The sequence below is a fragment of the Mesorhizobium sp. YIM 152430 genome, assembly GCF_029210365.1.
Taxonomy (GTDB): domain Bacteria; phylum Pseudomonadota; class Alphaproteobacteria; order Rhizobiales; family Rhizobiaceae; genus Aliihoeflea.
The window spans coordinates 385,916-497,955 of sequence record NZ_JARGES010000027.1; the positions used below are offsets into that span (position 1 = coordinate 385,916).

Annotated in this window: 111 protein-coding genes and 2 tRNA genes (2 of these 113 running past the window's edge); 45 read left to right on the plus strand and 68 right to left on the minus strand. The window is 63.4% G+C overall.

The features are described from left to right. Window positions 1–78, plus strand: the 3' portion of a protein-coding gene (locus PZ895_RS09630; RefSeq protein WP_275838792.1) for a hypothetical protein. 516 nt of this gene lie to the left of the window's left edge; only the last 78 of its 594 coding nucleotides appear in the window; its start codon lies beyond the left edge, outside the window; the stop codon is at window positions 76–78. Window positions 79–209: 131 nt separating this feature from the next. Here the strand turns inward: PZ895_RS09630 and PZ895_RS09635 are convergent, their stop codons facing one another. Further along, window positions 210–350, minus strand: a complete 141-nt coding sequence (locus tag PZ895_RS09635; RefSeq protein ID WP_081718860.1) for a DUF1127 domain-containing protein — start codon at window positions 348–350, stop codon at window positions 210–212. Between the two features lie 225 nt (window positions 351–575). Between PZ895_RS09635 and PZ895_RS09640 the strand changes: the two genes are divergently transcribed. The 9 genes from PZ895_RS09640 to PZ895_RS09680 all read left to right on the plus strand — a co-directional run bounded on the left by PZ895_RS09640 (window position 576) and on the right by PZ895_RS09680 (window position 9,817). Beyond that, entirely contained in the window at window positions 576–1,688 is a 1,113-nt protein-coding gene (locus PZ895_RS09640; RefSeq protein ID WP_275838793.1) for a DUF2157 domain-containing protein, read from the plus strand. Further along, window positions 1,685–2,257: a GDYXXLXY domain-containing protein gene (locus tag PZ895_RS09645; RefSeq protein ID WP_275838794.1), complete on the plus strand. Its 573-nt coding sequence runs from the start codon at window positions 1,685–1,687 to the stop codon at window positions 2,255–2,257. The genes PZ895_RS09640 and PZ895_RS09645 overlap by 4 nt, the downstream gene beginning before the upstream one ends. 108 nt (window positions 2,258–2,365) lie before the next feature. Beyond that, window positions 2,366–2,450, plus strand: a tRNA-Leu gene (locus PZ895_RS09650). A 140-nt stretch (window positions 2,451–2,590) separates the two neighbouring features. Then, window positions 2,591–4,072 carry a trigger factor gene (gene tig / locus PZ895_RS09655; RefSeq protein ID WP_275838795.1) on the plus strand — a complete coding sequence of 494 codons (1,482 nt, stop codon included), beginning with the start codon at window positions 2,591–2,593 and terminating at the stop codon, window positions 4,070–4,072. A 114-nt stretch (window positions 4,073–4,186) separates the two neighbouring features. After that, the gene (locus PZ895_RS09660) at window positions 4,187–5,668 is read left to right on the plus strand and encodes a DegQ family serine endoprotease (RefSeq protein ID WP_275838796.1); all 1,482 of its coding nucleotides are present in this window, start codon (window positions 4,187–4,189) and stop codon (window positions 5,666–5,668) included. Between the two features lie 12 nt (window positions 5,669–5,680). Beyond that, on the plus strand, window positions 5,681–7,000 hold the full coding sequence (locus tag PZ895_RS09665) for a replication-associated recombination protein A (RefSeq protein ID WP_275838797.1): 1,320 nt from the start codon (window positions 5,681–5,683) through the stop codon (window positions 6,998–7,000). A gap of 92 nt (window positions 7,001–7,092) precedes the next feature. Further along, on the plus strand, window positions 7,093–8,070 hold the full coding sequence (locus tag PZ895_RS09670) for an RluA family pseudouridine synthase (RefSeq protein ID WP_275838798.1): 978 nt from the start codon (window positions 7,093–7,095) through the stop codon (window positions 8,068–8,070). Beyond that, the gene (locus PZ895_RS09675) at window positions 8,070–8,993 is read left to right on the plus strand and encodes a DMT family transporter (RefSeq protein ID WP_275838799.1); all 924 of its coding nucleotides are present in this window, start codon (window positions 8,070–8,072) and stop codon (window positions 8,991–8,993) included. The genes PZ895_RS09670 and PZ895_RS09675 overlap by 1 nt, the downstream gene beginning before the upstream one ends. A gap of 17 nt (window positions 8,994–9,010) precedes the next feature. Further along, entirely contained in the window at window positions 9,011–9,817 is an 807-nt protein-coding gene (locus PZ895_RS09680; RefSeq protein ID WP_275838800.1) for an ATP12 family protein, read from the plus strand. Here PZ895_RS09680 and PZ895_RS09685 read toward each other — a convergent pair. From PZ895_RS09685 to PZ895_RS09695, 3 genes are all read right to left on the minus strand, one after another. Continuing rightward, complete coding sequence (locus PZ895_RS09685; RefSeq protein ID WP_275838801.1) at window positions 9,801–10,163, minus strand: YggT family protein; 363 nt, start codon at window positions 10,161–10,163, stop codon at window positions 9,801–9,803. The genes PZ895_RS09680 and PZ895_RS09685 overlap by 17 nt on opposite strands. A 75-nt stretch (window positions 10,164–10,238) precedes the next feature. Then, window positions 10,239–12,038 (minus strand): sodium:solute symporter family protein, encoded by a 1,800-nt coding sequence (locus PZ895_RS09690; RefSeq protein ID WP_275838802.1) that lies wholly within the window; start codon window positions 12,036–12,038, stop codon window positions 10,239–10,241. Window positions 12,039–12,053: 15 nt separating this feature from the next. After that, window positions 12,054–12,326 (minus strand): DUF4212 domain-containing protein, encoded by a 273-nt coding sequence (locus tag PZ895_RS09695; RefSeq protein ID WP_275838803.1) that lies wholly within the window; start codon window positions 12,324–12,326, stop codon window positions 12,054–12,056. Between the two features lie 156 nt (window positions 12,327–12,482). Between PZ895_RS09695 and PZ895_RS09700 the strand changes: the two genes are divergently transcribed. Next, window positions 12,483–13,133, plus strand: a complete 651-nt coding sequence (locus tag PZ895_RS09700; protein WP_275838804.1) for a hypothetical protein — start codon at window positions 12,483–12,485, stop codon at window positions 13,131–13,133. Between the two features lie 47 nt (window positions 13,134–13,180). Here PZ895_RS09700 and gltA read toward each other — a convergent pair whose 3' ends face one another. Both gltA and gltX read right to left on the minus strand, forming a co-directional pair. Continuing rightward, on the minus strand, window positions 13,181–14,470 hold the full coding sequence (gene gltA, locus PZ895_RS09705) for a citrate synthase (protein ID WP_275838805.1): 1,290 nt from the start codon (window positions 14,468–14,470) through the stop codon (window positions 13,181–13,183). A gap of 152 nt (window positions 14,471–14,622) precedes the next feature. Then, a complete protein-coding gene (gene gltX, locus PZ895_RS09710; protein ID WP_275838806.1) occupies window positions 14,623–16,047 on the minus strand; it encodes a glutamate--tRNA ligase in 1,425 nt (474 codons plus the stop codon). A gap of 117 nt (window positions 16,048–16,164) precedes the next feature. Between gltX and PZ895_RS09715 the strand changes: the two genes are divergently transcribed. Next, complete coding sequence (locus PZ895_RS09715) at window positions 16,165–18,501, plus strand: ComEC/Rec2 family competence protein (RefSeq protein ID WP_275838807.1); 2,337 nt, start codon at window positions 16,165–16,167, stop codon at window positions 18,499–18,501. Window positions 18,502–18,523: 22 nt separating this feature from the next. Here the strand turns inward: PZ895_RS09715 and lexA are convergent, their stop codons facing one another. Then, window positions 18,524–19,228, minus strand: a complete 705-nt coding sequence (lexA, locus tag PZ895_RS09720) for a transcriptional repressor LexA (RefSeq protein WP_275838808.1) — start codon at window positions 19,226–19,228, stop codon at window positions 18,524–18,526. Between the two features lie 108 nt (window positions 19,229–19,336). Between lexA and PZ895_RS09725 the strand changes: the two genes are divergently transcribed. After that, window positions 19,337–19,693 (plus strand): DUF423 domain-containing protein, encoded by a 357-nt coding sequence (locus PZ895_RS09725; RefSeq protein ID WP_275838809.1) that lies wholly within the window; start codon window positions 19,337–19,339, stop codon window positions 19,691–19,693. Here PZ895_RS09725 and recG read toward each other — a convergent pair. After that, on the minus strand, window positions 19,671–21,779 hold the full coding sequence (gene recG, locus PZ895_RS09730; protein ID WP_275838810.1) for an ATP-dependent DNA helicase RecG: 2,109 nt from the start codon (window positions 21,777–21,779) through the stop codon (window positions 19,671–19,673). The genes PZ895_RS09725 and recG overlap by 23 nt on opposite strands. A 93-nt stretch (window positions 21,780–21,872) precedes the next feature. Between recG and PZ895_RS09735 the strand changes: the two genes are divergently transcribed. Together PZ895_RS09735 and mfd are read left to right on the plus strand one after the other, a co-directional pair. Continuing rightward, window positions 21,873–22,154 carry a succinate dehydrogenase assembly factor 2 gene (locus tag PZ895_RS09735; RefSeq protein ID WP_275838811.1) on the plus strand — a complete coding sequence of 94 codons (282 nt, stop codon included), beginning with the start codon at window positions 21,873–21,875 and terminating at the stop codon, window positions 22,152–22,154. 1 nt (window position 22,155) lies between these two features. Continuing rightward, complete coding sequence (mfd, locus tag PZ895_RS09740; RefSeq protein ID WP_275838929.1) at window positions 22,156–25,650, plus strand: transcription-repair coupling factor; 3,495 nt, start codon at window positions 22,156–22,158, stop codon at window positions 25,648–25,650. Here the strand turns inward: mfd and PZ895_RS09745 are convergent, their stop codons facing one another. Both PZ895_RS09745 and PZ895_RS09750 read right to left on the minus strand, forming a co-directional pair. Next, a complete protein-coding gene (locus PZ895_RS09745) occupies window positions 25,651–26,331 on the minus strand; it encodes a DsbA family oxidoreductase (protein WP_275838812.1) in 681 nt (226 codons plus the stop codon). A gap of 10 nt (window positions 26,332–26,341) precedes the next feature. Then, window positions 26,342–28,105, minus strand: coding sequence for an extracellular solute-binding protein (locus tag PZ895_RS09750; protein ID WP_275838930.1), 1,764 nt, complete (start codon window positions 28,103–28,105; stop codon window positions 26,342–26,344). Between the two features lie 290 nt (window positions 28,106–28,395). Between PZ895_RS09750 and PZ895_RS09755 the strand changes: the two genes are divergently transcribed. After that, window positions 28,396–29,043: an invasion associated locus B family protein gene (locus PZ895_RS09755; RefSeq protein WP_275838813.1), complete on the plus strand. Its 648-nt coding sequence runs from the start codon at window positions 28,396–28,398 to the stop codon at window positions 29,041–29,043. 56 nt (window positions 29,044–29,099) lie between these two features. Here PZ895_RS09755 and hspQ read toward each other — a convergent pair whose 3' ends face one another. Beyond that, window positions 29,100–29,432, minus strand: a complete 333-nt coding sequence (hspQ, locus tag PZ895_RS09760) for a heat shock protein HspQ (protein ID WP_275838814.1) — start codon at window positions 29,430–29,432, stop codon at window positions 29,100–29,102. 114 nt (window positions 29,433–29,546) lie between these two features. Here hspQ and PZ895_RS09765 point away from each other — a divergent pair, with 114 nt between their 5' ends. Continuing rightward, window positions 29,547–30,506, plus strand: a complete 960-nt coding sequence (locus PZ895_RS09765) for an AEC family transporter (protein WP_275838815.1) — start codon at window positions 29,547–29,549, stop codon at window positions 30,504–30,506. Here the strand turns inward: PZ895_RS09765 and PZ895_RS09770 are convergent. Further along, on the minus strand, window positions 30,469–31,689 hold the full coding sequence (locus tag PZ895_RS09770) for a UbiH/UbiF family hydroxylase (RefSeq protein ID WP_275838816.1): 1,221 nt from the start codon (window positions 31,687–31,689) through the stop codon (window positions 30,469–30,471). The two genes, PZ895_RS09765 and PZ895_RS09770, sit on opposite strands and share 38 nt — an antisense overlap. A 145-nt stretch (window positions 31,690–31,834) precedes the next feature. Here PZ895_RS09770 and pcsA point away from each other — a divergent pair, with 145 nt between their 5' ends. From pcsA to PZ895_RS09800, 6 genes are all read left to right on the plus strand, one after another. Beyond that, a complete protein-coding gene (gene pcsA, locus PZ895_RS09775) occupies window positions 31,835–32,602 on the plus strand; it encodes a phosphatidylcholine synthase (RefSeq protein ID WP_275838817.1) in 768 nt (255 codons plus the stop codon). A gap of 136 nt (window positions 32,603–32,738) precedes the next feature. After that, window positions 32,739–34,316 carry an ABC transporter ATP-binding protein gene (locus PZ895_RS09780; protein WP_275838818.1) on the plus strand — a complete coding sequence of 526 codons (1,578 nt, stop codon included), beginning with the start codon at window positions 32,739–32,741 and terminating at the stop codon, window positions 34,314–34,316. After that, complete coding sequence (locus PZ895_RS09785; RefSeq protein WP_275838819.1) at window positions 34,316–35,407, plus strand: ABC transporter permease; 1,092 nt, start codon at window positions 34,316–34,318, stop codon at window positions 35,405–35,407. The genes PZ895_RS09780 and PZ895_RS09785 overlap by 1 nt, the downstream gene beginning before the upstream one ends. Beyond that, window positions 35,400–36,314 carry an ABC transporter permease gene (locus PZ895_RS09790; protein WP_275838820.1) on the plus strand — a complete coding sequence of 305 codons (915 nt, stop codon included), beginning with the start codon at window positions 35,400–35,402 and terminating at the stop codon, window positions 36,312–36,314. Before PZ895_RS09785 ends, PZ895_RS09790 begins: the two co-directional genes overlap by 8 nt. 52 nt (window positions 36,315–36,366) lie before the next feature. After that, on the plus strand, window positions 36,367–37,440 hold the full coding sequence (locus PZ895_RS09795; protein WP_275838821.1) for a BMP family ABC transporter substrate-binding protein: 1,074 nt from the start codon (window positions 36,367–36,369) through the stop codon (window positions 37,438–37,440). Window positions 37,441–37,580: 140 nt separating this feature from the next. After that, window positions 37,581–38,225 carry a glutathione S-transferase family protein gene (locus PZ895_RS09800; RefSeq protein WP_275838822.1) on the plus strand — a complete coding sequence of 215 codons (645 nt, stop codon included), beginning with the start codon at window positions 37,581–37,583 and terminating at the stop codon, window positions 38,223–38,225. On the opposite strand, the gene rimO is transcribed toward PZ895_RS09800, so the two are convergent. After that, window positions 38,226–39,539, minus strand: coding sequence for a 30S ribosomal protein S12 methylthiotransferase RimO (gene rimO / locus PZ895_RS09805; RefSeq protein ID WP_275838823.1), 1,314 nt, complete (start codon window positions 39,537–39,539; stop codon window positions 38,226–38,228). An 83-nt stretch (window positions 39,540–39,622) separates the two neighbouring features. Then, a complete protein-coding gene (locus PZ895_RS09810; protein ID WP_275838824.1) occupies window positions 39,623–40,111 on the minus strand; it encodes a hypothetical protein in 489 nt (162 codons plus the stop codon). Window positions 40,112–40,243: 132 nt separating this feature from the next. On the opposite strand from PZ895_RS09810, the gene PZ895_RS09815 reads away from it, so the two are divergent. The 6 genes from PZ895_RS09815 to PZ895_RS09840 all read left to right on the plus strand — a co-directional run bounded on the left by PZ895_RS09815 (window position 40,244) and on the right by PZ895_RS09840 (window position 46,160). Continuing rightward, entirely contained in the window at window positions 40,244–40,624 is a 381-nt protein-coding gene (locus PZ895_RS09815; protein ID WP_275838825.1) for a hypothetical protein, read from the plus strand. A gap of 207 nt (window positions 40,625–40,831) precedes the next feature. Continuing rightward, window positions 40,832–42,043: a septal ring lytic transglycosylase RlpA family protein gene (locus PZ895_RS09820; RefSeq protein ID WP_275838826.1), complete on the plus strand. Its 1,212-nt coding sequence runs from the start codon at window positions 40,832–40,834 to the stop codon at window positions 42,041–42,043. Window positions 42,044–42,237: 194 nt separating this feature from the next. Continuing rightward, window positions 42,238–43,650, plus strand: a complete 1,413-nt coding sequence (locus PZ895_RS09825) for a circularly permuted type 2 ATP-grasp protein (RefSeq protein WP_275838827.1) — start codon at window positions 42,238–42,240, stop codon at window positions 43,648–43,650. Window positions 43,651–43,659: 9 nt separating this feature from the next. Then, a complete protein-coding gene (locus PZ895_RS09830) occupies window positions 43,660–44,601 on the plus strand; it encodes an alpha-E domain-containing protein (protein ID WP_275838828.1) in 942 nt (313 codons plus the stop codon). Window position 44,602: 1 nt separating this feature from the next. Next, a complete protein-coding gene (locus tag PZ895_RS09835) occupies window positions 44,603–45,397 on the plus strand; it encodes a transglutaminase family protein (RefSeq protein WP_275838829.1) in 795 nt (264 codons plus the stop codon). A 34-nt stretch (window positions 45,398–45,431) separates the two neighbouring features. Continuing rightward, a complete protein-coding gene (locus PZ895_RS09840) occupies window positions 45,432–46,160 on the plus strand; it encodes a proteasome-type protease (protein WP_275838830.1) in 729 nt (242 codons plus the stop codon). A gap of 55 nt (window positions 46,161–46,215) precedes the next feature. On the opposite strand, the gene PZ895_RS09845 is transcribed toward PZ895_RS09840, so the two are convergent. From PZ895_RS09845 to PZ895_RS09870, 6 genes are all read right to left on the minus strand, one after another. Then, on the minus strand, window positions 46,216–46,734 hold the full coding sequence (locus PZ895_RS09845) for a BA14K family protein (protein WP_275838931.1): 519 nt from the start codon (window positions 46,732–46,734) through the stop codon (window positions 46,216–46,218). A gap of 150 nt (window positions 46,735–46,884) precedes the next feature. Beyond that, window positions 46,885–48,093, minus strand: a complete 1,209-nt coding sequence (gene glp / locus PZ895_RS09850; RefSeq protein ID WP_275838831.1) for a gephyrin-like molybdotransferase Glp — start codon at window positions 48,091–48,093, stop codon at window positions 46,885–46,887. Then, window positions 48,090–48,578, minus strand: coding sequence for a cyclic pyranopterin monophosphate synthase MoaC (gene moaC, locus PZ895_RS09855; RefSeq protein WP_275838832.1), 489 nt, complete (start codon window positions 48,576–48,578; stop codon window positions 48,090–48,092). The genes glp and moaC overlap by 4 nt, the downstream gene beginning before the upstream one ends. Then, window positions 48,575–49,372, minus strand: a complete 798-nt coding sequence (gene trpC / locus PZ895_RS09860) for an indole-3-glycerol phosphate synthase TrpC (protein WP_275838833.1) — start codon at window positions 49,370–49,372, stop codon at window positions 48,575–48,577. Before trpC ends, moaC begins: the two co-directional genes overlap by 4 nt. Further along, window positions 49,369–50,391: an anthranilate phosphoribosyltransferase gene (gene trpD, locus PZ895_RS09865; protein ID WP_275838834.1), complete on the minus strand. Its 1,023-nt coding sequence runs from the start codon at window positions 50,389–50,391 to the stop codon at window positions 49,369–49,371. The genes trpC and trpD overlap by 4 nt, the downstream gene beginning before the upstream one ends. Before the next feature lie 3 nt (window positions 50,392–50,394). Then, window positions 50,395–52,284: a SurA N-terminal domain-containing protein gene (locus PZ895_RS09870; RefSeq protein ID WP_275838835.1), complete on the minus strand. Its 1,890-nt coding sequence runs from the start codon at window positions 52,282–52,284 to the stop codon at window positions 50,395–50,397. A gap of 146 nt (window positions 52,285–52,430) precedes the next feature. On the opposite strand from PZ895_RS09870, the gene tpiA reads away from it, so the two are divergent. Then, complete coding sequence (tpiA, locus tag PZ895_RS09875) at window positions 52,431–53,180, plus strand: triose-phosphate isomerase (protein WP_275838836.1); 750 nt, start codon at window positions 52,431–52,433, stop codon at window positions 53,178–53,180. A 179-nt stretch (window positions 53,181–53,359) separates the two neighbouring features. Beyond that, window positions 53,360–53,800: a MucR family transcriptional regulator gene (locus PZ895_RS09880; protein ID WP_275838837.1), complete on the plus strand. Its 441-nt coding sequence runs from the start codon at window positions 53,360–53,362 to the stop codon at window positions 53,798–53,800. A gap of 6 nt (window positions 53,801–53,806) precedes the next feature. On the opposite strand, the gene PZ895_RS09885 is transcribed toward PZ895_RS09880, so the two are convergent. The 3 genes from PZ895_RS09885 to lipB all read right to left on the minus strand — a co-directional run bounded on the left by PZ895_RS09885 (window position 53,807) and on the right by lipB (window position 57,034). Further along, a complete protein-coding gene (locus PZ895_RS09885; protein WP_275838838.1) occupies window positions 53,807–54,178 on the minus strand; it encodes a hypothetical protein in 372 nt (123 codons plus the stop codon). 369 nt (window positions 54,179–54,547) lie between these two features. Beyond that, complete coding sequence (gene ggt / locus PZ895_RS09890) at window positions 54,548–56,302, minus strand: gamma-glutamyltransferase (RefSeq protein ID WP_275838839.1); 1,755 nt, start codon at window positions 56,300–56,302, stop codon at window positions 54,548–54,550. Window positions 56,303–56,323: 21 nt separating this feature from the next. Next, window positions 56,324–57,034 carry a lipoyl(octanoyl) transferase LipB gene (gene lipB, locus PZ895_RS09895; RefSeq protein ID WP_275838840.1) on the minus strand — a complete coding sequence of 237 codons (711 nt, stop codon included), beginning with the start codon at window positions 57,032–57,034 and terminating at the stop codon, window positions 56,324–56,326. Window positions 57,035–57,196: 162 nt separating this feature from the next. On the opposite strand from lipB, the gene PZ895_RS09900 reads away from it, so the two are divergent. Both PZ895_RS09900 and fosX read left to right on the plus strand, forming a co-directional pair. Beyond that, window positions 57,197–57,281, plus strand: a tRNA-Leu gene (locus PZ895_RS09900). Window positions 57,282–57,328: 47 nt separating this feature from the next. Further along, complete coding sequence (gene fosX, locus PZ895_RS09905) at window positions 57,329–57,748, plus strand: FosX/FosE/FosI family fosfomycin resistance hydrolase (RefSeq protein ID WP_275838932.1); 420 nt, start codon at window positions 57,329–57,331, stop codon at window positions 57,746–57,748. A 72-nt stretch (window positions 57,749–57,820) separates the two neighbouring features. Here the strand turns inward: fosX and PZ895_RS09910 are convergent, their stop codons facing one another. The 13 genes from PZ895_RS09910 to coaD all read right to left on the minus strand — a co-directional run bounded on the left by PZ895_RS09910 (window position 57,821) and on the right by coaD (window position 68,864). Further along, window positions 57,821–58,660 carry an MBL fold metallo-hydrolase gene (locus PZ895_RS09910; protein WP_275838841.1) on the minus strand — a complete coding sequence of 280 codons (840 nt, stop codon included), beginning with the start codon at window positions 58,658–58,660 and terminating at the stop codon, window positions 57,821–57,823. Further along, window positions 58,657–59,439 (minus strand): TatD family hydrolase, encoded by a 783-nt coding sequence (locus tag PZ895_RS09915; RefSeq protein ID WP_275838842.1) that lies wholly within the window; start codon window positions 59,437–59,439, stop codon window positions 58,657–58,659. The genes PZ895_RS09910 and PZ895_RS09915 overlap by 4 nt, the downstream gene beginning before the upstream one ends. A 2-nt stretch (window positions 59,440–59,441) precedes the next feature. Then, window positions 59,442–60,992: a methionine--tRNA ligase gene (gene metG / locus PZ895_RS09920; RefSeq protein ID WP_275838843.1), complete on the minus strand. Its 1,551-nt coding sequence runs from the start codon at window positions 60,990–60,992 to the stop codon at window positions 59,442–59,444. A gap of 123 nt (window positions 60,993–61,115) precedes the next feature. Further along, the gene (locus PZ895_RS09925) at window positions 61,116–62,168 is read right to left on the minus strand and encodes a DNA polymerase III subunit delta' (RefSeq protein WP_275838844.1); all 1,053 of its coding nucleotides are present in this window, start codon (window positions 62,166–62,168) and stop codon (window positions 61,116–61,118) included. After that, the gene (tmk, locus tag PZ895_RS09930; protein ID WP_275838845.1) at window positions 62,158–62,826 is read right to left on the minus strand and encodes a dTMP kinase; all 669 of its coding nucleotides are present in this window, start codon (window positions 62,824–62,826) and stop codon (window positions 62,158–62,160) included. The genes PZ895_RS09925 and tmk overlap by 11 nt, the downstream gene beginning before the upstream one ends. A gap of 97 nt (window positions 62,827–62,923) precedes the next feature. After that, window positions 62,924–64,087 carry a D-alanyl-D-alanine carboxypeptidase family protein gene (locus PZ895_RS09935; protein WP_275838846.1) on the minus strand — a complete coding sequence of 388 codons (1,164 nt, stop codon included), beginning with the start codon at window positions 64,085–64,087 and terminating at the stop codon, window positions 62,924–62,926. Window positions 64,088–64,162: 75 nt separating this feature from the next. Next, window positions 64,163–64,573 carry a DUF2177 family protein gene (locus tag PZ895_RS09940; RefSeq protein ID WP_275838847.1) on the minus strand — a complete coding sequence of 137 codons (411 nt, stop codon included), beginning with the start codon at window positions 64,571–64,573 and terminating at the stop codon, window positions 64,163–64,165. 39 nt (window positions 64,574–64,612) lie between these two features. Next, window positions 64,613–65,743, minus strand: a complete 1,131-nt coding sequence (tgt, locus tag PZ895_RS09945) for a tRNA guanosine(34) transglycosylase Tgt (RefSeq protein ID WP_275838848.1) — start codon at window positions 65,741–65,743, stop codon at window positions 64,613–64,615. Then, a complete protein-coding gene (gene queA, locus PZ895_RS09950; protein ID WP_275838849.1) occupies window positions 65,740–66,816 on the minus strand; it encodes a tRNA preQ1(34) S-adenosylmethionine ribosyltransferase-isomerase QueA in 1,077 nt (358 codons plus the stop codon). The genes tgt and queA overlap by 4 nt, the downstream gene beginning before the upstream one ends. Window positions 66,817–66,821: 5 nt before the next feature. After that, the gene (locus tag PZ895_RS09955) at window positions 66,822–67,184 is read right to left on the minus strand and encodes a hypothetical protein (protein ID WP_275838850.1); all 363 of its coding nucleotides are present in this window, start codon (window positions 67,182–67,184) and stop codon (window positions 66,822–66,824) included. Window positions 67,185–67,207: 23 nt separating this feature from the next. Continuing rightward, window positions 67,208–67,717, minus strand: coding sequence for a peptidylprolyl isomerase (locus PZ895_RS09960; protein ID WP_275838851.1), 510 nt, complete (start codon window positions 67,715–67,717; stop codon window positions 67,208–67,210). A gap of 55 nt (window positions 67,718–67,772) precedes the next feature. After that, a complete protein-coding gene (locus PZ895_RS09965) occupies window positions 67,773–68,348 on the minus strand; it encodes a peptidylprolyl isomerase (protein WP_275838852.1) in 576 nt (191 codons plus the stop codon). 18 nt (window positions 68,349–68,366) lie between these two features. After that, the gene (coaD, locus tag PZ895_RS09970) at window positions 68,367–68,864 is read right to left on the minus strand and encodes a pantetheine-phosphate adenylyltransferase (protein WP_275838853.1); all 498 of its coding nucleotides are present in this window, start codon (window positions 68,862–68,864) and stop codon (window positions 68,367–68,369) included. Between the two features lie 165 nt (window positions 68,865–69,029). Between coaD and PZ895_RS09975 the strand changes: the two genes are divergently transcribed. Further along, window positions 69,030–69,161, plus strand: a complete 132-nt coding sequence (locus tag PZ895_RS09975; protein ID WP_256483276.1) for a hypothetical protein — start codon at window positions 69,030–69,032, stop codon at window positions 69,159–69,161. A 6-nt stretch (window positions 69,162–69,167) separates the two neighbouring features. On the opposite strand, the gene gyrA is transcribed toward PZ895_RS09975, so the two are convergent. Continuing rightward, window positions 69,168–71,963, minus strand: coding sequence for a DNA gyrase subunit A (gyrA, locus tag PZ895_RS09980; protein ID WP_275838854.1), 2,796 nt, complete (start codon window positions 71,961–71,963; stop codon window positions 69,168–69,170). A gap of 205 nt (window positions 71,964–72,168) precedes the next feature. Between gyrA and PZ895_RS09985 the strand changes: the two genes are divergently transcribed. Beyond that, window positions 72,169–72,861 carry a MarC family protein gene (locus PZ895_RS09985; protein WP_275838855.1) on the plus strand — a complete coding sequence of 231 codons (693 nt, stop codon included), beginning with the start codon at window positions 72,169–72,171 and terminating at the stop codon, window positions 72,859–72,861. A 3-nt stretch (window positions 72,862–72,864) separates the two neighbouring features. Here the strand turns inward: PZ895_RS09985 and PZ895_RS09990 are convergent, their stop codons facing one another. Further along, window positions 72,865–73,323, minus strand: a complete 459-nt coding sequence (locus PZ895_RS09990; protein ID WP_275838856.1) for a DUF4168 domain-containing protein — start codon at window positions 73,321–73,323, stop codon at window positions 72,865–72,867. Window positions 73,324–73,587: 264 nt separating this feature from the next. Then, window positions 73,588–74,097 (minus strand): single-stranded DNA-binding protein, encoded by a 510-nt coding sequence (ssb, locus tag PZ895_RS09995; protein WP_275838857.1) that lies wholly within the window; start codon window positions 74,095–74,097, stop codon window positions 73,588–73,590. Window positions 74,098–74,733: 636 nt separating this feature from the next. Here ssb and uvrA point away from each other — a divergent pair. Next, window positions 74,734–77,658, plus strand: coding sequence for an excinuclease ABC subunit UvrA (uvrA, locus tag PZ895_RS10000; protein ID WP_275838858.1), 2,925 nt, complete (start codon window positions 74,734–74,736; stop codon window positions 77,656–77,658). Here uvrA and PZ895_RS10005 read toward each other — a convergent pair whose 3' ends face one another. Next, on the minus strand, window positions 77,659–78,297 hold the full coding sequence (locus PZ895_RS10005) for a hypothetical protein (RefSeq protein ID WP_275838859.1): 639 nt from the start codon (window positions 78,295–78,297) through the stop codon (window positions 77,659–77,661). It abuts the gene before it with no gap. Window positions 78,298–78,340: 43 nt separating this feature from the next. Here PZ895_RS10005 and PZ895_RS10010 point away from each other — a divergent pair, with 43 nt between their 5' ends. Next, the gene (locus tag PZ895_RS10010; RefSeq protein ID WP_275838860.1) at window positions 78,341–79,141 is read left to right on the plus strand and encodes a DUF72 domain-containing protein; all 801 of its coding nucleotides are present in this window, start codon (window positions 78,341–78,343) and stop codon (window positions 79,139–79,141) included. On the opposite strand, the gene PZ895_RS10015 is transcribed toward PZ895_RS10010, so the two are convergent. Next, window positions 79,136–79,987, minus strand: coding sequence for an NAD(P)H-hydrate dehydratase (locus PZ895_RS10015; protein WP_275838861.1), 852 nt, complete (start codon window positions 79,985–79,987; stop codon window positions 79,136–79,138). The two genes, PZ895_RS10010 and PZ895_RS10015, sit on opposite strands and share 6 nt — an antisense overlap. Window positions 79,988–80,248: 261 nt before the next feature. On the opposite strand from PZ895_RS10015, the gene PZ895_RS10020 reads away from it, so the two are divergent. Together PZ895_RS10020 and glnA are read left to right on the plus strand one after the other, a co-directional pair. Beyond that, window positions 80,249–80,587, plus strand: a complete 339-nt coding sequence (locus tag PZ895_RS10020) for a P-II family nitrogen regulator (protein WP_275838862.1) — start codon at window positions 80,249–80,251, stop codon at window positions 80,585–80,587. Between the two features lie 48 nt (window positions 80,588–80,635). Continuing rightward, window positions 80,636–82,045, plus strand: coding sequence for a type I glutamate--ammonia ligase (glnA, locus tag PZ895_RS10025; protein WP_275838863.1), 1,410 nt, complete (start codon window positions 80,636–80,638; stop codon window positions 82,043–82,045). Window positions 82,046–82,105: 60 nt separating this feature from the next. Here glnA and PZ895_RS10030 read toward each other — a convergent pair whose 3' ends face one another. From PZ895_RS10030 to PZ895_RS10095, 14 genes are all read right to left on the minus strand, one after another. Then, complete coding sequence (locus PZ895_RS10030) at window positions 82,106–83,278, minus strand: lipid-A-disaccharide synthase (protein WP_275838864.1); 1,173 nt, start codon at window positions 83,276–83,278, stop codon at window positions 82,106–82,108. Beyond that, window positions 83,278–84,141, minus strand: coding sequence for a UDP-2,3-diacylglucosamine diphosphatase LpxI (gene lpxI / locus PZ895_RS10035; RefSeq protein ID WP_275838865.1), 864 nt, complete (start codon window positions 84,139–84,141; stop codon window positions 83,278–83,280). Before lpxI ends, PZ895_RS10030 begins: the two co-directional genes overlap by 1 nt. Continuing rightward, entirely contained in the window at window positions 84,128–84,958 is an 831-nt protein-coding gene (gene lpxA, locus PZ895_RS10040; RefSeq protein ID WP_275838866.1) for an acyl-ACP--UDP-N-acetylglucosamine O-acyltransferase, read from the minus strand. The genes lpxI and lpxA overlap by 14 nt, the downstream gene beginning before the upstream one ends. Window positions 84,959–84,962: 4 nt before the next feature. After that, complete coding sequence (gene fabZ, locus PZ895_RS10045) at window positions 84,963–85,430, minus strand: 3-hydroxyacyl-ACP dehydratase FabZ (RefSeq protein ID WP_275838867.1); 468 nt, start codon at window positions 85,428–85,430, stop codon at window positions 84,963–84,965. Continuing rightward, a complete protein-coding gene (gene lpxD / locus PZ895_RS10050) occupies window positions 85,423–86,484 on the minus strand; it encodes a UDP-3-O-(3-hydroxymyristoyl)glucosamine N-acyltransferase (RefSeq protein ID WP_275838868.1) in 1,062 nt (353 codons plus the stop codon). Before lpxD ends, fabZ begins: the two co-directional genes overlap by 8 nt. A gap of 50 nt (window positions 86,485–86,534) precedes the next feature. Then, window positions 86,535–88,922 (minus strand): outer membrane protein assembly factor BamA, encoded by a 2,388-nt coding sequence (gene bamA / locus PZ895_RS10055; protein WP_275838869.1) that lies wholly within the window; start codon window positions 88,920–88,922, stop codon window positions 86,535–86,537. 207 nt (window positions 88,923–89,129) lie between these two features. Then, window positions 89,130–90,266 carry an RIP metalloprotease RseP gene (rseP, locus tag PZ895_RS10060; protein ID WP_275838870.1) on the minus strand — a complete coding sequence of 379 codons (1,137 nt, stop codon included), beginning with the start codon at window positions 90,264–90,266 and terminating at the stop codon, window positions 89,130–89,132. Window positions 90,267–90,358: 92 nt separating this feature from the next. Then, on the minus strand, window positions 90,359–91,198 hold the full coding sequence (locus PZ895_RS10065) for a phosphatidate cytidylyltransferase (protein WP_275838871.1): 840 nt from the start codon (window positions 91,196–91,198) through the stop codon (window positions 90,359–90,361). After that, window positions 91,195–91,914: an isoprenyl transferase gene (locus PZ895_RS10070; protein ID WP_275838872.1), complete on the minus strand. Its 720-nt coding sequence runs from the start codon at window positions 91,912–91,914 to the stop codon at window positions 91,195–91,197. The genes PZ895_RS10065 and PZ895_RS10070 overlap by 4 nt, the downstream gene beginning before the upstream one ends. Window positions 91,915–91,957: 43 nt before the next feature. After that, on the minus strand, window positions 91,958–92,518 hold the full coding sequence (gene frr / locus PZ895_RS10075; protein ID WP_275838873.1) for a ribosome recycling factor: 561 nt from the start codon (window positions 92,516–92,518) through the stop codon (window positions 91,958–91,960). A gap of 56 nt (window positions 92,519–92,574) precedes the next feature. After that, the gene (gene pyrH, locus PZ895_RS10080) at window positions 92,575–93,297 is read right to left on the minus strand and encodes a UMP kinase (protein WP_275838874.1); all 723 of its coding nucleotides are present in this window, start codon (window positions 93,295–93,297) and stop codon (window positions 92,575–92,577) included. A 106-nt stretch (window positions 93,298–93,403) separates the two neighbouring features. Further along, complete coding sequence (tsf, locus tag PZ895_RS10085; RefSeq protein WP_275838875.1) at window positions 93,404–94,327, minus strand: translation elongation factor Ts; 924 nt, start codon at window positions 94,325–94,327, stop codon at window positions 93,404–93,406. Between the two features lie 96 nt (window positions 94,328–94,423). Continuing rightward, window positions 94,424–95,206 carry a 30S ribosomal protein S2 gene (rpsB, locus tag PZ895_RS10090; RefSeq protein ID WP_275838876.1) on the minus strand — a complete coding sequence of 261 codons (783 nt, stop codon included), beginning with the start codon at window positions 95,204–95,206 and terminating at the stop codon, window positions 94,424–94,426. 151 nt (window positions 95,207–95,357) lie between these two features. Continuing rightward, window positions 95,358–96,176, minus strand: a complete 819-nt coding sequence (locus PZ895_RS10095) for a cell envelope integrity EipB family protein (protein WP_275838877.1) — start codon at window positions 96,174–96,176, stop codon at window positions 95,358–95,360. Between the two features lie 108 nt (window positions 96,177–96,284). Here PZ895_RS10095 and PZ895_RS10100 point away from each other — a divergent pair, with 108 nt between their 5' ends. From PZ895_RS10100 to PZ895_RS10115, 4 genes are all read left to right on the plus strand, one after another. Continuing rightward, window positions 96,285–96,755 (plus strand): RidA family protein, encoded by a 471-nt coding sequence (locus PZ895_RS10100; RefSeq protein WP_275838878.1) that lies wholly within the window; start codon window positions 96,285–96,287, stop codon window positions 96,753–96,755. Between the two features lie 6 nt (window positions 96,756–96,761). After that, window positions 96,762–97,490, plus strand: coding sequence for a glycerophosphodiester phosphodiesterase (locus tag PZ895_RS10105; RefSeq protein WP_275838879.1), 729 nt, complete (start codon window positions 96,762–96,764; stop codon window positions 97,488–97,490). Window positions 97,491–97,598: 108 nt separating this feature from the next. Next, window positions 97,599–98,732: a GNAT family N-acetyltransferase gene (locus tag PZ895_RS10110; RefSeq protein ID WP_275838933.1), complete on the plus strand. Its 1,134-nt coding sequence runs from the start codon at window positions 97,599–97,601 to the stop codon at window positions 98,730–98,732. 156 nt (window positions 98,733–98,888) lie between these two features. Then, window positions 98,889–99,320: an HIT family protein gene (locus tag PZ895_RS10115; protein WP_275838880.1), complete on the plus strand. Its 432-nt coding sequence runs from the start codon at window positions 98,889–98,891 to the stop codon at window positions 99,318–99,320. Here PZ895_RS10115 and PZ895_RS10120 read toward each other — a convergent pair. The 6 genes from PZ895_RS10120 to PZ895_RS10145 all read right to left on the minus strand — a co-directional run bounded on the left by PZ895_RS10120 (window position 99,306) and on the right by PZ895_RS10145 (window position 104,833). Further along, window positions 99,306–100,226: a phosphatase PAP2 family protein gene (locus PZ895_RS10120; protein ID WP_275838881.1), complete on the minus strand. Its 921-nt coding sequence runs from the start codon at window positions 100,224–100,226 to the stop codon at window positions 99,306–99,308. The genes PZ895_RS10115 and PZ895_RS10120 overlap by 15 nt on opposite strands. 50 nt (window positions 100,227–100,276) lie before the next feature. Further along, entirely contained in the window at window positions 100,277–100,630 is a 354-nt protein-coding gene (locus tag PZ895_RS10125) for an AzlD domain-containing protein (protein WP_275838882.1), read from the minus strand. Beyond that, window positions 100,627–101,295, minus strand: a complete 669-nt coding sequence (locus PZ895_RS10130; RefSeq protein ID WP_275838883.1) for an AzlC family ABC transporter permease — start codon at window positions 101,293–101,295, stop codon at window positions 100,627–100,629. Before PZ895_RS10130 ends, PZ895_RS10125 begins: the two co-directional genes overlap by 4 nt. 179 nt (window positions 101,296–101,474) lie before the next feature. Continuing rightward, a complete protein-coding gene (clpA, locus tag PZ895_RS10135; protein ID WP_275838884.1) occupies window positions 101,475–103,934 on the minus strand; it encodes an ATP-dependent Clp protease ATP-binding subunit ClpA in 2,460 nt (819 codons plus the stop codon). Window positions 103,935–103,942: 8 nt separating this feature from the next. Beyond that, window positions 103,943–104,299, minus strand: a complete 357-nt coding sequence (clpS, locus tag PZ895_RS10140; protein WP_275838934.1) for an ATP-dependent Clp protease adapter ClpS — start codon at window positions 104,297–104,299, stop codon at window positions 103,943–103,945. A 204-nt stretch (window positions 104,300–104,503) separates the two neighbouring features. Continuing rightward, window positions 104,504–104,833: a phasin family protein gene (locus PZ895_RS10145; RefSeq protein WP_275838885.1), complete on the minus strand. Its 330-nt coding sequence runs from the start codon at window positions 104,831–104,833 to the stop codon at window positions 104,504–104,506. Between the two features lie 219 nt (window positions 104,834–105,052). Between PZ895_RS10145 and PZ895_RS10150 the strand changes: the two genes are divergently transcribed. Then, window positions 105,053–106,540, plus strand: a complete 1,488-nt coding sequence (locus PZ895_RS10150) for a D-alanyl-D-alanine carboxypeptidase (RefSeq protein WP_275838886.1) — start codon at window positions 105,053–105,055, stop codon at window positions 106,538–106,540. Between the two features lie 38 nt (window positions 106,541–106,578). On the opposite strand, the gene PZ895_RS10155 is transcribed toward PZ895_RS10150, so the two are convergent. The 5 genes from PZ895_RS10155 to PZ895_RS10175 all read right to left on the minus strand — a co-directional run bounded on the left by PZ895_RS10155 (window position 106,579) and on the right by PZ895_RS10175 (window position 110,526). Further along, window positions 106,579–107,265, minus strand: coding sequence for a DnaJ domain-containing protein (locus PZ895_RS10155; RefSeq protein ID WP_275838887.1), 687 nt, complete (start codon window positions 107,263–107,265; stop codon window positions 106,579–106,581). After that, window positions 107,262–107,999 (minus strand): VWA domain-containing protein, encoded by a 738-nt coding sequence (locus PZ895_RS10160; protein WP_275838888.1) that lies wholly within the window; start codon window positions 107,997–107,999, stop codon window positions 107,262–107,264. Before PZ895_RS10160 ends, PZ895_RS10155 begins: the two co-directional genes overlap by 4 nt. Window positions 108,000–108,047: 48 nt before the next feature. Then, the gene (locus PZ895_RS10165; protein ID WP_275838889.1) at window positions 108,048–108,482 is read right to left on the minus strand and encodes a DUF1489 family protein; all 435 of its coding nucleotides are present in this window, start codon (window positions 108,480–108,482) and stop codon (window positions 108,048–108,050) included. A gap of 69 nt (window positions 108,483–108,551) precedes the next feature. Beyond that, window positions 108,552–109,952 (minus strand): L-serine ammonia-lyase, encoded by a 1,401-nt coding sequence (locus tag PZ895_RS10170; RefSeq protein ID WP_275838890.1) that lies wholly within the window; start codon window positions 109,950–109,952, stop codon window positions 108,552–108,554. Between the two features lie 166 nt (window positions 109,953–110,118). Beyond that, window positions 110,119–110,526, minus strand: a complete 408-nt coding sequence (locus PZ895_RS10175; protein WP_275838936.1) for a hypothetical protein — start codon at window positions 110,524–110,526, stop codon at window positions 110,119–110,121. Here PZ895_RS10175 and PZ895_RS10180 point away from each other — a divergent pair, their 5' ends adjacent. After that, complete coding sequence (locus tag PZ895_RS10180) at window positions 110,527–111,225, plus strand: DUF599 family protein (protein ID WP_275838891.1); 699 nt, start codon at window positions 110,527–110,529, stop codon at window positions 111,223–111,225. On the opposite strand, the gene PZ895_RS10185 is transcribed toward PZ895_RS10180, so the two are convergent. Next, window positions 111,222–112,010 carry a YdcF family protein gene (locus PZ895_RS10185; RefSeq protein ID WP_275838892.1) on the minus strand — a complete coding sequence of 263 codons (789 nt, stop codon included), beginning with the start codon at window positions 112,008–112,010 and terminating at the stop codon, window positions 111,222–111,224. The genes PZ895_RS10180 and PZ895_RS10185 overlap by 4 nt on opposite strands. A gap of 16 nt (window positions 112,011–112,026) precedes the next feature. Further along, window positions 112,027–112,040: the end of an Asp-tRNA(Asn)/Glu-tRNA(Gln) amidotransferase subunit GatA gene (gene gatA, locus PZ895_RS10190; protein WP_275838893.1), read on the minus strand. It continues 1,468 nt past the right edge of the window; 14 of the gene's 1,482 nt are visible here — the last part of the coding sequence; its start codon lies beyond the right edge, outside the window — the gene reads right to left on this strand; it ends in the stop codon at window positions 112,027–112,029.

Consider the following 112,040-nt stretch of genomic DNA (forward strand, 5'->3'; position numbering starts at 1 on the left):
TACGAGCCGGCTGGCGGGCCGCCGGACGTCATGCGACTGGAGGAATGGCTGGGGCGCGGCGCGATGGGGCGCAGATGAGAAAACGGCGCTCACCGGGGGAGGAGCCGGGAGCGCCGCTGATGTCGACCGACGATCGGGAGGAGGATGGCCGCCGGTCTATCGCGCTCGAACCCCGGGGAGGAGACGGGGCGAGCGGAATCTATGTCTTGTTAGACGGCCTTACGGGCGACGAACGGAATGTCGCCGCGGGCAATGCCGAGGTCGTTGAGTTCGCGGGTCGACAGGCGGCTCAGTTCGTTGACGGTGTCGCGGTAACGGCGCCAGTTGCGGTAGTTGCGGATCAGGTTCATGGTCGTTCTCGTTTCAGGTTGGCTGTTGTTCTTGCGGTATGACGTGCAGATAATCCCGACATCTGCTTATTTGAAGTGCAGTTTCTGCATGTCTGGGATGCGTTTTGTGCATTGCACCATTAACGTCCATTAGGAGCTGTGTCGAAAGCAGGCAGGTGCCTCGATTCGGGCGCAATCGTGAAGCGTATTCCGCCTGCGATTGAAGGGGTTTGAAGGGAATCCGGCATGGCGCGACGGCATCGCCTTGTGCAGCGCGAAATCCACAAATGGGAACGGCGCGGCCTGATCGATTGCGAAACCGCCGCCCGTCTTCGCGACGATATCGGGAAGCAAGGCGGCGGATTCGCCGTCTCGGGTGTGCTGATCGTGATGTCGGCGCTGCTTTTTTCGGCAGCGCTCCTGATCTTCATCGCGGCCAACTGGGAAACAATGCCGCGCCTTGCCCGCGTCGGGCTGATCGCGACCATCATTCTCGCCGCGAACGGCCTCGGCGCGTGGGCCTCGATCTTGGGCAGGCGTTATCTCGCCGACGCGTTGTGGCTGATCGGCTCGGCGGCTTTCGCGTCCGGCATGGCGCTTGTAAGCCAGATGTACCATTTGTCGGGAAGCGAAAGCGGGCTCCATCTCGTCTGGTGGCTGTCGGCAATCGTCTCGGCGATTGCACTGCGGTCCCGCGCGCTGACGATGGCCTCGATCCTGCTCGCCGTCGTCTGGCTTGTCGCTAGCCTCGGAGATCGGGGCTGGGTCGAAGCGAGCCTGCCGATCTCCGCCCATCTCTTCCCCTTGATGCTTGCCGCCGGCTGGGCCGTCTCCCTCCATACCCGCGTCGCCATGGCGCGCGACCTGGCGCTTCTGGCTTTCGGCGTCTACATCACCGCGCTGTTCGTCGCCTGGGGTGTCGTCGTGCCGATCGCCACCATGGCGCTTGCCGCGCTCGGCTTCGTCGCCGCAACCCGGATGGAGTGGAAAGACGCGGCGAACCTGGCACCGCATTTCGGCCTCGAACTGGCAATGCTTCAACATTTCCTCCTGGCCGGCGTCCTTCTTCATGTCGAATGGCATCAGGGCAGCGGGCTGGTCGTGGTTGCGAGCCTGATGATCGCGGGGCTGACGGCCGCGCTTCTTCTCGGCGGCAAGGAAAGCAGCGGCGTCAGGCGATTGGTCTATGCGGCCTTCGCGGCCGAACTGGTCTTCATCTACATCCAGACGGTCGGCACTATGCTCGGTACGTTCGGCTTCCTGACGCTCGCCGCAATAGCGCTCGCGATCTTCGCCCGGCTCGTGACGCGCTTCGAACGCCGGGTTGCGCCGGAGGCCAAGGAAAGCGCAGCGCCATGAATCATCCCGCGCGGATCCTCGTCTTCGCCCTTGGCCTTGCAGCCGTCCAGATCGGCTTTCTCGGCTCGATGATCCTCGGCCGCGCCGGCATCCTGCGGAGCGGAACCGAAATCCGCCTCGCCGTCGAGCCGGTCGACCCGCGCGACCTCCTGCGCGGCGACTATGTGGTGCTCGGCTATCCGATATCGCGCATCGAGCGGTCGTTGATCGTCGGTGCGACCGAAGACGAGTTGAAGGGACGCTGGCTCTACGTGCGGCTGGCGCGCGGAGAGGACAATTCGTTCGAGCCTGTTAGCGCTGCGCTGGACGAACCTCTGCCAGAAGCACGGCTCGACAACCATATCGACCTGCGTGGCATCGTTGCCCGCGAACCGGGTGCCGGTGAATCAGTGCAGGTCACATATGGCATCGAGCGCTACTACGTGCCGGAGGGCGAGGGCAGGGCTATCGAGGAGGCCATGCGGCAGGATCGCTTCGAGATCGTGGCGGCCATCGACGAAGACGGCTCGGCCCAGATCAAAGCGCTTCTTCATGACGGGCGTGCCATCTATCGCGAACCGCTCTTCTAGCTATCCGAAGCGACCAGAAAAAAGCCCGTTTTCAGGGCAATTTTCCTTTGATCGATGATGAGCCGGTGATATAGAACCACCCGATTTCAAGGGCTGACTGCTCGTGAAGCGGGTGTGGCGGAATTGGCAGACGCACTTGGTTTAGGTCCAAGCGCTGAAAAGCGTGGGGGTTCAAGTCCCTCCACCCGCACCAACGGACACCCGGAGAAATGAAGGTGAGCGTCGGCCCGAGCCGCACCGGATCGAAATGGGATCAGACGCTCGAGACACACGAATTCCAGCAGGCTGGGCGGCGCGCCGTCGCGACAGCAGCGCGATAGCAAAGGTTGTAAGATGCAGGTTACCGAAACGCTCAATTCCGGGCTCAAGCGCCAGATCAAGGTGTCCGTGCCGGCCAAGGACATGGAAGCCAAGCTCATGGAGCGGCTGTCCGACGCCAAGGGCAAGGTGCGCCTCAACGGGTTCCGTCCCGGCAAGGTTCCGGTCCAGCACCTGCGCAAGATGTACGGCCGCTCCTTCATGGCCGAAGTCGTCAACGAGATCATCTCCTCCTCGCCGCGCAACATTCTCGCCGAACGCGGCGAGAAGGCTGCGATGCAGCCCGAGGTCACCATGACCGAGGACGAGAAGGAAGCCGAGAAGATCCTCTCCGGCGGCCAGGACTTCGAATTCTCTATCGACTACGAGGTCATCCCGGCGATCGAGGCCAGAGACCTCTCGGGCATCAAGATCACCCGCCAGGTCTATGACGTGCCGGAAGAAGAGATCGAGGAGCAGGTCAAGAAGGTCGCCGAATCCGCGCGCACCTACGAGACCAAGAAGGGCAAGGCCGCCGAAGGCGACCGCGTCACGATCGATTTCGTCGGCAAGATCGACGGCGAGGCATTCGATGGCGGTTCGGCCGAAGACGCCAACCTGGTGCTCGGCTCCAACCAGTTCATCCCCGGCTTCGAGGACCAGGTCGTGGGCCTGAAGGCCGGCGACGAGAAGACGATCAACGTGACCTTCCCGGCCGATTACGGCGCACAGAACCTTGCCGGCAAGGAAGCGACCTTCGACGTCACCGTCAAGGAAGTCGCCAAGCCGGGCGATCTCGAAGTCACCGACGAAGTCGCCCAGCAGCTCGGCCTCGAATCGGCCGAGAAGCTGCGCGAGATCATCAAGGGCCAGATCGAGACCCAGTTCGGCGCCCTGACCCGCCAGAAGGCCAAGCGCCAGCTCCTCGACGCGCTTGACGCCGAATACAAGTTCGAAGCCCCGTCCAAGCTGGTCGAAGCCGAGTTCAACAATATCTGGACGCAGGTCACCCGCGATCTCGAACAGGCCGGCCGTTCCTTCGAGGACGAAGAGACGACGGAAGACGAGGCACGCGCCGAGTACCAGCGCCTTGCCGAGCGCCGCGTGCGCCTCGGCCTCGTCCTTGCCGAGATCGGCGAGAAGGCGAACGTGCAGGTTTCCGACGACGAGTTGCAGCGCGCGCTCTTCGAGCAGATCCGCCGCGTGCCGCAGCACCAGCAGCAGGAAGTCTACGACTTCTACCGCAACAATCCGGCCGCGCTTGCCAATATCCGCGCCCCGCTCTTCGAGGAGAAGGTCGTCGACCACCTCCTGAATGAAGTGAAGGTGACCGACGTCAAGGTGACGCGCGAGGAACTTCTGGCCGAGGACGAGGACGAAGCGGCAGGCGACAAGAAGACTGCGCCGAAGAAGAAGGCTGCCGAGAAGAAAGCCGACGCCGACGACAAGGCGGACAAGTCCGAAAAGAAGGCGCCTGCCAAGAAGAAGGCCGCCGCCAAGGACAAGGACGCCGAATAGCTCCTGTCACACGATTGAGGGAAGGGGTCCGCAAGGGCCCCTTTCTGCATTTGCGGCCTTCCATTTTGCACAATCGGGCACGACATTGACCGCGAAACGACAAGGGGATTCGCGATGCGCCGACTGATCTTGGCTTTGACGATTGCCGCGACGGCACTGGCTGCGGGCCTCGTCCAGGCGCAGGAACAGACAAGCCGAAACCTGCTCGACCTCTTCGGCTTCGGCAGCGAGCGCACGGAAGGTTCGTCCGATGCCCCGCCGAACGACGAGCGGCTCCAGCGGCGGCTTCCGTTCAGCCAGGAAGAGGTCCAACTCTCCTATGCGCCGCTGGTGGCCGAGGCCGCGCCCGCCGTGGTCAATGTCTACGCCTCCCAGCAGGTACGAAGCCGTTCGCCCTTCATGGGCGATCCGTTCTTCGAGCAGTTCTTCAACCGGCAGATGCCGCCGCGCGTCCAGTCGTCCCTCGGTTCGGGCGTCATGGTCGACGGCACGGGCTATGTAGTGACCAACAATCACGTCATCCGCGATGCCGACGAGGTGCGCGTGGCGCTGCCGGACGGACGTGAATTCACCTCGCAAATTTTGCTCAAGGACGAATCGCTCGATCTCGCAATCCTCAAGATCGAGGCCGACGAAGCGTTCCCGTCGATCGTGCTTGGAGATTCCGACGCGCTCGAAGTCGGCGACCTCGTTCTTGCCATCGGCAATCCGTTCGGCGTCGGCCAGACCACGACGAGCGGCATCGTCTCCGCGCTCGCACGCACCCATATCGGCATTTCCGATTTCGGCTTCTTCATCCAGACGGATGCGGCGATCAATCCGGGCAATTCGGGCGGCGCGCTGGTCAATATGAGCGGCGAGGTCGTCGGCATCAATACCGCGATCTTCAGCCAGTCGGGCGGCTCGATCGGCATCGGCTTCGCGATCCCGTCCAACATGGTCCGCGCCGTCGTCGACGCGGCCAAGAGTGGTTCGGACTATTTCGAACGGCCCTATCTCGGAGCGACTTTCGAACCGGTGACGCCCCAGATCGCCGAGGCGCTCGGGCTGGCACGGCCGCGCGGCGCCCTCGTCGCCAGCGTGTCGGCAGATGGACCGGCGGCCGGTGCGGGCCTGCGCCCCGGCGACGTGGTGCTGGCGCTGAACGAACGCGCGATCGAGCATCCCGATGCGCTCGGCTACCGGCTCGCAACGCTTGCCATCGGCTCGACGGCCAAGCTCGGCGTTCTCAGCCAGGCGCAGGAGCGCAATGTCGACATCACGCTGATCCGCGCGCCGGAAGGGGCTGCGGGTGGAGCGGTGACGATCGCAGGATCGAGTCCGTTCGCCGGCGCGACGGTGGAAACCCTGTCTCCGCGCCTTGCCCAGCGCCTGCGCCTGCCGGATCGGGCGCGAGGCGTGGCGATCGTCGAGATCGAGCGCTCGTCGCCCGCCGCGAGCCTTGGCCTTCGGCCAGGCGACATCGTGCACGAGGTCAACGGCGCGGAAATCGACAGTCCCGAAGCGCTTGACGAGGCCGCATCGGCGCCGACGCGCTGGTGGCGCTTTACACTCGAGCGCGAGGGGCGTTTGCTGCGCCAGGCTCTGCGCTTTTGACGGACGAACCCTTTGGCCGATCTCTTCTCCACGGATGACAATCAGGGCGGGCGGCCGATCGGCCAGCCGCTTGCCGACAGGCTTCGTCCCCAGAAGCTGGCGGATGTCGTCGGCCAGGAGCATCTGACAGGCGAGGGCGGAGCGCTGACGCGGATGGGGCGCTCCGGCACGCTCGGCTCGATGATCTTCTGGGGGCCGCCGGGAACGGGCAAGACGACCGTCGCGCGCCTGCTCGCCGGCGATACGGGGCTCGCCTTCGAGCAGATCTCGGCGATCTTCTCCGGCGTCGCCGATCTGAAGAAGGTTTTCGAGACGGCCCGCCTGCGGCGCAGCCAGGGCCGGCAGACGCTGCTTTTCGTCGACGAAATCCACCGCTTCAACCGCGCGCAGCAGGATTCCTTCCTGCCGGTGATGGAAGACGGCACCGTCATTCTCGTCGGCGCGACGACGGAGAACCCGTCCTTCGAACTCAATGCGGCGCTCTTGTCGCGGGCCCGGGTGCTGACCTTCCATCCCCTGGACGGCGACAGCATCGAGCGCCTTCTGGCGCGCGCCGAAGCGGCGGAAGGCAGGCCCCTGCCTTTGGACGAGGAAGCCCGCGCGGTGCTCCTGCGCATGGCGGACGGCGATGGGCGCGCGGCGCTGACGCTCGCCGAGGAAATCTGGCGCGCGGCCGCGGGGGACGAGATCTTCGACGCCGAGGGCATCCAGCGCATCGTCCAGCGCCGGGCGCCGGTCTACGACAAGGGACAGGACGGCCACTACAATCTGATCTCGGCACTCCATAAATCCGTGCGCGGTTCCGACCCCGACGCAGCCCTCTATTACCTCGCGCGGATGCTTGATGCGGGCGAGGATCCGCTCTATCTCGGCCGCCGTCTCGTGCGCATGGCATCCGAGGATATCGGATTGGCCGATCCGCAGGCGCTGGCAATCACGCTCGCGGCCAAGGACGCCTACGATTATCTCGGCTCCCCGGAAGGTGAACTGGCGCTGGCGGAAGCCTGCGTCTACCTCGCGACGGCACCGAAATCGAACGGCGTCTATGTCGCGTACAAGGCTGCAATGCGGGCGGCAAAGGAGAACGGTTCGCTCCTGCCGCCCAAGCACATCCTCAACGCGCCGACCAAGCTGATGAAGTCCGAAGGCTACGGCACCGGCTATGAATACGACCACGACGCGCCGGATGCGTTTTCGGGTCAGGACTATTTCCCCGAGGCGCTCGGGCGCCAAAAATTCTACGATCCGCCCGATCGGGGTTTCGAGCGGGAAATCCGAAAACGCCTCGATTACTGGCAGAAACTGCGCACCGAACGCCAATCGCGTCGCTGAAGACGTCGGATTTCAGTTTTCCAGGGCTTGAACCTCGCGCCAGCGGGTAAGCAATGCTATGGCCCGTCTTCATACGCAGGAAGAGTGGAAGAATGGCAGGCGTCGAACAACTCGCAGTCGCAAAGGACGAGGCCGGAATGCGCCTCGACCGCTGGTTCAAGGTGCATTTTCCGGGGCTTGGCTTCGGTCCCTTGCAAAAGCTGCTGCGCTCGGGCCAGGTCCGGGTCGATGGCGCTCGCGTGAAATCGGACACGCGCCTCGAAGAAGGCCAGAAGGTCCGCGTTCCGCCGATGGCCGTGGATCGGAAGATCGGGCCGGTGACCGCGCGCACGATGCGCGGCGAGGAAGACGGCGACGTCCTGGCCAAGATGACGCTCTACGAAGACAAGAAGGTCATCGTCTTCGACAAGCCGGCCGGTCTCGCCGTTCAGGGCGGATCGGGCATCACGCGCAGCGTCGATTCCATGCTCGAAGCGCTGCGCAGCCAGAAGGGCGAAAAGCCAAGGCTCGTCCATCGGCTCGACCGCGACACGTCGGGCGTTCTCGTGGTCGCGCGCACCCGCCTTGCGGCGATGAAGCTTGCCGAAGCGTTCCGTCACCGCGAGACGAAGAAGACTTATTGGGCGCTGGTCAAGGGCGTGCCGGCGAAGCGTGAGGACAAGATTTCGACCTGGATGGTCAAGGAATCGACGATCGACGGCGACCGGATGCGTGTCGCCGAGCATGGCGAGAAGGGCGCCGACCACGCCGTCTCCTTCTATCGCATCGTCGAGCAGGCCGCGCAGACCATGTCCTGGCTGGAGATGGAGCCCTATACCGGGCGCACGCACCAGCTTCGCGTCCATGCCGCCCATATCGGCTGCCCGATTCTCGGCGACCCGAAATATTTCGAAGCCGACAAGAACTACGATTTTCCGGGCGGTATGCAAAAGCGCCTGCATCTGCACGCGCGCCGCATCGTCATTCCGCATCCCGATGGCGGCAAGATCGACGTGACCGCGCAATTGCCCCCGCACATGAAGCAGAGCTGGAACCTGCTCGGCTTCGACGAGAATTCGGCGGACGACTGATGAGCCAGGCGAGCACGGCAATCGACCGTCGTGAAGCCATCGATGGCTTCGCCGTCGCGGTGATGATCATGCTGACCTTTTCGTGGGGCCTGAACCAGGTGGCCATCAAGGTCGCCAACACCGGCTATAGCCCGATATTTCTCACCATGGCCCGTTCGGCAATTGCGGCCGTGCTGGTCTATGGCTGGTGCGTCTGGCGGGGCATACGCCTTTTCGAGCGCGACGGAACCTTGTGGCCCGGCATCCTTGCCGGCGTTCTCTTCGCCGTCGAGTTCATCCTGATCTTCTTCGGCCTCGACTATACGACGGCGGCGCGCGGCGCCCTGATGATCAATACGATGCCGTTCTGGGTGCTGATCGGCGCGCACTTTCTCCTCGGCGAACGGATCACGGGCACGAAGTTTCTCGGTCTGGCGATGGCATTCGCCGGGGTGACCCTGGTCTTCGTCGACCAGCTCAGCCTTCCTGACGCTTCCGCCCTGCGCGGCGATGTTATGTGCCTCATCGCCGGCATCTTGTGGGGCGCGACGACGCTCGTCATCAAGAAATCGAAGCTCGCGGATGCAAGCGCCGAAAAGACGCTGATGTATCAGCTCGTCGTCTCGGTCGTGTTCGCGATTCCACTGCTGCCGTTCGGCGGAGCGATCCTGCGCGACGTCTCGGCGCTCGCCACAGGCGCGCTGCTGTTTCAGGCAGTCTTCGTCGTCGCTTTCACCTATATCCTGTGGTTCTGGATGATCCGCACCTATCCTGCAACGGGGCTAGCCAGTTTCGCATTCCTGACGCCGGCCTTCGGCGTTCTGTGCGGCGGCTTCCTGTTGAACGAACCGCTGTCGATCAACATATTCGCGGCGCTGACGCTGATCGCCGCCGGGCTCTTCGTCGTCAACCGTCCGGTGCGCCGCCGGATTCCGCCCGGCTGAACTTTCGAGGACCGACCATGCGCGACATCCTGAGCGATCTCGACACCCCTTTCATCTCGGACGAGAACCCGATGAAGCGGGCGCAAAAGCAGATGCGCACGCCACTACCCAAGCGATTCTACAAGGCTGCGTCGGTCCGGCAGGATGGCGAGAGCGGCAGTTTCGTCGTTGAACTCGACGGCAAGCAGGTCCGCACGCCAGGCCGCGCCGTGCTCGCCCTGCCGACCGAGGCGGCGGCCAGACTCGTCGCCGACGAGTTCGAGGCGCAAACCGACGAGATCAATCCCTTCGACATGCCGGTTCTACGGATTGCGAACACCGCGATCGACGGTGTCTCGACCGATACCCAGGCCGTGCTGGAAGACATTCTTCGCTACTCGTCGAGCGACCTCGTCTGCTATCGCGCGGATGGACCGGACTCGCTCGTCGAGCGCCAGAGCGAAGCCTGGGACCGGATCATCGACTGGGCCCGAGCGAGCCTCGGCGCCCGCTTCGTCCTTGCCGAAGGCGTGATGCATATCGACCAGCCGCGCGAGGCGATCGGCGCGGTGGGCGTTCACCTCAAAATGCGCGAGGAACCGTTCCGCCTCTCGGCACTTCATGTCATCACATCGCTGACGGGATCGGCGCTGATCGCACTGGCGGTCGACGCCGGTGAAATCAGTTCCGAAGAAGCCTGGGCATACGCCCATGTCGATGAGGACTGGAACATTGCCCAATGGGGCGAGGACGCGGAAGCCTCGAAGATGCGTGCCGCAAAAAAGCGCGACCTGCTGGCGGCAGCGGCGCTGATCGACGCCTTGAAGTCTAAGGCCGCGGCGTAAGGAACATCTGGATGGCGCGCGCGATCTCGCTTTCGAGCGGGAAGGACAACATGCCCATCACCGAATAGCCGAGCAGCCACGGCATGACGTAGAAGCGGAACAGGAAAAAGAACCACGCCACGTAAAGCGGAATCAGGGGATCGAGCAGAAAGCCGGGCGTGATCGGTCGAAACACACGCAGGATGGGGTTCGTCGAGCGCACGAAGAAGCGCATGAAGAAGAAGTTCGAATCTTCCGACAGGAACACGTTCATCGCCGCGCGGCCGATCAGCGTCCACATGACGACGCCAAGCACGTAATCGACGACGATCACCCAAAGCGGGAAATTTCCAAGTACCTGTTCCATCGACCGAATCGTTACCTGAGACAAAAGGGCAGGGGCGGGACGATGTCCCGCCCCTGCGGTGTTTTCAACCCGGATCTAGTGGGGGTCGAGGATCGGCTTGCCCGTCGGAATACGGGTTTCATCGACCATGCGCTGGATTTCGGCATCCGGTTCCGGCGTCATCAAGGTGACGACGACCATTGCGACGAGGCTGAAGGCCATGCCGATGATGCCGAAGCGCAGGTCGTTGAGACCCAGGATCGGCGTGCCGCCGGTATAGACATACCAAAGGTAGATCGAACCGGAGATGAAGCCGGCTGCCATGCCCGCAACGGCGCCTTGCGTGTTCGCCCGCTTCCACCACACGCCGAGGACGAGCGGGAAGAAGAGACCCGAACAGGCGAAGCAGAACGCCCATGCGACCGCGCCGAGAATGCCGGTGAGCTGCATCGCGGCCATGAAGGCACCTGCGGCACCGATCACCACCAGAAGGACGCGCGCGACGATCAGGCGATGCGCCGTGTCGGCCTTCGGGTCGATGACCTTGTAGTACAGGTCGTGGCTGAGCGCGTTGGCGATGGCGAGCAGCAGACCGTCCGCCGTCGACATGGCAGCCGCCATGCCGCCTGCGGCCACGAGGCCGGAGATGACATAGGGAAGGCCCGCGATTTCCGGCGTTGCCAGCACGACGATGTCTTCGCGCATGAAGAACTCGTTGAGCTGGAGAATGCCGTCGCCATTGTGGTCGACGATCGCCAGGAAGTTGACGCTGCTCCAGTTCTGGACCCAGGCGAGCGCCTGGACCTCTTCGATCGACTTGCCGATGATGGCCGTCGGCAGGGACGGATCGAGAAGCTGAAGCTTGGTCAGAGTGGCGAGCGCCGGCGCCGTGAAGTACAGCAGGAAGATGAACAGCAGCGACCATGCGACCGACTTGCGCGCCGAACGCACGGACGGAGTGGTGAAGTAGCGCATCAGGATATGCGGAAGTGATGCCGTGCCCGCCATCATGCAGATCGCAAGCGTGATGAACTGCCATTCCGCCATTCCGCCCACTGGCGCGACATGCGGCGTGGTCAGCGCCTTCATGCCGGCAACGCCTTCCGGCGGCGCCGTCAGCCCGTATTGCGCCTCCAGATCGGTAATCACCTGCACCGCTTCGCCGTAGGAGAAGTGCGGGATGATGCCGAAGCCCTGGACGTTGGACATCCAGATGACGGGGATCAGATAGGCGATGATCAGCACGATATACTGCGCGACCTGCGTCCAGGTGACGGCACGCATACCGCCGAGCATGGAGCACAGAAGGATGCCGAGAAGCCCGAACCAGACGCCGGCTGCGAACGGAATATGCAGAGCGCGCGCGGCGATCGTGCCGGTTGCGGTGATCTGCGCCGTCACATAGGTGAAGGATGCGGCAACCAGGATGATGACGGCCAGAACGCGCGCGAAATTGCCGCCATAGCGCGTGCCGATATAGTCTGGCACCGTGTAGCAGCCGAACTTGCGCAGGTAGGGCGCCATCAGCGAGTTGACGAGGATGTAGCCGCCGGTCCAGCCGACCAGAAAGGCAAGATAGCTGTAGCCGCCGAAATAGATGCCGCCGGCCATTGCGACGAAGGATGCGCCTGACATCCAGTCGGCAGCCGTGGCCATGCCGTTATAGACGGCGGGCACCTGGCGGCCGGCGACGTAATAGGCTTCCACTTCCATCGTGCGCGACAGCCAGCCGATCGCCGCATAGATGAAGATGGTGAAGGAGACGAAGAGGATGCCGATCGTATCGGCTCCGACGCCCATCTGTTCAAGGACGGCCATCAGCAGGATGAAGACGAGAAAGCCGCCTGTGTAGAGACCGTAGACCCGGCCCAGATTGTCGAGAAAACTCCCGTTCATTGCGTCAATCCCCCCTTAATCGCCGACGCCGAATTCGTCGTCGATCTGATCCTGCCGCCAGTTCTGGAAGAACACGAGCAGGACGAACGCAATGAGCGAGCCCTGGCAGATCATGTAGAAGCCAAGCGGAAAGCCCATAAACGTCATTTCGTTGAGTGGCCGCACCATCAGCGGAACCACGATGGAAAAGATGAACCAGAGAATCAAAATGACGACCGTCAGATTCCTGGTCTTGGCCCAGTAGCGATCTCTCACATCCTGGGAGATTTCCCTATTGTCAGCGGACATGGTGTCCTCCTCCCTCAAATTGTGTTAGCGACCTCTGCGCCAACAGCCCGATTGCCGCCTCCCGGCGATGGAATCGCAATCGTGACGGCAAAGTGTCGGTCAAGTACCCGGCGAATGGAATTGAGACATTGGTCGTACCCACAGGGAGGTGAGGTCGTGGCAATTTTGGAGAAGGCGCAGCAGGCCGGTCGCGTTCTGGCGGCTCTGTTCGGCCTCAAGGCGCGCTCGCAGCCGCTCGACACTGTGGCGACCTTCGAGCACTTCGTCTCGGCGCGCTCGGCCTTTGTCTCGCAGAAAAAGCTCTACGGCTATCTGAAAACGCGGATGGGAACGCGCTATCCGTCGATGTTCGAGGACGACCAGTTCATCGCCTCGGTCAACATCGCCAAGGCCCACATCTTCGCCGCCTGCCTGTCCGACATGACGATCTTCGCGGTAGCCGACGTCGGAGCGCAGGGACGGCTGTCGCGCGACGAAAAGGACATGCTCGCGCATCGTTGCCATTCGAGCGGCCTTCGGGAAAATGCCGAGCAGCTCGCCCATGCCGGCGCGGAGCAGGAGTGGCGCAGCGCGTTCGAGGCACGGATCGAGGGGCTCCACTGGGACAATGTGGCCGCCGGCGGCAATGTCTTCGATACGAGCCCGTCCACTCTGGTCGAATGGGCACCGATCGCCCCGCAGCTCAAAGCCTATGACCGGGAGATCGTCGAGAATTCGCTGAAATTCGCGTGGATCGAGATCCGGCGCGACTATCGCAATCGCGTCGACCGGGAGGCGGTTGCGGCCGATTTTCGGAACCGGACATGAAAAGGGGCGCCGCGCGGCGCCCCTTCGTCATTTCGGGAAGTCGTCGATCAGCGCTTGGCGATCGGCACGTAGTCGCGTTCGGCGTGACCCGTATAAAGCTGGCGCGGGCGGCCGATCTTCTGGTTCGGGTCCTCGATCATCTCCTTCCACTGCGCAACCCAGCCGACCGTGCGCGCGAGCGCGAACAGAACGGTGAACATGGTGGTGGGGAAGCCGAGCGCCTTGAGCGTGATGCCCGAATAGAAGTCGATGTTCGGATAAAGCTTCTTCTCGATGAAGTACTCGTCGGTGAGCGCGATGCGCTCGAGTTCCATCGCGACGTCGAGCAGCGGATCGTCCTTGATTCCGAGTTCGCCCAGAACCTCATGCGTCGTCTTCTGCATGATCTTGGCGCGCGGATCGTAATTCTTGTAGACGCGGTGGCCGAAGCCCATCAGGCGGAACGGATCGTTCTTGTCCTTGGCGCGGGCGATGAATTCGGGAATCTTGTCGACCGAGCCGATCTCCGAAAGCATGTTGAGCGCCGCTTCGTTGGCGCCGCCATGGGCGGGGCCCCAGAGGCACGCGATGCCGGCCGCGATGCAGGCGAAGGGGTTGGCACCCGACGAGCCGGCAAGGCGCACGGTCGAGGTGGACGCGTTCTGCTCGTGGTCGGCGTGCAGGATGAAGATGCGCTCCATGGCGCGCGCCAGAACCGGATTGACCTTGTAGTCCTCGCACGGCACGGCAAAGCACATGTGCAGGAAGTTGGCGGCGAAGGGAAGCTCGTTCTTCGGGTAAACGAAGGGCTGGCCGATATGATACTTGAAAGCCATCGCGGCGATCGTCGGCATTTTCGCGATCAGGCGGATCGAGGCGACCATGCGGTGATGCGGGTCTGAGATGTCGGTCGAATCGTGATAGAAGGCCGACAGCGCGCCGACGACGCCGCACATGACGGCCATCGGATGCGCGTCGCGGCGAAAGCCGGTGAAGAAGCGCGAAAGCTGCTCATGCACCATGGTGTGGTGCGTCACGCGGTAGTCGAAATCCTCCTTCTGCGCCTTGGTCGGCAGTTCGCCGTAAAGCAGCAGGTAGCAGGTCTCGAGGAAATCGCCGTGCTCTGCCAACTGGTCGATCGGATAGCCGCGGTGAAGAAGGACGCCTTCATCGCCGTCGATATAGGTGATCTCCGATTCGCAGCTTGCCGTCGAGGTGAAGCCGGGATCGTAGGTGAAGGCGCCCGTGTTCTTGTAGAGCGTCGCGATGTCGATGACGTCTGGACCGACCGAGCCTTTCCGCACCTTGAATTCGTGGGTATCGCCACCGAATTCGAGTTTCGCCGTCCCTTCAGTCATATCAACACCTCATTCATGCAGAACACTCTTTATTGGCAGCGCATCATTGTCATGGAGCATAACGGACGCGTCACGGTGCGCGCTCTAGCTAGCGCATTTGCATCGGCGTGCCAAGTTCACCGACAGTCGGATGCTGCGCTGCGGCATCCGGTTCAATTTCCGAGCTGATCGCGAAGCCGGCCAAGGCTTTCATCGCGGCCGAGAACGGCCAGAACGTCGAACACGCCGGGCGAGACTGATCGTCCCGTCAGCGCTGCACGCAGTGGCTGCGCCGCCTTCCCGAGCTTCAAACCGGCATCTTCGGCATAGGTCCGGACCGCAGCTTCGGTCTGCGACGCGCTCCACTCGCCGACCGCTTCGAGTCGCGGGAGAAGATCGCGCACGACATCGCGGCCGCCATCGGCCAGAATCTGCACGGCTTTCTCGTCCATCGGCAACGGCCGCGCGGCGAAAAGGAAAGCCGCACCGTCCTTCAATTCGACGAGCGTCCTGGCCCGGTCCTTGAGTCCCGACATGGCCGCCAGAAGCTGGGCACGACGCTCGGGCGTCAGCGCCGCAACCATTTCAGGACCGCCCGGGAGGTAGGGCAGCGTCGCCTCGAAGGCGGACAGAAGTTCGCCGTCGTCGCTCTGGCGCATGTAGACGCCGTTGAGCGCCTCCAGCTTGGCGAAGTCGAACCGCGCGGCACCCTTGTTGACGTCCTCGATCTCGAACCACTCGATCATCTGGTCGAGCGTCATGATCTCGTCGTCGCCATGGCTCCAGCCGAGCCGGACGAGATAGTTGCGCAGCGCCGCCGGCAGATAGCCCATCTCCCGATAAGCCTCGACGCCGAGCGCGCCGTGACGCTTGGACAACTTGGCGCCATCGGCGCCATGGATCAGCGGGATGTGCGCCATCACCGGCACGTCCCAGCCCATCGCTTCGTAGATGATGGTCTGGCGCGCGGCGTTGGTCAGGTGGTCGTCGCCGCGGATGATGTGGGTGACGCCCATGTCGTGATCGTCGACGACGACGGCGTGCATGTAGGTCGGGTTGCCATCGGAGCGCAGGATGATGAAATCGTCGAGATCCTTGTTCGGAAAGCGAACCTCGCCCTGAACCTTGTCGGCGACGATGGTGAAGCCGTCCTGCGGCGCCTTGATGCGCACGACCGGCTTGACGCCGGCGGGCGCCTCGGATGGATCGCGGTCGCGCCAACGCCCGTCATAGTGCGGCGGCTTGCCCTCGGCGCGCGCCTTCTCGCGCATCTCGGTCAGTTCCTCTTGCGAGGCGTAGCAATAATAGGCCTTGCCGCGCCTGACGAGTTCCTCGCCGATCTCGCGATGCCGCCCGGCGCGCTCGAACTGCGACACCGGCTCGCCGTCCCAGTCGAGGCCAAGCCATTTCAAGCCCTCGAGGATCGCGGCCGTTGCGGCATCGGTCGAGCGTTCGCGATCGGTATCCTCGATGCGCAGCAGCATTTCGCCGCCTGTGTGTCTGGCGTAGAGCCAGTTGAAAAGCGCAGTGCGCGCGCCGCCAATGTGGAGATAACCCGTCGGCGAGGGGGCAAAGCGGGTGACGACCTTCGAGGACATGACTGCTCCTGGAAATTTCGGGAGGCGCTCAGCTCGACCGCGTCGCGGGCGCTGTGGCCATTCTTGGAGGCTCATGTAGCATAGGCGGCTTGAGGCGCAAGCGGGCGGGCAGGGGATATGGCCGGGGAGACGCGTCACGACGAGGAATGGCGCGCGTTCTCGCCACCGGACGAGGCGGATGATGCGGTCGGCGTGGCGGTCGTGACGGGCAGAAGCGGGACACGGCTCGACACCGCCCCGCCTCCGCGGCAAGAGATGTCCGTTCGAAGAATTGCCGTCGGCGCCATTGCCGCCCGCGCAGTGGCCGAAGAACGGGATCGCGGAACGGGCTTCGTTCTCGTGCCGGTCGCGATGGCGTTCGGCGTCATCGTCTATGGTGCGTTGCCCTTCGAACCCTCGCTCGTCCTCGTCGTGTCTATGCTCGCCGGACTGCTTGTGCTCGCTCGTCTATTCAGGGGACGGCCGGCCTTGTCGTTCGCCCTTCTTGCGGCCATCGCCACCATGACGGGCGCGAGTCTTGCCGGGATCGAGACATGGCGGACCGGCACGGCGATGTTGGGTTCGCAGATCGGAACCGAAGTGACGGGCCGTGTGGTGCGCATCGAGCATCAGGCGACGGGGCGCACGCGATTGACGATCGACGTGACGTCGACGGCCCGGCCCGAACTGCGCCATGCCCCCGATCGCGTTCGTCTGTCCGCGCGAAACGTGCCCCCGGACCTCCAACTGGGCATGACGGTCGTCGGCATTGCCCGCCTGATGCCACCGTCCGGGCCGGTTCGGCCGGGCGGTTACGACTTCGCCTATAACAGCTTTTTCGACGGCATCGGCGCGATCGGCTTCTTCCTGCGCGATCCAGTGGTGGCAGTCTCCTCGGCACCCTCCGGTCTGCGCGAGACTCTGGCGCTTCGGCTTGAAACCGTCCGTCTCGCCATCGCCGCCCGCGTGCGGACCGTGCTCGATGGGCCGGAAGCAGACATCGCCGCCACGCTGATCGCGGGCGTGCGGGCCGGCATTCCCGAAGCGATCAACGAGGACCTGCGCAAGACCGGACTCGCGCACATATTGTCGATTTCGGGCCTGCACATGGCTCTGGTCGCAGGCACCGTGCTCGTTGCGATTCGGGGCGGCTTCGCGCTGTTTCCGGTCTTCGCCTCACGCCGGCCCGTGAAGAAATACGCAGCAGTCGTCGCCCTGATCGCCGCGACGCTCTATCTGGGCATTTCCGGCGGCGCGGTGGCAGCGCAACGCAGCTATATCATGCTCGCCGTGATGCTGGTGGCGATGCTTTTCGACCGGGCTGCAATCACCATGCGCAATCTGGCGATTTCGGCCATCATCGTCATAGCGATCAGCCCCCACGAAGTCGTGGGGCCGAGCTTCCAGATGTCCTTCGCCGCGACCGCGGCTCTGATCGGAGCATATGGCTGGTGGAGCGAGAGGCGGCGCGCATCTGCAACCGCGCGCACGGAACGCGGAGCGATCGGCCGCCTCGGTGCGGGAACGCTCAAATTCATGCTCGGCCTCGCCGCAACCTCGGTAATCGCCGGCCTCGCAACGACGCTCTACGGCGCCTATCACTTTCACCGCGTTTCCCCTCACGCTCTCTGGGTCAATCTGGCCGCGATGCCGATCGTTTCCGCCGTGGTCATGCCATCCGCCGTCTTTTCCGCCCTTCTCATGCCCTTCGGTCTGGAGGCATGGCCGCTTCGCGTCATGGGCGCCGCCATCGGCGCCGTCGCCGGCATCGCGTCCTGGTTTGCCGCCCGATCACCGATCGATGCCGTAGGATCGCTGCCGGTAATGGCGGTTGCGGTGTTGACGATCGGCCTTATGTTCATGACAGCCATGTCGGGCCGGCTTCGCCTGCTCGCCTTGCCCTTCTTGCTCCTCGGAACCGGATTGATCGCGAACCGCGATCTGCCCGATGTTCTCGTCTCCGAGGACGGGCGGCTGGTCGCCGTCGCCGGCCCCGCGCGGACGCTCTACGTCAATCGCGATCGCCCGAATGGCTTCACGATGCAGAACTGGCTGCACGGAATGGATTCGGACCGGTTCGCAAGGCCGGTCGATGTGGCAACGATCAGGGATGCCATGTTACGCGCCGAAACCTCGCCCGGCTTCGCCTGCGCGAACGAGGTTTGCATCGCGCGCGACCGCGACGGCCGGCTCATCGCACATGTGCCCGACGCGATCTCCGCCTTCGCCCTATGCACCACTGCCGCGCTGATCGTGATCGACGATGCGACGGTCGGGCAGGTCTGCCGCACGGGTAATGCCGCGATCCTCACCAGGAGAGACCTTGCACGGCGCGGAAGCGCGGAAATCCACTTCCACCGCAAGGCGGAAGGCGCAGACATCGTCCACGCGATCAGTGAACCCTACCGGCCCTGGCATTCCCACCGGGAGTTCTCGCGCGCGGCGCGCGGCCTTGCGCCCTATCGCCGCGAATAAGGCAAGCACACCCGCCATTCGATCAGTACTTGCGGATCAAACCGACGAGCTTGCCTTGCACCTTGACCCGTTCGGAACCGTAAATCTTGGTTTCATAGGCGGCATTGGCCGCTTCGAGCGCGATCGACGCGCCCTTGCGCCGGAAGCGCTTCAAGGTCGCCTCCTCATCGTCGACGAGCGCGACGACGATCTCACCTGGCGTAGCGGACGGACCGGAGCGGATGATCACCGTGTCGCCGTCGAGAATGCCCGCTTCGATCATCGAATCGCCGTGGACATCGAGCGCGTAATGCTCGCCGCCCGAAAGCATTTCCGGTGGAACCGCGACGGCGCGCGTGGCGTGCTGGATGGCATCGATCGGCACGCCGGCGGCGATCCTGCCCATGACGGGAATCTCGACCGGCGCGCGGGTGACGGCAATCGCCGGCGAACTTTCCTGTTTGGGTCCGGATTTTCCCGACAGGCTGCCCTGAATGACACTCGGCTGGAAGCGCCGCTGCGGCTGCGAGATCGATTCCGGCAGCTTGATCACCTCCAGCGCGCGCGCCCGGTTTGGCAGCCGCCGCAAGAAGCCGCGCTCCTCGAGCGCCGTGATGAGCCGGTGAATTCCCGACTTGGATGCCAGTCCCAGTTCCTCCTTCATTTCGTCGAAGGATGGCGGGACGCCCGTTTCCTTCAGCCGCTGATGGATGAAGAGCAGGAGTTCGTGTTGCTTGCGCGTGAGCATGGCAGTCCTTACAAGGAGAATCGCCGAAAAACAAAACCAGAACAAACTTAACCGTTCTTCATGTGTTCTGCAACAGGCGCTTGAAGTTCAATATTCTCGGACATCGACATGCCCCAAACCGACCGAATTCTCTTCTGCCTCGGTGCGCTCTGCGGCGCCCTGGGCGTTGCGCTTTCGGCGATGGCGGCGCACAGGGAAGGCTCGCTCGGCACGGCGGCGAACATGCTGCTCTTCCACGCACCGGCGCTGATGGTTCTTGCCGGCCACCAGTTCGGCCTGTTGCAACGGGCGGGGGCGTGGGTTCTCGTCATTGGCATGGCGCTCTTTTGCGCAGACATCGCGGCCCGCTCATTCCTCGGCGACCGGCTGTTCCCAATGGCGGCGCCTGCCGGCGGATTGCTCCTGATCGGGGGCTGGCTTCTTGTCGCCGTGTCGGCCCTCGTCAGCCGGCGCGGATCAGCCTGATCGCGTCGTCGCGCCCGAAAAGATAGAGGAGCGTGCGGATGGCTCGTCCGCGCGGAGTGGCAAGGTCCGGATCGCGCTGGAGAAAGAGCCGCGCATCGTCGCGCGCGACCGACAGGAGGTCGGCGTGATGTTCGAGGCGGGCAAGCTGGAAACCGGGCGTTCCCGACTGGCGCGTGCCCAGAAGCTCGCCTTCGCCGCGCAGTTTCAAATCTTCCTCGGCGATGCGAAAGCCGTCCTCGGTTTCGCGCATCACGGTGAGCCGCTGCCTGGCGATTTCGCCGAGCGGCGACTGGTAGAGCAGCACGCAGCTCGACGCAGCCTGTCCGCGCCCGACGCGGCCGCGCAGTTGGTGAAGCTGCGCGAGGCCGAACCGCTCGGCATGTTCGATAACGATGATCGTCGCATCCGGCACGTCGACACCGACCTCGATGACCGTGGTGCCGACGAGGATACGCGTGCGGCCGGCCTTGAAGTTCGCCATCGCCTCATCCTTCGCCGTGCCCGACATGCGGCCATGGACGAGCCCGACATCGGGACCGAAGATCTCCGCCAGCGCCTTGTGGCGGTCGGCGGCGGACATGACGTCCATACCCTCGGCTTCCTCGACCAGCGGGCAGATCCAGTAGATCTTCTGGCCTTCGTCGATCGCGCGGCGCATCCGCGCGATGAGGTCCGACAGTCGTTCGAGCGGCAGCGTGACGGTCTGGATCGGCTGGCGGCCGGCCGGCTTTTCGTCGAGGCGCGAGACGTCCATGTCGCCGAAGGCGGTGAGGACGAGCGTGCGCGGGATCGGCGTCGCGGTCATGACGAGGATGTCGGGCGCCGCGCCCTTGGCGCCGATGGCGAGCCGCTGGTGGACGCCGAACCGGTGCTGCTCGTCGATGACGGCGAAAGCGAGGTCGTGGAAACTGACGCTTTCCTGAAAGATCGCGTGCGTGCCGATTACGATGTCGATCGCCCCGCCGGCGATGGCGGCGAGCGTCTCGACGCGCTCGCGGCCTTTTTCGCGACCGGTGAGGATAGCAGCACGCAGGCCCGCCTTCTCTGCCAGCGGAGCGATGGTCGCAAAATGCTGCCGCGCAAGGATTTCGGTCGGCGCCATCAGCGCGGACTGCCCGCCGGCCTCGGCGATCCGCGCCATGGAAAGGAGAGCGACGACCGTCTTGCCCGACCCGACATCGCCCTGAAGAAGCCGCAACATGCGGTCGGGTTTGGCGAGATCGGCTTCGATCTCGCCGATGGAGCGCTGTTGCGCGCCGGTCAGAGCATAGGGCAGGGCGTCGCGGATCGCGGCGCCCTTGGTGCCGTCGCCCAGCCGCGCCCGGCCGGCGACGCGCTTCATGCGCAGGCGCACCAGCGCGAGCGCGATCTGGCCGGCCAGAAGCTCGTCGTAGGCGAGTCGGCGCCAGGCCGGGCTCGCCACGTCGCAATCGGCGGGGATTTCAGGCTGGTGAAGGTGGAGAAGCGCTTCGCGAAAGTCGGGAAAGTCGTGTCGGGCGAGCACGGTCTCGTCCTGCCATTCGGCCAGGATCGGCATCCGCTCCAGCGCCGAGGCGACCGCCTTGCGCACGAGTTTCGCGGAAAGCCCGGCCGTCATCGGATAGACCGGCTCGATCGCGGGCAGGGCGCCGGCGTCCGCCTTGGCGACGATATGGTCGGGATGGACCATGGACGGGCGACCGTTGAACCATTCGACCTTGCCGGAAACGACGATTTCGCCCCCGACCGGCATCAGCTTTTCGAACCATTGTCCCTTGGCGTGGAAGAAGGTGAGGGCGATCTCGCCGGTCTCGTCGAAGGCGAACACCCGGTAGGGCACCGATCCGCGGCCGCGCGGCGGCGGCTGGTGGCGGTCGACGGTCAGATCCAGCGTCACGATCGAACCTTCCCCCGAAAGCGCGACGCCCGGCCGGCGCGTGCGGTCAATCACCGAATGGGGCGGCACGAAGAGAAGATCGGCCGCGCGCACGTCGCGACCGGTCGTGTCGGCGGAAACGATGCGGCGCATCAGTTCGGCCGTCTTCTCGCCGATGCCGGCGAGCGATGTGACGGGTGCGAAGAGGGGATCGAGTTCTGCCGGACGCATAGCGCGGGATACTATCGACGCGACGTAGCATCGCAAAGGCTGACATCGCGTTTCCCAGGCGCTATATGCGCGGTCCAAGCAGATAGGCCATCCATGTCCGAAACATCCGTTGATCTTCTCGACATCCGCAAGCGGAAAGCGCGCTTCCGGGCGTGGCATCGTGGAATGCGCGAAGCCGATCTCGTCATCGGCGGCTTCGCCGACCGCGAACTCGGATCGTTCGACGAGGGACAACTGGACCTGTTCGAATCCCTGCTCGGTGAATCCGACGGCGACATCGTCAAATGGATCACCGGCGAGATGCCCGTTCCACCGCATCAGGACAACGAAATCGTCCGCCGCATGATCGCTGATGCCCGCAGCCTCGCCACCTGACATGACGCTTCTCAATCCCATTTACCTTCCGGCCAAGCGCACCGGCGAACCGACGATCGTCGACGGCGTCGCCGACGGCTACGAGGCGTTCGCGCTGGCCGCCGTCGCGGCTGGGCAGGAGGGGCCCGTCGTCTTCGTAGCGCGCGACGGGCAGAAAATCCCGGCCCTTGCCGAAATCCTGCAATTCGTCGCGCCCGGCCTTCCGGTGCTCGAACTGCCGGCCTGGGACTGCCTTCCCTATGACCGCGTGTCTCCCGGCAGCGACGCGGTCGCCCGCCGACTTGACGCCATGGCGTCGATCGCCGCGCTTCGCGCCACGCCGCACCGCGCCATCGTCCTCGTCAGCGCCAATGCGGTGCTACAGAAGATGCCGCCGCTCGATTTCGTCGCCGGACAGACGTTGAGCGCGAAGCCCGGCAACCAGATCGACATGAACGATCTCGTAGCAAGGCTGGAGACGAGCGGTTTCGAGCGCGTCGCGACGGTGCGCGATGTCGGCCAATATGCGGTGCGCGGCGGCATTCTCGACCTGCTCGCGCCCGGTGCGGAGGAGGCGCTGCGGCTCGACTTCTTCGGCGACACGCTGGAATCGATCCGCGCCTTCGATCCCGCCTCGCAGCGCACGACCGGCCAAAGGCGCGAATTGCGGCTCCAGCCGATGAGCGAGATCGCGCTGACGCCCGACACGATAAGCCGCTTCCGCCGCAACTACATCGAACTTTTCGGCGCCCCTTCGCGCGACGACGCGCTCTACGCCTCGATCAGCGAGGGCAGGCGCTTTGCCGGCATGGAGCATTGGCTTCCGCTCTTCTTCGAGACGGTGGAGACGATCTTCGACTATCTGCCGGACACGCCGGTAATCTTCGACCATCTCGCACGCGAGGCGATCGGTGAGCGGCACACGCTGATCCGCGACTATTACGATGCGCGCAAGCGGCAGTCGTCGGGCAGCGTCGGCGAGGCGGTTCCCTACAAGCCGCTGCCGCCGGACGCGCTCTACCTCTCGGCAGATGCGGTGAAGGCGGCCGGAGAGGGCCGCGACGTCCTCGAATTCACGCCTTTCGCCGCACCGGAAGTCGACCGCCGCCGCATCATTCATGCGGGTTCGGAAGCCGGACGCTCCTTTGCCGAGGAACGCGCGGACCCGTCGATCAACGTCTTCGACCGCGCCGCGCGCTACATCGCCGAATTGCGGGCAAACAAGCGCAAGGTCCTCGTCGCCGGCTGGTCGGAAGGCTCGTCCGACCGTCTTGCGCAAATCCTCGGCGAGCACGAACTCGAAGGCGTCGTGCGCGTCGCATCGCTTGCCGAACTCGAAAAGCTCGGGGCCGACAAGATCGGCCTTGCAATTTTGCCGCTCGAAAGCGGTTTCCAGACCGACAAGCTGGTCGTCGTCGCCGAACAGGACATGCTCGGCGACAGGCTCGTGCGTCGTTCCAGGAAGCGCAAGAAGGCTTCTGATTTCATTGCGGAAGTTGCCGCGCTGAATGCCGGCGATATCGTCGTTCACGCCGACCACGGCATCGGCCGCTTCGTCGGGTTGCAGACCATCACGGCGGCTGGTGCGCCGCATGATTGCCTGGAACTGCGTTATGCCGGCGACGATCGGCTCTTCCTGCCGGTCGAGAACATCGAGCTTCTGTCGCGCTATGGCGCCGAGGGCTCCGAGGCTACGCTCGACAAGCTTGGTGGCGGGGCATGGCAGGCGCGCAAGGCGAAGCTGAAGAAGCGCCTGCTCGAAATGGCGGGGCACCTGATCCGCATCGCCGCCGAGCGCACCTTACGGCCCGCGCCTGTAATGGCGCCGCCGGACGGCGTCTATGGTGAGTTCGCCGCGCGCTTTCCCTATGACGAGACCGACGACCAGCAGAACGCCATCGACGCGGTGCTTGACGATCTGGCGCGCGGCCGGCCGATGGACCGCCTGATCTGCGGCGATGTCGGCTTCGGCAAGACCGAGGTGGCGCTGCGCGCGGCCTTCATCGCCGCGCTCGAAGGCTTTCAGGTCGCCGTCGTTGTGCCGACGACGCTGCTCGCGCGCCAGCATTTCAAGACGTTCTCACAACGCTTCGCCGGGCTCCCGGTCAAGGTGCGGCAGGCGTCGCGACTTGTCGGCTCGAAGGAACTCGCTGAGACCAAGAAGGGCATCGCCGATGGCACGATCGACATCGTCGTCGGCACCCACGCGCTCCTGGGCTCGGCCGTCAGCTTCAAGAATCTCGGCCTGCTGATCGTCGACGAGGAACAGCATTTCGGCGTCAAGCACAAGGAACGGCTGAAGGAACTGAAGAGCGACGTCCACGTCCTGACGCTTTCGGCGACGCCGATCCCGCGCACGCTGCAACTGGCGCTGACGGGCGTGCGCGAACTCTCGCTGATCACAACGCCGCCGGTCGACCGCATGGCGGTGCGCACATTCATCGCACCGTTCGACCCGCTGGTGATCCGCGAGACGCTGCTGCGCGAGCGCTATCGTGGCGGCCAGAGCTTCTACGTCGTCCCGCGCATTTCAGACCTTGGCGAGATCAAACAGTTCCTCGACGAACAGGTGCCGGAACTGAAGGTCGCGACAGCCCACGGCCAGATGCCTGCGGGCGAACTCGACGATATCATGAACGCCTTCTACGACGGTCAGTACGACGTGCTCCTGTCGACGACCATCGTCGAATCGGGCCTCGACATCCCGACCGCCAACACGCTCGTCGTCCACCGCGCCGACATGTTCGGCCTCGCGCAGCTCTACCAGATCCGCGGCCGCGTCGGCCGCTCGAAGTCGCGCGCCTATGCGCTCCTGACGCTGCCGGCCAACAAGATGCTGACCCAGCAGGCCGACCGCCGCCTGAAGGTTCTGCAATCGCTCGACACGCTCGGGGCGGGCTTCCAGCTTGCCAGCCACGATCTCGACATTCGCGGCGCCGGCAATCTTCTCGGCGAAGAGCAGTCCGGGCATATCAAGGAAGTCGGTTTCGAACTCTACCAGCAGATGCTGGAGGAGGCCGTCGCCGAAACGAAGGGCGACGTTGATGCGGGCTCCGGCGAATGGTCGCCGCAGATCGCGGTCGGCACGGCCGTGATGATCCCCGAAAGCTACGTGCCGGACCTGCAACTGCGCATGGCGCTCTATCGCCGCCTTGCCGAACTCGACACGCCGCAGGAGATCGACGGTTTCGGCGCGGAACTGATCGACCGTTTCGGCCCGCTGCCGCAGGAGGTCGAGCACTTGATGAAGATCGTCTTCATCAAGGGCCTGTGCAAGCGCGCCAATGTCGAGAAGCTGGACGCCGGGCCGAAGGGGGTCGTCATCCAGTTTCGCAACAAGAGTTTCCCGGAACCTGCCGGCCTCGTTCGCTATATCGGCGAGCAGGGTGCGGCGGCGAAAATCCGTCCCGATCATTCGATCGTGCTGGTGCGCGAATGGGCGACGCCCGCCAAGCGGCTGCAAGGCGCGGCGGTCATCATGACGCAACTGGCGAAGATCGCGGACAAGGCTGCCTGATCAGGCGGCGGGACCGAGTTCGCCGCGTGCCTTGGCGGCGGAAACTTGCCGGATGGCATTGGCAAGGACGGCCGGGTCCTGCGCGCCCATGACCGCATAGCGGCCTTCGAGGAGGTAGCAGGGAACGCCGGTGACGCCCATCTGCTGCGCTGTTTCGATCTCGGCCCGCGTTTCGGCGACATCCGCCTCGGTTGGCAGGAGCGCCTCCACCACGGCAGCGTCCATGCCGGCTTCGCGCGCGATGTCGACGAGGACGGCACGATCTCCGATATTGCGGCCGTCCTCGAAGTAGGCCTGCATGAGCCGCTTCTTCACTTCCGTCTGGAGATTGTTTTCGGCCGAGCCTGCCCAGCGGATGAGGCGGTGTGCGTCGAGCGTATTTGGTGAAACCTGGATCGCATCGAGCGCGAAATCGATACCGGCCGAACGACCGGCTTCGCTGACCCTGGCGAAGATTTCGTTCAGCCGTTCCTCGCTGCCGAATTTCGCCAGCATGTATTGTTTCCGGTCCCGGCCTTCCGGCGGAATGGTGGCGTCGAGCTGGTAGGGTCGCCAGCGCAGGTCGACCGGGATTTCGCTCGCCTGAGCCATCGCCGCATCGAGCCGCTTCAGCCCGATATAGCACCAGGGACAAACGACGTCGGAAACGACGTCGATCGAGATCGGGGCTATGTGCTGCATGTGCGAATCCCTATTGCGCGCGCCACCAGGCAGGTAGGTGGATGCCGTAGAGCGGAAGCCTATCAGGGCGTTCGATGCGCGACCAGCGCGCGACCCAGAGCTTCGGCTGGTGGTAGAGCGGCACGACATAAGCGCCGTTGAGAAGGACGCGGTCATAGGCGCGCACCGCATCGACGAAGCTTTCGCGCGTCTTGGCGTTCAGGAGGTTTCCGATCATCGCATCGACGGCGGGCTCGGCGACGCCGGCATAGTTCATCGTGCCCTGCGGTTCTTTCGCCCCGCTCCCCCAGCGCCCGACCTGCTCGACGCCCGGCGAAAGAGACGCCGTGTAGGTGTGCAGGATCATGTCGTAGTCATAGGTCAGGAGCCGTTGCTGGTATTGCGCGTCGTCGACCGAGCGAATCGTCAGCCCGATTCCGATGGAGCGCAGGGTGCGCTGCCAGGCGGAAGCGATTTCCTCGCCGTTTCGGCCGCGCAGCATGATCTCGAAGGCGAGGGGCCGTCCGCTCGGACCGACCATGCGTCCGTCCTGCATCGTGTAGCCCGCCGCGTTCAACGCCTCGAAGCCCCTGCGTAGAAAATCGCGGTCGCGGCCGCTTCCATTGGTCTTCGCCGGTTGATGTTCGCCGACAAGAATTTGCGGCTCGATGGTCTCGGCAAATTCTCCGAGCAATGCGAGTTCGGCCTTGCTCGCCTGACGGTCGATGGAGGACAGTTCGGAGCGCGCATAGAACGATCCGGTCCGCTCATAGGCATTCGACAAGAGCGTGCGGTTGACCCATTCGAAATCGAAAAGGCCGGCAAGCGCGCGACGGACGGCAACGTCCTGGAAAACCGGCCGGCGCGTGTTCATCACGAAACCTTGCATTCCCGAAGGCAGTCCGGTCTGGAACTCTTCCTGCACGACGCTGGCGGAAGCGACCGCTGGAAAGTCGTAGCCTGTTGCCCAGCGTTGCGCATTGGTCTCGAGCTGGATGTCGACGAGCCCCTTCTTGAAGGCTTCGAACATCGTGTTCGTGTCGCGGTAGTAGGTGATGCGGATCTCGTCGTAATTGTCGAGGCCGCGCTTCGACGGATGATCTTTCGCCCAATAATCGGGATCGCGCTTGAGCACGAGGCGCTCGCCCGGACGAACGTCGGCGATCTTGTAGGGGCCACTGCCGATCATCGGCGTCAAGGTCGAACGGTCGAATGTGTCGCGGTCGATGGCATGTTCGGGCAGCACCGGCATCAGGCCGAGGATCAGCGGCAGTTCCCGGTCGGGCTCGACGAATTCGAAACGCACCTTGTCGCCCTCGACGATCGTCTGCGCGATCTTGCGCGCCGTCGTCGCATAACGCGGATAGCCTTTTTCGGCCAGGAGTTCGACCGTGAAGGCAACGTCCTCCGCGCGGACCTGTTCGCCGTCCGAAAACCGCGCATCCGGATCGATGGTGAATTCGACGAAGGAGCGTTCGTCGTCCGTCTCCACCGATCGCGCGATCAACGGATAGAGCGAGAATGCCTCGTCATAGGAACGCTGCATCAGCGTCTCGAAGACATTGTTGCCGAGTTCGAGGTCGAGGATGCCGCGCGCGCCAGACCCCTGAACGATGAACGGGTTGAGGCTGTCGAACGAACCCTGGACCGCATAGTCGATGCGCCCGCCCTTTTTCGCGTCAGGGTCGGCGTAGGGCAGGTGCGCATAGTCTTCGGCCAGCGCCGGTTCGCCATGCATGGCGATGGCGTGGCGCGGCTCGCTTTTCGCCTGCGCGAACGGCAGCGCCATGACCATGGCCGCGGCTGCTATGCCCAGAACTCCTCGCATTCCTGTTTCTCCGAAAAATCGCGCGCTGATTCGGGCAAGCCTAGTCGATACGCGGCATGGTTTGAACCGATCGAGCGCTTCGCGCGACGATCTGCACGCCCTTATGGGCAAAAAGGCGGAAGGTCTGGATTTCGGCTGGCATAAGGTGTAGACGCCCCCCGCAGTCATGCTCTGGCCGCATTTGGCCAACACGACGCCAGTCTATGGACCACGGCCGGTACCGACACTCAGTTTCTTACGCGAAAGGATCGCTTCGGATGACGACCCTTACCACCGCATCCACCATCTCCACGATTGCCGCTGGCCTGATGGGGCTGGCGCTTTCGACATCGGGCGCCAGCGCCCAGCAGCAGCCCGAATTGCCACAGGGCTGGTTCAAGGCTTGTAGCCAGCAGGAAGAGACCAATATCTGCAACGTGCAGAACATCATGGTCTCCGAATCCGGCCAGTTGCTGACCGGCGTCAGCCTGATCCAGATCGAAGGCGGTCAGGCCCGTCGCGTTTTCCAGGTCACCGTTCCGCCCGGCCGCCTTCTGCCTCCCGGCATTGGAATGCAAATCGACGGCGGCGAGACGCAGAAGCTCGACTATGTGATCTGCCTGCCCGACCGCTGCATCGCGGAAGGCCAGTTGACCGACAATCTGGTCAACTCCTTCAAGCGCGGCTCGAATCTGCGCCTGACCTCGGTGAATTTCCAGAACCAGCCGAACCCGATTCAGGTTTCGCTGTCAGGCTTCACCCAGGCTTTCGACGGTGCGCCGTTGCAACAGTCCGACATCGAGGACCGCCAGCGCCAGCTCCAGGACTTCGTCAGCCGCAACACGGAAGACTTCAACCGTCGCCTGCGTGAAGAGCAGGAGCGCGCCAAGCAGGGCGCCGCCGGCGCGGCAACCGAGACCGACTAGGCTCGGCTAGGGCCGATGAATCGAAACGGGCGGCCACTGGGTCGCCCGTTTTCGTTTCAGTGACTTGCGCGGGGCTTCGGCTCGTAACGCCCACCGCTGAGTGCGCCGAAATACTCGCGCAGTTGCGGGTGACGCACCGGCTCGCCTGTCTCGTCGGGCAGGAGGTTCTGCTCCGAGACATAGGCGACATACTCCGTCTGCGCATTTTCGGCGAGCAGGTGGTAGAACGGCTGGTCCTTGCGCGGACGCACATCGGCAGGAATGGCGCGATACCATTCCTCGGTGTTGGCGAATTCGGGATCGACATCGAAGATCACGCCGCGGAACGGGAAGATGCGGTGGCGAACGACCTGGCCGATGGCGAACTTTGCGTTTCTTGTCTCAGGCATTGTCTGACCTCACAAGTCTATCTGGCGCAAGAGGGAGCCGAATTCAATCCCGCGCGGGTTGACGCCCGGCCGATCGCTGCGTAAGCGCGGCGATCCGCACCGATCGCAGGCCCCATGTCCGAAATCATCGCACTCGTTCTGCCCTTCTTCGGCGTGATCTTCATCGGTGGGCTTGTCGCGCGGCTCACGAGGCAGCCGGTCGAGGCGCTCGGCTGGATGAACTTCTTCATCATCTACCTCGCCCTTCCGGCACTTTTCATCCAGTTGCTGTCGCGCACGCCGCTCGAGGATCTGACCAACTGGCGTTTCATTTTCGGCGCGGTCGCCGCGACCTATTGCGTGTTCTTCCTGATGTTCGCCATCGCCTGGATCAGGACCCGCGATCTGCGCCAGACCACGATCCAGTCGCTCGCCGCGTCCTATGGAAACATCGGCTATATGGGTCCGGGCATCGCCATCCTGGCCTTCGGTTCCGAAGCCGCCGTTCCGGTGGCGCTCATCTTCTGCTTCGAAAATGCGGTTCACTTCGCCATGGCGCCGTTTCTGATGGCCGTCGCCGACCGCAGCCGACAGTCCTTTTCAGGCGTGGCGATGGATGTCCTGCGCAAGATCGCCCTTCATCCCTTCATCATCGCCTCCGCGATCGGTGTTGCGCTGGCATGGTTGCAGTTCCGCCCACCGCTTCCGCTCGAAACGCTGATCGATTTTTTCGCCCGCGCCGCCGCGCCATGCGCGCTTTTCGCCATGGGCGTGACGATCGCGCTCCGGCCCTTGAAGCGGGCGCCGATCGAACTGTTGCCGATCACATTGTTGAAGCTCGTGATCCATCCGGCGATCTGCTACGCGATGCTGACGGCGATCGGCGGCTTTCCGCCGATGTGGATCTATACCGCCATGCTGCTTGCCGCGCTGCCAACGGCCACCAACGTCTTCGTCATCGCCCAGCAATATGGCGTCTGGATCGAGCGAGCCTCGGCGAGCGTGCTCGTCACGACAATCGTGTCGATCGCGACCCTGACGCTCACTCTTTATGCCATCAAGTCCGGTCTCCTGCCCGCCGATCCTTGGTCTTGAAGGAAAACATGGACCGCAACCCGTTGCCGGGCCGCATTCCTTCATGCATGAAGAACGCACGCATGGGCGAGAAGGCGCGAAGGGCTTCGAAGACCGTGCTGCGGGCAAGTTGCGCGGGCAGAAGATCCGAAAGCAGCGAGCGGTTGAGCAGATTGACCGCATTGGCGCGCATCGCAACGTCTGGCCGGCGTCGAATTTCGTAGTCGGAAAGCGCCGCCGATGCCCCCGGATCGGCGCGGTGCCTTGACGCGACGGCGACGAGGCTTTCGACATCGCGAATGCCCAGATTGAGCCCCTGGGCCCCGATCGGCGGAAAGACATGGGCCGCCTCGCCGATCAGGGCGATGCGCCTGTCGGCGTAGCGGCGGGGTTGCGAGGTCGAGAGGGGATAGGCTTGCGGGTCGGTCTCGACAGTGACGCGTCCGAGCATCGACCGCATCCGGCGTTCGACGCGCGTTGCAAGCGCGGTCCGGTCGAGCGCGAGCAATTCTGAGGCATCCTGGGACTTCACGACCCAGACGAGGCTCGATCGGCCTCCTCCGAGCGGAACCTGCGTGACCGGCCCCGATTCGGTATGAAATTCGGTCGAGATACCTGAATGCGGGCGCGTATGGGAAAAGGTCAGAACGATCGCCGTCTGCCCGGTCGGGCGTGCGTCGACTTCGATCCCGGCAGCAATGCGGGCAGGGGAACTGCGCCCATCGGCAGCGACGACCAGCCTCGCGACGAGTTCCGAACCATTCGCGAGCCTTGCGGCGACACGGTCTTCGCGAGGGTGCCACCGCTCCACCAGCGCCTCGTGCCGGGCGACATTGGGTCGCGCGACGGCGGCAGTTTCCAGCGCGGCGTTGAGTTCGGAATTGGCGATGTTGAGACCGAAGGCGGGAAGGTCGATCTCGGCCGCCCGGAACGTGACCGTCGGGCTGCGTACGAGCCGCGACGTCGCATCGACGATGCGCATGGTCTTCAACGGTTCGCCATGCTCTTCGAGAAACGGCCCCATGCCCAGCGATTCGAGATGGCGAACCGCCGGTTCCATGATCGCGGTCGTGCGGCCGTCGCTTGCCGACGCCTTCGGCCCGACCAGCGCCGTCCGGAAACCGGCATCGGCAAAGGCAAGCGCCGCGATGAGGCCGACAGGCCCGGTTCCGGCGATCAGGACCTCATGCTCGCTCTGTTCCATCGTTTCAGCCCGTTTTCCGTTTGATAGGAGCTATATGTTCTCACGGGCGGGATTGATCAACGGGGCGATTTGGCCCATTGCGGAGCCTCGACTTTGATTGGACGGCCGCCCGGCCATCCCTCGCAAGCTGGACTGGCCTCGACCCGTGAGCAAGGACACCAACCGAAAGCCGCTGTCGCAGCGCATCCCCAAGCCGAAGAAAAAGGTGACGTGGCCGCAGGCTCGCGCCTTCTCGGTGCATCTCCTGACGGCGTCGGGCTCGTTCCTCGCCTTCCTGTCGCTGGTTGCGGCTGCCGAAAAGCAGTGGACGGCGATGTTCCTGTGGCTGGGCCTCGCGCTCTTCGTCGACGGCATCGACGGCCCGATCGCCCGCAAGCTCGACGTCAAGGAAGTGCTGCCGACATGGTCGGGCGAACTCCTCGACAACATCATCGACTACGTCACCTATGTCCTGATCCCCGCCTTCGCACTTTATCAGAGCGGCTTCATGGGCGAGGGGCTGTCCTTCCTGTCGGCGGCGATCATCGTCGTGTCGAGCGCGATCTACTATGCCGACACCGGCATGAAGACGAAGGAGAACTTCTTCAAGGGGTTTCCGGTCGTCTGGAACATGGTGGTCTTCACGCTCTTCGTCATTGAGCCCGGCGAGTGGGTTTCGTTCGCCGTGGTCCTGATCGCGGCCCTGCTGACCTTCCTGCCGCTCAACTTCCTCCATCCGGTGCGCGTCCAGCGCCTGCGCCCGCTCAATCTGGGAATATTCCTGGGCTGGTGCGCTCTGTCGGCCTATGCGCTGCTGATGGACATGAATCCGTCCGAATTCGTGCAGATCTCCATCGCCATTCTCAGCATTTACCTGTTCTGCATCGGCATCGTCATGCAGATCTTCCCGAAGCTCGGCCTCAAGAGGGACTGAAGGCGATCGGCGATCACACGGTTGAAGCTTGAAGCACTTTCAAATTCAGGCAAGCTTTGCGCGTTGGCTTCGCCAAGCATAAGGTCACGACAGGGAACAGAAAAAGGCAGGCCAAAGGCCGCCGCATGGGGGTTGAGTGGATCAGTCCGATCCGAGCCATACCGATGCCTTGCTCGCGGTTCGCGGGCTGACGAAGATTTTCGGATCGCTCAAAGCCTGCGACAATGTCGACCTGACCATCGGTCGGGGAGAAATCCACGCCCTTCTCGGCGAGAACGGCGCGGGAAAGTCCACATTGGTCAAGATGCTGTTCGGCTCGCTGGAGCCGGCCTCCGGCACCATATTCTGGAAGGGCGAACCCGTTCGCATTGCGAGCCCGGCGCAGGCACGCGCGCTCGGCATCGGCATGGTCTTCCAGCATTTCTCGCTGTTCGAGGCTTTGACTGCCGCCGAGAACATTGCGCTTTCCATCGACGACGACACCCCGATCATGAAGATCGCGGAACGCGCGCGAAACCTTTCCAAAGCCTATGGTCTGCCGCTCGACCCGTTCAGCCATGTCGGCGACCTGTCGGTCGGCGAGCGCCAGCGCATCGAGATCATCCGCTGCCTCTTGCAGGAACCCGAACTCATCATCCTCGATGAGCCGACCTCGGTCCTGACGCCTCAGGAAGCCGACAAGCTGTTCGAGACGCTGGAGCGGCTGAAGGGCGAGGGCAAGTCGATCCTCTACATCTCGCACCGCCTCGAAGAGGTGAAACGCATCTGCGACCGCGCGACCGTGCTGCGGCACGGCAAGGTGGTCGGCCACTGCGACCCGAAGCAGGAGACGGCCGCGTCTCTGGCACGCATGATGGTGGGGCTCGAAGTCCAAAACGTCACCCGCGACGTGCCCGCCATCTCCACAGACCGCAAGCCGCTGCTCGAAATCGAGATGCTCAGCCGCAAACCCGCGACGCCGTTCTCGGTCGCGCTGCGCGACATCTCCGTCACGGTCCATGCCGGCGAGGTGCTCGGCATCGCGGGTGTCGCCGGCAACGGTCAGGGCGAGTTCTTCGAGGCCGTCTCCGGCGAGGCGTTGCAGGACCGGGCCGACACGGTCCGCGTTGCAGGTCACACGGTCGGACGCCTCGGCATCTCGCAGCGCCGCCTGAAAGGCGCGGCCTTCGTGCCCGAGGAACGGCTCGGCCATGGCGCCGCGCCTGCCATGCGGCTTTCGGAGAATCTGTTCCTGTCGCGCTACCGCACCGACGCGCGCGACTATATCGGCGCGGCAGGCACCATCCGCACGAGCCGGATCGCTGCCGCTGCCAGGCGCATCGTCGAGGCGATGGACGTCAGGAAAAGCGCGGAAGACCCTGAAGCGTCGGCGCTTTCCGGCGGAAATCTGCAAAAGTTCATCATCGGGCGCGAGCTTGATCGCGATCCGAAAGTGATGGTCGTCAACCAGCCGACCTGGGGTGTCGACGCCGGTGCCGCCGCGCGCATCCGTCAGGCGCTGATCGACCTCGCCCGCTCCGGCTCCGCCGTGCTCGTCATCAGCCAGGATCTCGACGAACTGTTCGAGATGTCGGATGCGATCGCCGTCATGCATGACGGGCAATTGTCCGCGCCGATCCCGATAGGCGAGGCAACCTACGAGAAGGTCGGGCTCCTGATGGGCGGCGCCGATGCGGCGCACCCGCCACGCCCGTTCGAGGAGGAGGCAGTCTGATGCGGCTCGAACTCGTCAAGCGGCCGCAGCAATCGACGCTGTTCAGCGCGCTGTCGCCTTTCATCGCATTCGGCCTGACAATCGTCGCCGGCGCAATCCTCTTCGCCGCCCTCGGCAAGGACCCGATCGAGACGCTCTACTACTATTTCATCGATCCCCTGACCGAGACGTGGTCGTTGCACGAACTGGCGATCAAGGCCGCACCGCTGATCCTGATCGCGGTCGGCCTGTCCGTCTGTTTCCTGTCGAGCAACTGGAACATCGGCGCCGAGGGTCAGTTCATCATGGGCGCGATCGCCGGCTCCATCCTGCCGGTGCTTTTTCCCGACTTCCAGTTCTGGTTCGTGCTGCCGCTGATGCTGATCATGGGCATGGCCGGCGGCGCGGCCTATGCGTTCATCCCGGCCATCCTCAAGGTGCGGTTCAACACCAACGAGATCCTGTCGAGCCTGATGCTGGTCTACGTCGCCCAACTCTTTCTCGACTGGCTGGTGCGTGGTCCGTGGCGCAACCCGCAAGGCTTCAACTTCCCCGAAACGCGCAACTTCCATGAATACGCGATCCTGCCGGAAATCTGGTCGGCATCGGGCCGCGCGCACTGGGGATTTGTCTTTGCCCTGGTTGCGGCTTTTGTGCTCTGGTTCATGCTGTCGAAGACGCTGAAGGGCTTCGAGGTCAAGGTCATCGGCCAGAGCCCGCGGGCAGGGCGCTTCGCCGGTTTTTCGGCCGGCCGCATGGTCGTCTTCGCCTTTCTCGTCTCCGGCGCCATGGCGGGCCTTGCCGGCATTTCGGAAGTCGCCGGCGCCATCGGACAGCTTCGTCCCACCATCTCGCCGGGTTACGGCTTTACCGCCATCATCGTCGCTTTCCTCGGCCGACTGAACCCGCTCGGCATCGTCGCCGCCGGCCTGATCCTCGCCCTTACCTATCTCGGCGGCGAGGCGGCGCAGATTTCCGTCGGCCTGTCCGACAAGGTGGTGCGCGCCTTCCAGGGCTCGATCCTGTTCTTCGTGCTGGCCTGTGACACGCTGATCCACTACCGCGTTCGCCTCGTGCGTCCCGCTCAAAAGGCGGAGGCCGCCCATGCTTGAAGCCATCCTTCTCACCGTCTCGATGGCCGCGACGCCGCTTTTGCTGGCGGCGATCGGCGAACTCGTGGTCGAGCGCTCGGGCGTCCTCAATCTCGGCGTCGAAGGCATGATGATCATGGGCGCGGTCACCGGCTTCGGCGTCGCGCTGATGACCGGCAACCCGTTCCTCGGTGCGCTCGCCGCAATTATCGTCGGCGCTCTCTTCTCGCTGCTCTTCGCCTTCCTGACCTTGACGCTCGTCACCAACCAGGTCGCGACCGGCCTCGCGCTGACGCTCCTGGGATTGGGGCTTTCGGGCATGATCGGCGAAAGCTTCGTCGGCCAGCCGGGCGTGCGCCTGCCGCGGCTCGACGTGCCGTTCCTGTCCGAACTGCCGATCGTCGGGCGGCTGGTCTTCAGCCAGGACATGATCTTCTACGTATCCGTCTTCCTGACCGTTGCCGTCGCCTGGTTCCTGTTCTACACCAAGGCGGGGCTGACGCTGCGCTCGGTCGGCGACAACCACAATTCCGCCCATGCGCTGGGCATCAAGGTCGTGCGCATCCGCTATCTGGCGGTTCTGTTCGGCGGCGCCTGTGCGGGGCTCGCTGGCGCACACCTGTCGCTCGTCTACGTACCGCAATGGGTGGAGAACATGACGGCCGGCCGCGGCTGGATCGCGCTGGCGCTGGTCGTCTTCGCGTCATGGCGCCCTCTGCGCGTCCTTGCGGGCGCCTATCTTTTCGGTGCGGTGTCGATCGGCCAGCTTCATGCCCAGGCGCTGGGTATCGGCATTCCTTCGCAGCTTCTTTCGGCACTTCCCTATATCGCGACGATTGTCGTACTTGTACTCATCTCTCGAAACCGGCGACTGACTATGGTGAACACACCGGCATCTTTGGGGCGGCCGTTTGTTCCAGATCGCTAGAAATCAAAAACGCGGGATATGCCCCTTGGTGACCAACAGAGGACGAACTTCAATGAAAAACACCCTTATTGCCCTGGCAGCCTCCGTTGCCGTGCTCATTCCAGCGGTCGCCTCCGCGCAGGACGATCCGACCAAGGCCTGTTTCATCTATGTCGGCCCGATCGGCGATTTCGGCTGGTCCTACCAGCACCATCAGGGACTGCTCGAAGCCGAGGAGCATTTCGGTGACAAGCTCGAAACCGCCTATCTCGAAAGCGTGCCGGAAGGCGCCGACGCCGAGCGCGCCATCGAGCGTTTCGCGCGCTCGGGCTGCGACATCATCTTCACGACGTCGTTCGGCTACATGGACCCGACCAACAAGATCGCGGCCCGCTTCCCGGATGTGAAGTTCGAGCACGCGACCGGCTACAAGCGCGAGCACCCGAACGTCGCCACCTACAATTCCAAGTTCCATGAGGGTCGCTACGTCCAGGGCGTGATCGCCGCCAGGATGTCGGAAGCTGGAGTTGCAGGCTATATCGCTTCCTTCCCGATTCCCGAAGTTGTCATGGGCATCAACGCGTTCATGCTCGGCGCGCAGTCGGTGAATCCGGACTTCCAGGTCAAGGTCGTGTGGGCGAACACCTGGTTCGACCCGGCGAGGGAGGCTGACGCGGCCACGGCGCTGATTGATCAGGGCGCCGACATCATCACGCAGCACACCGACTCGACCGGCCCGATGCAGGTCGCGGCCGACCGCGGCATCAAGGCATTCGGCCAGGCGTCCGACATGATCGAGTTCGGCAAGGAAACCCAGCTCACCTCGATCATCGACGACTGGGGTCCGTATTACATCGAACGCATCCAGGCCGTCATGGACGGCACCTGGGAGCAGCACGACGTCTGGGAAGGCATGGCGGAAGGCCACGTCGTCATGGCGCCCTATACCAACATGCCCGACGATGTGAAGGCGGAAGCCGAGGAGATCGAAGCCAGGATCAAGTCCGGTGAGTTCGACCCCTTCACCGGCCCGATCAAGAAGCAGGACGGCTCGGACTGGCTCGCCGAAGGCGAAGTCGCGGAGGAAGGCGTGCTCCTCGGCATGAACTTCTACGTCGAGGGTGTCGACGACCAGTTGCCGCAGTAAAGCCGGTCTCGCATACGATTAGGAAAAGGGCGCTTTGTTCGGCGCCCTTTCTCGTTTCCACTGACGACGCTCCTGACAATCCGCTGTCAGGAGGGGTGGAGTAGGGTGCGCCATCCAACGCAACGATGAGGACGCACCCGATGCTGAAATTCTACCACGCCCCGTGGTCCCGCAGTTCCGGCATACTCTGGCTTCTTGAGGAAATCGGCGCGCCCTACGAGATGGAGATCGTCGACATCCGCAGGCAAGGCGGCGTCGATGAGGCTTACCGCGCCATCCAACCAAGCAAGAAGGTGCCCGCGATCGTCCATGACGGCGTCACCATCACCGAGCGCGCCGCGATCACGGCCTATCTGGCGGACCGCTTCCCAGACGCCGGGTTGGCACCCGCGATTGGCGATCCGCGTCGGGGACCGTACTTGACCATGCTCGTCTATTGCGATTCCGTCTTCGACCCGGCACTGGCAGCCCGCGCCCACGGGCTCACCTATGAGAGCAACGATTATTCGTTCGGGCTCTTCGACGACATGGTGCGCTATGTCGAGAGGCAACTGACCGAGCACGACTATGCTGCCGGCAACAGTTTCACCGCCGCCGACACGCAGCTTGCATCTGCCATTGGCTACACGATGAACCATATGGAGGTGCTGCCCGAAAAGCCAGCCTTCGTCGACTACATGGCGCGTGTAGCGGATCGCCCGGCGAACAAGCGCGCCGCGGCAAAGGATTACGAACTGGCAATGGCGACGCCCTTCTTTCAGACGCAGATGGCGTCGAGCCGCTGATCAGACCGCCGTGCCGCTCAGGTCGTAGGCGCCGGCGCTGTCGATCTTGACCGTCACGACGTCGCCGACCCGCAGCGGACGGCGCGACGTTATGGAAACCGAGCCGTCGATCTCCGGCGCGTCATAGCGCGTGCGCCCCTTGGCGGTCAGGCCCGTCGTTTCGTCGATGATGACGGGCAACCGCTTGCCGACCTTCTTTGCGAGCAGTTTGGCGGAAACCTTCTGCTGGCGCTCCATGAACCGGTTCCAGCGGATTTGCTTCACCTCGGCCGGCACTTCGGGAAGGTTCATCGCTTCGGAACGCGCACCGCCGACTGGCTCGTATTTGAAGCAGCCGGCGCGGTCGATCTTCGCTTCGTCCAGCCAGTCGAGCAGCATCTCGAAATCCTCCTCCGTCTCGCCCGGAAAGCCGACGATGAATGTCGAGCGCAGGGCGAGGTCCGGGCAGATCTCCCGCCATTTGCAGATGCGGTCGAGCGTCTTTTCCTGATGCGCGGGACGGCGCATGTTCTTCAGCACCGCCGGCGAGGCGTGCTGGAACGGAATGTCGAGATAGGGCAGCACCTTGCCATCCGCCATCAACGGAATGACCTCGTCGACATGCGGGTAGGGGTAGACGTAATGGAGCCGCACCCACGCGCCCATGTCGCCGAGTTCGCGGCAAAGGTCGAGAAAGCGCGTGCGCACGGCGCGATCCTTCCACTGGCTCTCCTGATATTTCAGGTCGACGCCATAGGCACTGGTATCCTGCGAGATGACGAGGATTTCCTTGACGCCCGCCGCGACCAGCTTTTCCGCCTCTCGCAATACGTCCGCAGCCGGACGTGAGGCGAGGTCGCCGCGCAACGCCGGGATGATGCAAAAGGTGCAGCGATTGTTGCAACCCTCTGAAATCTTGAGATAGGCGTAGTGGCGCGGCGTCAGCTTGACGCCCTGTGCAGGAATAAGGTCCAGGAATGGCTCGTGCGCCGGCGGGACTGCCTCGTGGACCGCGCCCATGACGCTCTCATAGGCTTGCGGACCGGTGATCGCGAGCACGTTGGGGTGCTTTTGGCGGATCAGTTCCGGCGTCGCGCCCATGCAGCCGGTGACGATGACCTTGCCGTTCTCCTTCATCGCCTGGCCGATCGCCTCGAGCGACTCGTCGCGCGCGGAATCGAGAAATCCGCAGGTATTGACCACGACCACGTCCGCGCCGTCATGCTTGCGCGCAATTTCGTAGCCCTCGGCGCGCAGCCGCGTGATGATCCGCTCGGAATCGACCAGCGCCTTCGGACACCCAAGGCTGACGAACGAAACGCGCGGCGCTGACATGATCTGCGGACCTTCCGGATATCTGGCGATTTTGGAGATGTGGCGGCGCCATAGCACAGAAGAACGCGGCGGGAAACGCGCATTCACTCCTGCGGCGATTTGGGCTCGTCGGCGGCGAGGTCCGCTGCGCGAAGCGTCCGCGTGAAGGTCCTGCCCGCAAAGATGACTGTCGAAAGGTCGGGGGCCGACATCTCGTGGACGGTTCCGTCCATGCAGACATAGGAGGGCCATCCTGCGGGTTCGCAAAAATGGTAGCTGGTCCAGTTGGTCGCGGCTGACCAGATCTCCATGCGGAAGGTGCCGTCCGGCATCCTCCTGATCGTCGAGCCGTCATCGGCCTCCCAGAAGAAGGGAATGATGCTCGGCCTGGGCCGCGCCGGATCGACGGCGACCGATAACGGTTTGGGGCCGTAAATGAACCAGTTGAGCCGCGCGCGGGTCATCGCGGCCGCAAAACGCTCGGGCAGGGCGATCGGTCGCGGCGGCTCGATGAGCCGCGCGCTGTCCGCCCGAGTTTCAAGGGACAGAAGCAGCGCCGCAAGCGCCAGAGAACATCGCAAAGAGGTCGCCAATTCGTCCGTCGCTCCCTTCGCCCCCAATGAGAAGCGATACGCCATCACGCATATTTGCGCCAGTTTGCGGGAAACCAAAACCCACGCAGGTGCGTATCGGTAGTTCGTTTTCAAAATAGCGGGATCTGCCTGATGAAGAGCAAAATATTGGCCGCCGCGCTCGCTGCGCCGATTATCACGCCGGCATTCGCACAGTCTTTGGGCGGACCGGAGATCGAAAGCCTGATCGGTGACAAGCGTGTCTTGCTGTCGACACCCTACGGTCTTGAACTTCCACTGCGCTATGGCTCGGGAGGCGAGGTTTCGGGCGACATTTCAGGCTTCACCATGGCGGCGATGTTCACGCCGAGCGAAACCGGCCGGTGGTGGGTCGAGAGCGACCAGCTCTGCCAGCAATTCCCCACCTGGTACAATGGCGCGACCTTCTGCTTTGCGATCGAACAGACGGGCGAAAGCTCGATCTCGTGGACACGAAACGATGGTCTTTCGGGAACGGCGCGGATCGAAGGTTGAACGGGCGGCAATTTAGTCGAAATTTAACCATGCCGGCAGGGTGAATGCCGGCAGACACAATCCTGCCCGGTTCCAAACACAATCGATTAATACGCAGCTAAACAATTCGTGCGATCCACAGGATTGCTCGACTGTGGACGCAGGCAACACGTCCAAATAGATTTTGGCTGCGCATATACGTCGCATTGGGGATCGGGGACACGAGATATGGCCGAACTTGGGCGCCGCAGGACGAAGACGCTTGGCTCTCTCCTGCTTGTGACCTGTGGCGCAGCTGTGCTGGCCGCCTGTTCGTCCGGCCCATCCCAGGTCGCAAGCGACAAGCCGAAGCGCTCCAAGGAATATTTCGCCGAGTCCGAATATGGCGTGAAGGCCAGCCCCCGCGTCTCGACCCTTGCCACGAACCTGCCGCGCGGCGGCGGTCGTGATCAGGTTGGCCGGCCCTACAAGGTGCGCGGCCAATGGTACACGCCGAAGGAAGATCCGAACTACCGCAGTTCGGGTCTGGCAAGCTGGTATGGCGATGCCTTTCATGGCCGCCTGACCGCCAATGGCGAAGTCTACGACAAGACCCACCTGACGGCGGCACATCCGACCATGCCATTGCCCAGCTATGCTCGGGTCACGAACAAGAAGAACGGACACTCCGTCATCGTGCGGGTCAACGATCGCGGGCCCTTCGCCAAGGGGCGCGTGATCGACCTGTCGCAGCGGGCGGCCGAAATGCTCGACTACAAGAACAGCGGCGTCGCGCAGGTTGCCGTCGAATATGTAGGGCGGGCGCCGTTGCACGGTCTCGACGATCAGTTCCTTTTGGCGTCCTATCGCCCCGGCGGCGCGGCGCCGAATCCATCGAATGACGGCCTGCCGACCGGCGTGATGATCGCCATGAACGGCACGACGCCAACCGCGCCAGTTCCCGCCAGCCCGACGCCTCAGGCGGTTCCCTTCCCCGGTCAATTGACGGCAACACCGGCTTCGGATGGCCATATCGTCCTTCCCGACGTGGCACCGATCGCGCCGGCACGACCGCCGGTCACGCTTGCATCGGTAAATGGCGCCTCCAGTCTCCTCCTGTCTTATGCGGACGAGCGGATCAGCGCGGCCAGCGCGGTGTCGAGCTTCGGCGCACACCGGCTCGACGCCGATGCCGTCATCGCGTCCTTTGCCCGCACCAGCGCGGCGCGCGAGGGAACCGGCGCGCCGGGCTACGTCAATGCCGGCACGTTCGCCTCGAAGGTCGAGGCCCTGACCATCGCATCGCGCTTCAGCGACTTGGCACAGGCGCAAATCGAGACGGACCCGTCGGGCCAGTGGTTCGCGATCAGCGTCGAGCAGAACGGCGGCGCCACACTCGACCAGATCCTGCGTCATGCATGGGCGAATGGCGCACCCGAAGCCATGATCATACGCGACTGATCGCTTTTCATTGCAACCCGGAACGCATCGTGATGCGATGCGTTAGACTTCGTGTTGCTGCTCGAAATTGAACCAGTCTGCACGCAGATCGGTCAGATGGCAGCACGAGACTGTCAATCGGGGAGCTCCATCATTTCAAACACTTGCTTTTTTCGTGTCGAAGCTTTCGAATGCGGCGATAGGGGAGTTGTCGCGTGGTAGCCTTCGACGAAATGCGCCCGGAAAGCGCCGGGCTTCGCAACCCATACTCCGAATATGACAACTGGCTAAGCGAGCAGGACACCGCACGCCTCGGCCAGAAAATGAAGGATGCCGAAAACGTCTTTCGCCGCACCGGCATCACCTTCGCCGTCTATGGCGAGCAGAACGCCGCCGAGCGCCTGATTCCCTTCGACATAGTTCCGCGCATTCTCGCCGGCGCAGAATGGCGGCGGTTGACGCAGGGCATCGAACAGCGCGTCCAGGCGCTGAACGCCTTCCTCGAAGACATCTACCACCGCCAGGAAATTCTTCGGGCAGGACGCATCCCGCGCGAATTGATCGCCGGCAATGTGGCGTTTCTGCCCGAGATGATCGGCGTGCGCCCGCCGGCAGGCGTCTATACGCACATCATCGGCACGGACATCGTGCGCACGGGCGAGAACGAATTCTACGTGCTCGAGGACAATGCGCGCACACCGTCGGGCGTGTCCTACATGATCGAGAACCGCGAGACGATGATGCAGCTCTTCCCCGAGTTGTTCAAACGCATCAAGGTCCGCCCCGTCGAGAACTACCCGCAACTGCTGCGCCAGTCACTGGCCGCAGTCGCCCCGCGCTCGGCTGACGAGCAGCCGACCATCGCCGTGCTGACGCCCGGCAGCTTCAACTCGGCCTATTTCGAGCACGCCTTCCTGGCCGACCATATGGGCGTGGAACTCGTCGAGGGGCAGGATCTGCGCGTCGTCGACGGCCATGTCGCCATGCGCACGACGGAAGGTTACAAGCGCATCGACGTGCTCTATCGCCGGGTTGACGACGATTTCCTCGATCCGCTGACCTTCAATCCGGACTCCATTCTGGGTGTTCCGGGCATCATGGATGTCTACCGCGCCGGCAACATCACAATCGCCAATGCGCCGGGCACCGGAATCGCCGACGACAAGGCGATCTATTCCTACATGCCCGAGATCGTCGAGTTCTACACAGGCCGCAAGGCGATCCTCGGCAACATCCCGACCTGGCGCTGTTCCGAGGCAGACAGCCTCGCCTATGTTCTCGAACATCTGTCCGAACTCGTCGTCAAGGAAGTGCATGGGTCGGGCGGTTACGGGATGCTGGTCGGACCGGCCGCCTCGAAAAAGGAGCGGGAGGCGTTCGCCGACAAGCTTCGTGCGCGACCGGGCAACTATATCGCCCAGCCGACGCTTGCCCTTTCGACCTGCCCGATTCTGACCGACGCGGGCCTTGCTCCCCGACACGTCGACTTGCGACCCTTCGTGCTCGTGTCGGACCGGATTCGCATCGTTCCCGGCGGGCTGACGCGTGTCGCCCTCAAGCCCGGCTCCCTCGTGGTCAATTCTTCGCAAGGAGGCGGCACGAAGGACACCTGGGTTCTGGACGACTAGGGGGAACGAATGCTGCTCGGACGAACCGCCAACGGCCTTTACTGGATGGCCCGCTACATCGAGCGGGCCGAGAACATGGCACGCCTCGTAGATGCGGGGCTGCGCATGGCGCTGACACGCAACGAAGGGGACGTCGAGGAATGGACCTCGGTCATCGTGTCGAGCGGCGTCGAGGCCGGGTACCGGCAAAAACACGGCGAATTCAACGCCGCCAATGTCTGCGACTATCTCCTGCGCGACACGGAGAACGGCTCGAGCGTGCTGTCGTCGATTGAGACCGCACGGTCGAATGCCCGAATGGTTCGCACTGCGCTCACACGCGAGACATGGGAGAGCATCAACGATGCCTGGATGTCGTTTCGCCGGATGCTTGCAGCGCCCATCGACGAGCGCGAGGTGCCGAAGGTCCTCGACGCCATCAAGCGTGAGACGGCGCAGATTCGCGGCGCCTTCCAGGGGACGATGCTGCGCAACGAGATCTACGATTTCTGCCAGCTCGGCCTCTATGTCGAGCGCGCCGACAACACCGCCCGCATCCTCGACGTCAAATACTACGTCCTCCTGCCGTCGATCTCTTGGGTCGGCTCGTCGATGGACAATTATCAGTGGGAGTCCATCCTGCGCTCGGTTTCGGCGCACCGATCCTACCGCTGGGTGTACGACGCAGCCTACAAGCCGACCAACATCGCCGAGTTTCTCATCCTGTCGCGCCGGATGCCCCGCTCGCTCGCCTTTTGCTACCGCATGATCGACGAGAGCCTGGAGGGCCTTGCCAACGACTACGGCAACCGGCACGCCTCGCATGAGATGTGCGAGAACACTCTGGCCCGAATGAAACGGATGACGATCAAGGACGTGCTGGACGAGGGGCTTCACGAATACCTGACCGACTTCCTCATCCGCACCAACAATCTGGGCGACCAGGTTGCGCGCGACTACAGGTTCTTCTGAGATGCTGCTCAACATCGTTCACCAGACGACCTACCGATACGACCAGAGCCTGCCCTATGCCTTGCAGCGTGTGCGCCTGATTCCGCGGACCGACGCGCTCCAGACCGTCGATCGCTGGGATCTTTCATACGAAGGCGCGCGCGAGGAGGTTCGTTTCGTCGATCATTTCGGCAACCAGTGCCGGCTCCTGAGCACCGAACCCGGCGCCATGCAGATCGTCATCACCGCAAGGGGCCAGGTGACGACACGCGACCAGACCGGCGTCGCCGGCCAGCACGCCGGTTTCGCGCCTCTGTGGCTGTTCGAACGTGAGACGCCGCTGACGATGCCGTCCGCCGCAATCAGCACCCTGTCCGAACCGCTTGGCGGTCAGGAAACTCTGGGGCTGTTGCACGACCTGATGGACACGATCCAGAAGCGGGTCGCATACGTTTCAGGGTCGACCACGTCCGAAACGACGGCCGACGAGGCGCTGGCGGCGGGGCAGGGTGTATGCCAGGACCACGCCCATATCTTCATTTCCGCGGTGCGCGCGCAGGGCCTGCCGGCCCGCTATGTCAGCGGCTACCTGATGATGGATAACACGACCCAGCAGGTCGCCACCCACGCCTGGGCCGAGGCGCATGTACCGGGTCTCGGCTGGGTGGGATTCGACGTCTCCAATGGCATCTGCCCGGACGAGCGCTATGTCCGCGTCGCATTCGGCCGCGACTATCGCGACGCCATGCCGGTTGCCGGAATCCGTCAGGGACAAGCGCACGAACAGCTTGAAGTCCATGTGACCGTCGAGCAGTAATCGCCAGTACGCAGTTTACGCGGGCAGCGATTCGATGACCTATTGCGTTGGCCTCAAGATCGATCGGGGGCTCGTCTTCATGTCCGACACGCGGACGAATGCGGGCATCGACAGCATTTCGACGTTCAGAAAGATGACGGTGTGGAAGAAGGACGGCGAGCGCGTCATCGTCCTTCTCTCGGCCGGCAATCTGGCGACGACCCAGTCCGTCGTCAGCCTGCTCGACGAACGCTCCAAGGCACATGCGGACCGGGCTCCGTCCATCCTCGAGACGCCATCGATGTTTCAGACCGCACGCCTCGTCGGCGACACGGTCAAGGAGGTCATCTCGAACTCGGCGCCGGTCGGCCAGCGTGCGGACGCCTTCGGAGCGTCCTTCATTCTGGGCGGTCAGATGAAGGGCTCGGAGCCACGCCTTTTCATGATCTATCCGGAAGGCAATTTCATCGAGGCATCCGACGACACGCCGTTCTTCCAGATCGGAGAGACCAAATACGGCAAGCCGATTCTCGTTCGGGCTTACGATCCGCAAATGACATTCGCCGAGACCGCAAAGCTCTTGATGGTGTCGTTCGACTCTACGTTGAAGTCGAACCTGTCTGTCGGTCTTCCGCTCGATATGCTGTTTCTGGCGCGCGACACCTACAGGATCGAACTGCAAAGGCGCATCGGAGGGGATGACCCCTATTACCGGCAGATTTCGGAGGGTTGGTCAGACGCGCTGCGCAATGCGTTCAAGAGCCTGCCTGATTTTCCCGGATAGACGCGAAAGGCGACCAAAGCCGCCTCCCGTAATTTCAATCCGGCTTGAGTGCAGGTCAGTAGTAGGGCGAGCGGCACTCACGACGCGGCCCGTTATAGGGCTGGAACGTATTGTCCGACGCGCGATATGAACGATAGCGATCATAGCACCACTGCACATGCGCGCTGCTATAGCCGCGATAACGCACCCGCGGTGCAGGCTGGGATGCAATCGCACCTCCGACGATCGCGCCCGTTATGAACGCCGCAGCCGGATACCAGAAGCCGTCGTTGTAGCGCCGATATCCCGGCCGGTAGTCGCGATAGCCGCGATACCCACGGTAATATCCGCCGCGGTCACGACGGGCAAAGCGCCGATCGTCGCGATAGTAGCGACCGGAACGATCCCAGCGACGATCGATCCGCCGCTCCACATTGCCGGCCCATGGGCTGAACTGACGGTCGGGATTGACACTGCGGAACGATCCTGGAAACTGACCCTGGTTGGTTTGAACCTGCTGGACTGCGGACGGAACCGACGTTTCGACGCGCGGCAATGCCGACGCGTTGCCCGTCATGCCGAGCGGCAGCGCCATAGCAAGCGCGATGAAACCGGACATGATCTTCTTCATGGCGACCTCCGAATTGATCTCGAACATATGTCCCTTTGTCACGAAATGAAATGACGCGACGTAAGTTCCGGCATAGCTGGGCGAAAACGGGCGGGTGCGATCAAAACCCGGTGATCAGTCGATGGGGCGCAGCAGCAATAGCCGGCATGGGTCGCCAACGCTCTGCGGCAGCGCGAGCGGCTCGCGCACGATCAGGCAGTTCGCGCGTGCAAGCATCCGCAGCATCGACGAATCCTGCACGTTCAGCGGCGTGACCACGAGTTCGCCGTCATCCTCCAGCCGGACAGTCGCTCGAACATAATCCTGCCGGCGGTCATTCGGACCCAGATTCCCGTCAAGCACCGCGCGGAACAAGCGCCGGCGGTGACGCTGACCTTGCAAGGCGGCCAGAAGCGGGCGCAGGAAAAGTTCGGCGCACACCATGGCTGAGACTGGATTTCCAGGCAGACCGAGTAAGGTCGTCGCGCCCAATCGTCCGGCCATCAGAGGTTTGCCCGGACGCATCGCGATCTTCCAGAAGGTAAGATCCACCCCCTTGGCGCTGAATGCCTTGGCCGTCAGGTCATGGTCTCCGACAGACGCGCCTCCCAGCGTGACGATGACATCGCTCCGCTTTGCAATCGCCCTGTCGAGCGCTGCCGCAATCGCCGCCTCGTCGTCTCCGACGATCCCGAGGTCGATCGCCTCGCCCCCCGCATCGTGAACCATCTGCGCGACACCGAAGCTGTTTGAGGCGATGATCTGGTCATCCGTTCGCGGCGCGCCAGATTTCACGAGCTCGTCACCCGTCGCGATGATCGCAACCCGCGGCCGACGCACGACCTCGACCGAAGTGGCGGCGGCGGCGGCGATCAGCGCAAGTGCCTGCGGATCGACCCGCCGGCCGGCTTCAAGCAGTACGTCGCCCTTGTGGAAATCCAGCCCCGCCCGTCGGATGTGCCGTCCCGCCGCAACCGTCTCCGTCGCGGTGATTACATCGCGGTCGCGCTCGGCATCCTCTTGGATCAGGATGGTATCGGCGCCTTGCGGAACGGGCGCCCCGGTGAAGATGCGCACGGCGTCGCCTGCACCCACGGTTCCTGCGAAACGGCGGCCGGCTGCGGATTCGCCGATCACCGCCAGCCGGGCAGGGACGGTTTCGACGTCAGCCGCGCGGACGGCGTAACCGTCCATGGCGGAAGCATCGAATGGCGGATGCGTCCGCCCGGCAACGATGGGGCCTGCAAGCACGCGATGCCCGGCCAAATCCAGCGGGACGGTTTCCACGTCGAGCCGCTCGATGCCGCCCAGCAACAGATCGAGTGCCTCGTCGACGGGTATCATTTCCGCCGCTCGTCGCGCTGGAAGTCGCCCGACTTGCCGCCGGTCTTTTGGATCAGCCGCACATCGCCGATGCTCATCGTTTTATCGAGCGCCTTGGCCATGTCGTAGACCGTCAGGCAGGCGAGCGAAACCGCCGTCAGTGCCTCCATCTCGACACCGGTCTGCCCCTTCAATCGAACCTCTGCGACCACGCGCAGACCCGGCAGGGTGCGGACAGGTTCGATCTCGACGGTAATTTTCGTCAGGAGCAGCGGATGGCAGAGCGGGATCAGGTCTGACGTCTTCTTTGCGGCCATGATGCCGGCGAGTCGTGCCGTGCCGAGCACGTCGCCCTTCTTGGCATTGCCGGCAAGGATCGCGTCGAGCGTGTCCGGTTTCATGCGGACATGCCCTTCCGCGACGGCGACGCGATGCGTCTCGTCCTTGTCGCCGACATCGACCATATGTGCTTCTCCGGCAGCGCCGATATGGGTGAGGCCGCTCATTCGATCTCCAGAAGCGCGCGCGTGGCGCCTGCGACATCGTCCCGGCGCATCAGGCTTTCACCGACGAGGAATGTATTGATCCCCGCTGCGCGCAATCTGTGGCAATCGTCGCGCGTGAAGATGCCGCTTTCCCCGACGATGATGCGATCCTCGGGAATCAGTCTCGAAAGGCGCTCGCTCGTCGCGAGATCGACCTCGAACGTTCGCAGATTGCGGTTGTTGATGCCGATCAGCGGTGAATTCAGTTTCAGCGCACGCTCGGTCTCCGCTTCGTCATGAATTTCGATCAGCGCCGCCATTCCAAGCTCATGCACAACGTCTTCGAGCTCGCGCGCGAGATCGTCATCGACACTGGCCATGATGATCAGGATTGCATCGGCGCCCCAGGCACGGGCCTCATGCACCTGATACGCGTCGAAGAGGAAATCCTTGCGCAGGGCGGGCAGGGTACATGCCGCCCGCGCCGCCGTCAGGAAGTCCGGCGAGCCCTGAAAGGACGGTGCGTCGGTCAAGACCGAAAGGCAGGCCGCGCCGCCGGCTTCATAGGCTCGCGCCAGCGACGGTGGATCGAAATCGGGTCGGATCAGACCTTTGGAGGGGCTTGCCTTCTTGATCTCGGCGATCAGGGCCGGCTGGCCGTCGCGGTGCTTTGCCCGCAGCGCGCCGGTGAAGTCCCGCGGTGCCGGCATATCCGCCGCGGCCCTGCGGATATCGCCGAGCGGGATCGCCGACTTTGCCGCGGCAATCTCGTCGCGCTTGTAGGCTTCGATCTTTTGAAGGATATCGGCCATCACACAGCCCTGCCACGGTTGGAGACCTCGATCAGGTCGATCAGGCACTGGCGCGCCATGCCTTCGTCGATGGACTTGCGGGCCAGCTCGAGGCCGGCTTCAAGGCTGCGTGCGCGTCCGGCGACAACGAGCGCACCGGCTGCATTCAGCACCGCGATGTCACGATACGCGTTTTCGGCGCCGTCGAGAACGCTGCGCAGCGCATCGGCATTGGACTGCGCGTCGCCCCCCTTGAGTTCTTCCGGCCTGGCACGGCGCAGGCCGAATTGCTCGGGCTCGATCTCGAACGTATGGATTTCGCCGTCCTCGAGCGCGGCGACCTGCGTCACGCCGGCCGTCGTCATCTCGTCGAGGCCGTCGCCATGGACGACCCAGACCCGCGAGGAACCCAGCTTCTTCAGCACCTCGGCGATCGGTTCGAGCCAGACCGGCGAGAAGACGCCGACGAGCTGGTTCGCTACGCCGGCCGGATTGGAAAGCGGTCCGAGGAGATTGAAAATGGTGCGCGTGCCAAGTTCGACCCGGCTCGGGCCGACATGGCGCATCGCGGCGTGATGGGCCGGCGCGAACATGAAGCCGAGCCCTGCCTCGCGGATGCAGGCCGATATTTCCGGCGCCCCAAGATCGATATTGACGCCGAGGGCAGCCAGCGCATCGGCAGCGCCGGAGCGCGAGGACAGTGCGCGATTGCCGTGCTTTGCGACGGGCACGCCCGCGCCCGCGACGATGAAGGCCGCGCAGGTCGAAACGTTGTAGGACCCCGACGCGTCGCCGCCCGTGCCCACGATGTCCACCGAATCGGCAGGCGCATCCACCCGCAGCATCTTGGCGCGCATTGTCGCCACCGCGCCCGAGATTTCCGGCACCGTTTCTCCGCGAACCCGCAAGGCCATCAGGAAACCGCCGATCTGGCTGGGCGTCGCTTCGCCCGACATCATGATGTCGAACGCCTTTCGCGCATCCTCGAAGGACAGCGTGTCTCCTGAGGCCACGCGCGCGATGTGTTCCTTGAGATCGCCCATCGATCAGAAACTCAAAGCCTGTTGCACGGCGCTCTGGTTCACCGTCACCGAATATTGCGATTGCAGCCGGGTGACGAGTTGGTCGAGCAGGTCGTCGCCCAGACCGCCCGCATAGGTTTGCGCGACATTCTCCGGAAGCGTGTCGCCCGAAGCATTCGCGGGTGCAAACACCTCGCTGACCTGAAGCACGATCTGGCGGTCGCCTTCATTGGAGCCGATGGTTTCCACACCGCGAACCGGAATGGAAAAGGCTGTGGCCACGCCCTCGCGGCCAAGATCGGCATCGTCGGCACCGCGGCGCAAGCCGCGCTTCGTCTGCACGTCCATTTCCAGTTCTGCCGCCACTTCGCTCATCGCAGCGCCGCCTTCGAGCCGGCTTGCGATCTCATTGGCGCGTTCTGCCAGAAGACGGCGGCCTTCCTGCCGGCGCCATTCGGCAAGGACCTCGTCGCGAACCTCGTCGAGTTCGCGGTTACGGGCAGGGGTCACGTCCGTGACTTCGTAGAAGACATAGCCGCTGGAGCCGAGGGCGATCGGGGCATTTTCCATGTTCGGCTCCGCCTCGAAGGCAGATTGCAGCACCTCCTCGCCAGCCGGTATGGCCGCGACTTCATTGCCCTCCGGGTCGAGCCCGTTGGCGCCGACGGCCGGGACGCTGACGACTTCGAGATTCTGCTGTGCCGCGGCTTCGCGCAGCGTCGCGCCTCCCGCGCGCGCATCCTCGTAGCCGTCATAGACGTCGAGAAGAATGCGGCTCGCCTCGTCCAGGGCCATTTCCTCGCGGATCTCGGCCGACACTTCGTCCACGGGGCGCACCGATTCGGGCACGATGTCGTCGACTCGGATGAGAAGCGAGCCGAACGAGCCCGCAACGACGTCGCTGACGCCGCCTTCCTCAAGGGCGAAGGCCGCCTCGGCGATGGCCGGATCCGGCACGTCCTCGCGGGCGAAGGTCCCGAGCGTCAGGTCGCCGGTCGAACGGCCGAGCTCGGTCGCGATCTGGTCGAATGTCGCTTCGCCGGACGAAATGCGCGCGGCCGCCGCCTGCGCGGCTTCCTCGTTCGCAAACACGATCTGGCTGATGGTGCGCTGCTCCGCCTGGGAAAACGAACTGCGATGTGTCTCGTAGAACTCGGCCACCTGCGCGTCGCTGATCGCGGCAGGGTCGGCAATGTCCTCGGGTTCGAGCTTGACATAGTCCAACGCGCGATATTCGGGCGCGGCGAAGCTTGCCGCGTTCTCATCGAACCAGGCCCGCAATTCACCGTCCGAAGGGTCTGCGATCGGCTCGACAAGCGAGCGGTCGAGGACGAGATATTCAGCCGTTCGATCCTCGCCCCGATAGAGCGCCACCGCATTGAGGAAGGTGTCCGGCACGCCCATCCCGTCGGCGACGGCATCGACGATCTGCTGGCGGATCGCCAGTTGCTCGCGATTGCGCAGATAGTCGTCCGGACGCATTCCGACCTGCCGCAGGACGAATTCGAACTGGTTGCGGTCGAATTGGCCGCTCGCATTGCGGAAGGCCGGGTCCTCGGCGGTCAGGGTGGCCAGACGATCCCGTGACAGGCCCAGATCCATTTCACGCGCCTGTTCGTCGAGAACGGCGCCGGCGACGAGTTGCGCGAGAACCTGTTGCTCCAGTCCGAATGCCCGTGCCTGTTCGCGCGAAATGCGGGTGCCGAACTGTTGAGACAGAAGCTGGAGCTGGCGATCATAGGCCAGCCGGTATTCGTTGACCTGGACACGCGTTTCGCCGACCGCCAGAACATGATTGCCGACGCCCGTCAGCATCTGGCCGGACATGCCCCAGACCGCGAAACTGATGACGAGCAGGCCAAGCAGCAGCTTCACCATCAGGGAACCGGATTTGCCGCGCAGCCAAGTCAGCATTTTCGACCTTCCATTGTCGGTCCATCATCAAACTGGCTGACGGAATACCGTCACTGACCGGCGCTGTCGATTGCTTTGTCGACGCATTTTGCTACCAAACAGCGATCCGAACCTGGAACGAACGCCGGAATGAAGAAGGAACACCGATGAGCGCGCGCATTCGACCCGTACTGGCCGGCAACTGGAAAATGAACGGAGTGGCCGCATCGCTTCCCGAACTCCAGGCGATCGCCGCCGGTTCGCAAGGCTTCGCCAGGCTCGATCTCGTCGTCTGCCTTCCAGCAACGTTGATCGCGCGGGCCAGGCAGGTGGTTGACGGCTCGCCCGTCCATCTTGGCGGGCAGGATTGCCATGCAAACGCCTCCGGCGCCCATACCGGCGACATTTCCGCCGACATGCTCAAGGATGCCGGCGCCGATCATGTGATCGTGGGCCACTCGGAGCGCCGCACCGATCATGGCGAGACGAGCGAAGGCGTCGCGGCCAAGGCGAAGGCTGCCTGGGGCGCGGGCCTCAAGGCCATCATCTGCATCGGCGAAACCCGCGCCGAGCGCGAAGCAGGTGAGACGCTGGATGTCCTTTCGGCGCAGATCGCCGCTTCGGTGCCTGACGGCGCGACGGCCGACAACACCATCCTCGCCTATGAACCCGTCTGGGCCATCGGCACCGGCCTGACCCCGACCGTGGAGGACGTCGCGATCGCGCACACCCATATTCGTGCCCGGCTGGAGGCGAGGATCGGCGCAGTCGCGCAAGCGATCCCGCTTCTTTATGGCGGTTCGGTCAAGTCCTCCAATGCCGGGGAATTGATGGCGGTGGCCGACGTGGACGGCGCTCTCGTCGGCGGCGCAAGCCTCAAAGCCGATGATTTCCTGTCGATTGCAGGCGCATTCTAGACATTTCGATTCAATTCTGCCCGGCGCTGTTCGCCGTCGCTTCACCACCTGACAACACGATACATCTGGTTACCTGACGCAGACAGGGTCGCGCACTAGCATAGTCAAATGGCGAATCGCTCGAGGCATGACCCTTGGCGGCGAGTTGCCATTTGTATTGATGCGGCGGGAGTATGTCCATGAGCAATGAAGACATGTCGAGTTCCGGCGGCAAGGTCGCGCCGGATCGGCTTTTGGAACTGACCACTCAGATCGTCTGCGCCTATGTCAGTCACAATCCCGTTCCGGCAACTGAAGTATCGGGATTGATTGGCTCGGTTCACCGGTCGATCTGTGCTCAGGGGCAGTCCACAGCGCCGGAACAGCAAATGGAGCCGGCCGTGCCGATCCGCAAATCGGTCACGCCCGACTACATCATCTCGCTTGAGGACGGGCGAAAGTTTCGCACATTGTCGCGCCATCTGATGGCACGATACGGCATGACGCCGGAACAGTACCGACGCAAATGGGGCCTGCCGGACGATTACCCGATGGTCGCCCCCAATTACGCCGTGGAACGCTCGAAGATCGCCAAGTCGATGGGGCTCGGCCGGCCCGACTCCGCCAGCACCGACGAATAGCCGGCCTCAACTGATCAAGGGACAATGCGGCGCGCGGCCGAACACCACCCACACGCGTTCGCCGCGGGAGCGGCCGATGATCTCGATCGAACGCCGACCGACGTCGACGATTTCGGCCCGCCGGATACCCATGCGATCGGCCTTGCGCAACGCATCGCGCGGCGAGCAACCGCCTCGACCGCGCCACTCGTCGCGGTCGCGATAGCCGCCGCGATTCCAACGCTCCGGCCCGCGGTCGCGGCCACGGTCGGGCGCGAAGAATTCGGCGCCCGGCCTCTGCCCGCCACCGAGCCCGTAATATCCACGATCCTGCGCCCCTGCGGGCAGGGAAGTCAGCACGCAGGCTGCAAGCAATCCCAGAACAGCGAATTTCTTCATTTCAAAACCCCTCGGCGACATCGCATGATCGCGATGGAAGCCACACTACCTGCACGAAGCTGAACGTGCGGCCTACGGATCATTCATCGGCCGTTCATTACGGAAAAGCAAATTTTCCAGGAAGCCGTCATTCATCTTAACACACTGAAACTTTATGCGTTTTTCTGTTCGTCGTCACACGGAAAAGGCGGGAAACGAGCGCTCGGCAAGAAATGTGTCGAAGGGGGATTGATTTTAGAACAAAACAAGAACATTATTGGGTCGTATCCAAGGAAAAACACCATGTCCGATCTCGTTCACGACCTCGTCTCCTTTGTTTCGATCGGTGCCTTCATCACCACGCTCGCGCTTTGGCTGGTGGTGGTCTGATCAATCGCCCAGTGCCGTGCCTTCACGGCGCGGATCGGCGGCGCCTTCCAGTCCGTCCGGCGTGAATTCGATGCCGTGCAGGCCGGAATTGAGTTCTCGCGTCTCGGTCTCGTAGCCCAGCGCCCGAAGGGCAGGGGCGAATTCCTCCGCGCCCGTGCCAGCCTCCAGCCAATAAGGGCCAGCGATGTTGGCCAGGTGGGGCAGGGCGATCGCTTCGTTGATCGGCATGTCCCAGTCGATCAATGCGATCAGAGTCTGGGCGACGTAGGGAATGATGGTCGCACCGCCGGGCGAACCAAGCGCGAAAACCGGCTTGCCATCCTGAAGAACGATCGTCGGCGACATCGATGAACGGGGCCGCTTGGAAGCTTCGACACGGTTGGCCACCAGTCCCGATCCGTCTTCGGATACGAACGAGAAGTCGGTCAACTGGTTGTTGAGAAGATAGCCGTTCGCCATTACCCGCGAACCGAAACCATTTTCGATCGATGACGTCATCGATATGACATTGCCGGCTGCATCGGCGACGACGAAATGCGTCGTCGCTGGCGCCTCGTATGAGAATCCGTCCAGCCGGTTCTCCGTTCGCCTGGTCGACGGTTCGCCGGCCGCCACTTCGTCTGGGCGCAAGGCATTGGCTGATTGCAGAAGTAAAGAGCGTTCCGCAAGGTAGGACGTGGCGAGGAGACCCGACGGAATGTCCACGAAGTCGGGATCGGCGAGGTAGCGGTTACGGTCGGCGAAGGCGAGGCGGGTCGCGTCTCCGATAAGCCGCCAGGATTGCGCGTCGTCGGGACCGAGCGCACGCAGGTCATAGGGCGCGACGAGGCCCAGTATCTGCCCGACGGCGATGCCGCCGGACGAGGGCGGCCCCATGCCACAGACATCGAATTCGCGATATGAGACGCAGGCCGGTTCGCGTTCGACGACCTCGTAGTCGGCGAAATCCGAAAGCGTCAGCGAGCCCGGATTCGGGTGAGTGCCGACCGCATCGACGATGGCGGCGGCAAGGTCGCCGCGATAGAACGGCGCCGCGCCTTCCTCGGCCAGAAGCCGCAAGGCATCAGCATAATCCGAGTTCCGGCGCTGGTCACCGGCGGTAAGGGCAGCGCCGGAGGGAAAAAAATATGCGGATGCCGCCGGATCGGCGTCGAGACGACCCGATTCACCCTCCAGCAGGCCGGCAAGCCTTGGCGAAACGGTGAAGCCGTCTTCCGCCAGCCCGATCGCGCCGGCCAGCGTTTCGCGAAGTTCGAGTTTGCCGTGCCGCTCGGCCAGGAGTTCGAGCAGCAACGGAACACCGGGAACCCCGACCGATCGCCCGCCGACGACCGCCTCGAAGAACGGCATCGGGTCGCCATTCTCGTCAAGGAAGAGATCCGGGGTTGCTGCCGCCGGTGCCGTCTCGCGCGCGTCATAGGTCGTCAGCTTGCCTGTCGCGCCATCCAGCCACAATGCGAACGCGCCGCCACCAAGTCCCGACGATTGCGGCTCGACGAGGCCGAGCACGGCCTGCACCGCGACCGCCGCATCCGCCGCCGATCCGCCCTGGCGCAAAATTGCCAGTCCGGCTTCGGTGGCGAGCGGGTTCGCCGCGACGACCATCGCCTCCTTGGCCGTCACCAGCGGCGCCGATTGCAATCCGGTCGCCGTTTCGGGCGCGATGAGATCGCTTTGGCTCTGGGCCGTTGCCGGCGCGACGATCGAAAGCAGCATAAGGGCGAGAACGGGCAGGGATGCTCGAAGCTTCGACATGGCTGATCTCCTTTGCCGAAATCAGTCTACGTCGCCGAACACATCTTCGAAAGCGGCCTTCATGGCCATGTCGACATCCGTCATGGTGACCGGCAGGCCGAGATCGACGAGGCTCGTCACGCCATGGCCGCGAATGCCGCATGGCACGATGCCGTCGAAATGCGACAGGTCCGGCTCGACATTGAGCGCGATGCCGTGGAACGACACCCAGCGCCGCAGCCGGATGCCGATGGCCGCGATCTTGTCTTCGGCCGCCGACCCGTCCGGCAGTGGAGGCCGTTCGGGGCGCACGACCCAGACGCCGACGCGATCGTCGCGCCGCTCGCCCTTCACGTTGAACCGGTCGAGCGTGCGGATGATCCATTCCTCGAGAGCGGCCACGAAGGCCCGCACGTCCTCGCGGCGGCGCTTCAGGTCGAGCATGACATAGGCGACCCGCTGGCCCGGGCCGTGGTAGGTGTACTCCCCACCGCGCCCTGCGGCGAAGACGGGAAACCGCTCGGCCGCAAGGAGATCGGCAGGATTTGCGCTCGTCCCGGCCGTATAGAGCGGCGGGTGCTCGACCAGCCAGACGAGCTCGCCGGCCGCGCCGTCGCGTATCGCGCCCGCGCGCGCTTCCATGAAGGCAAGCGCGGCCGGATATTCCACAAAGCCCGGCTCGATCCGCCATTCGACGGCCGGTGATCCGGGAAACGCCAGAAACTGTGCGGGCAGGGCGTCGCGCGTGGTCATGATCAGCCGGATGTATGGGATCGGACGGCACGCGTCCACTCGTTGACGCAGCGTCTTGTCGCAATCGGCAAAATAATCGGCAATTCCATGCCCGCGCTCTTGTGCGGTGGGGGGCGATTTGCTAATTGCGCCGGGCCGGTCGAGACCGGCTGGTCATGGCGTGCGGTCGTGGCGGAATTGGTAGACGCGCAGCGTTGAGGTCGCTGTGGGGCAACCCGTGGAAGTTCGAGTCTTCTCGACCGCACCAATGCCATGAGGGCGCTTGCTTCCGGATCGCGCCGTCGGGAGAAATCCATCGCTCAGGGTCTCAGCCACATCACCTTCATCGTTCGCGATCTCGATCGCATGGAAACGATCCTCGTCGGCGTCCTGGATGCCCGGAAGGTCTACGATAGCGGGTCCGACACGTTCTCCTTGTCGCGCGAGCGCTTCTTCCTGATCGGCGAAGAACCGGACGCGGTCTGGGTTGCCGTCATGGAGGGCGAACCGCTGCCGTCGCGAAGCTACAATCACGTCGCATTCGCGATTCCCGATTCACGCTACGAAGAATATTCGGCACGCGTCCGGTCATTCGGTCTCGACCTGCGCGAGGGGCGCAACCGTGTCGCGGGCGAAGGGCGGTCGATCAATTTCCACGATCACGACAACCATCTTTTCGAGTTGCACACCGGCACGCTTCACGACCGCCTGCAACGTTACGCAAAGGGCAAGTAGGGGGAGCAAGTAAGGATGCATTTTCGAGCATGAAGAAACAGGCGACTACACAATCCAGTCGCATAAGATGGATTATGGAACTGACGACTGTCGACGAAAGCCTGCCTGATCGCCAAACTCGATCGTCATTCCGTCATAGGCAGGCTCGACATGAGCCGGCGTCTCCGCCGCTACCGTATCGTAGTCGAGCGGAATGTGCATGTGCGTCAGCACCGCCCGTTTCGGTTTCACTCGCTCGATAATCTCCAGCGCTTCGGCGAGCGAAAAATGGCTCGGATGACGCTTGTATTGCAGCGCGTCGACGATCAGCACGTCCAGCCCGTCGAGGCGCGCCATCGTGTCGGACGGAAACGCGCTGACGTCCGAGCAGTAAGCCAGATTGCCGATCCGGAAGCCGAGCGAGATGATGTCGCCATGAATCTGCGGTAGCGGCAGGAACTCGATCGCGCCGCCCGGACCCTCGATCGCGAAGGCGTCGTCATGCGTGATGACGTGCGGATTGAGGATCGGCGGATAGGAACTGCCGGGCGGCGTCTCGAAGCAGTAGCCGAAGGAATCGCGCAACCGGTCGAGCGTCGGCCGGTCGGCATGAATGTCGATGCGCCTGCGCTGGACGAGCGCGAAGCCGCGCAGATCGTCGATGCCGTGAATATGGTCGGCGTGCGGGTGCGTGTAGACGGCCGCATCGACGGCTTCGACGCCGGCCGCGATCATCTGGTCGCGAAAATCCGGCCCGGTGTCGATGACGATCCGTGTCACGCCATGGACGCCGATCCGCTCCACCATGGCCGCCGCGCGCCGTCGCCGGTTGCGCGGATTGGACGGGTCGCAATTGCCCCAATCGCCGGTGATGCGCGGCACGCCCGGCGACGAGCCACACCCCAGGATCGTGAAGCGGTATCCAGCGCTCATCCCGGCCGCGGCATCTTCGAAAACAGGCGGAAGAAATTGTCGCTCGTCAGCCGGCCGATTTCGGTTTCGTCGACGCCGACCGTCTCCGCCAGCACGCGCGCGGTGTCGACGACGAAAGCCGGCTCGTTGCGCTTGCCGCGATTGGGCACCGGCGCGAGGAAAGGCGCGTCCGTTTCGACCAGCAGCCGGTCATGCGGAACGCGCTGCGCGATGTCGCGGATCTCCTGCGAGTTCCGAAATGTCAAAATCCCTGAAAACGAAACATAACCGCCCAACTCGGCGCCGATTTCGGCAAGCCGGGCGCCGGACGAAAAGCAATGCAGAACAAAGGGAAAGGAACCTGTCTTCGACTCGTCTTCCAGGATCGAGATCATGTCCTCGTCGGCCGCGCGCGCATGGATGACGAGCGGCAGGCCGGTTTCCCGCGCCGCCTCGATATGCACGCGCAATCCATGCGCCTGAGCATCGCGCGGCGCCTTGTCATAGTGATAGTCGAGCCCCGCTTCGCCGATGGCCACCACTTTCGGATGCTCGCTGAGTTGGATGAGTTCAGCGGCGGTCACGTCGCGTTCCTCGCCGGCATTGTGCGGATGCGTGCCGACGGAGCAATAGACCGCGTCATAGGCCTCTGCGATCGCCCGGATTTGGTCGAAACGGCGAACGCGCGTCGATATCGTGACCATGCGCTCGACACCCGCTGCGCGCGCGCGCGCCACGACCGCGTCGCGCTCCTCGGCGAAGTCGGGAAAGTCGAGATGGCAATGGCTGTCGACCAGCATCGTCAGGCGCCCTGCGCTTCCTGCTCCACATAACGCGGGAAAATGCCTTGCGGCGCGGGCAGTTCGGCACCCGGCTTCAGCCAGCCATCGGCCAGATGCGCGAATGTCCGGTCCTCGTTTTTCACCCCAAGCAGATCGAGCAGTTTGTCGGCCGACTGCGGAATGAAGGCAAGGCACAGAATACCGACACGGCGCAGCACTTCAGCCGTCGTGTAGAGCACAGTTTCCATCCGCGCCGGATCGGTCTTGCGCAGCGCCCAGGGCTCCTGCCCGGCGAAATAGCGATTGGCTTCGGCAACGACGCCGAAGATAGCGGCCAGCGCCGTGTGCAGAGCCTGCTGCCCCATCGCTGCGCGCGCCGTGGCCAGCGCTTCCAGCGCCAGGTCGAGAATCGCCCGATCCACATCGGCCAGTTCGCCGCGTTGCGGCACCCTGCCCGCGCAATTCTTGGCGATCATCGACAGCGACCGCTGTGCAAGATTGCCGAGGTCGTTCGCAAGGTCCGCATTGGTGCGGTTGACGATCGCCTCGTGGCTGTAATTGCCGTCCTGTCCGAACGGCACTTCGCGCAGCAGGAAATACCGCAACTGGTCGAGGCCGTAATGCTCGACCAACGCGGACGGATCGATGACGTTTCCGACCGACTTCGACATCTTCTCCCCGCGGTTGAACACGAAGCCGTGGCTGAAGACACGCTTGGGCAAAGGAATGTCTGCCGACATCAGGAAGGCCGGCCAGTAGACGGCGTGAAACCGTGTGATGTCCTTGCCGATGACATGCAGATCGGCCGGCCAATAGCGCCAGAGCTCTGCGTTTTCATCAGGATAGCCGGCGGCGGTGATGTAGTTCGTCAGCGCGTCGACCCAGACATACATCACGTGTTTTTCGTCGCCCGGCACCGGAATGCCCCAGTCGAACGTCGTCCGGGAAATCGACAGATCCTTCAGTCCCGAACGCACGAAGCTGGCGACCTCGTTGCGGCGCTCGGCGGGACCGACGAAGTCCGGCCGGCGCTCGTAAAGATCGAGCAGCCGGTCCTGATAGGCCGACAGGCGGAAGAAGTAGCTTTCTTCCTCGACCCATTCGACAGGCGCTCCCTGCGGGCCGTAACGCACGCCATCGTCGCGAAGCTCGGTCTCGTCCTCGCCGAAATAAGCTTCGTCGCGCACCGAATACCAGCCGGCATAGCCGCCCTTGTAGATGTCGCCACTGGCTTCCATCGCCTTCCAGATCGCCTGCGAGGCGTGCTTGTGACGCTCCTCGCTGGTGCGGATGAAGTCGTCGTTAGACGCGTTGAGAAGTGTCGCCATCTGCTTGAATTCGGACGAATTCCTGTCGGCGAGTTCCTTCGGCGAGATGCCTTCCTTGCGAGCCGTCTGAAGCATCTTGATGCCATGCTCGTCCGTGCCGGTCAGAAAGCGGACGTCCTTGCCGTCGAGCCGCTGAAAGCGCGCCAGCGCGTCGGTGGCGATCAGCTCGTAGGCGTGACCGATATGAGGCTTGCCATTGGGATAGGAAATTGCGGTCGTGATGTAGAATTTCTCGGCTGCCATGCGCTCGCTCGGTCACTGGAGCATCGGTCCGGGAGAAAACACCGGTATTTGAATCGTCCGATGCTCAATCGGATCTGGTCGCGGTCACATAGACCACGAACCGGCATTTGGCCAGACGCTCAATCAGTGCGCGCCGCAAAGCTGGCCGAGCAGCCCGACGACATGTTGGCGCTTGTCGAGATTGTAGGTGTCGGCGTCGATGATGCGCTGGCGAAACGCCGCCCACTGCGCTGCAAGCCGCGCAGCCAGTTCGGCGTCGCCCCCATACCCGGCGGCCTGTGCCCTCGCCTCCGCGATCCCCGCGACATGCTCGTTGAAGAGCCGGAACTGAACCGTCGCGTCACGGCCGCCGACGGCATCCGCAATTCGGTAGGCGGCGGCGGCATCGAACTTTCCGCTGGAGACCAGGGCATCGACCGCATTGGCGATGTCGAGTCCGCCGAACTGCGTCAGCAACAGCGCCTGGCGAACGCTGCCGGCGGCCTTTGCCGCAAGATCATCGGCCGGAACGTCTTCGGTCGCTTCCGACCCTGGCGAAACCGCACGCAAGGCAGCGATGAGATCGTCGCTCGCCAGGGGCCTCAGTTTCAGAAGCTGGCAGCGTGATCGGATCGTCGGCAGCATTCGGCCGATCGAATGAACGATCAGCAGAAAGAGTACACGCGGCGGCGGCTCCTCGAGGCTCTTCAAGAGCGCATTCGCCGCATTTCGGTTCATGTCGTCGGCAGCGTCGACGATGACGACCCTGTGGCCGCCGTCATGGGCGGTCATCGACAGGAACCGCCCGACCCGGCGAACCTCGTCGACGGTGACGGCCGACTTGAAACCGGCGCCGCGGTCGGCGGCGGGCCGCGTCAGGTGCAGAAGCGAGGGATGCGCGCCCTGCGCCATCAGGCGAAACAGTGTGGACGCGGTGTCCGGCCGCGCGAGCGTCGATGGCGCGTGGGCCGGATCGGGATTGGCGAGAAGGTAATGGGCCAGGCGAAAGGCAAAGGTCGCCTTGCCGATCCCGCGCGGTCCGGAAAGGATCAGCGCATGGTGGAATTTGCCGGATCGGTAGGCGCGCGCCAGTTCGTCGCCTTCCTCGACATGGCCGAACAGTTCGGCGTGCTCTACCGGTTCGGGCACTTCGGGAATGCTGTCATACTGTTCCGGCGCAGTGCGTTCAAAGGTCATCGGCAACCTGCAACAGGCTCCCGGCGGGCGCGATTACCTTGGCGACGCGGTCCCATATGGCGTCGGCCACATCGTCCTGGTCTTTGGAAGCATCGATGATGATGCAACGGGCAGGCTCCGCGCGCGCGATGTCGATATAGGCTTCCCGGCGCTCTTCATGCAGCGCCAGGTCTTCCTTTTCATAACGATCGGCGTCGTCAGAGCCGCGCCGGCTTGCGGCGCGGCGCATTCCCTCCACCGGGTCGAGATCGAGGATGATGGTCAGGTCCGGCATCATGCCGTTGATGGCAATGCCTTCCAGGGCACTCATGAATGTCTTGTCGAGCCTTCCCGAGACGCCCTGATAGACGCGCGAGGAATCGAGAAACCGGTCGCACAGCACGGTCTTGCCTGCGGCGATCGCCGGGCGGATGATCTGCTCGACATGGTCGGAACGTGCGGCAGCGAATAGCATCGCCTCCATCGCCGGCCCGAACGGCTCGGCCGCGCCGGAAAGGAGCACATGGCGCACCGCCTCGCCGCCGGCCGAACCGCCCGGTTCGCGCGAGACGACGACTTCGTGGCCCTCCGCCTCCAAGCGATCGGCCAAAAGCCGGATCTGCGTCGACTTGCCCGCCCCCTCGCCGCCCTCGAAAGTGATGAAATGTCCTCTTGGCAATGCGCATCCTTTCGCCGGTCACCGACTCGCATCAGCGCCTAACAGATAATGGCTTCGGGTGCCAAATGCGACGAACCCGCGCAAGCAGGCGAGCAGATCAGCGAATCCAGCCGATCGCCAGTTCCTCGATGGCGTCGAGCGCGCGCTGGTGCAGCTTTCCGGTCGCGACCGATTCGGCGGCAAAGAGCGGCGTCTCCTGGCTCATCGCCTCTCCGATCCAAACGCGCAGCGTGCCGATCCGCGCGCCCTCCTCCACCGGCGCGATGACCGGGCCGTCATAGACGATGCGCGCGACGAGGCGGTCGCGATTGGTCAGCGGCACGAACAGCGAGATCGGTCCGTTCGAGCGCAGGCCGACGCCCCCCTTCGCGCCGCCATAGACCTTGGCCTCGCCGACGATCTCGTCGGCGGCGAAGACCTGATACTTGTCGAAGGCGCGCATTCCCCAGTCGAGGATCTTGCGCGCTTCCTCCGCGCGCTGCGCGTCGCTTTCCATGCCGCTGAGCGCCACGAAGAGACGCCGGTCGTCGCGTGCGACCGAACCGACGATGCCATAGCCCGATTCCTGGGTGAAGCCGGTCTTCATGCCGTCGGCGCCGATATTCATGCGCAAAAGCGGATTGCGGTTGCGCTGCGTGATGTTGTTCCAAGTGAATTCGGGCTGCGCGTAATAGGCGTAATAGTCCGGATACTCGGTCCAGATATGATGCGCGAGCATGGCAAGTTCGCGCACCGTCACGACCTGCCCTTCGGCCGGCAGTCCGGTCGAATTCTTGAACACCGACCGCGTCATGCCGATTTCGCGCGCGCGCTCGGTCATGAGTTGCGCGAAATTCTCCTCCGAACCGGCCATTCCCTCGGCAATGATGATGCAACCGTCATTGGCCGACTGGACGATGACACCCTGGATCAGGTTCTCGAGCGTGATCGATGAGCGCACCTCGGCGAACATGGTCGACCCGCCCGACATCGCCCCGCCCGTCCGCCACGCATTCTCGGAAACGAAGAATTCGTCCTGCAATGTCAGCCGGCCAGTCTTCAATGCGTTGAAGACGACTTCCATCGTCATCAGCTTGGCGAGCGAGGCGGGTGGGATCGGCGCGTCGGGATTTTTCGAGAAGAGGACTGTCCCGGTGTCAGCGTCGATCATGAAGCCTGTTTGCGCGCGGGTTTCGAAAAGCTGTGCCGACGCGCCGGAGGCAAGACCCGTCAGCAGCAGGAATGCGGTCAGGACTACGCCCAGAATTCGCCGATCATACATTGCCCTACCCCATAACTGCCCCTTGCCTGAAGGCTAGCACCGGGTCGGGCGATTTCGCAACTCAACCTGGCGCGATCAGTCGATCTGGCCGAGCCATTGCAGGATCGCCACCGTACCGCCCGCGACGACCGCGCCCATCGCCGTGCCCCAGCCGGTATCGACCAGCGCGACGATGCCATCATAGCCGCGCAGGACCGACAAATTGGTGAAATTATAAGTGAGATAGGCGAAGAAGCCGAACAACGCTCCATTCAACGCCGCTGCCTGCCACGCCCCTGCCGCCATGCCGGCTGCAACCCCGAAATAAACGAGGCCGATGATGTAAATTGCATAGAAGATGGCCGCGACACCCCAGCGCGGCTGATCGAGCAGAAGGTCGCCCATCCGGCTCGCATAGAAATTGCGGGCAACGACGCCAAGCCAGAGCGCGTCGAGGATGAGGAAGAGGACCAGGGCGATCCCGTAGGCGGAAAGATATTTGGTCATCTGGCGATCCCGGTTGCTGAGACGAACCTGTCTACGCCGTCAAAGCGCCGGCAGATCGCCCCGCGCCCAGTTTTCCGTGATCTCGCCTGCCCTGTCCGCAAACCGCTCCGCCTCGATGGCGCTTCTGATATCGGCCATAAGCGACTGATAATAGGACAGATTGTTCCAGGTCAGGAGCATTCCGGCAAGCGATTCGCCGGATTTGACGAGGTGATGCAGATAGGCGCGGCTGTAGTCCCGCGCGGCAGGACAGTCGCTTTCCTCGTCGAGCGGGCGATGGTCCTCGGCATGGCGCGCGTTCTTCAGGTTGATCTTGCCGCGCCGCGTATAGGCAAGCCCGTGGCGGCCGGCGCGCGTCGGCATCACGCAGTCGAACATGTCGATGCCACGAGCGACCGATTTCAGGATGTCGTCGGGCGTGCCGACGCCCATCAGATAGCGCGGTTTGTTCCCCGGAAGCAGCGGATTGGTCACCTCCAGCATGTCCAGCATCACCTGCTGCGGCTCGCCAACTGCCAGCCCGCCGACTGCATAGCCCTTCAGATCGAGATCGCGCAGCGCCACTGCCGAGCGCTCGCGAAGGGCCGGCACGTCGCCGCCCTGCACGATGCCGAACATCGACTTGCCGGGCTGCGTGCCGAACGCCGCCTTGCAGCGCTCCGCCCAGCGCAACGACAGTTCCATCGCCTTCTCGATCGCCTTGTGCTCGGCCGGCAGCGCCGTGCATTCGTCGAGCTGCATCTGGATGTCGCTGTCCAGAAGCCCCTGGATCTCGATCGACCGCTCCGGGGACATCTCGTAGACGGTGCCGTCGATATGCGAGCGGAACTTCACGCCCTGTTCGGTGATCTTGCGCAACTGCGCCAGCGACATGACTTGGAACCCGCCCGAATCCGTCAGGATCGGGTGCGGCCAGCGGGCGAATTCATGAAGGCCGCCCAACCGCGCAACGCGCTCTGCGCCGGGACGCAGCATCAGGTGATAGGTGTTGCCGAGGATGATGTCCGAGCCGAGGTCGCGCACCTGGTCGAGATACATCGCCTTGACCGTGCCGCCCGTCCCGACCGGCATGAAAGCCGGCGTGCGGATCGTGCCGCGCGGCATGGTGATCTCACCGCGCCGCGCCGCGCCGTCGCTCGCAAGCACGCGGAACTCGAAATTCTCGGTCATCGATCATCCGATCTGAAGAGCAGGCTCGAATCGCCGTAGGAGTAGAACCGGTAGCGGTTCTCGATCGCATGGGCATAGGCCGCACGCATCCGCTCGGTGCCGGCAAAGGCCGAAACGAGCATGAAGAGGGTCGAGCGCGGCAGGTGGAAATTGGTCATCAGCACGTCCACGGCCTTGAAGCGGTAGCCGGGCGTGATGAAGATGTCGGTCGGGCCGGACCATGGCGCGATCGTGCCATCCTCGCGCGCGGCGCTTTCGAGCAATCGCAGCGATGTCGTGCCGACCGCGACGATGCGTCCGCCCCCGGCGCGCACGGCGTTCAACCGTTCGGCCGTCGCGGCGTCGATCGTCCCGATCTCGGCGTGCATCTTGTGGTCGTCCGTGTCGTCGGCCTTGACTGGCAGGAACGTGCCTGCGCCGACATGAAGCGTGACGAAGGCGGTCTGCGCGCCGGCCGCGCCCACGGCGGCCAGCAGGTCCGGCGTGAAGTGCAGCCCCGCCGTCGGCGCGGCGACAGCCCCCTCCTCGCGCGCATAGACCGTCTGGTAGTCCTCGCGATCGCGCGCGTCCTCCGGGCGCTTCGAGGCGATATAGGGAGGCAGCGGAATATGGCCGACGGCGTGCAGCGCCTCGTCGAGAAACGCGCCCGACAGGTCGAAGGCGAGCGTCACCTCCCCCGCCTCGCCCTTCTCGCGCACTTCGGCGGTCAGCCGTCCGGCAAGGCACATCGATCCGCCGTGGCCGAATTCGATCCGGTCGCCGACCTTCAGCCGCTTGGCGGGGCGTGCAAACGCCTTCCAGCAATCGGGCGCCATGCGCATGTGCAGCGTCAGGTCGATCTCGCTGACCGCATCGCCGCGCCGGCGCAGGCCCGTCAACTGTGCCGGAATGACCTTGGTGTCGTTGAATACCAGCATGTCGCCAGGCCGCAAGAACGAGGGCAGGCCTCGAACCGCGTGGTCGGCAAGACCCTCCGGCTTGACGACCAGCATCTTCGCCGCATCGCGCGGTTCGGCCGGCCGCAAGGCGATCCGGTCCTCCGGCAGTTCGAAATCGAAAAGATCGACGCGCATGGCGGTCAGGGCCCCACGCAGGTCAGCGCATGGGCGCCCTGACCGGCGATCCGCAGCGTGCCGGCCGTCACTTGATCATGTTCTTCGGTGGCGGACAGAAGCCGCAGTTCGGCGACAATCCGCTCGATGTTCGGGTCGGTGAAGTCGACGACGACAAGATCTCCGTGTCGCGCCGCCTGGCCGACGACGACCGGCTGGCCGTCTCCGTCCTCAAGCGTCGTCCAGCCTCCCTCGCCTGCCGCGATCGTGGCCCCGGCGACGGAGAGCACCGGCAGGCTGGCGAGCGTCAGTTCGACCGAAGCGCCGTCATCGGAGACGCAAGCAATCGTGCCGGAAGCGTGGGCGCTCCCGGCACAAAGGGCCATCATCAATAGTGTGGCCGCGCGTCGCATCACGCGTCGGCGGCGACCTTCATCGACACGATCGAATCGGGATCCTGCACCGGCTCGCCGCGCTTGATCTTGTCGACATTGTCCATGCCTTCGATCACCTGGCCCCAGACCGTGTACTGGCGGTTGAGGAAGCCGGCATCGCCGAAGCAGATGAAGAACTGCGAATTGGCCGAGTTCGGATTCTGCGAACGCGCCATCGAGCAGGCGCCGCGGCCGTGATTGGCGTTCGAGAACTCCGCCTTCAGGTCGGCCATGTCGGATCCGCCCATGCCGGCGCGCCCCGGATTGAAGTCCTTGCCGCCCTTCTTGCCGAACTTGACGTCGCCGGTCTGCGCCATGAACCCTTCGATGACGCGGTGAAAGACGACACCGTCATAGGCGCCGGCACGCGTCAGTTCCTTGATCCGCGCGACATGACCGGGTGCCAGATCGGGATAGAGTTCGATCGTGACGCTGCCCTTGGTCGTCTCCATGACGATCGTGTTCTCCGGATCCTTGATCTCGGCCATTAGCGGTTCCTTCCGTGTCTGAATGAAGAATTGTTCGCCCGCGCTCATGCGCAGGCTATTCGGCCGTGCCCATACGGACGCTGACCATGCGGTCCGGGTCGGTCACCGAGCCGTTCATGGCCGGGTCGCCCTTCTTGATGTTGTCGACGAATTCCATGCCGCTCTCGACTTCTCCGACGATCGTATAGGCCCCGTCGAGCGGCGGCGCGGCGTCGAACATGATGAAGAACTGCGAGTTGGCCGAATTCGGATCCTGCGCGCGGGCCATCCCGACGGTGCCGCGAACGAAGTTCTCCGCCGAGAATTCGGCCGGAATGTTGCCGAGGTCGGAGCCGCCGGTGCCGGCGCGCTGGCTGTTGTAGCCGTTTTCCATGTCGCCATACTGCACGTCGCCCGTCTGCGCCATGAAGCCGTCGATCACGCGATGGAACGCGACGTTGTCATAGGCGCCCTGCCCGACAAGGGTCTTGATCTGCTCCACATGCTGCGGCGCAAGATCCGGGCGAAGCGCGATCCTCACCTCCCCGTCCTTGAGCGTGATGATCATCGTGTCCTCCGGCTCTGCGGCGAGCGCCGAGGTCGCCATGAAGGCGGCGATGAGCGTGGACGAGGCGAAACGGACGAAGGACATGTCGGACTCCCTGGGAACCTAGCTGAATTTCTGGCGCAACACGGGAGCGACGCTCTTCGGCACGAAGGCCGAGATATCGCCGCCCATTGACGCTATCTGGCGGACGAGTGTGGCGGTAATCGTGCGGACGGACGGACTTGCCGGAATGAAGACGGTTTGCAGTTCCGGCGCGATCGTTTCGTTCATGCCGGCCATCTGCATCTCGTAGTCGAGATCGGTGCCGTCGCGCAGCCCCCGGATTATGATCGATGCGCCCTGTTCGCGCGATGCATTCACGACGAGACCGTCGAAGGCGACCACCTCAAGCCGGGCGGAATCGGTCCCAAGCTCGTCCGCGCAGGCGCGCTTGATCAGGTCGACGCGCTCCTCGAACGAGAACAGCGGCTTCTTGGAAGCCTGCACGCCGATGCCGACGACGATGCGGTCGGCAACCGCAAGCGCGCCCTTGAGAACGTCGAGATGGCCGTTGGTCAGGGGATCGAACGATCCAGCGTAAAAGGCAATGCGTTCAGTCATGGGAAGGCTTCTACTCAGACGAAACGTGGATGGCAAATGCGGGGCGCGGCGTGAACCGCAGATGAACGGTCCTCTCAGAACGCGTTCAGCGGGAAATGACGATTGTCAAGACGGTCGATGAAACCTTTTGAGTCATTCGTCGTTAATTCGGCAAGGAGACACACCATGATCATCATCATGCTCGCAGCCACCATGACCCTTGCAATGCTGATCGCCACGGCGTTCGGCCTGCATCAGGAAGCCCAGCGCGTTCGTGTTGAGAACCGGCAGCAGAAGATCAACCGCTACCGGTACTGATCCCTGCTATGACTGCTCGTCCGCGTCTCCTGCGGCATCAGCCGCGGTCTGCGCGACGATTTCGGCTTCGCTTTCCAGTTCCTCTTCGCCGTTCTGCGGGTCGGAAATCCGCTCCACCGACACGACCTTTTCGTCCCTCGCCGTATTGAAGATCGTCACGCCCTTCGTGGCGCGGCTGGCGAAACGTATCCCGTTGACCGGCACGCGAATGACCTGACCCGCATTCGACACCAGCATGATCTGGTCGTCGTTCTCCACCGGGAACGCCGCGACCAGCGGCCCGATCTCGCCCGTCTTCGACACGTCGGTCGCCCGAATTCCCTTGCCGCCGCGGCCGATGACGCGGAAATCATAGGACGACGACCGCTTGCCGTAGCCTTTCTCGCTGACCGTCAGGACGAATTCCTCGCGCGCTTTCAACTCGTCATAGCGCTCGGCCTCGATCTGCGCGTCTTCCGCGACCTCTTCATTCGTCAGCGCGATTTCCTCATCCTCGCCAGTCACCGCGCGACGCTCGGCCGCCGACTGTTTCAGATAGGCGGCGCGCTCGGCGGGGGTCGCGTCGACATGGTGCAGGATCGCCATCGAGATGACCGTGTCGCCCTCGCCCAGATTGATGCCCCGCACGCCCGTCGAATTGCGGCTTTGGAACACGCGAACATCGGTAACCGGGAAGCGGATGCACTGCCCGGAGCCCGCCGTCAGCAGGATGTCGTCATGTTCGGTGCAGGTATAGACGCCGAGGATCTCGTCCCCGTCCTCGTCGAGCTTCATCGCGATCTTGCCGTTGCGGTTGACCTGCGTGAAATCCGACAGCTTGTTGCGCCGAACCGTGCCCCGCGTCGTCGCGAACATGACGTCGAGATTGCCCCAGCTTTCCTCGTCCTCCGGCAGCGGCATGATCGTGGTGATGCGCTCGCCTTCCTGCAAGGGCAGCATGTTGCGCAGGAACTTGCCGCGCGATTGCGGCGTGCCGATCGCCAGACGCCAGACCTTTTCCTTGTAGACGATGCCACGCGAGGAAAAGAACAGGATCGGCGTGTGCGTGCTGGCCACGAACAGCCGCGTGACGAAATCCTCGTCGCGTGTCGACATGCCCGAGCGCCCCTTGCCGCCGCGCCGCTGCGCCCGGTAGATCGAAAGCGGCACGCGCTTGATGTAGCCGGAATGGCTCACCGTGACGACCATGTCCTCGCGCGCGATCAGATCCTCGTCGTCCATGTCCGCGCCGCCTTCGGCAAGCTCGGTGCGCCGCGGCGTGCCGAACTCGTCGCGAACCGCGATCAACTCGTTCTTCACGATCTGCTGGATGCGCGCGCGCGACGACAGGATGTCGAGGAAATCCTTGATCTCCTCGCCGATCGCATTGAGTTCGTCTGCGATCTCGTCGCGGCCGAGCGCGGTCAGCCGCTGCAAACGCAGTTCGAGGATCGCACGCGCCTGCTCTTCGGAAAGGTTGTAGGTGCCGTCCTCGTTGATCCGGTGGCGCGGATCGTCGATCAGGCGGATCAGCGCCTCGACGTCATGAGCCGGCCAGCGCCGGGTCATGAGTTGTTCGCGCGCCGTCTGCGGGTCCGGCGCCTTGCGGATGAGCGCGATGACCTCATCGATATTGGCAACGGCGATAGCGAGGCCGACCAGCACATGCGCGCGCTCGCGCGCCTTGCGCAGGAGATACTTCGTCCGCCGGCTGACGACGTCCTCGCGGAAGAAGACGAAGGCGCGCAGCATGTCGAGCAGGTTGAGCTGTTCCGGCTTGCCGCCATTGAGCGCGACTATGTTCGCACCGAACGAGGTCTGAAGCGGCGTGAAGCGATAGAGCTGGTTCAAGATGACGTCGGCGACGGCGTCGCGCTTCAATTCGATGACGACGCGGTAGCCCTGCCGGTCGGATTCGTCGCGAATGTCGGAAATGCCCTCGATGCGCTTGTCGCGCACGAGTTCGGCCATTTTCTCGATCATCGACGCCTTGTTCACCTGGAACGGGATCTCGGTGACGATGATGGCTTCGCGGTCGCCGCGGATCGGCTCGACGTGAACCTTGCCGCGCATCAGGATCGAGCCGCGGCCGGTCTCATAGGCACTGCGTATGCCGGCCTTGCCGAGCACGAGGCCGCCGGTCGGGAAATCCGGACCGGGAATGATTTCCATCATCTCGTGCAGTTCGATCGCCGGATTGTCGATCATCGCGACGCAGCCGTCGACGACCTCGGACAAATTGTGCGGCGGAATGTTCGTCGCCATGCCGACGGCAATGCCGCCCGAACCGTTGACCAGAAGGTTCGGAAAGCGCGCCGGGAGCACCTTCGGTTCCTGGCCGGACGAATCGTAGGTGTCCTGCCAGTCGACCGTTTCCTTGTCGATGTCCTCGAGCAGTTCGTGGGCGACCTTGGTCAGGCGCGATTCCGTGTAGCGCATCGCCGCCGGCGGATCGCCGTCGATCGAGCCGAAATTGCCCTGCCCGTCGATCAGCGGCACGCGCAGCGACCAGTCCTGCGCCATGCGCACAAGCGCGTCGTAGATCGAGGCGTCGCCATGCGGGTGATACTTACCCATCACGTCGGCGACCGGCCGGGCCGATTTCACATATTTCCGGTTCCAGTAATAGGCGCTCTCATGGCTGGCATAGAGAATGCGCCGATGCACCGGCTTCAGCCCGTCGCGCACGTCCGGCAGCGCCCGGCTGACGATCACGCTCATGGCGTAATCGAGATAGGAACGCTGCATTTCCTCGATGATGGAAATCGGCTCGATGTCGTCCGGTCCGCCCTGCGGCCCGCGCGGTGTCGTCAAATCGGTCAAGTGGGTTCACGATCGTGCTGATGAATCACAGGCAACTTATATAGGAACGGCATCGAAAATGCCAAACCGACGCCCCGTTCGCGGTGCCAGATAAGCCACGCTTTATCAACATGTTAGTTGAAAAGGTTCGATTTACCGCGACAAACTGGGGAAAACGCGGCGATCGTGTGGCGATCGGGCCTACCTGCCGTCCGACTGCACGAGGATGCAGTGCCGGTCCGAACATGCGATAAGAGCGCTCCTTAGAGCCACTCGCACCACGGATCTCGACGTGTTCGACGCCATCTTCAATGCCTTCGTTACCCTGCTCGTGACGATCGACCCGCCGGGTCTGGCGCCTCTCTTCCTGGCGCTGACGGGCGGCATGAACCGCGCCGAGCGCGCGCAGGTCGGCCTGAGGGCCAGCATCATCGCCTTCGCCATTCTGGCCCTGTTCGCCGTGGCCGGCACGACGATCCTCGCCGTCTTCGGCATCACGCTTCCCGCGTTCCGCGTCGCCGGCGGGTTGCTGCTCTTCTACATCGCCTTCGAAATGATCTTCGAGCGCCGCAACGAGCGCAAGGAAAAGAGCGCCGACGCCGCCATCACCGTCGACCACATCCGCAACATCGCCGCGTTCCCGCTGGCGCTGCCGCTCATCGCCGGTCCGGGCGCCATCTCGGCGACCGTCCTGTTGTCGGGCACATTCGAATCGGCCCCCCACCGTGCCCTGCTTGTCGCGATCATCGCCGCCTGCATCGGGCTGACCTGGCTCGTCTTCATCGCCGCCGAACGGATCGACCGGTTTCTCGGCGAAACCGGTCGATCGATTCTCACGCGCCTTCTCGGCGTCATCCTGGCCGCCCTTGCGGTCCAGTTCGTCGCCGATGGCGTCAAGGCGCTTATGGCAGTCGCCTAGCCGTTATTGGGCCGGCGCGGGCTCCGCTGGAGCCGCCGGCTCAGCCGGCTGGCCGACAGCGGCCTGGATATAAGTGTTGATCTGCTCGGCGAGCGCGGGATCGGTCTGCGCCTGCTGGATGATCGTGCCATACTCCTCGACCGTGATGCCGTCGACGGATTCCACCGCCTCGACCATCTCTTCGCTGGCCTGCTCGCGCACGGTGTTCTGCGCGTCCTCGCCCTCGGCCTCTTGAAGCTGCGGCGCATAGGTGCGGTTGATCTGGTCGACCTGGAGGAAGGCGACGACGAAGGATTGCAGCTTCGCCTCGTCATAGTTTGCGGCCGGCGCCGTCTGTTCGGCGGGGGCCTGTGCTGCAGGCGCTTCCATCGTCTCCTGCGCGATCGCAGGCAGCGCGGTCGCTCCCGCAAAGCCCAGCGTGGTCGCGAGAATTGCTGCGCGGATCTTCATGTTCATCGGCATGTTAAGCCCTTCCATTTCGATTGCCGGAAGTATTTCGCAGTTCCGGCATGTTTGGTCGCATCGGCTCGAAAGGCTTGGGAGAAAGCCGATCGATGAAAACACAACCATGTATTCATCCGACGACGTCGGTGATTTCAGCAACCCGGAGATTGGCATCGATTGTTCGAATTGCCACTCAATTGATCTTTGAAGGTGAGATAAAAATTCAAAAAGGGCCGGTGCAGTGTGCACCGGCCCTTTGCGAAATCATAACGAATGGAAAGATCAGAACGGAATTTCGTCGTCCAGATCGCGACCATAACCACCGCCGCCGGACTGCCCGCCGCGGCCGCGATCGTCTGACGGACCCGACTGGCCGAAATCGCCGCCCCGACCACCCGATTGGCCTCCGCCATAACCGACCTGACCCTGGTCGCCGCCCTGCCCGCGCGAATCCAGCATCTGGAGTTCGCCGCGGAACTTCTGCAACACGATCTCGGTCGTATAGCGCTCGACGCCGTCCTTCTCCCATTTGCGGGTTTGGAGCTGGCCCTCGATATAGACCTTCATGCCCTTTTTCAGATACTGCTCTGCAACCTTGGCCAGATTGTCGTTGAAGATGACGACCTGATGCCACTCGGTCTTTTCCTTGCGCTCACCCGAATTCTTGTCGCGCCAGCTTTCCGAGGTCGCAATGCGCAGATTGACGACCGGGTCGCCGGAGTTGAGGCGGCGCGTCTCCGGATCGGCCCCGAGATTACCCACCAGAATGACCTTGTTGACGCTGCCTGCCATCTCGCTCTCCAAAACACGCAATTCAATCTTTGGCCGGCACCATAGTGGATGAGGCCGTGCGGTGCGCCGGTGAAGTTCGGGCGGTCCACAACAAACATGTTCCGCTTTTGTTCTAAGCGAAACAAAGCCGCCGTCAAGCGAAGTTTTGCTGCGTGCCCGCCAGAACGACGAAGGCCCCTGACCATCGAGGGTTCAAGGGGCCTTCTTGTCACCGCATGGGTGACTATATCGATAGCCGAGTATCGATCTATAGATTCGAAAGCGACTTTACGTCGTTCGACACACGTCTCTGATTTTGAGTTGTTCGTCGACAAGCTGTCGACGTGACCGCATCGAAGCGGTCAGATGAGCCTATCCGGTGGAGTCATGCCTCACCTCATGATTGTCTCACGGACGTCACCGAGCCGATCGGTTGACCATATGATGGTGCCCCCGCCCCGCCCCTGCGTCAAGCCGAAATCGATGTCAGGAGTATGTTCATTGTTCGTTCTTTCCGCTTGAAGGTCGCCCCGAAAAGCCGCAAAAAGACCTCGACTGCGCGCTCCGCTCTCGACGGAAGCGCTTGACTACCTAAATGTGCGGCTTGGCCGGACGGCTCATTCCCGGCATCGCAATCAGGAAGGCGACGTTCGGCTCATGGCGGACCACAAATTCATCTCCGTGCGCGGCGCGCGCGAGCACAATCTGAAGAATCTCGACATCGACCTGCCGCGCGACAGCCTGATCGTCATGACCGGCGTTTCGGGGTCGGGCAAGTCGTCTCTGGCCTTCGATACGATCTATGCCGAAGGCCAGCGGCGCTATGTCGAGAGCCTGTCGGCCTATGCGCGCCAGTTTCTCGAGATGATGCAGAAGCCTGACGTCGATCAGATCGACGGCCTGTCTCCGGCCATTTCGATCGAGCAGAAGACGACGTCGAAGAACCCGCGTTCGACGGTCGGCACCGTTACCGAGATTTACGACTACATGCGTCTGCTCTTCGCGCGCGTCGGCATTCCCTATTCGCCCGCGACCGGACTGCCGATCGAGAGCCAGACGGTCAGTCAGATGGTCGATCGGGTGCTGGATATCGAGGAAGGCACACGGCTTTACATATTGGCGCCCATGGTTCGCGGTCGCAAGGGCGAGTACCGCAAGGAACTTGCCGAGTTGATGAAGAAAGGCTTCCAGCGCGTCAAGGTCGACGGCACCTTCTACGAGATCGCCGACGTGCCGGCGCTGGACAAGAAATACAAGCATGACATCGACGTGGTGGTCGACCGCATCGTGGTGCGCGGCGATCTGGCGACGCGGCTCGCGGATTCCATGGAGACCGCGCTGCGCCTCGCCGATGGCCTCGTCATCGCCGAGTTTGCCGACAAGCCGCTCGGCGAGGAGATGACCGGCGCGGACGCCGTCAACAAGTCGAAGAACGAGACGCATGAGCGCATCCTGTTCTCGGAAAAATTCGCCTGCCCGGTTTCGGGTTTCACCATTTCCGAAATCGAGCCGCGGCTGTTCTCCTTCAACAACCCTTTCGGCGCCTGCCCGACCTGTGACGGCCTTGGCAGCCAGAAGGCGATCGACCCGTCTCTGATCGTTCCCGAAGACCATGTTTCGCTGCGCGAGGGTGCCGTCGCGCCGTGGGCGAAGTCCTCTTCTCCCTATTATGTCCAGACTCTGGAGGGTCTTGGCCGTGCCTATGGCTTCAAGATCGGCGATCGCTGGCGCGACATCGACGAAGAGGGCCGCAACGCCATCCTGCACGGCACCGGGACGCGCAAGATCGAGTTCGCCTATGAAGACGGGATGCGCAGTTACAAAACGTCGAAGACCTTCGAAGGCGTGATCCCTAATTTGCAGCGCCGCTGGAAGGAGACCGAATCCGCCTGGATGCGCGAGGAAATCGAGCGCTTCATGTCGGCCACGCCCTGCCCGGCCTGCAACGGCTACCGCCTCAAGCCCGAGGCGCTGGCCGTCAAGATCAACGGTCTCCATATCGGACAGGTCACCGAAATGTCGATCCGCAAGGCGGTCGGCTGGTTCGAGGACCTGCCGAACGCACTGAATGAAAAGCACAACGAGATCGCCGTCCGCATCCTGAAGGAAATCCGCGAGCGGCTGCGCTTCCTGAACGATGTCGGCCTCGACTATCTCACCATGTCGCGGAACTCCGGGACGCTTTCAGGCGGCGAAAGCCAGCGCATCCGCCTTGCCTCGCAGATCGGCTCGGGCCTGACCGGCGTGCTCTACGTGCTCGACGAGCCGTCCATCGGTCTCCACCAGCGCGACAATGCGCGCCTGCTCGACACGTTGAAGCACCTTCGCGATCTCGGCAACACGGTCATCGTCGTCGAGCATGACGAGGACGCGATCCTCCAGGCGGATCATGTCGTCGACATCGGTCCCGCCGCCGGCATCCATGGCGGCACGGTTATCGCCGAGGGCAAGCCGTCCGAGATCATGGCCAACCCGAACTCGCTCACCGGCCAATATCTGTCCGGTTCGATGGGCATCGCCCTGCCGGCCGAGCGGCGCAAGCCGAAAAAGGGCAAGCGCATCAAGGTCGTCGGCGCGCGCGGCAACAATCTGCGCGACGTGTCGGCCGAAATCCCGCTCGGCACGTTCACCGCCGTCACCGGCGTCTCGGGCGGCGGCAAGTCGACCTTCCTCATCGAGACTCTGTTCAAGGCGGCTTCCCGCCGCATCATGGGTTCGCGCGAGCACCCGGCCGAGCACGACCGCATCGAGGGCCTCGAATTCCTCGACAAGGTGATCGACATCGATCAGTCGCCGATCGGCCGCACGCCACGTTCCAACCCGGCAACCTATACCGGTGCATTCACGCCGATCCGCGACTGGTTCGCCGGCCTGCCGGAAGCCAAGGCGCGCGGCTACCAGCCGGGCCGTTTCTCCTTTAACGTCAAGGGCGGCCGCTGCGAAGCCTGCCAGGGCGACGGCGTCATCAAGATCGAGATGCACTTCCTGCCCGACGTCTACGTCACCTGCGACGTCTGCCACGGCAAGCGCTACAATCGCGAGACGCTGGACGTCACCTTCAAGGGCAAGTCGATCGCCGACGTGCTCGACATGACGGTCGAGGAAGGCGTCGAGTTCTTCGCCGCCGTGCCGGCCGTGCGCGACAAGATGGAGACTCTGAAGAAGGTCGGCCTCGGCTACATCCATATCGGCCAGCAGGCGACGACGCTTTCGGGCGGCGAGGCCCAACGCATCAAGCTCGCCAAGGAACTGTCGCGCAGGGCGACCGGCAAGACCCTCTATATCCTCGACGAGCCGACCACCGGTCTGCATTTCCACGATGTCGCCAAGCTGCTCGAAGTGCTGCACGAACTCGTCGACCAGGGCAACACGGTCGTCGTCATCGAGCACAATCTCGAAGTCATCAAGACCGCGGACTGGGTCCTCGACCTCGGCCCCGAAGGCGGCGACGGCGGCGGCCGGCTCGTCGCCTCCGGCACACCCGAAGACGTCGTCGCCGAACCGAACAGCTACACCGGCCAGTTCCTCAAGGAACTCCTCGAGCGCCGCCCGGTGATCGGCAAGGCTGAGGCGGCTGAGTAATCAGCCTCCAAACTGCTTTGCGAGCAAAATACTCACTGCAATCAGCGCCAGAAGAAGAAGAATTGCGGCACCGTTACGAGAATATCGATAGTTGCGTTCCCCTGATTTGACACGGTTCCACTCTTCTTTGAGGATTGGCCGGGCCAAATCATTGAGTTCGTCGGCTGCTACTGTTGCTTCCGAGTATTGATCTTTTCGAACCAAATTACGAACTTCGTTTAATTTGACTAAAAACTGTTTATTGACGTCCACGCGCTCTGAATTTAACTCATCTGGATTTAAGCGAAGGCATATCGACGTAAATGCTCGAGCTGCATTATCGTAGGGAATCTGCATTGCCTTCCAATGATCCTGCCAAGTTGAGGCAGTCGGAGTCTTATCATTGTTCCAAATCTCGTTAGCGCCGGCGATAAATCGTATTGAAGCAACATACTGGGCAATTTCGGAGCGCAAACAATTAATCCAATCTTGCCGGAATTCTGATATCTTCTGTTCTTTTGAAATTACCAAATTTAGAAAGGAAAAAAATCCAGCGATAAGTGCAGCGGTAACAGCGCCAATAGCAATTATCTGCGAGTTCGCTCCCATATATCCCTCCCCCAAAAAAATGATTTGATACTTGGTCAAAAAGTCAGTCAAGAAGAAAATTTCGCGTCCCAAATGAAGAGATTGGACATCCGTTATGGCAAATTCAATCCGCGCGGGCATCGGTGGCTGGACGTTCGAGCCGTGGGAAGGCAGCTTCTATCCCGACAAGCTCGCTAAGAAGAAGCAGCTCGAATATGCCAGCCGTCAGATCCCGACGATCGAGATCAACAGCACCTATTATCGCGGCCAGACGCCCGAGACCTTCGCCAAATGGGCGGCGGACGTGCCCGAGGGCTTCGTCTTTTCGGTCAAGGGCAACCGCTTCGTCACCAACCGCAAGGTGCTGTCGGAAGCGGGTGAATCGATGCAGCGCTTCTTCGGCACCGGCCTCGCCGAGATGGGCGACAAGCTTGGCCCGATCGTCTGGCAGTTCGCGCCGACGAAGAAGTTCGAAGCCGACGACTTCGAAGGCTTCCTCGAACTGCTGCCCGAGAGCCGTGACGGCGTTTGCTTCCGCCATGTGCTGGAAGTGCGTCACGACAGCTTCGCGGTGCCGGAATTCGTCGCGCTCGCGCGCAGGCACAAGGCCGCGATCTGCTTTGCCGACCACCACACCTATCCGGCAATCGCAGACCTGACGTCCGACTTCGTCTATGCGCGCCTGCAAAAGGGCGAGGACGACGTGCCGACGGCCTATCCGCCCGCCGAACTCGACCAGTGGGCGAAACGTGCGCGCATCTGGGCCGAAGGCGGCGAACCGGGCGATCTGCCGAAGGCTGACCCGTCGGCGAAGCCGGAACGACGGCCACGCGACGTCTTCGTCTATTTCATCCACGAGGGCAAAATCCGCGCGCCGCAGGCGGCGCAGGCATTCATGCAGCGCGTTGCCTCATAAAAGTTCGCGCAGGATCGCCGGCAGCATGTCCGGCAGGTCGTCGGCGATCAGTCCCGGTCCGAAGCGCGCCCCGGCTTCCGCATGAATCCAGACGGCGGCGCACGCCGCCTCGTAGGTGGGCATCCCCTGCCCGGCCAATCCCGCGATCATGCCCGCCAGAACGTCGCCGGAGCCGGCGGTCGCCAGAAAGGGTGAGCCGTTGCCGTTCACCGCAACGCGTCCATCCGGTCCGGCAATCGTCGTGTCCGGCCCCTTGTAGACGACGATCGCCCCCGAGCGGCGCGCCGCTTCCATCGTGCGGCCTGCCTTCGATTCCTCCTTGATATCCGCGAACAGACGCCTGAACTCGCCCTCATGCGGCGTCAGCACCACCTTCCATCCTGATCCGGCAACCAGGCTGAACAGGCCCTCCGGCTCATCCTCGAACGCGGTGATCGCGTCTGCATCCAACACCAGCGTCGCGTGCTTCTTGCCCGGCGCGCTTGACAGGATCGCCTCGACGAATGCCCGGCATTTGACGCCGACACCGAAGGCCGGGCCGATCACGACCGCCGCAGGCGATCGTTCAGTCAGGAACGCGGTCAACGCGGCCGCGTCTTCGATTTCCGCCAGCATGGTCGACGTCAGATGCGCAGCGTTTGTCGAAAGCGCGTCCCGCGGCGACCCCACAGTAACCGCACCGGCGCCGGCGCGTGCCGCCCCTTTCGCCGAAAGCCGCGCGGCTCCGGTATTGAGCGGTCCGCCCGAAAGAACCAGCACATGCCCCCGTCGATATTTATGCGCATCACGCGCTGGTCGCGGCAATGACGCCGCCCACAGGGCGGGCAGATTACGGTTATCAGACATGACGGTCGGATCATTCATTGCACACTATCGCTGCATGTTGCCCGAAATTTAGGCATCGATATCCTTCTCCTCTGCCACCTCCGGTCTTCGGTTTCCCGTTGCCCTCATGCGGCCCGCCTGCGGCCAGCGCGGCAATCGCTGCATTCTGCAAAAAACCCGAAAACGGGACGCGGATTCGCCAAAACTGGCATGAGTCGTGCATACTTTTCGCCGAAACGGGACTGTCAGCCTCGTTTTTATCGTATCGGAGGCCAATTTCGCATGAAAAAGATCGAGGCGATCATCAAGCCCTTCAAGCTCGACGAGGTGAAGGAAGCTCTTCAGGAAGTCGGGCTCCAGGGCATCACCGTGACCGAGGCGAAGGGCTTTGGTCGCCAGAAGGGCCACACCGAGCTCTATCGCGGAGCCGAATATGTCGTCGATTTTCTTCCCAAGGTGAAGATCGAGGTCGTGCTTGGCGATGACCATGTCGAACAGGCGATCGAAGCCATCCGCAAGGCGGCCCAGACGGGCCGGATTGGTGACGGCAAGATCTTCGTATCCAGCGTCGAGGAAGTCGTACGCATACGGACGGGAGAGACCGGCATCGACGCCATCTAGGCGCGGGCCGATCTGGGATTTCAAAGTTCAACTACAGGGAAACTGAAAATGACCACTGCAAATGACATCCTCAAGCGGATCAAGGACGAGGACGTCAAGTTCGTCGACCTGCGTTTTACCGATCCCAAGGGCAAGCTTCAGCATGTGACGATGGACGTCACGGCTGTCGATGAAGACATGTTCGCCGATGGCGTCATGTTCGACGGCTCCTCGATCGGCGGCTGGAAGGCCATCAACGAGTCCGACATGGTGCTGATGCCCGACACCGAGACGGCCCATATGGACCCGTTCTTCGCGCAGTCGACCATGGTCATCGTCTGCGACATTCTCGATCCGGTTTCGGGCGAGGCATATAATCGCGATCCGCGCACGACCGCCAAGAAGGCCGAGGCTTATCTTCGTTCGGAAGGCTATGGCGACGAGGTCTATGTCGGCCCGGAAGCCGAATTCTTCGTCTTCGACGACGTGAAGTACAAGGCCGATCCCTACAACACCGGCTTCAAGCTCGATTCCTCGGAACTGCCGTCCAACGACGATTCCGAATACGAAACCGGCAATCTCGGCCACCGTCCGCGCGTCAAGGGCGGCTACTTTCCGGTTCCGCCCGTCGACTCGCTCCAGGACATGCGCTCCGAAATGCTCTCGGTCATGTCGGAAATGGGCGTGGTCGTGGAAAAGCACCACCACGAGGTCGCGGCCGCCCAACATGAGCTCGGCATCAAGTTCGATGCGCTGACCCGCAACGCCGACAAGATGCAGATCTACAAATACGTCATCCATCAGGTCGCCAACGCCTATGGCAAGACGGCGACCTTCATGCCGAAGCCGATCTATGGCGACAACGGTTCGGGTATGCACGTCCACATGTCGATCTGGAAGGGCGGCAAGCCGACCTTCGCCGGCAACGAATATGCCGGTCTGTCGGAGAACTGCCTGTTCTTCATCGGCGGCATCATCAAGCACGCCAAGGCGCTCAACGCCTTCACCAACCCGTCGACCAATTCCTACAAGCGCCTGGTCCCCGGCTTCGAAGCCCCGGTCCTGCTCGCCTATTCGGCGCGCAACCGCTCGGCCTCCTGCCGCATTCCGTTCGGCAACTCGCCGAAGGCCAAGCGCGTCGAGGTCCGCTTCCCCGATCCGACCGCCAATCCGTATCTCGCCTTCTCGGCGATGCTGATGGCCGGTCTCGACGGCATCAAGAACAAGATCCACCCTGGCCAGGCCATGGACAAGGATCTCTATGACCTGCCGCCGAAGGAGCTGAAGAAGATCCCGACCGTTTGCGGTTCGCTGCGCGAAGCGCTGACCTCGCTCGACAAGGATCGCGGCTTCCTCAAGGCCGGCGGCGTGTTCGACGACGACCAGATCGACTCCTACATCGAGCTCAAGATGGCCGAAGTGCTGCGTTTCGAAATGACGCCGCACCCGATCGAGTTCGACATGTATTATTCGGTCTGATCGGACCGCATCGAAATGCGCAAGGGCGGCTCTCGGGCCGCCCTTTTCGTTTCCGTATCGTTATGGCCAGTGCCGGTGCTGCGCCTCGATCGTCGCCAGCACGGCCTCGGCGCCGATCTCGCCGGCCGGCCGCTCGGTATGAAGGCGCTGCGCGACGATGTCGAAACCGTGCATCTGCGTCGCGCGCGCCGGCGTTGCCGCCCAGACCTGCTCGATCGCGCGCGCCAGATTTCCGGGCCGCACATACTCGTTGTAATATTCAGGAACGACCGGCCAGTCGGCGATCAGGTTCGGCAGCGATGCCGACCAGGTCTTCACCAGGCTCATCAGCGCGCGCCAGACCGCGTCCGTCTTGTAGCAGGCGACCAGCGGCACCCGCGCGAGCGCCAGTTCCAGCGACACCGTTCCCGACGCGGCCAGAGCCGCATCGGCCCGCGCGAAGGCATCGTACTTGCCTTCGGCATCCTCTATGATGCGGGTCGGAACCGGCCAGTCGGCAATCGCCTGATGAACCAGCGCCGCCACCTTCGGCACGGTTGGGATCTCCACTTCGAAGCGGTTGCCGCGCGCCACGAGTTCCTTGACCGTATCACCGAAAGGCCCGATCAGGCTCGACACTTCGGCCCGGCGCGAGCCGGGAAGAACCAGAAGCGACTTCGCGGCCCAGGCCGGATCGCCCCGGTTCATCTGCGCGGCAGCCGCGTGGCGCAGCCCCGCATCCTGCGTCAGCCGATGGCCGACGAATGTTCCCGCAGGTCCGCCGAGCCGTTCCAGTTCACCCGGCTCGAACGGCAGCAGGCACAGTATATGGTCGATATAAGGCTTCATCTCCACCGCCCTGCCCGGCCGCCACGCCCACACGCTCGGGCAGACATAATGGATCGTGGGCAGGGTCGGCAGGATTGCCCGCACCTTGCGCGCGACGCGCAACGAGAATTCCGGGCTGTCGATGGTGATCAGGCAATCCGGGCGCTCGGCCGCGATGGACTTTGCCGTCTGGTTGAGCCGGCCGATCAGGCGCGGCAGATCCTTGACGACTGCGGTGACGCCCATCAGCGCGATCTGCGACCCGTCGAAAAACGAGTTCAGTCCCCGCGCTTCCAGATGCCGCCCGCCAACGCCGACCAGTTCGATCGGCCGACCCTTAAGGCGCCCAATGGCGTCGATCAGGTCGGTTCCGAGAAGGTCGCCCGATTCCTCGCCAGCGACGATGGCGATCTTCAATGCCTGCATCAATCGTCACCCTTCAGGCCATAGATGAAGACGCCCTGCGCCTTGGCGCGCGCCACGGTCGTTGCGAAATCCAGGATGAAGGCCCGCTCCGCATCGAGCGCGATACCCTTCAAACCGGCCGCAAATGCGGCGTCGACCGTGTCGGGTCCTATCGCCGGAAGATCGGCGCGCAAATCCTGGTCGGGTTTGGCGCATTTGACCAGAACGCCGCCAGACCGTCCCGCCAGTCGGCCGTGGCCACGCATGGCCGCGACGCGTTCGAGCAGGCCCTCCGTCCCCTCGATGCCCTCGAGTGCCACCGCCCGACCGCCGATGGCAATGGCGGCTTGCCCGATATCGAGCGCGCCGATCGCCTTGGCCGCAGCGGCGGCAGCACGAATGTCGCGCATGTCGATCGCCGACGGTTTTGGCCCGGCTATCAGCCCCGCATCGGCCAGAAGGTCAGCCGCCAGCTCATGCGCGCCGATGACGGCGATTCCATGTGTTTCGAGATGGCCGATGATCGTCCGCAACAGGCCGTCATCGCCGGATGCGAGCGCCCTGACGAGCCGCGGCAGCATCGAAACGAGAGACCATGACCAGCGGATCGCGCCCAGCGCAGGCCGGCGGGCGACACCGCCCGCCATCACCACCTTGTCGACACCGGCATCTTTCAGCATCGGCACGAGCCTGCCGAAATCCTCCACGCGCAGCCAGCCATGATCATGGCCGACAAGCTGCGGTAGCGGCTTTGCCTCTCCTTCGATCAGGATGAGATAAGGCCGGATGCCGCGCGCGTTGAGACTTTCGACGATTTCGACGGGGAGACGCCCGCTACCCGCGATCAGCCCGATCCGCCCTTCGGCGCGATCAGTCCGCGTCATCGGTTTCGACACCGCGCTCGTTCAGAGCCGGCACCGTGAAATAGCGTTTGCCGCGCGCCTGAAGGAAGGAAAGAATGTCGGCGACCGCAGGCGAGCGCCCATATTCCGCCGCAACCAGCGGGATCGCTTCGGCAAGCGTCCGGCCCGGCGCGAAAAGCATCTTGTAGGCGGCGCGCATCTCCATCAGTTCGGCGCGCGAATGGCCGGATCGCTTGATGCCGATCACATTCAGGCCGCGCAGCTTGGCCCTGTCGCCCACCGCCATCCCATAGGGGATGACGTCGCCGACGACGGCCGCATATCCACCGATGAAGGCATGATGGCCGACCCGCACGAACTGATGCACCGCGGCAAGCCCGCCAATGGTGACAAAATCGCCGATCTCGCTGTGCCCGCCGAGCGCAGTGGAGTTCGCCATGGTGACATTGTCGCCGACGATGCAGTCATGCGCGACATGCGAAAGCGCCATGAAATAGCCGTTCGAGCCCACCGTCGTCGCGCCGCGCGACGTATCCGTCCCGACATTGAAGGTCACGCCTTCGCGAATGTCGCAATTCGCGCCGACCGTCAGCGTCGTGCGTCCGCCCTTGTGCTTGACGCTCTGCGGTGGCCCGCCGAGAACGGCATTCGGCGAGATACGGCAATCCGCGCCGACCGTCGTCGCGCCGAGCACGCTCACATGACCGACCATCCGCACCCGGTCGCCGATCTCGACCTCCGGTCCGACATGGCAGAACGGCCCGACATGGACACCGACGCCGAGCCGCGCACCCGGCTCCACAACGGCCGACGGATGGATGAATGTCTCGTCGGCCATGCCGTCAGCCCTGCTTGGCCGACATCATGGCCGAAATCTCGGCTTCCGCGACCTTGGCGCCATCAACGATCGCCTCGCAGCCGAAGCGCCAGATATTGCCACGCTGCTTCAGCTTCTTAACATGCATTTCGAGCCGGTCGCCGGGAACGACCGGCTTGCGGAACTTCGCCCCGTCGATCGTCATGAAATAGACCAGCGAAGGCGTCGAAGCCGCCGTCTTGTTGATGCAGATCGCACCGGCGGTCTGCGCCATCGCCTCGATGATCAGCACGCCCGGCATGACCGGAAATTCGGGGAAGTGCCCGGTGAAATGCGGCTCGTTCATCGTCACGTTCTTGATGCCGATGGCCGATTCGTCGCCATTGATCTCGATGATCCTGTCGACCAGCAGAAAGGGGTAGCGATGCGGCAGAAGCTTGAGCAAATCCTGAATGGTCAAACTGTCGAGCGTGGTCGAATTCGCGTCAGTCATCGCCGCCTTCCTTGGTCTTTCGCGAGCCGGATACGAGTTTGCGGATATAGGTGACTTCGCGGAAGAAGTCCTTCATCGGCTGCGCGGGCATACCGCCCCATCGGCCGCCATCGGGAATGTCGTGCATGACGCCGCTCGCGGCCGCGACCGCCGCGCCGGTCCCGATGGTGACGTGGTCGGCAAGGCCGACACGTCCGCCCAGCATCACGAAGTCGCCGAGCGTCACCGACCCCGACAGCCCGCAATGGCCGGCGATCACGCACCCCCGACCGAGCCGGACGTTGTGCGCGATCTGGACGAGATTGTCGATCTTGCTGCCCTCGCCGATTACCGTGTCGGACATCGCGCCGCGATCGACGGTCGTGTTCGCGCCGATTTCGACGTCATCCTGAATGATGACCCGGCCGATCTGCGGCATCTTTTCGGGACCGCGCGGCCCGGTCACGAAGCCGAATCCGTCCTGACCGATCTGCGCGCCGCCATAGATCAGCACGCGATTGCCCAGCAGCGCATACTGCACGGACACATTGGGCCCGATATAGCAGTCGCGTCCGATCCGGCAGTTGCGGCCAATGACGGCGTTCGGCGCGATGACCGTTCCAGAGCCCACATGCGCGCCGGCGCCGACCACGGCGCCCGGCTCGATGATCGCGCCATTCTCGACCGAAGCTGTCGAATCGACATAGGCGCGTTCGGAAATGCCGGTCTCGGAGGTCAGCGGCGCCGGTTTGGCAGCCGTCGGGAAGAGCAGCCGCCCGATCGTCGCGAATGCGTGTTGCGGCTTGCGGGTGACGAGAACGGCGACGCCGGAAGGAACCTGGTCGGCGATATCGGCAGTGCACAGCACGGCCGTCGCCTGCAATCCGGTCAGATGATGCGCGTTGCGCTTGCCATCGACGAAGACGAGCGCGCCCTCGCCTGAATCGGACACGGGAGCGATACGGCTGACCGGCGTTTCGGCGTAAGCGGCATTGGCGAGATCCGCGCCCGTGAGCGCGGCGATCTCGCCAACCGAAAAGGTTCTTGCCGGCTCAAAGAAGAGCGGATCTGTCATTCATGCCTGCACTTTCGGGGCGCGGACCGCCCCGAAAAGCGTCCCACCCTCTAGAACCGGGTCGAGATGCCGAAGCTGAAGTTCTGGACGTCGTCGGTGTCTTCCTTGGCGACCGGCACCGCGTAGTCGACACGGATCGGCCCGAAGGGAGATGCCCAGAGGATGCCCGCACCGACGGAGGCACGAAGCGACGCGCCGGTTCCCCCGACATTGGCCGCGCCGGCGATACCGCCTGGGAACCCATGCAGCGAGGCTGCATCGGCAAAGACTGCGCCGCGCAGGCCAAGGCTTTGCGGCAGGGCCGGGAATGGGAACTGCGCTTCAGCCGAGGCGTGAAAATATGTCGTTCCGCCCAGATGATCGCCGGTCGCCGTATCGATCGGTCCAATGCCGTTGAAGTCGAAGCCGCGAATGATGCGGTCGTTCGAACGGAACAGGTCGAAGACGCGCAGGCCGTCGGTTCCGAACCCTTCGATATGTCCGGCACCCGCGGTCAGAACACCGACGAGATCGAATTCTTCGGACAGCGTGTGATAATAGCTGCCCCGAGTTGTGAACTTCACCCAGTTCGCATCACCGCCGAGACCGGCGACTTCCGTCGTGAACGTGGCATAGAAGCCTTCACGCGGGTTCTGCATGTTGTCGATCGTGTTGTAGATGAGACCGGCGCTGACCGAAGACTTGACCCATGGGCTCTGATTTTCGATCGCATCCCGCAGGACCGGCGAAATGCCGAGCGCGCAATCAGGCGTCAAAACCCCATTGGCATCAAGGCAACCGTCGCGATAGTTATACGACTCCCGCGAGTAATTATAGGCCAGTTGCGTGCTCAGCGCCTCGGTGACCGGCAGGCCGAAGCGAACCGTTGCCCCGTCGACTTCGCTCTCATACCGGTCGAACCGACGGGTCTGGCGATAGATGTCGAACCCGGCCGCGATGCGGCGCCCGAGGAAATAGGGCTCCGTAAAGGACAGCGAATAGTCGCGCGAATCGCGACCACCCGAGGCGGCGACACGGATGAACTGGCCGCGGCCGAGGAAGTTGCGCTCACTGACCGAGCCTTCGATCGACACGCCGGCGCCGCGGCTGATCGTCTCGCCGGTCGAGTAACCGGCACCGATCGAGAATTCACCCGTCGCCTTTTCGACGACTTCGACGATGAGCACGACCTGATCGGGCTGCGAACCGGGCGCGGTTGCGATATTGACCGATTCGAAGAAGTCGAGCCGCTCGAGACGGCGGCGGGCACGCTGCACGAGGATCTGGTTGAAGGCATCGCCCTCGCTCAGGTCGAACTCGCGACGGATGACGTAGTCGCGCGTGCGGGTGTTGCCGCGAATTTCGATTCGCTCGACATAGGCGCGCGGACCTTCATCGACCGTGTAGACCACGTCGATCGTGCGGGTCTCGAAATTGCGGTTGCCGCGCGGCGTGACCTGGGCGAATGCATAGCCGGAGCCAGCCACATCCTCGGTCAGGCCGACGATCGAGCTTTCCACATCCGCCGCATTGTAGACGCGGCCTTCGCGGGTGTCGATGCTGCGCCGATAGGTCTCGGGGTCGACGCCGGGGATCGAGCTTTCGATGGCGACATTGCCGAACGTGTAGCGCTGGCCTTCGTCGATGGTGAAGACGATCGAATATTCGTTCGTCGCCTGGTTGAACTGGGCGTCGGAGGACAGCACCCGGAAATCGGCATATCCGCGATTGTAGTAGAAGCGCCGAAGGGTTTCCTCGTCCGCACGCAGGCGGTCGGCATCGTAGATGTCGTTGCGCGTCAGCCAGGAAAGGAAGTTCGACTGGCGCGTCGAAATGACGTCGCGCAGGCGGCCGTCACTGAACGCCTGATTGCCCTCGAAGGTGATAGAGCCGATCTTGGTGCGGTCGCCTTCCTGGATCTGGTAGACGACGTTGACGCGGTTGTCGCCGAGATCGACGGTCTGCGCGGTGACCGTGGTGTCGTCGCGGCCGACGCGGGCATAGGCCTGGCGAATCGCTTCGATGTCGGAATTCATCGCATCGGCCGAATAGGCACCGCGCGGCCGAAGCTGGACGGCGGCCGTCAGCGCGTCGTCCTTGACGCGCGAATTGCCCTGGAACAGCACCTGGTTGACGATCGAATATTCGGAGACTTCGACAACCAGCGTGGAGCCGGACTGGTTGATGCGAACGTCGGAAAAGAGCCGCGTCTCGAATAGGCGCACGACGGCCGCGTTGATGTCCGCGCTGTCGAACTGGACGCCCGGCTGGATGCCGAGATTGCCGATCACCGTCTCGTCGCTGACGCGCTGATTCCCGCGAACGTCGATCCTGCTGACGACTGCTGCATATGCTGCGCCCGCCCCCGCGAGCTGAACTGCAACCGATCCGGTCGCGACGATCGCGGCGGAAAGTGCCATCGCCGACACGGCGCTCTTGAAACTCGAAGCTGCCTTCATTTGGCTTACAAACCTTTTGTTCTCGTTGTCCCCGTGGCGAGAAGAGACCGGACTGGGCCGCAAAACCCCATACGGTAATAACCGGTTTTTCCCTACACGCAAGGCTGCCGGTTAATTTGCATTTACTAAGTCCGCAAGCGTGGCATTCGCGTCACGCAAATTCCCATCCATGGTAAATGGAGCCTGAATTTTCAGGGTGTTGCGCCGTCAGCAGCCGAATATGTCGTTCCAGAAAACGAACGCCATGAAGCCCAGAACGGCCAGCATTCCCACCTTGTAGAACCCCTCCATCACCCGTTCCGAAACCGGTCGTCCACGAACGGCTTCAGCGGCATAGAAGACCAGATGCCCGCCGTCCAGTGGGGGAATCGGCAGAAGGTTGAGGAAACCTATCCCGACCGACAGGAGCGCGATGAGCTGCACCAGCCACAACGGGCCGAGCGAGGCTGCCTGCCCCGACATTTCGGCGATGCGAACCGGCCCGCCGAGCTGGCACCTGTCTTCGCGACCGGCGACGAAACGTTGCAGAAAGTGCCCTGTCCGCGCGATGATCTGGCCGGTTTCGGTGACCGCTGCGCCCAGCGCTTCGACCGGTCCGTAGGTGATCTGCCGCGGCTGGCCGAGTTCCTCATTGTTGACGACGCCGATGATGCCGATGCGAATCGTGTTGCCGAGAGCGTCGGTCTGTTCGGACAGTTCCGGCGTGGCCCGAAGCTCGATTTCGCGCCCGTCGCGCAGCATGACGAAGGCAAGCTCGTCGCCCGCGCGTGCCGAGACGACGCGCTGCACGTCGCCGAAGGTCGAGATTCGCGTGCCGTTGACGGTGACGAACCGGTCGCCCGGCTCGAATCCGGCCTCGGCGGCCGGACTGTCGGGTCGGATCTCGGCCACGGTCGGCTCCGAGACGAAGCGGCCATAGGCCGTGAACATCACGGCGAAGACGGCGATCGTCAAAAGGAAGTTGAAGATCGGGCCGGCCGCAACGGTCGCGGCCCGCTTCCAGACCGGCTGCGTGTGGAACGCCACTTGGCGCTCTTTCTCGGTCAATTGCGCAACTGCCTGCGCGTCCGGCTCGCTCGTCACGCTCATGTCGCCGACGAACTTGACGTAGCCGCCGAGCGGCACCGCCGAAATCTTCCAACGCGTTCCGCGCCTGTCCTTGAAGCCGAATATCTCGGGACCGAATCCGATCGAGAAGGCTTCAACGCCGATCCCGCACCAGCGGCCGACCAGATAATGGCCCATCTCATGCACGAACACGACGACCGCGAGCACCAGGATGAAGGGAACGAGCGTGCCGAGGATGAGGCCGCTGGTTCCGAATATGCCCGTCAGGAAGTCCAATTCACCGCCCCTTCAAAATCATCGCGCGTCATGCCCGTTGCGGACAAATCGCGGCGTTTCGGTGGCTATGCCGGCAAATGCCGCGCCGCCGATCAAAAGAATGCCAGCGCCGGCCGGTCCGGATCGGCCAGCACCGCTCCCACGACGTATAGCAGCAGGCTTGCGGCCACCAGACCGTCGACCCGATCCATGACCCCGCCATGACCGGGGATGAGCTTGCTCGAATCCTTGACCTGGAAACGCCGCTTGAGCCACGATTCGAACAGGTCGCCGATCTGCGAGGCGACGGACAGCACGAAAATCAGCGCGAAGAGCGCGCCGACGGCCATCCGCGTTTCCATCATGAAGGCGGCGAACATGCCCAGCACCAGCGCGAACACCGCCCCGCCCACGGCTCCGCTCCAGGTCTTGCCGGGCGAGATGGCGGGCGCGAGCTTGGGTCCGCCGAACGTCCGGCCCACGAAATAGGCCATGATGTCGGTCGACCACACCACGATGAAGACGAAGACGACCGTCTTCAGGCCCTCGACATCCTCTCCGCGCAACAGCGCCAGCGAAAGCGCAGCAAAGCTCGCATAGGCAAGACCGATGGCATTCCAGCGCGTCGAGCCGAGCATCGGCGCCGCGAACAGCGCGAGAACGGCAAGCGCGGCGACCATGACGAGACTGAGCGCTCCGCCCGGCGCCGTCAGGACGATGATGCCGGCCGTCGCCATCAGGAGGCTCGACAATTGCCGCTCGGGCGCCGTGCTCTGGGCCTTGGCCATCTTCAGCCATTCGTAGAAGACGGCTGCGCCTATGCCGGCGCACAACATGCGGAAGGAAAAGCCACCGACCCATGTGACGATCAGCGTCACGGAGATCATCACGATCGCCGACAGGATGCGCAGTCGCAGTTCCTTGGTCAGGAAATTCTGGCCTGGCTCGCTCAAGAGACTGCCCCGCGCGCGTCGACAGCGCCGAAACGGCGCTCGCGTCCGGCGAAAACTGCCAGCGCGCGGTCGAGTTCGCTCCGGTCGAAATCCGGCCAGAAGCAGGGCAGGAACACGAACTCGCTGTAGGCCGCCTGCCATAAGAGGAAATTGGACAGTCTCTGCTCTCCGCTCGTGCGGATGATCAGATCGGGGTCCGGGATGTCGGATGTGTCGAGCGCGCCGCTCAGCATTTCCGGCGTGATCGATTGCGGATCGAGATGCCTGCCCGCCGCCAGTTGGGCCAGATGCCGCGCCGCGCGGACAATCTCGTCGCGCGAGCCGTAATTGAAGGCGATGACGAGGTTCATCACATCGTTGCCGCGCGTCAAGGCTTCGGCATCGTCGATGAGTTGACGGATATCGGGCTCCAGCGTGTCACGCCCGCCTATCATGCGAACGCGCACGCCATTGCGATGAAGGTCGGCAAGATCGCGGCGGATGAACAGTTTCAGGAGCCCCATCAGGTCGCTGATCTCGGACGCGGGCCGCGACCAGTTTTCCGACGAGAACGCATAGAGCGTCAGCCATTTGACGCCGCTTTCGCCGACATTTCGAACCGTCTTGCGCAGCGCCTCGACGCCGGCGCGGTGGCCTGCTGCGCGCGGCAGGCCACGGGCCTGCGCCCAGCGGCCATTGCCGTCCATGATGATCGCGATATGCGCGGGAATCGTCACCGGCTCTCCAGTTCCCAGGCTCGGGGAAAAGGTCCTGTTCGACCTAGACCTGCATGATCTCGGCTTCCTTTTCGGCCAGAAGGCCGTCGATCTGCTTGATCGTTTCGTCGGTCAACTTCTGCACGCGCTCGGACTGGACCTTGGAATCGTCCTGGCTGATCGCGCCGTCCTTCTCCGCCTTCTTGGCAATTTCCATGCCGTCGCGGCGGACATGGCGCGCGGCGACCTTGGCCTGCTCGGTATACTGGTGGGCGATCTTGACTAGGTCGCGGCGGCGTTCCTCGTTGAGTTCAGGCAGTGGAATGCGAAGATTGCTGCCGTCGACGATCGGATTGAGCCCGAGATTGGACTCGCGGATCGCGCGGTCGACGGCGCCGACCAGTTGCTTGTCCCAGACGGAGACGGCGAGCATCCGCGATTCCGGCACGGTCACGGTCGCGACCTGGTTGATCGGCATCGGCGAGCCATAAGCCTGAACGAGGACCGGATCGAGAAGATTGCTCGACGCGCGGCCGGTCCGCAGCGATGCGAGATCGTGCTTGAATGCCGTGATCGCGCCATCCATCCTGCGCTGCAGATCCTTGAAGTCCACGCCTTCGCTCATCTTTGTCTCCTCTGCCGGCAATGGCCGGTTCTTCTTTTCATCGCACGTCGAAGCGGTCAGGCGTCGTCGACGACCGTGCAACGTCCTTCGCCGCGCAATATGGCGCCAAGACCGCCCTGCTCGTGAATCGAGTAGACGATTATCGGAATGTGGTTCTCGCGCGCAAGCGCAATCGCCGCCGTGTCCATGATCGCGAGCCCCTTCACCAGCACGTCCTCATGGCTGATCCGGTCGAAGCGCGTCGCGGAGGGGTCCTTCTTGGGATCGGCGGAATAGACGCCGTCGACCTGCGTGCCTTTCAAAAGCGCATCGGCGCCGATCTCGGCAGCGCGCAGCGCGGCGGCGGAATCGGTCGTGAAGAACGGATTGCCGGTTCCGCCGGCGAAGATCACGACCTTGCCCTGATCCATATATGCCGTCGCCTGGCGTTGCGAAAAGCTTTCGCAAAGCTCGGGCATGGCGATGGCCGACAGCACCACCGCATCGACCCCGAGCTTGATCAGCGAGGTCCGCAATGCGAGCGAATTGATCACGGTGGCGAGCATCCCCATGTGGTCGCCGGTCACCCGGTCGCCACCCTTGGAGGCAACCGCCACGCCGCGGAAGATGTTGCCGCCGCCGATCACCACTGCGACCTCGACGCCCATCGAGCGCGCTTCGGCAATATCCGCCGCGATCTGGTCGGCAACCGAAACATCGATGCCGAAGCCCTGCGATCCCATCAGGGCCTCGCCCGATGCCTTGAGAAGGATGCGCTTGTATCGCGGGTCCTGGTTCATGAAACTCTCTTCTTGCAGTGGTGGGATCGCAACCGGGTGTCAGATACATGAAAGGGCACCGCCGTGTCACCCGGCGATGCCCTTCGTTCCTGTGCAGGAAGGCGGCTTATTTCTTGGCGACCGCCGCGACTTCGGCCGCAAAGTCGCTTTCTTCCTTCTCGATGCCCTCGCCGAGCGCGAAGCGAACGAAGCCGGTCAGCTTCGCCGGCGCGCCGATTTCCTTCTCGGCATCGGCGAGCGCCTTCTCGACGGTCACGTCGGGGTTCATGACGAAGGCCTGCTTCAGGAGCACGACTTCCTCGTAAAACTTGCGCAGGCGGCCTTCGACCATCTTCTCGATGATGTTCTCCGGCTTGCCCGACTGGCGGGCCTGTTCGGAGAAGACCGCCTTTTCACGCTCGACGGCGGCCGCGTCGACTTCCTCGGCGGTCAGTGCCAGCGGATTGGTCGCGGCGACGTGCATTGCGACCTGACGCGCGAAGGCGCGCGCGGCGTCGGCACTGCCCGTCGTCTCGATGGCGACCAGCACACCGAGCTTGCCGAGATTGTCGGCGACGGCGTTGTGGACATAGGTCGCAACGGCACCGCTCGAAACCGAAAGCTTGGCCGAACGGCGCAGGCTCATATTCTCGCCGATCGTGCCGATGGCGTCCTTGATGGTGTCGGTCACCGACTTTTCCGAACCCGGATAGGTCGCCGCTCCGACGGCATCCGTCGAGCCGTCGGTGGTCAGAGCCACGCCGGCGATGTTGCGCACGATGTCCTGGAAGGCATCGTTGCGGGCGACGAAGTCGGTCTCGGAATTGACCTCGACGACGACCGCGCTGGTCGCCTCGGCGGCAACGCCGATCAGCCCCTCGGCTGCCGTGCGGCCTGCCTTCTTGTCGGCCTTGGCGATACCCTTGGAGCGCAGCCAGTCGACCGCGGCCTCGATGTCGCCATTGGTTTCGGCCAGGGCCGCCTTGCAGTCCATCATGCCCGCGCCCGTCATGTCGCGGAGCTGTTTGACCTGTGCAGCAGAAATGCTCATCGTCGCCTCTTCAATTTCGTCAATTCATAAAATGGCGCGGCGCACCGTGGAGAAGTCCAGGTGCGCCGTTCGCCTCGTCCAATGCAGCGGACGGCTTTAGCTGGCCTTGCCTTCTTCGGCAGGCGTCTCGTCGAGGGCCGGCTCGACCGGTGCTTCGGCCGAAGCGCCGACATCCACGCCCATCGCGCCCTGCTGGCGCGCAATGCCGTCGATGGCGGCCTTGGCGATCAGGTCGCAATAGAAAGAGATCGCGCGCGCGGCGTCGTCATTGCCGGGAATCGGATAGTCGACCTTGTCCGGGTCGCAGTTCGAATCGATGATCGCGACGACCGGAATGCCGAGACGGCGCGCTTCCTGGATGGCGATCGCTTCCTTGTTGGTGTCGATCACGAACATCAGGTCCGGCGTCGAGCCCATGTCCTTGATGCCGCCGAGCGCGCGGTTGAGCTTCTCGCGCTCACGGTCGAGCGTCAGGCGCTCCTTCTTGGTGAAGCCCTGAGCTTCGCCGGCGAGCAGGTCGTCGAGCTTGCGCAGACGCTGGATCGAGTTCGAGATCGTCTTCCAGTTGGTGAGCATCCCGCCCAGCCAGCGCGAATTGACGTAGTACTGCGCCGAACGCTCGGCAGCGTCGGCGACGATTTCCGAAGCCTGGCGCTTGGTGCCGACGAACAGCACGCGTCCGCCGCGGGCAACCGTGTCCGAAACGATCTTCAGCGCCTGGTTGAGGAGCGGAACCGTCTGCGACAGGTCGATGATGTGGATGTTGTTGCGGGCGCCGAAGATATAGGGCGCCATCTTCGGGTTCCAGCGGTGGGTCTGGTGGCCGAAGTGGACACCAGCTTCGAGAAGCTGGCGCATGGAGAAGTCTGGCGTAGCCATTGTTGGTTCCTTTTCCGGTTAGCCTCCACGGATGTCAGGCGGTAAAACCGCCACCGGAGGTCGAGGCCGGATTTCTCCCGGCACCAAACCCATCACCCGTGTGTGGAATGGCCGCGCATATAGCGGCAATAGGGACGCGACGCAACCCGCTTCATTCGGCGCAGTCGGCCGGTGCCTCGAACAGCTCCAGATCGACCAGCCGGCCGCTGATGGCGAAGTCGCCATAGTCCATGGTCAGGTCGCGCGTCACGCCGTTGTCGTAGAGCTTCATGGAAATCCTGTAGGTCGGCGTCTCCTCGCCGCTCACGTCCGAAAGGTCGAAATAGGCGATGTCGACCGGCCAGAATTCTTCCCCGGCGATCGCCTCGACCGCATCCGCTTCGCCGTCGCCCTCTTCGATCCCGGTCTTCTGGCCGAGGATCACCGTCGTTGTCATCAGCTTGTCGCCGTCCTCCGAGCCGTCATAGATCGTGGTCTCGTAGAAATTCTCGCCCGCATTCGCCTTTTCCAGCACCTCAATCAGATGATGGGTCGGAAACTGCGATCTCTCCAGTTCGTGGGACTGCGGCTCCGGCATCTCGATCGAGACCTGCGTCCCGTCATCGGTCATCTGCGCCGATCCGCGTGTTTCCTTGTCGAGATTGCGGTCGACGAAGGAGCGGGTGACGAAGGAGAATTCCGAGCCGTCGCCGGCCTCGAACGTCGTCGTCTGCTGGTCGGTCATCCGCGACGTCTCGTTCGCCTCGATCTGCGTGACGAACCGGAAGGTCACCGTGTAGCCCTCGCAGGCCGAGCCGTTGAATTCGTAGACCATGCGCCCCGAAAGCCCGGTGATGCCGGAACTGTCCGTTGCATCGTCGAGCGCCAGGTCATAAACCGCACGGTGCGGGAGGAGCGGCGCGGCCGACGCCTGGCCTTGCAGGAACGGCACGGCGATCGTCGCCAGGAGTGCAAGGCGTGGCAGGGACATTCGGTTCTCCCGGTTGGGTGCTGGGTCGGTTGGCCGGCACCTGAATGCGTTTTCATGGCAGAAGCGAGGCGATTCAAGCGCCGCTTTTCTTCCGACAAGGATCACAGGATGACCGATACAATCAATAGCCGCCTGGAGAAGCTGGGGATCGCCCTGCCCGCTCCCGCTGCCCCTGCCGCCAACTATCTGCCCTTCGTGGTGAGCGGCGATCTGCTCTTCACCTCCGGCCAGCTTCCGTTCGAAGACGGCAAGCTCACAGCCACCGGCCGCCTCGGTCGCGAAGTCGGGATTGCCGCCGGAAAGACTGCCGCGCGTCACTGCGCCATTAATGTCCTGGCGCAGGCGAAAGCCGCGCTCGGCGACCTCGAGCGCATCGCCCGTCTGGTCAAGATCACGGTCTTCGTTTCCTCCGATCCCGAATTCACCGAGCATCACCTCGTCGCCAATGGCGCGTCCGACCTGTTCGCGGAAGTTCTCGGCGAAGCCGGCCGTCACGCCCGCGCCGCGGTCGGCGTCGCCCGCCTGCCGCTGGATGCAGCCGTCGAGGTCGAGGCGATCTTCGAGATCGCAAAGGACTGAGCGCGCATGTCCGACATCTCCTGGCTCACCGCGCGCCCCATCGCCCATCGCGGCTTCCACGATCTGAACAAGGCGCGCTGGGAAAACACGCTTTCCGCCTTCCAGGCCGCCATCGACCGCGATTATGCGATCGAGTGCGACGTCCATCTCTCGTCTGACGGCATCCCCGTCGTCTTCCACGACCACGACCTGAAGCGTCTGACCGGCACCGAGGGCCATGTCCTCGACCGCACCGCGCGCGAGATGGCCGACCTTCGCATCGGCGGCACCGACGACCACGCGCCGACCCTCGAGGAACTTCTGGACCTCGTCGCCGGCCGCGTGCCGCTGGTCATCGAACTCAAGGGCACCGAAGGCCGCGACGACGGCCTCGCCGCCGCCGTCCTGTCGCTGGTCAAGGCATATGACGGCGACGCGGCGGTCATGTCCTTCGACCACTGGCTCATCCGCCAGCTTGTGGCCGATGCGGGCGACGTTCCGGTCGGCCTGACCGCGCATGGCAACAAGCCCGAAGAGTTGGAAGCGCATTTCTCGATGCTCGCCCATCCGATCGACTTCGTCTCCTTTGGCGTCCACGATCTGCCGAGCCCCTTCGTCGCCTTCGTGCGCGACAAGCTTGCCCTGCCGGTCATCACCTGGACGGTGCGCGACAGGCAGTCCGAAGCCCTGACGGCCGCCAACGCCGACCAGATGACATTCGAGGGTTTCGATCCTGACGGTCGCGGCAGCCTTTGACCTTGCAACCTTCATCCCGGCTCGTATCTAAACAGCAATGATGCGGGTCGGGATGTCTGGTCGATGAGTGAACGTGAAGCCGGGTTCGTCATCCGGGTCGTGGACGGGATGACGGGCATCGCGGCGGCCGACTGGGCGAAGTTGGCCGGTGCCGCTCCCGGTGGAGTCGAACCCTACAACCCGTTCCTGTCACATGCCTTCCTGTCGGCGCTCGAAGAGAGCGGCTGCGTCGGCGCTCGCTCCGGCTGGCTGTCGCACCATCTCGCGCTCGAAACGGCGGCCGGCAACCTTGTCGGCGCCGTCCCCTGCTACCTGAAATCCCACAGCCAGGGCGAATATGTCTTCGACCACGGCTGGGCGGACGCGTTCGAGCGCGCCGGTGGCAGGTATTATCCCAAGATTCAGGTTTCGATCCCCTTCACGCCCGCCACCGGCCCGCGCCTTCTCGCCGACGCGGCGCTCGATCCAGAACCCGTCCGCCTTGCGCTTGGAGAAGGACTGAAGACGCTGTGTGACCGGCTCGACATCTCTTCGGTCCACGTCACCTTCGCGCCGGAGGCGGAAGCCGCAGCGCTGGCGAGCCTCGGCTACCTTCAGCGCACCGACACGCAATTCCACTTCGTCAACGAAGGCTACGCCACCTATGACGACTTCCTCGACACGCTAGCCTCGCGCAAGCGCAAGGCGCTGCGCAAGGAACGGCGCGAAGCGCTCGGCGGCGGCATCGAGATCGAGTGGCTGACCGGGCGCGACCTGACCGAAGCCGTCTGGGACGAATTCTTCCGCTTCTACATGGACACGGGCAGCCGCAAATGGGGCCGGCCCTATCTCAACCGGACATTCTTCTCGCTCATCGGCGAGCGAATGGCCGACGATATCCTTCTGGTGATGGCCAGGCGCGATGGCCGTTACATCGCGGGCGCGATCAACTTCATCGGCGGAACCCGCCTCTTCGGTCGCAACTGGGGCTGCATCGAGCACCACCCCTATCTCCATTTCGAGGTCTGCTATCATCAGGCCATCGACTTCGCCATCGAACGCAAACTGGCCGTGGTCGAGGCTGGCGCACAGGGAGAGCACAAGCTCGCGCGGGGCTACCTCCCCGTCACCACCCACTCCGCCCACTGGATCGCCCATCCGGGGCTAAGGAATGCCGTGGCCGATTATCTCGAGCGGGAGCGGGAAGACGTAGCGGAGGTCGGCGAGTATTTGAGCGAGCGCGCGCCGTTTCGCAAACGGTGAGTGGTGAGTGGTGAGTGGTGAGTGGTGAGTGGTGAGTGGTGAGTGGAAGGGATTCCAATCCTCCCCTTGCCGTCAACGCCGCCATCGCTGACGGTTGCAATCCCCCCGCCCCATTCACTATTCACCATTCACCATTCACCGAACCCGGAGCCACCGATGAAGACCGCCTACGACGACACCAACATCTTCGCGAAAATTCTCCGTGGCGAACTCCCTGCCCAGAAGCTCTACGAAGACGACGCGACCTTTGCCTTCATGGACATCATGCCGCGCGGCCACGGACATTGCCTCGTCATCCCGAAGGCGCCGTCGCGCAACATCCTCGACGTCACACCCGACAGCCTGTCGGCGGTCATGGCGACGGTGCAGAAGCTCTCCCGGGCGGTCGTCAAGGCGTTCGACGCCGACGGCGTGACGGTGCAGCAGTTCAACGAACCGGCCGGCGGGCAGGTCGTTTTCCATCTCCATTTTCACGTCATTCCGCGTTTCGACGGCGTGTCGCTCAAGCCGCATTCGGGCGATATGGAAAAGCCCGAGGTGCTTGCCGCCAATGCCGACAGGATCAGGAAGGCGTTAAACGACGCGTGAGGCGATGCGCCGTTGCTCGGGCGCACCCGGCACCAGAACGCGGGCAATACCGAGGGCCATGAAGAAAACGACCACGCCTCCGGCAAGATCGACCAGATGATGCCCGCCATGCGCGAGAATTGCAGGCATCATCAAGACGTTGACGGCAAGAAACGGCAATCTCAGAGGCGTCGACCAGGTAAACCACACCGCCATGAGTGCCATCACGGTATGAAAGGACGGAAAGGCGATGACGCCCAACGTGTCCTTGGCCGTGATCAATGCCGACCCCTCGATCGCCAGCCGCTGAAGCTCCGCACCATAGTCGTTGCGCACTACAAGATCGATCCTGTCGGCCAGATCCTCCGGTATGTCGTACATCGTGGAAGGTCCGAAGCTGGGGGCGAGCCACCAGAACGAGATCGAAAGGGCGGCGCCGAGCATTCCCGTCAACAGGAAGCGGTGCAGCGCCACAGGCTTTTCCATGAAGCCGAGCAGGATGATCACCAGCACGAGTTGCGGCAGCGAACTCAGATAGACACGCGCAAGCAGCGAGCCCAGCCAAGGCATAGTCCCAACCATGGCGACGAAATCGGGCCAGTGATAGCCGAAAATATCGTCTATTCGCGTCAACACGGCATCGATTGTCGGGGCGGCGAACGGAAACAGCAGATAATTCAGGATCGACGCGGCAATCGTGAAAAGAACGAACAATCCGGTCGCGACCGCCCCAAGTGCAATGCCCTCGCTGCGGTCGAGCGCACGATAAGTCAGTCCCACTGCCATCGCCACGAAGGCGGCAAGGATGCCCGGCGCGTAACTTGCCCAGTCGATTGCTTGCGCCTTGACGAAAATCAGCAGGCCGTCTGCGACCCCCAAGACGGCAACGATCAGGATGGCCGTGATTTCAGCTTGGCGCAGATACATTTCGGTCCTCGTCTGAAAACCGATGCTAGACGAATTTCGTGAATTTCCGCCTAACCCGCCGCAAGGATCATCCCGGCAATCAGAACCGCCTCGGTCACGAAGATTCCGACCAGCACCCGCTTGCCGAACCACAGGAAGGCGCAGAAGCCGACGAGCGCGGAGAACACCCGCAGTTCCAGCGTCGTGTCGGCAAGCGGTCCGTTCGGGTTGACGATCAGATTGGCGATGACCGCGGCGACCAGCGCGGTCGCGACACAACGTACGAAGACGAGCGCGTCCGATTCCTCTGATATCCGCCCGCCGAGATAGACGCCGAGAAAGCGCCAGCTATCCGTCGCCAGCCAGCCAGCGACGAGGATGAAGACATAGGGCCACCACCAGGCATCGAGCGCATCGAAGGTCATGTCGCCTTCCTGCGTTTCGAGATGATGTGGAACAGATAGGCCAAAAGCCCACCGACGATCCCGGTTGCCAGAAGACTGAAGTCAGGCACCAGGATATGGAAGAGCGGACCGAGCAGCAGGCCGAGGACCATCGCCACATGCCCTGCCCGCTCCCGCGCCGAGACCCAGAGCGATGTCAGGAAGTAGATCGGCGTCAGCATGAACAGGGCGGCGGAGACGATCGGCGGCAGGTTCTGCGCCAGCGTATAGACCAGCGCCACGATGATCATGTTGAGCACGACCAGCGACGAGCCGACGCCGGCATACCAGCTCGTGCGCAATTCGCGCGGCACATGACGGATCTGCTCGAGCGCGATCACCCAGGACGTGACCGCCACGAAATGCGAAAGGAGATAGAGAACCCACGGACGGGTGCGCGGCCCGCGAAGCTCGGGGACCAGCACCACGACCATCGGCGCGAGCCGCACCGAGGACAGCGCCACCGCGAAGGCCGCGCCGGCGATGCCGTTGCCCGCCAGAACCGCACCGATCAGCACCACCTTCGCCGGCAGCGCCCAGACGATGCCCGTCATGAAAACGGTCTGCGCCAGCGTGAATCCAGCCTCGAGCGCCAGCGCGGCAAAGCCGATGAAACTGCTGGCAAGGATCAGCGCCGGCACCGACATTGAAGCACGGCACCCGCGCCCGAACCATTTCAGGCGGGTGGAGAAGTCGTGGGCGGTAGCGTCGACAAGTGACTCGGCAGGCGAAGGCATGTCGCGCCGATAGCACAGGCCCCGGAAACTTGCGATGTTAAAAAAACGGCATCCGAAGACGCCGCTTTTGAGTTTCGCTGAAGGCTGGATCAGCTCTTGCGCGGCAGTTGCGGCACGCTTGCCCGCTTCCCGGTCTTGTCCGGGCCGCCATCCGCGCCGACTGCCGCGACCGTCTTGGCCTTCGGTTTGCGCGGCGCGGCCTTCTTCGGCTTTGAAGCTGGTTCCGGGTCTTCCTTCTTCGGCTTCACCGGAGCGTTTTCGGCGAGGCTTTCGAGAATGATGGCCTTGGAGCCATCTTCCTTGGTCTCGACCAGCACCCGCACCGTGCCGCCCTTCTTGAGCTTGCCGAACAGCACTTCCTCGGCCAGCGGCTTCTTGATGTGCTCCTGGATGACGCGGCCGAGAGGCCGCGCGCCCATGCGCTCGTCATAGCCCTTGTCGGCCAGCCACTCGATCGCCTCGGGCGTCAGTTCGAAGGTCACGCGCCTCTCGGCGAGCTGCGCCTCGAGTTGCATGACGAACTTCTGCACGACCTGGTGGATGACCGGCACCGGCAGCGAGCCGAACGGGATGATCGCGTCGAGGCGGTTGCGGAACTCGGGCGAGAACAGGCGGTTGATCGCCTCCATGTCGTCACCCTCGCGCTTGGTCGAGCCAAAGCCGATCGCCGGCTTGGCCATGTCCGAAGCGCCCGCATTGGTCGTCATGATCAGGATCACGTTGCGGAAGTCGATCTTCTTGCCGTTGTGATCCGTCAGCGAGCCGTGATCCATGACCTGCAACAGGATGTTGAACAGGTCCGGGTGCGCCTTCTCGATCTCGTCGAGCAAAAGCACGCAATGGGGATGCTGGTCGACGCCGTCGGTGAGCAACCCGCCCTGGTCGAAGCCGACATAGCCGGGAGGCGCGCCGATCAGCCGCGAAACCGTGTGACGCTCCATGTATTCCGACATGTCGAAGCGCAGCAGTTCGACGCCGAGCGACGTTGCAAGCTGTTTGGCCACTTCCGTCTTGCCGACGCCCGTCGGGCCGGAGAAGAGATAGGAGCCGATCGGCTTGTCGGGCTCGCGCAGGCCGGCACGCGCCAGCTTGATCGAGGACGACAGCGCGCTGATCGCCGTATCCTGGCCATAGACGACCCGCTTCAGTTCGTCCTCCAGCGTCGCCAGCACCTTCTCGTCGTCGGCCGAGACCGTTTTCGGCGGAATCCGCGCCATGGTGGCAATCGTCTGCTCGATCTCGCGCACACTGATCGTCTTCTTGCGCTTGTTCTCCGGCAACAGCATCTGCGAGGCACCGGTCTCGTCGACCACATCGATCGCCTTGTCCGGCAGCTTGCGGTCGGAGATATAGCGCGCCGACAGTTCGACAGCCGCCTTGATCGCCTCGTTGGTGTACTTGACCTTGTGGAAGTCCTCGAAATAGGGCTTCAGCCCCTTCATGATCGAGATTGCATCCTCGATGGTCGGTTCCTTGACGTCGATCTTCTGAAAGCGGCGCACCAGCGCGCGGTCCTTCTCGAAGAACTGGCGGAACTCCTTGTAGGTGGTCGAGCCGATACAGCGGATCGCCCCCGACGAGAGCGCCGGCTTCAAAAGATTCGACGCATCCATCGCGCCTCCCGAGGTCGCGCCCGCGCCGATCACCGTATGGATTTCGTCGATGAAGAGCACCGCGCCCGGATAGTCCTCGAGTTCCTTGACGACCTGCTTCAGTCGTTCCTCGAAATCGCCGCGATAGCGCGTTCCGGCCAGGAGCGAGCCCATGTCGAGCGAGAAGATCGTCGCGTCGAGCAGCACTTCCGGCACGTCGCCCTCGACGATGCGCTTGGCAAGGCCCTCGGCGATGGCCGTCTTGCCGACGCCCGGATCGCCGACATAGAGCGGATTGTTCTTCGAGCGGCGGCACAGCACCTGGATCGTGCGGTTGATTTCCTCGGAACGCCCGATCAGCGGATCGATCTTGCCGGTCTTCGCCTTCTCGTTGAGGTTGACGCAATAGGCCGTCAGCGCGTCCTGCTGCTTCTTCTTGGTGCCTTCTTCGTTCTCGGAAGCCGGGCTCGCAGCCTCCTCTTCCGCCCCGCGCGGCGTGCGCACTTCCGCGCCGCCCGGTCGCTTGGCGATGCCATGGCTGATATAGTTGACCGCGTCGTAGCGGGTCATCTGCTGTTCCTGCAGGAAATAGGCCGCATGGCTTTCCCGCTCGGCGAAGATGGCGACGAGCACGTTGGCGCCGGAAACCTCCTCGCGGCCCGACGACTGGACATGGATGACGGCGCGCTGGATCACGCGCTGGAAGCCTGCGGTTGGCTTGGAATCCTCGTCATAGCCGGTGACGAGATTGTCGAGTTCGGTGTCGATATAGGTCAGGACGGTCTGCTTCAACTCGTCGACATTGACGTTGCAGGCACGCATGACGGCCGAAGCGTCGCCGTCGTCGATCAGCGCCAGCAAAAGATGCTCGAGCGTCGCGTATTCGTGATGCCGTTCGTTGGCGAAAGTCAGCGCCTGGTGCAGCGCGCGCTCGAGGCCTTGGGAGAATGCCGGCATTCAGTACCTCATTTCTTTTCCATCACGCATTGCAGCGGATGCTGGTGTTGGCGGGCGAAATCCATGACCTGGGTCACCTTGGTCTCGGCCACCTCGAAGGTGTAGACGCCGCATTCGCCGACACCGTGATTGTGAACGTGGAGCATGATGCGGGTCGCGGCCTCGCGATCCTTCTGGAAGAAGCGCTCCAGCACATGCACGACGAATTCCATCGGCGTGTAGTCGTCGTTCAGGATCAGGACGCGGTAGAGACTGGGCTTCTTGGTCTTCGCTTTCGTGCGGGTGATGACCGCCGTGCCGCGACCGGGGCCGCCATTGCCGTTTTCCCCCGCCTGAGCCTTAGGCGCATGTTCGCCGGAACTTATGCTCGTCACTCGCCTTCCCAATCCAACCACTCCCGCCTCGGAAGCGTCATGTAGGTGCTTCGTGTTCGATTGTAAGCCCTCAGTCGATGGTGACAATACGGCCGGGCTTCACGTCCTCGACAATATTTTTGACGCGTCGATGCTACACGAAAAAGGCCGCACAATCGCACGGCCTCGTCATCATTTCATCGATGTGGCTCGCGGTCACCGCGCCTTCACGCCCAGCATCTCGAAAGGCTTGTAGACCTCTTTAGCCATGTCCGCGTAGAGCTCGCTCATGCGTGTCGCCTGACCGACGAAACCCTCATAAGCCTGGCGTGCGAAATCCATCTGGATTTCCATGGCCTTGTCCGGCGACTTCGCCTGGACCAGCTTTTCAAGCGCCGATCCCGACTGCTCGAATGCGCGACGGGAATATTCGGTCGCCTCGACGGCGATAGCCTGCATGTTCTTAGAGACCGAAGCGAAACTCTTCAGTCCGGTATCCGTCATTTCCTTGCCGAACTTGCCGGCATCATCGAAGGATTGCATCATCAGTCGAACCTCTTGCTCCACGGAAACGCACAGCAATGCTGCGTTGCGAAAAATCTATCGTGCGACGCAGCACTCGTCAATTGCGGCAGAATCCCGCGCACAAGAGTCGGATTTGGCCGGATTCGTGAACGAAGCGGTTACCATAAACGGATCGGTAACTTCCGGTGGCTAGGTTGGCAGAATGTAAAACCTCGCCAGAATGCGACCGACAAAATCTGTATGGGTGTAGTTGTGCGTCAGCCGTTCGCCGGACTCTCTTCGCGTTACCGGGCCGCTTTCAGGGTCCTGCTTTCCTTCCTCACCGCTCTCGCCTTGATCGCCGGTTCCGCCGGCCACGCATCAGCGAATCCGCGCTACGCGGCCTATGTTATGGATGCGAAGACGGGTCAGGTTCTGTTCTCGCGAAACGGCGACGCACAAAGATACCCCGCGTCGCTGACCAAGATGATGACGCTTTACATGCTGTTCGAGCAGATGGAGTCCGGTCGCGTCGCCAAATCGACCCCGATTCCGATAAGCGCCAAGGCCGCCGCCGAGCCGCCGACCAAGATCGGCCTGCGCGCGGGTGCCACGATCACGGCCGAAAACGCAATCTATTCGCTCGTCACCCGTTCCGCCAATGACATCGCCACCGCGATCGGTGAGTTCATCGGGGGCTCCGAGCAGAATTTTGCCCGTCTGATGACCACCAAGGCACGCCAGCTCGGCATGAATTCGACGACCTTCCAGAACGCCCATGGCCTGCCGAACAACAGGCAGGTGACGACCGCGCGCGACATGGCGATCCTTGGCATCGCCCTGCGGGAGCATTTTCCGCAATATTATTCCTACTTCGGCACGCGCGAATTCACCCTCGGCAAGCAGCGCTTCGGTAACCACAACCGCGTCCTCGGCCGCGTTCGCGGCGCGGATGGGATCAAGACCGGCTATATCCGCGCCTCGGGCTTCAATCTCGTCTCGTCGGTGCAGGACGACGGTCGTTCCATCGTCGCAGTCGTCATGGGCGGACAGTCCGGCCGCTCGCGCGACGACCATATGGTCAATCTGATCCGCGAACACCTGCCCCGCGCCTCGCGCGGCAGCAAGCAGCTTCTCGTGGCCCGCGGCCCGGCCAGCCCGATCGCCGCCGCCGCCTCGGCCCAGAGCCTGCCCCAAACCGTCGCAGCGCCGCCGTTCCGCCCGGCCGAGCCTGCCGGCGCCGCCCAGCTCGAACTGGCGCTGACATCCACCGCTGCCGCCCAGCCGGCAGTTCAGGCCCCGGCCGTTGCCCTCGCACCCGCCGCGCCCGCAGGCGACGACGATGCCTCGAACCGGATCCAGATGGCCTTCGCCGGCGCCGTGCCCTCCGCCCGCCCGACGCCGCCCGCTCCCGTTCCCTCGCAGGCCGTTCCGGCGGCTCTCGGCGCCATCAAGGAACGGACGACTGTCGACCCGGTCCAGACCTCGTCGACCGCACCGTCCAGCGGCTGGGTCATCCAGGTGGCATCCATGCCGTCGGAAACCGAAGCCAAGTCGTTCCTGGCCTCGGCAAAGTCCCGCGCGTCGAAAGTCCTCGGCAACGCTGATCCGTTCACCGAGACGTTCCAGCACAATGGTCAGACCTACTACCGTGCGCGCTTCTCGGGATTCGCTGGCAAGGATGCGGCATGGTCCGCTTGCGGCTCGCTGAAGAGCTACGGCATCGCGTGCTATGCGGTGCAGATGTAAGTTTCCCGTTCTCCGGGATGTATCGTTTCGAAGGAGAATCAGTCGTGACCGGACAACAGAACGTCCTTGGCTTCATTGATCCGCGCAGCCAGGAAGGAACTGCCTCCCAGATCGGGATGAAGCCTCTGCATCAGGCGCCGATGCGCCTTGCGGATATCCGCCGCGCTAGCGCCCGCTTCAAGACCAAGGACCTGGTAGGCCTCCTGCTTGCTCATGGGGCCAGAAGCTGGCGCGCGAGTTTCCCCATCGCCGACATCCGCCTGCGCGTGGTCGCGCCAGAGGGGAAGTCGGCCGTCAAGATACGTCTCAAGTAGCTGGCGGCTCTCGCCGTCTTCGGCCAGTTCTGCGAGCAGTTCGTAGAGTTCGAGTTCGCTCAGTTCCCCGAGCGGCTTGCCGTCGAACCGGCCCGCCAGCACCACACCGTCCAGTTCGCCGGTATCGTGGTCGAGTTCCATTTCGAGCGCCGCCGTGCGGACATGGGAACGTTTTCCCGGTGTCGGGCTTGAGCGCCGGCGCATCCGCCCCGCTCCATACCAGGCGAGCGCGCTCGAAAGCGCCATGCCACCGAGGCCGACCCGGCCGATCAGGATCAGTCCCACACCAACGATGCCGAGCACGACGGGTCCGACAAGCCGAAGGCTGGATGCGATCTTCGCGGCGTCTGCGCGCAGGAGAACGAATACGAGGAAAAGCGCAAGCGCACCGCCGGATATGACGTAGATCATGTTTCGCTTCTGCCGCGCATGTTCTCGATGAGCAGGCGATCCGCGCCGCGCCCCCTCGCCTCCAGCGCCGGATAGCCGCCGGTGGCATAGACCGCGATCGCCGAGAGCAGTTCGGCGAGCGCCTTCGCCGAATTGCGGTCGAACCGGAACCACGCACCTCTCGTCAGCCGTGCGATTTCCTTGAACGCCCGCTCGGCAGACGGATCGTGGCCTTCCTGGAAAAGGAAGACCGGCACGCCCTTGAGCCCCAGCCGGCCGGCCTTGTCGGCGAGATCGTCGATTTCTTCCTCCATCGCATCGCCGATATAGACGAGCGCATTCACCTTCTGCGCCTCGGTCTCGATGAGCGCGTGCGACAGGACCTTGCCGATCTGCGTGTGCCCGCCGCGGCAGTCGATCTTCACCATCAGTTCCTTGAGCTTGGCGGTGTCGGCGACGAATTTCGACGATCGGCATTCGCCGAAGCCGCGAAAATAGACGAGCTGGACTTCCAGCCGCCCGGTCTTGCCGACGGCGTCGAACATGTCCGCCTGCAACGTGCAGGCAAGATCCCAGGTCGGCTGGCGGCTCATCGTGGCGTCGAGCGCCAGAACCAGCCGTCCCTTGGCAGTGCCCGACCCGCGCCCGCCGCCAAGCGCCCGCGCCTGCCTCAGGAAGGTTGCGATGGCATTCGGGTCGCTGCGTGGCGTTTCGGTCGGCAGCGATGCCGGTTTGGCGGGTGTCTTTTCACTCATGACAATGAAAATGAGGCTCCCGCCCGCTCAAGACAAGACGGCGCGCGATCACAGAAGACCGAGGTCGGCCAGTTCGCGGCGAAGCTGCGCGGGCATCTCGCGCATGTCGGAGCCGCTGCCGACGTCCTGCGGAGCGTCTTCGGTTCGCAGATAGCGCCAGCCCTGGAACGGCCGGCGCGGCTGCCAAACGGTCGGCGTCAGTTCATGGTCTAGGACCAGGTGGCATCGGCCGATCCCGTCGCCATCGGTGAAGGGACGCACGTCGATCAGTTTCTGGCGGCACTGCACGCCGCCCTTGATCACCCAGTAAAGCGATCCGCCGTCGATCAGTTCATCGACCCGCTTCGGCACCATACGTGTCGTGTGGAAATGCTCGACCGGCCGGCCGGCCGCACGCATCCGCGCACTGCGCTCGTCGATCCAGGATTGAAGATCCTCGATCGAATCGCATCCGACGCAGAGCTTGAGAATATGGAGTGCCATGGCCTCTAGATAGGCGCTCGTGCGTAGCAACTCAAAGGCGCGACGCCGCGCCGTCCACAGAAACCGCGCTCAGCACTCCACGACATTCACGGCGAGCCCGCCAAGGCTCGTTTCCTTGTACTTGTCGTTCATGTCGAGCCCGGTCTGGCGCATCGTCTCGATCGCCGCGTCGAGCGGCACGAAATGCTTGCCGTCGCCCTTGATCGCGAGCGATGCCGCCGTCACCGCTTTCACCGCGCCGAGCGCGTTACGTTCGATGCACGGCACCTGGACCAGCCCTGCGATCGGATCGCACGTCATTCCGAGATGATGTTCGAGCGCGATCTCCGCGGCATTCTCCACCTGTTCGGGCGTCCCGCCCATGACGGCGCAAAGTCCCGCCGCGGCCATCGCCGAGGCCGACCCGACCTCGCCCTGACAGCCGACCTCGGCGCCGGAAATCGAGGCATTGTGCTTGATGATCCCGCCGACCGCCGCCGCCGTCAGCAGGAAATCGCGGATGCCGGTCTGATCGGCCTCGGGGTGAAAATGCAGCCAGTAGCGCATTACCGCCGGCACCACGCCCGCCGCGCCATTGGTCGGCGCCGTCACCACGCGCCCGCCGGCCGCATTCTCCTCGTTCACCGCCATCGCGTAGACCGACAACCAGTCGTTCGCCAGAAGCGGGTTCGGCCGGTTCTGCCGCCATTGTTCCTGAAGCGCATCGTGCAGATGACGCGCGCGTCGGCGTACTTTCAGCCCACCGGGCATGATGCCGTCCTGGCTCAGTCCCCGCTCGATACAGCCGCGCATCGCATCCCAGATCGCGTCGAGCCCGGCGTCGAGGTCGCCACGCGACTGCCGCGTCTCCTCATTCGCCCGCTTCATCTCCGCGATCGACCTGCCCGAAGCCTCGGCCATCGCCAGCATCTCGCGCGCATTGCGGAACGGATGCGGCACCTCGCCCGCCTTGCCTTCCGGTCCTTTAGCCGCAAGCCGCTGCAATTCCTCCTCCGAAACGACGAACCCGCCACCGATCGAATAATAGATCCGCTTCAAAAGCAGCCGGTCGTCGCCGTCATGGGCGAAGAACGCCATGCCGTTCGCATGGCCCGGCAGCGGCTGCTTGCGGTCGAGCACCAGATCGCTCGCCGGATCGAAGCGATAGCTCGGATGGCCGGGCGGCGTGACGCGCCTGGTTTCCGCGACTTCGGCCACCGCCGCGTCCATCCTGTCGGGATCGACCGTCTGCGGCAGCGCGCCCGTCAGTCCGAGGATCACAGCCCGGTCCGTGCCGTGCCCGATGCCGGTGAAGGCGAGCGAGCCATGCAGGCTGACGGCGAGCCGTGCCACCGTCGCGCCCTGCGGCTTCGGCCAGTCGCCGGAGGCGATCTCGTCGAGAAAGCGCACGGCCGCCGACATCGGCCCCATCGTGTGCGAGCTCGACGGGCCGATGCCGATCTTGAAGAGGTCGAAGACGGACAGGAACATATGCTTCTCCGGTAGCTGCGCGCGCACTCTTCGCCAGCCACGCAAAGCGCGCAAGGCGCCTGCCGACCTTCGCTGATCCGGTTGCGACATGGCAAAGAAAAAGGCTGCGGAAACCATCCCGCAGCCTCTCGAATTTTCAGTGCAGGCCCGCGGCCTGCCTGGCGGTTTAGCTCGCGGCGATCGTCGCCACGCCTTCCGCGCCTGCGCCCCCGACCAGCCAGGCCAGGAGAATGATGCCTGCAAAGCCGATCACTGCCTTGGCGGTTACGCCCCAGCAGGATTTCTGAACGGTGTCGTCCATGGAATTCCCGTTATTGAGATCTTGGTTTGCCATCGCCACCGAAAAACGCGGATCGCGTCCCTGCTCAAGCAGGCTTCTGGGTAGACGTATTCGCGGCGCCTTGCAATGCCGAAAGACGGCAAATTCAAGGCATAAGCTTCCAGGCAGCCGCGCCGCTTCGAACAATTCGAGACAAATCATCAGGTTAGCTGCAACGCGATGTTTGCGAATTCGTAACGCATCGGGCGAAAGGATGACGCTCGCATGTCCGGAGAAATCGGCTAGGCTCGCCACATGATCCTCGACTCCACTCTCCTCGATCCTCTCGATCTGGCGGCGCTCGCCTATTTTCTGGTCGGCTGGATCGTTTTCGCGCAGGCGACGCAAGGCCGGCTCTTTTCGCGCCCGACGCTCACCTCCGCCATGAACCGCGAGCGTGAGACCTGGATGCGCACCATGGCCAGACGCGATCTGCGCATGATCGACACCGGCATCATGATGGGCCTCCAGCAGGGCACCGCCTTCTTCGCGTCGAGCTCGCTTCTTGCGCTCGGCGGCTGTTTCGCGCTTCTCGGCTCGACCGATCAGGTGATCGCCGTTCTCGGCGACCTGCCGGCGGGCGACGACATCGCCCGGCCGGCCTTCGAGGCCAAAATCTTCGGCCTGACCGGCATCCTCGCCTATGCCTTTTTCAAGTTCGGCTGGGCCTACCGGCTCTTCAACTATTGCTCGATCCTGATCGGTGCCGTCCCGATCGTGAAGGACGGCATCGAGGACGCCGAAACCGAGCGCGCCGTCATGCGCGCGGCGCGCATGAACCAGCTCGGCGGCAAGCACTTCAACGCCGGCCTGCGTGCCATCTTCTTCGCGCTCGGCTATCTCGGCTGGTTCGTCGGTCCGTGGTTCTTCCTCGCCACGACCAGCTTCACGCTCTTCGTGCTGGTGCGCCGGCAGTTCTTCTCCGCCGCCCGCGCCGCCGTCATCGACGGCTAAGGCAGGAGACGGTCGGTGCGCCCGGTCAGCCGATATGCCAGCAGCCCGATCCATTCGCGAATGGCGACGGTGGTGTTTTCCAGGCTATCGATCGCGTTGTCCTGCGCCAGTCCCGGCGTCTCGATGCCCGCGGTGCGATAGTCGGCCGGCCAAGGCACGACGTCGAACCCTGCCTTCTCGAACAGCAGCACCGAACGCGGCATGTGGAACGCGGATGTGACGAGCAGCCAGGTCTGCCCCGGCTGCGGGTCCACGAGATCGCGCGAGAACCGCGCATTCTCGTCGGTGTTGCGCGAGCGGTTTTCCAGCACCAGTCGGCTTTTTTCGATGCCAAGCGCGTTCAAAAGCCTTGGCGCCGTGTCCGCATCGCCCTCGCCTTCGAGAACCATCGTCCCCGTCCCGCCTGAAACGACGACCGGCACTTGCCGATAGCGCCGCGCCAGAATCGCGGTCTCGACGAACCGGTCGCCACTGGAATTCAGCTCATACCCGCCCCGCGCCAGATTGACCGCCCCCTCGAATCCGCCGCCCAGAACGATGATCCCGTCGATGCGCTCGGGCACCGGATCGGGCCGCGCGAAGCGATCCTCCAGCGGATGCAGCATCAGCGCGCCAAGCGACGTCCATGTCGAAAGCGCCACGACGACGAACGCGACCGAAAATGCGGCAGCGGCCAGCCGCGTCCATTGCAGGAACAGCAGAATCAGGCCGACAAAAAGCAGGATGCCCGTCATGTTGAGCGGATGAGCGAACAGCCAGAAGATCTTGGAAAGGTAGAAGAACACCGTTCCGCGACCCGACCTACCACCACTTCG

Bases quoted from the DNA above. Each gene is read 5' to 3' on its own strand.
- PZ895_RS09635 (WP_081718860.1), bottom strand. From the start codon at position 350: ATGAACCTGATCCGCAACTACCGCAACTGGCGCCGTTACCGCGACACC.
- PZ895_RS09640 (WP_275838793.1), top strand. From the start codon at position 576: ATGGCGCGACGGCATCGCCTTGTGCAGCGCGAAATCCACAAATGGGAA.
- PZ895_RS09645 (WP_275838794.1), top strand. From the start codon at position 1,685: ATGAATCATCCCGCGCGGATCCTCGTCTTCGCCCTTGGCCTTGCAGCC.
- tig (WP_275838795.1), top strand. From the start codon at position 2,591: ATGCAGGTTACCGAAACGCTCAATTCCGGGCTCAAGCGCCAGATCAAG.
- PZ895_RS09660 (WP_275838796.1), top strand. From the start codon at position 4,187: ATGCGCCGACTGATCTTGGCTTTGACGATTGCCGCGACGGCACTGGCT.
- PZ895_RS09670 (WP_275838798.1), top strand. From the start codon at position 7,093: ATGGCAGGCGTCGAACAACTCGCAGTCGCAAAGGACGAGGCCGGAATG.
- PZ895_RS09675 (WP_275838799.1), top strand. From the start codon at position 8,070: ATGAGCCAGGCGAGCACGGCAATCGACCGTCGTGAAGCCATCGATGGC.
- PZ895_RS09680 (WP_275838800.1), top strand. From the start codon at position 9,011: ATGCGCGACATCCTGAGCGATCTCGACACCCCTTTCATCTCGGACGAG.
- PZ895_RS09685 (WP_275838801.1), bottom strand. From the start codon at position 10,163: ATGGAACAGGTACTTGGAAATTTCCCGCTTTGGGTGATCGTCGTCGAT.
- PZ895_RS09690 (WP_275838802.1), bottom strand. From the start codon at position 12,038: ATGAACGGGAGTTTTCTCGACAATCTGGGCCGGGTCTACGGTCTCTAC.
- PZ895_RS09695 (WP_275838803.1), bottom strand. From the start codon at position 12,326: ATGTCCGCTGACAATAGGGAAATCTCCCAGGATGTGAGAGATCGCTAC.
- gltA (WP_275838805.1), bottom strand. From the start codon at position 14,470: ATGACTGAAGGGACGGCGAAACTCGAATTCGGTGGCGATACCCACGAA.
- gltX (WP_275838806.1), bottom strand. From the start codon at position 16,047: ATGTCCTCGAAGGTCGTCACCCGCTTTGCCCCCTCGCCGACGGGTTAT.
- PZ895_RS09715 (WP_275838807.1), top strand. From the start codon at position 16,165: ATGGCCGGGGAGACGCGTCACGACGAGGAATGGCGCGCGTTCTCGCCA.
- lexA (WP_275838808.1), bottom strand. From the start codon at position 19,228: ATGCTCACGCGCAAGCAACACGAACTCCTGCTCTTCATCCATCAGCGG.
- PZ895_RS09725 (WP_275838809.1), top strand. From the start codon at position 19,337: ATGCCCCAAACCGACCGAATTCTCTTCTGCCTCGGTGCGCTCTGCGGC.
- recG (WP_275838810.1), bottom strand. From the start codon at position 21,779: ATGCGTCCGGCAGAACTCGATCCCCTCTTCGCACCCGTCACATCGCTC.
- PZ895_RS09735 (WP_275838811.1), top strand. From the start codon at position 21,873: ATGTCCGAAACATCCGTTGATCTTCTCGACATCCGCAAGCGGAAAGCG.
- mfd (WP_275838929.1), top strand. From the start codon at position 22,156: ATGACGCTTCTCAATCCCATTTACCTTCCGGCCAAGCGCACCGGCGAA.
- PZ895_RS09745 (WP_275838812.1), bottom strand. From the start codon at position 26,331: ATGCAGCACATAGCCCCGATCTCGATCGACGTCGTTTCCGACGTCGTT.
- PZ895_RS09750 (WP_275838930.1), bottom strand. From the start codon at position 28,105: ATGGTCATGGCGCTGCCGTTCGCGCAGGCGAAAAGCGAGCCGCGCCAC.
- PZ895_RS09755 (WP_275838813.1), top strand. From the start codon at position 28,396: ATGACGACCCTTACCACCGCATCCACCATCTCCACGATTGCCGCTGGC.
- hspQ (WP_275838814.1), bottom strand. From the start codon at position 29,432: ATGCCTGAGACAAGAAACGCAAAGTTCGCCATCGGCCAGGTCGTTCGC.
- PZ895_RS09765 (WP_275838815.1), top strand. From the start codon at position 29,547: ATGTCCGAAATCATCGCACTCGTTCTGCCCTTCTTCGGCGTGATCTTC.
- PZ895_RS09770 (WP_275838816.1), bottom strand. From the start codon at position 31,689: ATGGAACAGAGCGAGCATGAGGTCCTGATCGCCGGAACCGGGCCTGTC.
- PZ895_RS09785 (WP_275838819.1), top strand. From the start codon at position 34,316: ATGCGGCTCGAACTCGTCAAGCGGCCGCAGCAATCGACGCTGTTCAGC.
- PZ895_RS09790 (WP_275838820.1), top strand. From the start codon at position 35,400: ATGCTTGAAGCCATCCTTCTCACCGTCTCGATGGCCGCGACGCCGCTT.
- PZ895_RS09795 (WP_275838821.1), top strand. From the start codon at position 36,367: ATGAAAAACACCCTTATTGCCCTGGCAGCCTCCGTTGCCGTGCTCATT.
- PZ895_RS09800 (WP_275838822.1), top strand. From the start codon at position 37,581: ATGCTGAAATTCTACCACGCCCCGTGGTCCCGCAGTTCCGGCATACTC.
- rimO (WP_275838823.1), bottom strand. From the start codon at position 39,539: ATGTCAGCGCCGCGCGTTTCGTTCGTCAGCCTTGGGTGTCCGAAGGCG.
- PZ895_RS09815 (WP_275838825.1), top strand. From the start codon at position 40,244: ATGAAGAGCAAAATATTGGCCGCCGCGCTCGCTGCGCCGATTATCACG.
- PZ895_RS09820 (WP_275838826.1), top strand. From the start codon at position 40,832: ATGGCCGAACTTGGGCGCCGCAGGACGAAGACGCTTGGCTCTCTCCTG.
- PZ895_RS09830 (WP_275838828.1), top strand. From the start codon at position 43,660: ATGCTGCTCGGACGAACCGCCAACGGCCTTTACTGGATGGCCCGCTAC.
- PZ895_RS09835 (WP_275838829.1), top strand. From the start codon at position 44,603: ATGCTGCTCAACATCGTTCACCAGACGACCTACCGATACGACCAGAGC.
- PZ895_RS09840 (WP_275838830.1), top strand. From the start codon at position 45,432: ATGACCTATTGCGTTGGCCTCAAGATCGATCGGGGGCTCGTCTTCATG.
- PZ895_RS09845 (WP_275838931.1), bottom strand. From the start codon at position 46,734: ATGGCGCTGCCGCTCGGCATGACGGGCAACGCGTCGGCATTGCCGCGC.
- glp (WP_275838831.1), bottom strand. From the start codon at position 48,093: ATGATACCCGTCGACGAGGCACTCGATCTGTTGCTGGGCGGCATCGAG.
- moaC (WP_275838832.1), bottom strand. From the start codon at position 48,578: ATGAGCGGCCTCACCCATATCGGCGCTGCCGGAGAAGCACATATGGTC.
- trpD (WP_275838834.1), bottom strand. From the start codon at position 50,391: ATGGGCGATCTCAAGGAACACATCGCGCGCGTGGCCTCAGGAGACACG.
- PZ895_RS09870 (WP_275838835.1), bottom strand. From the start codon at position 52,284: ATGCTGACTTGGCTGCGCGGCAAATCCGGTTCCCTGATGGTGAAGCTG.
- tpiA (WP_275838836.1), top strand. From the start codon at position 52,431: ATGAGCGCGCGCATTCGACCCGTACTGGCCGGCAACTGGAAAATGAAC.
- PZ895_RS09880 (WP_275838837.1), top strand. From the start codon at position 53,360: ATGAGCAATGAAGACATGTCGAGTTCCGGCGGCAAGGTCGCGCCGGAT.
- PZ895_RS09885 (WP_275838838.1), bottom strand. From the start codon at position 54,178: ATGAAGAAATTCGCTGTTCTGGGATTGCTTGCAGCCTGCGTGCTGACT.
- ggt (WP_275838839.1), bottom strand. From the start codon at position 56,302: ATGTCGAAGCTTCGAGCATCCCTGCCCGTTCTCGCCCTTATGCTGCTT.
- lipB (WP_275838840.1), bottom strand. From the start codon at position 57,034: ATGACCACGCGCGACGCCCTGCCCGCACAGTTTCTGGCGTTTCCCGGA.
- PZ895_RS09910 (WP_275838841.1), bottom strand. From the start codon at position 58,660: ATGAGCGCTGGATACCGCTTCACGATCCTGGGGTGTGGCTCGTCGCCG.
- PZ895_RS09915 (WP_275838842.1), bottom strand. From the start codon at position 59,439: ATGCTGGTCGACAGCCATTGCCATCTCGACTTTCCCGACTTCGCCGAG.
- metG (WP_275838843.1), bottom strand. From the start codon at position 60,992: ATGGCAGCCGAGAAATTCTACATCACGACCGCAATTTCCTATCCCAAT.
- PZ895_RS09925 (WP_275838844.1), bottom strand. From the start codon at position 62,168: ATGACCTTTGAACGCACTGCGCCGGAACAGTATGACAGCATTCCCGAA.
- PZ895_RS09935 (WP_275838846.1), bottom strand. From the start codon at position 64,087: ATGTATGATCGGCGAATTCTGGGCGTAGTCCTGACCGCATTCCTGCTG.
- PZ895_RS09940 (WP_275838847.1), bottom strand. From the start codon at position 64,573: ATGACCAAATATCTTTCCGCCTACGGGATCGCCCTGGTCCTCTTCCTC.
- tgt (WP_275838848.1), bottom strand. From the start codon at position 65,743: ATGACCGAGAATTTCGAGTTCCGCGTGCTTGCGAGCGACGGCGCGGCG.
- queA (WP_275838849.1), bottom strand. From the start codon at position 66,816: ATGCGCGTCGATCTTTTCGATTTCGAACTGCCGGAGGACCGGATCGCC.
- PZ895_RS09955 (WP_275838850.1), bottom strand. From the start codon at position 67,184: ATGATGGCCCTTTGTGCCGGGAGCGCCCACGCTTCCGGCACGATTGCT.
- PZ895_RS09960 (WP_275838851.1), bottom strand. From the start codon at position 67,717: ATGGCCGAGATCAAGGATCCGGAGAACACGATCGTCATGGAGACGACC.
- PZ895_RS09965 (WP_275838852.1), bottom strand. From the start codon at position 68,348: ATGTCCTTCGTCCGTTTCGCCTCGTCCACGCTCATCGCCGCCTTCATG.
- coaD (WP_275838853.1), bottom strand. From the start codon at position 68,864: ATGACTGAACGCATTGCCTTTTACGCTGGATCGTTCGATCCCCTGACC.
- PZ895_RS09975 (WP_256483276.1), top strand. From the start codon at position 69,030: ATGATCATCATCATGCTCGCAGCCACCATGACCCTTGCAATGCTGATC.
- PZ895_RS09985 (WP_275838855.1), top strand. From the start codon at position 72,169: ATGCAGTGCCGGTCCGAACATGCGATAAGAGCGCTCCTTAGAGCCACT.
- PZ895_RS09990 (WP_275838856.1), bottom strand. From the start codon at position 73,323: ATGCCGATGAACATGAAGATCCGCGCAGCAATTCTCGCGACCACGCTG.
- ssb (WP_275838857.1), bottom strand. From the start codon at position 74,097: ATGGCAGGCAGCGTCAACAAGGTCATTCTGGTGGGTAATCTCGGGGCC.
- uvrA (WP_275838858.1), top strand. From the start codon at position 74,734: ATGGCGGACCACAAATTCATCTCCGTGCGCGGCGCGCGCGAGCACAAT.
- PZ895_RS10010 (WP_275838860.1), top strand. From the start codon at position 78,341: ATGGCAAATTCAATCCGCGCGGGCATCGGTGGCTGGACGTTCGAGCCG.
- PZ895_RS10015 (WP_275838861.1), bottom strand. From the start codon at position 79,987: ATGTCTGATAACCGTAATCTGCCCGCCCTGTGGGCGGCGTCATTGCCG.
- PZ895_RS10020 (WP_275838862.1), top strand. From the start codon at position 80,249: ATGAAAAAGATCGAGGCGATCATCAAGCCCTTCAAGCTCGACGAGGTG.
- glnA (WP_275838863.1), top strand. From the start codon at position 80,636: ATGACCACTGCAAATGACATCCTCAAGCGGATCAAGGACGAGGACGTC.
- PZ895_RS10030 (WP_275838864.1), bottom strand. From the start codon at position 83,278: ATGCAGGCATTGAAGATCGCCATCGTCGCTGGCGAGGAATCGGGCGAC.
- lpxI (WP_275838865.1), bottom strand. From the start codon at position 84,141: ATGACGCGGACTGATCGCGCCGAAGGGCGGATCGGGCTGATCGCGGGT.
- lpxA (WP_275838866.1), bottom strand. From the start codon at position 84,958: ATGGCCGACGAGACATTCATCCATCCGTCGGCCGTTGTGGAGCCGGGT.
- fabZ (WP_275838867.1), bottom strand. From the start codon at position 85,430: ATGACTGACGCGAATTCGACCACGCTCGACAGTTTGACCATTCAGGAT.
- lpxD (WP_275838868.1), bottom strand. From the start codon at position 86,484: ATGACAGATCCGCTCTTCTTTGAGCCGGCAAGAACCTTTTCGGTTGGC.
- bamA (WP_275838869.1), bottom strand. From the start codon at position 88,922: ATGAAGGCAGCTTCGAGTTTCAAGAGCGCCGTGTCGGCGATGGCACTT.
- frr (WP_275838873.1), bottom strand. From the start codon at position 92,518: ATGAGCGAAGGCGTGGACTTCAAGGATCTGCAGCGCAGGATGGATGGC.
- pyrH (WP_275838874.1), bottom strand. From the start codon at position 93,297: ATGAACCAGGACCCGCGATACAAGCGCATCCTTCTCAAGGCATCGGGC.
- tsf (WP_275838875.1), bottom strand. From the start codon at position 94,327: ATGAGCATTTCTGCTGCACAGGTCAAACAGCTCCGCGACATGACGGGC.
- rpsB (WP_275838876.1), bottom strand. From the start codon at position 95,206: ATGGCTACGCCAGACTTCTCCATGCGCCAGCTTCTCGAAGCTGGTGTC.
- PZ895_RS10095 (WP_275838877.1), bottom strand. From the start codon at position 96,176: ATGTCCCTGCCACGCCTTGCACTCCTGGCGACGATCGCCGTGCCGTTC.
- PZ895_RS10100 (WP_275838878.1), top strand. From the start codon at position 96,285: ATGACCGATACAATCAATAGCCGCCTGGAGAAGCTGGGGATCGCCCTG.
- PZ895_RS10105 (WP_275838879.1), top strand. From the start codon at position 96,762: ATGTCCGACATCTCCTGGCTCACCGCGCGCCCCATCGCCCATCGCGGC.
- PZ895_RS10110 (WP_275838933.1), top strand. From the start codon at position 97,599: ATGACGGGCATCGCGGCGGCCGACTGGGCGAAGTTGGCCGGTGCCGCT.
- PZ895_RS10115 (WP_275838880.1), top strand. From the start codon at position 98,889: ATGAAGACCGCCTACGACGACACCAACATCTTCGCGAAAATTCTCCGT.
- PZ895_RS10120 (WP_275838881.1), bottom strand. From the start codon at position 100,226: ATGTATCTGCGCCAAGCTGAAATCACGGCCATCCTGATCGTTGCCGTC.
- PZ895_RS10125 (WP_275838882.1), bottom strand. From the start codon at position 100,630: ATGACCTTCGATGCGCTCGATGCCTGGTGGTGGCCCTATGTCTTCATC.
- PZ895_RS10130 (WP_275838883.1), bottom strand. From the start codon at position 101,295: ATGTCGGTGCCGGCGCTGATCCTTGCCAGCAGTTTCATCGGCTTTGCC.
- clpA (WP_275838884.1), bottom strand. From the start codon at position 103,934: ATGCCGGCATTCTCCCAAGGCCTCGAGCGCGCGCTGCACCAGGCGCTG.
- PZ895_RS10145 (WP_275838885.1), bottom strand. From the start codon at position 104,833: ATGATGCAATCCTTCGATGATGCCGGCAAGTTCGGCAAGGAAATGACG.
- PZ895_RS10150 (WP_275838886.1), top strand. From the start codon at position 105,053: ATGGGTGTAGTTGTGCGTCAGCCGTTCGCCGGACTCTCTTCGCGTTAC.
- PZ895_RS10155 (WP_275838887.1), bottom strand. From the start codon at position 107,265: ATGATCTACGTCATATCCGGCGGTGCGCTTGCGCTTTTCCTCGTATTC.
- PZ895_RS10160 (WP_275838888.1), bottom strand. From the start codon at position 107,999: ATGAGTGAAAAGACACCCGCCAAACCGGCATCGCTGCCGACCGAAACG.
- PZ895_RS10165 (WP_275838889.1), bottom strand. From the start codon at position 108,482: ATGGCACTCCATATTCTCAAGCTCTGCGTCGGATGCGATTCGATCGAG.
- PZ895_RS10170 (WP_275838890.1), bottom strand. From the start codon at position 109,952: ATGTTCCTGTCCGTCTTCGACCTCTTCAAGATCGGCATCGGCCCGTCG.
- PZ895_RS10180 (WP_275838891.1), top strand. From the start codon at position 110,527: ATGATCCTCGACTCCACTCTCCTCGATCCTCTCGATCTGGCGGCGCTC.